The sequence below is a fragment of the Pseudomonas fluorescens genome (assembly GCF_902497785.1).
Taxonomy (GTDB): domain Bacteria; phylum Pseudomonadota; class Gammaproteobacteria; order Pseudomonadales; family Pseudomonadaceae; genus Aquipseudomonas; species Aquipseudomonas fluorescens_BO.
The window spans coordinates 398,258-479,557 of the sequence record NZ_CABVHK010000001.1 but is presented as its reverse complement, the minus strand read 5'-3'; the positions used below and the strand labels follow the sequence as shown (position 1 = coordinate 479,557).

Annotated in this window: 70 protein-coding genes and 2 pseudogenes (1 of these 72 running past the window's edge); 23 read left to right on the top strand and 49 right to left on the bottom strand. The window is 59.5% G+C overall.

Annotated features, from left to right (window positions below; all coding sequences use genetic code 11):
* Positions 1-356 precede the first annotated feature (356 nt).
* Positions 357-671 carry an AzlD domain-containing protein gene (locus F8N62_RS02345; protein ID WP_150709443.1) on the bottom strand — a complete coding sequence of 105 codons (315 nt, stop codon included), beginning with the start codon at positions 669-671 and terminating at the stop codon, positions 357-359.
* On the bottom strand, positions 668-1,366 hold the full coding sequence (locus F8N62_RS02340) for an AzlC family ABC transporter permease (RefSeq protein WP_150709442.1): 699 nt from the start codon (positions 1,364-1,366) through the stop codon (positions 668-670). Before F8N62_RS02340 ends, F8N62_RS02345 begins: the two co-directional genes overlap by 4 nt.
* A 173-nt stretch (positions 1,367-1,539) precedes the next feature.
* Here F8N62_RS02340 and F8N62_RS02335 point away from each other — a divergent pair, with 173 nt between their 5' ends.
* A complete protein-coding gene (locus tag F8N62_RS02335; protein WP_150709441.1) occupies positions 1,540-1,911 on the top strand; it encodes a DUF2784 domain-containing protein in 372 nt (123 codons plus the stop codon).
* 25 nt (positions 1,912-1,936) lie between these two features.
* Here F8N62_RS02335 and F8N62_RS02330 read toward each other — a convergent pair whose 3' ends face one another.
* Positions 1,937-3,514: a sensor domain-containing diguanylate cyclase gene (locus F8N62_RS02330; RefSeq protein ID WP_150709440.1), complete on the bottom strand. Its 1,578-nt coding sequence runs from the start codon at positions 3,512-3,514 to the stop codon at positions 1,937-1,939.
* A gap of 77 nt (positions 3,515-3,591) precedes the next feature.
* On the bottom strand, positions 3,592-4,119 hold the full coding sequence (locus F8N62_RS02325) for a DUF3087 domain-containing protein (RefSeq protein ID WP_150709439.1): 528 nt from the start codon (positions 4,117-4,119) through the stop codon (positions 3,592-3,594).
* A gap of 211 nt (positions 4,120-4,330) precedes the next feature.
* Here F8N62_RS02325 and ppnN point away from each other — a divergent pair, with 211 nt between their 5' ends.
* Positions 4,331-5,704, top strand: coding sequence for a nucleotide 5'-monophosphate nucleosidase PpnN (gene ppnN, locus F8N62_RS02320; protein ID WP_150709438.1), 1,374 nt, complete (start codon positions 4,331-4,333; stop codon positions 5,702-5,704).
* 46 nt (positions 5,705-5,750) lie between these two features.
* Here the strand turns inward: ppnN and treS are convergent, their stop codons facing one another.
* The 3 genes from treS to mqo all read right to left on the bottom strand — a co-directional run bounded on the left by treS (position 5,751) and on the right by mqo (position 12,307).
* Positions 5,751-7,817, bottom strand: coding sequence for a maltose alpha-D-glucosyltransferase (gene treS, locus F8N62_RS02315; RefSeq protein ID WP_150709437.1), 2,067 nt, complete (start codon positions 7,815-7,817; stop codon positions 5,751-5,753).
* A gap of 139 nt (positions 7,818-7,956) precedes the next feature.
* Complete coding sequence (locus F8N62_RS02310; protein WP_150709436.1) at positions 7,957-9,084, bottom strand: sensor domain-containing diguanylate cyclase; 1,128 nt, start codon at positions 9,082-9,084, stop codon at positions 7,957-7,959.
* Between the two features lie 1,576 nt (positions 9,085-10,660).
* A complete protein-coding gene (mqo, locus tag F8N62_RS02295) occupies positions 10,661-12,307 on the bottom strand; it encodes a malate dehydrogenase (quinone) (RefSeq protein WP_150709435.1) in 1,647 nt (548 codons plus the stop codon).
* 383 nt (positions 12,308-12,690) lie between these two features.
* On the opposite strand from mqo, the gene ilvD reads away from it, so the two are divergent.
* Positions 12,691-14,373 (top strand): dihydroxy-acid dehydratase, encoded by a 1,683-nt coding sequence (gene ilvD / locus F8N62_RS02290; protein WP_150709434.1) that lies wholly within the window; start codon positions 12,691-12,693, stop codon positions 14,371-14,373.
* Positions 14,374-14,458: 85 nt separating this feature from the next.
* On the opposite strand, the gene F8N62_RS32240 is transcribed toward ilvD, so the two are convergent.
* The 4 genes and pseudogenes from F8N62_RS32240 to F8N62_RS02275 form a co-directional block, all read right to left on the bottom strand.
* Entirely contained in the window at positions 14,459-15,184 is a 726-nt protein-coding gene (locus tag F8N62_RS32240) for a methyl-accepting chemotaxis protein (protein WP_412071963.1), read from the bottom strand.
* A 132-nt stretch (positions 15,185-15,316) separates the two neighbouring features.
* A pseudogene (locus F8N62_RS32235) lies at positions 15,317-16,072 on the bottom strand (MCP four helix bundle domain-containing protein); the annotation flags it as partial.
* A 139-nt stretch (positions 16,073-16,211) separates the two neighbouring features.
* Positions 16,212-16,958, bottom strand: a complete 747-nt coding sequence (locus tag F8N62_RS02280) for a DUF72 domain-containing protein (RefSeq protein WP_150709432.1) — start codon at positions 16,956-16,958, stop codon at positions 16,212-16,214.
* Positions 16,955-17,386 carry a DNA methylase gene (locus F8N62_RS02275; protein WP_150709431.1) on the bottom strand — a complete coding sequence of 144 codons (432 nt, stop codon included), beginning with the start codon at positions 17,384-17,386 and terminating at the stop codon, positions 16,955-16,957. Before F8N62_RS02275 ends, F8N62_RS02280 begins: the two co-directional genes overlap by 4 nt.
* Positions 17,387-17,537: 151 nt before the next feature.
* Here F8N62_RS02275 and F8N62_RS02270 point away from each other — a divergent pair, with 151 nt between their 5' ends.
* Positions 17,538-17,969: a nuclear transport factor 2 family protein gene (locus F8N62_RS02270; protein WP_150709430.1), complete on the top strand. Its 432-nt coding sequence runs from the start codon at positions 17,538-17,540 to the stop codon at positions 17,967-17,969.
* Positions 17,970-18,138: 169 nt separating this feature from the next.
* Here the strand turns inward: F8N62_RS02270 and F8N62_RS02265 are convergent.
* Positions 18,139-18,285 (bottom strand): annotated as a pseudogene (locus F8N62_RS02265) (nucleotidyltransferase family protein); the annotation flags it as partial.
* 293 nt (positions 18,286-18,578) lie between these two features.
* On the opposite strand from F8N62_RS02265, the gene F8N62_RS02260 reads away from it, so the two are divergent.
* From F8N62_RS02260 to F8N62_RS02250, 3 genes are all read left to right on the top strand, one after another.
* Complete coding sequence (locus F8N62_RS02260; RefSeq protein ID WP_150709429.1) at positions 18,579-19,085, top strand: sigma-70 family RNA polymerase sigma factor; 507 nt, start codon at positions 18,579-18,581, stop codon at positions 19,083-19,085.
* Complete coding sequence (locus tag F8N62_RS02255) at positions 19,082-20,050, top strand: FecR domain-containing protein (protein ID WP_150709428.1); 969 nt, start codon at positions 19,082-19,084, stop codon at positions 20,048-20,050. The genes F8N62_RS02260 and F8N62_RS02255 overlap by 4 nt, the downstream gene beginning before the upstream one ends.
* A 102-nt stretch (positions 20,051-20,152) precedes the next feature.
* On the top strand, positions 20,153-22,588 hold the full coding sequence (locus F8N62_RS02250) for a TonB-dependent siderophore receptor (RefSeq protein ID WP_150709427.1): 2,436 nt from the start codon (positions 20,153-20,155) through the stop codon (positions 22,586-22,588).
* A 117-nt stretch (positions 22,589-22,705) separates the two neighbouring features.
* Here the strand turns inward: F8N62_RS02250 and F8N62_RS02245 are convergent, their stop codons facing one another.
* The gene (locus tag F8N62_RS02245) at positions 22,706-23,212 is read right to left on the bottom strand and encodes a winged helix-turn-helix transcriptional regulator (protein ID WP_150709426.1); all 507 of its coding nucleotides are present in this window, start codon (positions 23,210-23,212) and stop codon (positions 22,706-22,708) included.
* Between the two features lie 100 nt (positions 23,213-23,312).
* Here F8N62_RS02245 and F8N62_RS02240 point away from each other — a divergent pair, with 100 nt between their 5' ends.
* On the top strand, positions 23,313-23,939 hold the full coding sequence (locus tag F8N62_RS02240) for an isochorismatase family cysteine hydrolase (protein ID WP_150709425.1): 627 nt from the start codon (positions 23,313-23,315) through the stop codon (positions 23,937-23,939).
* A gap of 6 nt (positions 23,940-23,945) precedes the next feature.
* On the top strand, positions 23,946-25,511 hold the full coding sequence (locus tag F8N62_RS02235; protein WP_150709424.1) for an aldehyde dehydrogenase (NADP(+)): 1,566 nt from the start codon (positions 23,946-23,948) through the stop codon (positions 25,509-25,511).
* A 26-nt stretch (positions 25,512-25,537) separates the two neighbouring features.
* On the opposite strand, the gene F8N62_RS02230 is transcribed toward F8N62_RS02235, so the two are convergent.
* The 4 genes from F8N62_RS02230 to F8N62_RS02210 all read right to left on the bottom strand — a co-directional run bounded on the left by F8N62_RS02230 (position 25,538) and on the right by F8N62_RS02210 (position 29,906).
* Complete coding sequence (locus tag F8N62_RS02230; RefSeq protein WP_150709423.1) at positions 25,538-26,536, bottom strand: bile acid:sodium symporter family protein; 999 nt, start codon at positions 26,534-26,536, stop codon at positions 25,538-25,540.
* Between the two features lie 374 nt (positions 26,537-26,910).
* Positions 26,911-28,419 carry a tripartite tricarboxylate transporter permease gene (locus F8N62_RS02220; protein ID WP_150709422.1) on the bottom strand — a complete coding sequence of 503 codons (1,509 nt, stop codon included), beginning with the start codon at positions 28,417-28,419 and terminating at the stop codon, positions 26,911-26,913.
* A 24-nt stretch (positions 28,420-28,443) separates the two neighbouring features.
* Complete coding sequence (locus tag F8N62_RS02215; RefSeq protein ID WP_150709421.1) at positions 28,444-28,938, bottom strand: tripartite tricarboxylate transporter TctB family protein; 495 nt, start codon at positions 28,936-28,938, stop codon at positions 28,444-28,446.
* A complete protein-coding gene (locus F8N62_RS02210) occupies positions 28,935-29,906 on the bottom strand; it encodes a tripartite tricarboxylate transporter substrate binding protein (protein ID WP_150709420.1) in 972 nt (323 codons plus the stop codon). Before F8N62_RS02210 ends, F8N62_RS02215 begins: the two co-directional genes overlap by 4 nt.
* A 157-nt stretch (positions 29,907-30,063) precedes the next feature.
* On the opposite strand from F8N62_RS02210, the gene chrA reads away from it, so the two are divergent.
* The 3 genes from chrA to F8N62_RS02195 all read left to right on the top strand — a co-directional run bounded on the left by chrA (position 30,064) and on the right by F8N62_RS02195 (position 32,288).
* Complete coding sequence (gene chrA / locus F8N62_RS02205) at positions 30,064-31,269, top strand: chromate efflux transporter (protein WP_150709419.1); 1,206 nt, start codon at positions 30,064-30,066, stop codon at positions 31,267-31,269.
* Between the two features lie 162 nt (positions 31,270-31,431).
* The gene (locus F8N62_RS02200) at positions 31,432-31,782 is read left to right on the top strand and encodes a DUF6152 family protein (protein ID WP_150709418.1); all 351 of its coding nucleotides are present in this window, start codon (positions 31,432-31,434) and stop codon (positions 31,780-31,782) included.
* Complete coding sequence (locus F8N62_RS02195) at positions 31,782-32,288, top strand: DUF6644 family protein (protein WP_150709417.1); 507 nt, start codon at positions 31,782-31,784, stop codon at positions 32,286-32,288. Before F8N62_RS02200 ends, F8N62_RS02195 begins: the two co-directional genes overlap by 1 nt.
* 3 nt (positions 32,289-32,291) lie before the next feature.
* Here the strand turns inward: F8N62_RS02195 and F8N62_RS02190 are convergent, their stop codons facing one another.
* Both F8N62_RS02190 and F8N62_RS02185 read right to left on the bottom strand, forming a co-directional pair.
* Entirely contained in the window at positions 32,292-33,380 is a 1,089-nt protein-coding gene (locus F8N62_RS02190; RefSeq protein WP_150709416.1) for a polyamine ABC transporter substrate-binding protein, read from the bottom strand.
* A gap of 52 nt (positions 33,381-33,432) precedes the next feature.
* Positions 33,433-34,734, bottom strand: coding sequence for an NAD(P)/FAD-dependent oxidoreductase (locus tag F8N62_RS02185; protein ID WP_150709415.1), 1,302 nt, complete (start codon positions 34,732-34,734; stop codon positions 33,433-33,435).
* Positions 34,735-34,877: 143 nt separating this feature from the next.
* On the opposite strand from F8N62_RS02185, the gene F8N62_RS02180 reads away from it, so the two are divergent.
* Positions 34,878-35,780 carry a LysR substrate-binding domain-containing protein gene (locus F8N62_RS02180; protein ID WP_150709414.1) on the top strand — a complete coding sequence of 301 codons (903 nt, stop codon included), beginning with the start codon at positions 34,878-34,880 and terminating at the stop codon, positions 35,778-35,780.
* 3 nt (positions 35,781-35,783) lie between these two features.
* Here F8N62_RS02180 and F8N62_RS02175 read toward each other — a convergent pair whose 3' ends face one another.
* Positions 35,784-36,005, bottom strand: a complete 222-nt coding sequence (locus tag F8N62_RS02175) for a hypothetical protein (protein WP_150709413.1) — start codon at positions 36,003-36,005, stop codon at positions 35,784-35,786.
* A gap of 184 nt (positions 36,006-36,189) precedes the next feature.
* Here F8N62_RS02175 and F8N62_RS02170 point away from each other — a divergent pair, with 184 nt between their 5' ends.
* Positions 36,190-38,574 carry a DUF3772 domain-containing protein gene (locus F8N62_RS02170; protein WP_150709412.1) on the top strand — a complete coding sequence of 795 codons (2,385 nt, stop codon included), beginning with the start codon at positions 36,190-36,192 and terminating at the stop codon, positions 38,572-38,574.
* A gap of 283 nt (positions 38,575-38,857) precedes the next feature.
* Entirely contained in the window at positions 38,858-40,282 is a 1,425-nt protein-coding gene (locus tag F8N62_RS02165; RefSeq protein WP_150709411.1) for an undecaprenyl-phosphate glucose phosphotransferase, read from the top strand.
* 138 nt (positions 40,283-40,420) lie between these two features.
* Here F8N62_RS02165 and F8N62_RS02160 read toward each other — a convergent pair whose 3' ends face one another.
* The 14 genes from F8N62_RS02160 to F8N62_RS02090 all read right to left on the bottom strand — a co-directional run bounded on the left by F8N62_RS02160 (position 40,421) and on the right by F8N62_RS02090 (position 56,270).
* Positions 40,421-41,542, bottom strand: coding sequence for a glycosyltransferase family 61 protein (locus F8N62_RS02160; RefSeq protein WP_150709410.1), 1,122 nt, complete (start codon positions 41,540-41,542; stop codon positions 40,421-40,423).
* Between the two features lie 46 nt (positions 41,543-41,588).
* Positions 41,589-42,731 carry a hypothetical protein gene (locus F8N62_RS02155; protein WP_150709409.1) on the bottom strand — a complete coding sequence of 381 codons (1,143 nt, stop codon included), beginning with the start codon at positions 42,729-42,731 and terminating at the stop codon, positions 41,589-41,591.
* Between the two features lie 253 nt (positions 42,732-42,984).
* The gene (locus F8N62_RS02150; protein WP_150709408.1) at positions 42,985-43,719 is read right to left on the bottom strand and encodes a WecB/TagA/CpsF family glycosyltransferase; all 735 of its coding nucleotides are present in this window, start codon (positions 43,717-43,719) and stop codon (positions 42,985-42,987) included.
* Positions 43,719-44,909 carry a glycosyltransferase family 2 protein gene (locus F8N62_RS02145; RefSeq protein ID WP_150709407.1) on the bottom strand — a complete coding sequence of 397 codons (1,191 nt, stop codon included), beginning with the start codon at positions 44,907-44,909 and terminating at the stop codon, positions 43,719-43,721. The genes F8N62_RS02150 and F8N62_RS02145 overlap by 1 nt, the downstream gene beginning before the upstream one ends.
* Positions 44,906-46,108: a glycosyltransferase gene (locus F8N62_RS02140; protein WP_150709406.1), complete on the bottom strand. Its 1,203-nt coding sequence runs from the start codon at positions 46,106-46,108 to the stop codon at positions 44,906-44,908. Before F8N62_RS02140 ends, F8N62_RS02145 begins: the two co-directional genes overlap by 4 nt.
* A gap of 12 nt (positions 46,109-46,120) precedes the next feature.
* Complete coding sequence (locus F8N62_RS02135) at positions 46,121-47,122, bottom strand: DUF535 family protein (RefSeq protein ID WP_150709405.1); 1,002 nt, start codon at positions 47,120-47,122, stop codon at positions 46,121-46,123.
* 7 nt (positions 47,123-47,129) lie between these two features.
* On the bottom strand, positions 47,130-48,107 hold the full coding sequence (locus tag F8N62_RS02130; RefSeq protein WP_150709404.1) for a glycosyltransferase family 2 protein: 978 nt from the start codon (positions 48,105-48,107) through the stop codon (positions 47,130-47,132).
* Between the two features lie 5 nt (positions 48,108-48,112).
* On the bottom strand, positions 48,113-48,664 hold the full coding sequence (locus F8N62_RS02125) for a serine O-acetyltransferase (RefSeq protein WP_150709403.1): 552 nt from the start codon (positions 48,662-48,664) through the stop codon (positions 48,113-48,115).
* Positions 48,665-48,672: 8 nt separating this feature from the next.
* Positions 48,673-49,629, bottom strand: coding sequence for a glycosyltransferase family 2 protein (locus tag F8N62_RS02120; protein WP_150709402.1), 957 nt, complete (start codon positions 49,627-49,629; stop codon positions 48,673-48,675).
* Complete coding sequence (locus F8N62_RS02115; protein ID WP_150709401.1) at positions 49,622-50,239, bottom strand: acyltransferase; 618 nt, start codon at positions 50,237-50,239, stop codon at positions 49,622-49,624. Before F8N62_RS02115 ends, F8N62_RS02120 begins: the two co-directional genes overlap by 8 nt.
* A 131-nt stretch (positions 50,240-50,370) precedes the next feature.
* Positions 50,371-51,837, bottom strand: coding sequence for a GMC oxidoreductase (locus F8N62_RS02110; protein ID WP_150709400.1), 1,467 nt, complete (start codon positions 51,835-51,837; stop codon positions 50,371-50,373).
* 228 nt (positions 51,838-52,065) lie between these two features.
* Positions 52,066-53,442 (bottom strand): oligosaccharide flippase family protein, encoded by a 1,377-nt coding sequence (locus F8N62_RS02100; RefSeq protein WP_150709398.1) that lies wholly within the window; start codon positions 53,440-53,442, stop codon positions 52,066-52,068.
* A gap of 152 nt (positions 53,443-53,594) precedes the next feature.
* Positions 53,595-54,722: a glycosyltransferase family 4 protein gene (locus F8N62_RS02095; protein ID WP_150709397.1), complete on the bottom strand. Its 1,128-nt coding sequence runs from the start codon at positions 54,720-54,722 to the stop codon at positions 53,595-53,597.
* Between the two features lie 171 nt (positions 54,723-54,893).
* Positions 54,894-56,270: an oligosaccharide flippase family protein gene (locus tag F8N62_RS02090; RefSeq protein ID WP_150709396.1), complete on the bottom strand. Its 1,377-nt coding sequence runs from the start codon at positions 56,268-56,270 to the stop codon at positions 54,894-54,896.
* Between the two features lie 96 nt (positions 56,271-56,366).
* Between F8N62_RS02090 and F8N62_RS02085 the strand changes: the two genes are divergently transcribed.
* Genes F8N62_RS02085 through galE form a run of 3 tightly spaced genes read left to right on the top strand, consistent with a single transcriptional unit; the run spans position 56,367 to position 61,536 of the window.
* Complete coding sequence (locus F8N62_RS02085; protein ID WP_150709395.1) at positions 56,367-57,893, top strand: O-antigen ligase family protein; 1,527 nt, start codon at positions 56,367-56,369, stop codon at positions 57,891-57,893.
* Between the two features lie 4 nt (positions 57,894-57,897).
* Complete coding sequence (locus F8N62_RS02080; RefSeq protein WP_150709394.1) at positions 57,898-60,513, top strand: glycosyl hydrolase family 5; 2,616 nt, start codon at positions 57,898-57,900, stop codon at positions 60,511-60,513.
* A 45-nt stretch (positions 60,514-60,558) separates the two neighbouring features.
* A complete protein-coding gene (galE, locus tag F8N62_RS02075; RefSeq protein WP_150709393.1) occupies positions 60,559-61,536 on the top strand; it encodes a UDP-glucose 4-epimerase GalE in 978 nt (325 codons plus the stop codon).
* 160 nt (positions 61,537-61,696) lie between these two features.
* On the opposite strand, the gene F8N62_RS02070 is transcribed toward galE, so the two are convergent.
* From F8N62_RS02070 to F8N62_RS02045, 6 genes are all read right to left on the bottom strand, one after another.
* Positions 61,697-62,425 (bottom strand): CpsD/CapB family tyrosine-protein kinase, encoded by a 729-nt coding sequence (locus F8N62_RS02070; protein ID WP_224791329.1) that lies wholly within the window; start codon positions 62,423-62,425, stop codon positions 61,697-61,699.
* A gap of 69 nt (positions 62,426-62,494) precedes the next feature.
* Entirely contained in the window at positions 62,495-64,060 is a 1,566-nt protein-coding gene (locus tag F8N62_RS02065) for a GumC family protein (RefSeq protein ID WP_150709391.1), read from the bottom strand.
* Positions 64,061-64,080: 20 nt separating this feature from the next.
* Positions 64,081-65,196 (bottom strand): hypothetical protein, encoded by a 1,116-nt coding sequence (locus tag F8N62_RS02060; RefSeq protein ID WP_150709539.1) that lies wholly within the window; start codon positions 65,194-65,196, stop codon positions 64,081-64,083.
* A gap of 27 nt (positions 65,197-65,223) precedes the next feature.
* Positions 65,224-65,778, bottom strand: a complete 555-nt coding sequence (locus F8N62_RS02055; RefSeq protein WP_150709390.1) for a polysaccharide biosynthesis/export family protein — start codon at positions 65,776-65,778, stop codon at positions 65,224-65,226.
* Between the two features lie 320 nt (positions 65,779-66,098).
* Positions 66,099-66,596, bottom strand: coding sequence for a hypothetical protein (locus F8N62_RS02050; RefSeq protein ID WP_150709389.1), 498 nt, complete (start codon positions 66,594-66,596; stop codon positions 66,099-66,101).
* Between the two features lie 282 nt (positions 66,597-66,878).
* Positions 66,879-67,706 (bottom strand): AraC family transcriptional regulator, encoded by an 828-nt coding sequence (locus F8N62_RS02045; protein ID WP_150709388.1) that lies wholly within the window; start codon positions 67,704-67,706, stop codon positions 66,879-66,881.
* A gap of 133 nt (positions 67,707-67,839) precedes the next feature.
* Here F8N62_RS02045 and F8N62_RS02040 point away from each other — a divergent pair, with 133 nt between their 5' ends.
* A complete protein-coding gene (locus F8N62_RS02040; RefSeq protein ID WP_150709387.1) occupies positions 67,840-68,358 on the top strand; it encodes a carboxymuconolactone decarboxylase family protein in 519 nt (172 codons plus the stop codon).
* A 168-nt stretch (positions 68,359-68,526) separates the two neighbouring features.
* A complete protein-coding gene (locus F8N62_RS02035) occupies positions 68,527-68,928 on the top strand; it encodes a hypothetical protein (RefSeq protein WP_150709386.1) in 402 nt (133 codons plus the stop codon).
* Positions 68,929-68,939: 11 nt separating this feature from the next.
* Here the strand turns inward: F8N62_RS02035 and ligD are convergent, their stop codons facing one another.
* From ligD to F8N62_RS02015, 4 genes are all read right to left on the bottom strand, one after another.
* Positions 68,940-71,570, bottom strand: a complete 2,631-nt coding sequence (gene ligD / locus F8N62_RS02030; protein ID WP_150709385.1) for a DNA ligase D — start codon at positions 71,568-71,570, stop codon at positions 68,940-68,942.
* A 5-nt stretch (positions 71,571-71,575) separates the two neighbouring features.
* The gene (locus tag F8N62_RS02025; RefSeq protein WP_150709384.1) at positions 71,576-72,568 is read right to left on the bottom strand and encodes a methyltransferase; all 993 of its coding nucleotides are present in this window, start codon (positions 72,566-72,568) and stop codon (positions 71,576-71,578) included.
* Between the two features lie 10 nt (positions 72,569-72,578).
* Positions 72,579-73,964: an iron-containing redox enzyme family protein gene (locus F8N62_RS02020; protein WP_150709383.1), complete on the bottom strand. Its 1,386-nt coding sequence runs from the start codon at positions 73,962-73,964 to the stop codon at positions 72,579-72,581.
* Positions 73,965-74,149: 185 nt separating this feature from the next.
* Entirely contained in the window at positions 74,150-74,857 is a 708-nt protein-coding gene (locus tag F8N62_RS02015; RefSeq protein WP_150709382.1) for a tellurite resistance TerB family protein, read from the bottom strand.
* Between the two features lie 285 nt (positions 74,858-75,142).
* On the opposite strand from F8N62_RS02015, the gene pcsA reads away from it, so the two are divergent.
* Positions 75,143-75,865 carry a phosphatidylcholine synthase gene (pcsA, locus tag F8N62_RS02010; RefSeq protein ID WP_150709381.1) on the top strand — a complete coding sequence of 241 codons (723 nt, stop codon included), beginning with the start codon at positions 75,143-75,145 and terminating at the stop codon, positions 75,863-75,865.
* A gap of 869 nt (positions 75,866-76,734) precedes the next feature.
* Here pcsA and F8N62_RS02000 read toward each other — a convergent pair.
* Positions 76,735-77,547 carry a class I SAM-dependent methyltransferase gene (locus F8N62_RS02000; RefSeq protein ID WP_150709380.1) on the bottom strand — a complete coding sequence of 271 codons (813 nt, stop codon included), beginning with the start codon at positions 77,545-77,547 and terminating at the stop codon, positions 76,735-76,737.
* A gap of 34 nt (positions 77,548-77,581) precedes the next feature.
* Entirely contained in the window at positions 77,582-77,851 is a 270-nt protein-coding gene (locus F8N62_RS01995) for a DUF4242 domain-containing protein (RefSeq protein ID WP_150709379.1), read from the bottom strand.
* 181 nt (positions 77,852-78,032) lie between these two features.
* Between F8N62_RS01995 and F8N62_RS01990 the strand changes: the two genes are divergently transcribed.
* Together F8N62_RS01990 and F8N62_RS01985 are read left to right on the top strand one after the other, a co-directional pair.
* Positions 78,033-79,022, top strand: coding sequence for an AraC family transcriptional regulator (locus tag F8N62_RS01990; protein ID WP_150709378.1), 990 nt, complete (start codon positions 78,033-78,035; stop codon positions 79,020-79,022).
* A gap of 41 nt (positions 79,023-79,063) precedes the next feature.
* Positions 79,064-79,525 carry a GNAT family N-acetyltransferase gene (locus F8N62_RS01985; RefSeq protein ID WP_150709377.1) on the top strand — a complete coding sequence of 154 codons (462 nt, stop codon included), beginning with the start codon at positions 79,064-79,066 and terminating at the stop codon, positions 79,523-79,525.
* A 17-nt stretch (positions 79,526-79,542) separates the two neighbouring features.
* Here the strand turns inward: F8N62_RS01985 and F8N62_RS01980 are convergent, their stop codons facing one another.
* The 3 genes from F8N62_RS01980 to F8N62_RS01970 form a co-directional block, all read right to left on the bottom strand.
* Positions 79,543-80,760 (bottom strand): cytochrome c biogenesis protein DipZ, encoded by a 1,218-nt coding sequence (locus F8N62_RS01980; RefSeq protein WP_150709376.1) that lies wholly within the window; start codon positions 80,758-80,760, stop codon positions 79,543-79,545.
* A 171-nt stretch (positions 80,761-80,931) separates the two neighbouring features.
* The gene (locus F8N62_RS01975) at positions 80,932-81,144 is read right to left on the bottom strand and encodes a hypothetical protein (RefSeq protein WP_150709375.1); all 213 of its coding nucleotides are present in this window, start codon (positions 81,142-81,144) and stop codon (positions 80,932-80,934) included.
* A 48-nt stretch (positions 81,145-81,192) separates the two neighbouring features.
* Positions 81,193-81,300, bottom strand: partial view of a DUF2790 domain-containing protein gene (locus tag F8N62_RS01970; protein ID WP_150709374.1) — the 3' portion only. Its footprint extends 153 nt past the window's final position; the window shows 108 of its 261 coding nt (coding positions 154-261); the start codon falls outside the window, past its right edge; it ends in the stop codon at positions 81,193-81,195.

Below are 81,300 nucleotides of genomic sequence, written 5' to 3'. Positions count from 1 at the left end.
CGAGGTGCCAAGTGGTGGGGCAAGAGCGTTTGGGTTACTTTTGCGCTCTATCAAAAGTGACTCGCCGTAAGGGCGAAACCAATAGCCGCCGTTACCGCAGCAATGGATATGCCCCCTAAAAAAACAGGCTATTCAAGGCTTCAACGGAAACTCCCTGTCACGATCCGAAAGTTCCTTCCCATCATCAGGATGCTTCCACGTCGGCGAAGAACGCCTCTGACGCTCAATCTCTTCCTCAGTGGGTTCATCATCGTCTTCCACCAACCCGGAACGTTTTTGGTCATTCGCCATATTCACCTCTCTTCCTGAAAGATCAGCCATCAGCCTTAAGCGTAGAACACATTCAAGCCCCCGCCTCACCACCACCAGCGCAGCAAAAAGAAAAACCCCATGCTCAACAACATGCTGAGCAAGGTGCTGCGGGTGTAAACAACCAACCCCACCGCCACCAGCGAACTGATCAGATACGGATTGTCCCACTGCAGATTCAGCTGTTTATCCGGCATAAACACAATCGGCCCGCAAATCGCCGTCAACATCCCCGGCACCGCAAAACCGAGGAATTGCCGGGCATTGCTGCTCAAGCGCACCGGCAGCCGCGGTTCGAGAAACACGTAGCGGTTGAGGAACACCAACAGCCCCATGCCGATAATCACCGCCCAGACCATCATGCGCGTCCACCATAGAATTTATTGCACACGAACCCCGCCGTCATGCCCGCCAACCCTGCCAGGACCAACGCCGAACCCCATTGCCAATAGCTGAACAACACCGAGCAGAATAGCGACACCGCCACGCAAACCACCGTCGGAACATTGCGCACCACCGGGGTGATCAGGGCGATGAACGTGGCGGCAATGGAGAAGTCCAGGCCCAAATGCTCCAGCCCCGGGATGCTGCTGCCGAGCACAATGCCGGCGAGGGTGAAGAGGTTCCACGCGATGTAGAACGTCAGGCCCACGCCCAGCGCGTACCAGCGGTTGAACTGCTGTTTGTCATGCTGGCTGGTCAGGGCGAACAGTTCATCAGTGAGCAAAAAACCCAACCCCACCCGCCAGCGCCCTGGCAGCGGCGAAATCACCGAGCGCAGGCTCATTCCGTAAAGCAAATGCTGGGACGTCAGGAGCAAGGTGGTCAGCAGAATCGAAAAAATCCCGGCGCCGCCCTTGAGCATGCCGATGGCCACCAATTGCGCGGCACCGGCAAACACGATGCTCGACAACCCCTGGCCTTGCAGCGGTGTGAGATTGGCTTCGATGGCCATGGACCCCGCGAGCAACCCCCACGGCGCCGTCGCCAGTGATAACGGCATGATCGCCACGGCACCGCGAAGAAACGCGCTGCGCGGCATGAGTGAATTGGACATAACGCTCTACAACCAGGAAAAGTCTGCAATCGTGCCAGCAGTCGTCGCCGATGGCTTTAACAATCTTGCGCATTTGTGCCAGATTCGCCGATTGCGCCACAACTATCCATAGAGCCCCAACGACCTGCCCGCGTACCATAAAGACGATTCGCATAACGCTTCAGGGAGTCGACATGCTGTACCGAATCGCCGCCGACGGGCTGGTGCTGTTTCACCTGCTGTTCATTCTGTTTGTGCTGTTCGGCGGGCTGCTGGTGCTGAAATGGCGTCAGCTGATCTGGTGGCACCTGCCGGCCGCCGCGTGGGGTGTTGCGGTGGAATTTCTGCATTTGCCCTGCCCGCTCACGCAATGGGAAAACCTCATGCGTCACGCGGCCGGGCAAACCGGTTACGGCGGTGGTTTCATTGAGCATTATGTGTGGCCGGTGATTTACCCGGCCGGATTGACGCCGGCCATTCAGTGGATACTCGGCAGCGTTGTGCTGGCGATAAACGTTGTCGTCTATCTTCGAGTAATCAGACCAGGCCGAAATGCCGCACGGTAGGAGCCGGCTTGCTGGATGCCATTGTTCAGTTGGCGATCACGCTCATGTTGCGGCCACTGGCCTTGGCCACATACAGCGCCTTGTCCGCCGCACTGATCAAGTCGACCGCCTCATCTTGTGAGGCCGGATCGTAAGCGGCGACGCCCAGACTGACCGTCACCGCGCCTCCAACTTCACCGCTGTGGCGAATACCGGCCTGCTGCACCGCGCGACGGATTTTTTCTGCCACCAGAAACGCTCCGACATAGTCGGTGCCGGGCAGCACCACCGCAAACTCTTCGCCGCCGTAACGCGCCGCGAGGTCTCCGGGCCGCTGAATGTTTTGCGTGATGATGGCGCTGATGTTGCGCAAGCATTCATCGCCGGCGACATGGCCGTAGTGGTCGTTGAACAGTTTGAAATGATCGACATCGACCATCAGCAGCGCCAGGCTTGTTAGGCTGCGTCTGGCGCGGCCCATTTCCGAGTGAATGAACAAATCGAACTGGCGCCGGTTGGACAACCCGGTCAGCGCGTCCTCCAGGGCCAGCAACTCCAGGCTGCGGTTGACTTCGATCAGTCGTTCCTGAGCCTCCAGCAATTCGCTCTGGATATGATTCTGCTGCTTCATCACGCTGATCAGGCGATAACCCAATACGCCGAGAAACCCCAGTAGCAACGCGACAATGCCTGCACTGAGGGCCGATTCTTCGCGCCAGCCGGTCAGCACCTCCTGCTTGTTCAGCGCGGCGAAAATGATCAGCGGATAGCCCTCGACCCGGCGAAAACCCACCACCCGCTCCACGCCATCCACCGCCGACTTGACCGTTGCCGTGCCCGAACTGCCCTTGGGCAGCAGCTGTTTAAACAGCGGGCCATTGGCGACACTGGCGCCGATTTCCGCTTCGTTGAAGGGTCGGCGCACGACGATAGTGGCGTCGTCGGCAATCAGGTTGATCACGCCATTGCGGCCCATGTCGATGCTGTCGTACAGGGACAGAAAATGACTGACATAAATCGTCGCCAGCACCACACCGGCAAACCGTCCATCGGCGTGATTGACTCTGCGCGACACCGTCATGATCCATTCTCCGCTGGAACGGCTTTTGATCGACGGACCGAGGTGTGGCCCGCGGTCGGGGTGGTCGCGATGGTAGATAAAATATTCGCGGTCAGCGTTGTTGGCATCGGGCACTGCCACGCCGTTGGAGTTAGCCACCCAGCGCCCCGCTTCGTCGTAGACGAACAGGCCGTGCAACTGACTCAGCTCGCTGCGCTGGGCGCTGAGCAAGCGCTCGAGGTGCGGCAACCGGGCTGGGTCGAAGCCGTCATCTTCGAGGCGGTCGACCAACGTGAACAGCAGCGTATCGGCTTGCTTGATGGTGGCCTGCGCTTGCGAAGCCAGCGTCTGCGCAAGGTTGGACATCGCCACTTCCTTGTCATGCAGATGGTACTGGCGCGAGTTCCAGGCCTCCCAGATCACGATGGCAATCATCGACAGGCACACCGCGACGAGCAAACTGACCACCGAACGCACCTTGAGCCGCGCGCCCGCGGGCTCGCCCACCCATGGCACAGCATGCCGGGACGCTTCGATTCGGTCTTTGACGGACGGATGTCCCATGACGCTCCCTCAATACAGATGTGTGGCGATTGATCCCGTTCGCCTTTTCATAACCACTTTGCCCGCCATCGCCGCTGTCAGCGTGGGGGCTGTTTCACCGCCTCAAGCCAGGCCGGGTTCAATTGCGTCTGTTCAGTCTCAATCCCCAACGCTTCCATCCGTGCCTTGTGCTGGTCCATTTCGCGCATCAACTGGCTGTGATCACTGGAGTTACCGTCCAGCTGGTGCATCTGGCTCAACCCCAGATGATAGAAGCGCAGCAGCTTGATGGCATCCGGATCGTCCTTTTCTACCGCCGCCGTCACCTGGTGCATGACGTTGGTGACGCTCATCAGGCTGCGCTTGAGCTGCCAGCCGTACACGGCGGGCGCCATCCACGGCTGGTTCCAGAACGTGCCGCGCATCAGTGCCACCATCAACAGCACCGCGACAAACACGCCACCCACGTTGAAGCGTAGATTATCGCCCCCCGGCTCACCGAACAAAGCCACTGCCGCCGTGGACAACAGCATCGCCAACGCAAGGAAAATCAGGGCAATGATGATCGTGCTGCGGCGCGTCTGGCTTCGATAGCGTTCGGGGTTTTGCGGCTGGATTTCGAACATCGCGACGGGTTTCCTCGGGAACGTGGGCAGAAAGTCTGCGGGGCATTATCGCCTCTGCGCGGGATTTAGCTATGCTGGGGCTCCTTTTCACCTTTTCATCGTCAAAGGGGAACGTGGCAAGACCGCGCAACTCGTGCCATCTTCTTTTGTGGATACATACTATTCGGATGTCATGCGTCCCGACGGGTGACATCGTTTTAAGGATCATTGAATGTCCCAACGACAAGTAATCAACGCTTCGGTCAGCCCCAAAGGCAGCCTGGAAACCCTCTCTCAACGTGAAGTGCAGCAACTGAGCGAAGCCGGATCCGGCAGTACCTACACCCTTTTTCGCCAGTGCGCCCTGGCCATCCTCAACACCGGCGCCCATGTTGACAACGCCAAGACCATCCTCGAAGCCTACAAGGACTTTGAAATCCGTATTCACCAGCAGGACCGTGGCGTGCGCCTCGAGCTGCTGAACGCCCCGGCTGACGCCTTCGTCGACGGCGAGATGATCGCCAGCACCCGCGAGATGCTGTTCAGCGCCCTGCGCGACATCGTCTACACCGAAAACGAACTCGACGCCCAGCGCATCGAACTGAGCACCTCCCAGGGCATCAGCGATTACGTGTTCCACCTGCTGCGCAACGCCCGTACCCTGCGCCCCGGCGTCGAGCCGAAGATCGTGGTGTGCTGGGGTGGCCACTCGATCAACACCGAAGAATACAAATACACCAAGAAAGTCGGCCACGAACTGGGCCTGCGCAGCCTCGACATCTGCACCGGTTGCGGCCCCGGCGTGATGAAAGGCCCGATGAAAGGTGCGACCATCGCCCACGCCAAGCAGCGTATTCACGGCGGTCGTTACCTCGGTTTGACCGAACCGGGCATCATCGCCGCCGAAGCGCCGAACCCGATCGTCAACGAGCTGGTGATTTTGCCGGACATCGAAAAACGCCTGGAAGCCTTCGTCCGCGTCGGCCACGGCATCATCATTTTCCCGGGCGGCGCGGGCACGGCCGAAGAATTCCTGTACCTGCTCGGCATCCTGATGCACCCGGACAACCAAGGCGTGCCTTTCCCCGTCGTCCTCACCGGGCCGAAACACGCCGCGCCGTACCTGGAGCAACTCGACGCGTTCGTCGGCGCCACCCTGGGCGAGGCGGCCAAGCAACATTACGAGATCATCATCGACGACCCGGCGGAAGTCGCGCGTCATATGACCCAGGGCCTGAAATTGGTGAAACAGTTCCGCCGCGAGCGCAACGACGCGTTCCATTTCAACTGGCTGCTGAAGATTGACGAAGGCTTCCAGCGTCCGTTCGACCCGACCCATGAAAACATGGCCAACCTGAAACTGAGCCGCGACCTGCCGGCCCATGAACTGGCCGCCAACCTGCGCCGCGCGTTCTCCGGCATTGTCGCCGGCAACGTCAAGGACAAGGGTATCCGCCTGATCGAAGAGCACGGGCCGTATCAGATCCGCGGCGATGCGGCGGTGATGCAGCCGCTGGATCAGTTGCTCAAGGCCTTCGTCGCCCAACACCGGATGAAATTGCCGGGCGGCGCGGCGTATGTGCCGTGTTATCGCGTGGTGGCGTAACCCGGCTGGCGACCTGCCCTGAATGTCAGGGCGGGCCGCCGCTCTTTCAGATCATCGGCGAGCTGCTGACCACGCGCAGTGCCAGGCCTTCATAGGCATCCAGCGTGATGGTGAACTCGCCCTCAGGCGTGAGATCGCCCTCGACCCGTTCATTGATGATGTCGACCACCGGGCCCGGCGCAATGTTAGGCAAGTGCAGGGTTTCGGTGATCGGTGTCGAGCCGAAATTCAGCGCGGTGATCTGCGTGCCTTTGCCGGCCGGTAGTTCGTGAACCATGATCAGCAACCCCGGATGCTCGACATCAGGCACAAGGATCTGCCGACTGGCGGCGATATCGTAAGCACGGCGCGCTGCGAGGATTCGCTTCAGCTGCGAGGCGAACGAGTCGTGATCTTTCAACTGACTGGTGAGGCTGCCGTACAAGGTTTTCGGACGCGGCATTTGCCCTTCCGACAGCTCCGCTTCCGGGTTCAGATCCACCAGATCGTAAGCGCCGCGATGAATCCAGCGCGTATCGCCGTCGGTCATCAAATGCGCGACCTGATCGGCCGGCAGCGGCAGCGCGCCGACCAGATCCCAACCCGAGAGCGCGAACACGCCCGGCTGCATCGCGTTGTACATCACCAACAGCACATGAATCTGGCGGATCTGCTCAACGTCCGCGGGCGTGATGGCGTCGAGGTCGCGAATGCCCAGTGCGGCGGTGATGATGCTGGCGGTGGTGCAGGACACGCCATTGGTGACAAATTTCAGGTTGTACGGCGCATGCTCGCCGGCCAGGCGTTCGTACATTTGCTCGCGGATATGTTCGCGCAAGATATTGCCGGGGAACGTCTGCCCTTGATAGAGATAGGTGTCATGAGCGTGCAAGGTCCAGAAATGCACCAGTTCGAGGGTCAGTTCGTCGTGGTTCTGCAAGGCATGGATCAGCGAGCCCGGATCGATGCCGAGGCTGTGCATCTGGCGCAGCATCAGGCGCAGGAATTCGGTGTCGCCCATGAGCAACGCATGCTGGTAGGCGGGTCGGGTAATGAAGTCGTATGAGAGATCCGCCCCGCCGTGAGACATGGCGGCGATATCGTCCACAGTCAGGTTCAGCTCCTGGAAACTGAAGCCGCCGGCCTTGCGAATCGCGCCGCCCAGCAGCTGATTACCCGTGATCGATAACGGATGGCTTTCCGACCACGCGGTGCCATCGAGCTTGCGTTCGACGCCGAGAAATCCGTTGGCGTCCAGGCGCAGGATCTTCGCGCCCATCACGTCAATGGCGTGCAGCGCGTCGCCGATGATCATCTGCTGCGCGGCGAAGGTCGGGTCCAGCCAATTCAGCGACGGCTGCCCTTCCTTGAAGTAATGCAGGTACACCCAGCGACGCGGCTTGCCATCGACACCGATGACGATCGGCGTGGTGCTCCAGTCGGTTTCCTTGACCCCCGGTTCGAAGAAGATCACCCGCTGCAATTGCCCGACGATGTAGTGCTTGTCGCGCAACACATCGACCTGCTGCGGGCTGAGGTTCTGTGCATCCCGGCCCTTGGCAACCTCGGGCAGCAGCGGCCAGTCTTCCTCACGGATTTCCACCATGTGGTAGAGCCCCGGATAGTCTTCGTACGCCATCTCGGCGAGGCGGAAATCCGCGCCTTTGCCAGTGTGCGACGGGATCACATCGTCGATGATCACCGCGTTGTGCGCGGCGGCCATGCGCGTCAACGCCTGAAGCTGCGCTTCGGTGCCCAGCTGCGGGTCGATTTCAAAACTGATGCGGTCGAAGTTACCGTCAATCGTCGGCGTATGCTTCGTGCCCGACAGGCCGCCCGACCGTTTCAGCGGCCCGTTGTGAATGCCCTGGATGCCGATTCTCGACAACGCGTGCCATAAGGTCTCGTCCCCCAGCGCTTCCAGCACCGTGCCATTTTCGCGGGTGACGATGGAGGCCGGGTACGCGGTGAACCACACCGACGCCAATGCCGAGGCATCACGCGGCCGGGTATGCGCAAAGGGTTGTTGCCACATGCGGCCTTGGCCGGAGTAAAGTTTGGCCCGTTGCCTTGCCGCGTGAAGCATCGATTGTTCGACCAGCCAGTCCACATGGTTTTTCTCAGCAGCCGTCATGGAAACAATCACCTCTCAAATACTGCGCGTCATCAAAAAATGGCATCCACCCTTCTGCACCAAAGGTGTCGCTCGTTTTTATATGAGGCCCTGACGGGGCATTCGTTGCATCGTGCTGGTTTTTGACGGCCTTGCAGGCTTACTCGGACACTGCCACCTGATTGCGCCCGCGGGACTTGGCGCGATAAAGCGCTTTGTCCGCATTGTTCATCAGGCTGTGCAAATCGTTGTCCGAGGCGTTCATCGAGGCGACGCCGACGCTGGCCGAGATGCGGTTGACCGGCCCGGTCATCATCCCGGCGATCGACTGGATGAGTTCCTCGGCAATGTTCAGCGCGACCTCAATGGACGTGTCCGGCAGCAGCACAGCGAACTCCTCCCCGCCCAAGCGCCCGTAAACGTCGGTTTCGCGAAACGAGCGGCTGATGACCGTGCCCATCTGCCGCAACACCTGATCCCCGACCTGATGCCCGTAGGTGTCATTGATGTGCTTGAAGTGATCCATGTCCAGCATCACCGCGCACAACGGCAAGCGGTTGTGCTTGCAGTGGCCGTAAAGGTGTTGGGCGTGCTCGAAAAATGCCCGGCGGTTGTTCAGGCCCGTGAGTTCATCGGTCTGCGCGGCCCGGGTGGACACAAGGTGCGCCTGTTCCATCTCACGAGTCAGGCGAAAGGCGGTTTCCAGGGCATTGGATATATGGCGTATCGCGCTGAACACAAAGGAGGCGAATACCAGAACGGCCATCGCCATGCCGACTTGCATCACCGACGGCTGAAGCAACAACCATATGGTGCAGGGCAACAACACCAGACAAATGGACGTCACGGTCATGTAGCGATACGCCGAGTAACAGGACACCGCACTGACTGACATGCCGACGCAAAACAACATGACCAGCGCCTGGGCCAACAGGTCGTCGGCCGGGATCACCGCCAGCGCCCCGGCACCCCAGATGCCGGCCGACAGCACCAGCGTGACCCAGTATTTGCCCTCCCAGCGCTGCGGGGTGCGATCAGTCTCCGGGCTGCGAAACCAGGCAATGAACATCGAGACGCGCAATATCGCCGACGCCAGTAGCAGCACGATCCACCACGCAACAACGGTGTGATCGAAACGGTCCCAGCACAGCCAGCACAGCATCAGCACAGCGAGAAAGCTGCCGAACACCGCTGTAACCGACTGGCGAAATAGCTGGTGCAGGCGATCCGTGTGCACCAGTTTTACGATGAAATCTTCCTGATCGTTCTGCAATCCACGGCTATCCATTTAATCCGCCTGATCATGATGCTGCGACGGCAGTGATTGTGGCACATTGCTCATGGCCGTTCGCCTATTCACGCGGGAACGCGTTCACAGATTTGAGTATCAATGCCGAGGTATAACCGAAGGTGGTTCGGTTGCCCGAGGATGCGGGGGGATGGGGTTTTGCAGTGGTCTTGAGTGAGTGCCGCATATCCGTTTTTGCGGTAATGGCGGCTATTGGTTTCGCCCTTACGGCGAGTCACTTGGAAAAGCCCCAAGTAACCAAGGGCTCTTGCCCCACCACTCGGCACCTCGCCTAGGCTCGGTGTGCCCTCACTCCGGCATTGCTCCGCGGGTCGCCGCGAAGGGCCGTCCCTGGCCCAGCGCGGCTAAACCGGCATCCTTGCCGGTTTACCCGCTACGCAATACCTGCGTTCGGCCAGCGTGGTTTTACGGGGCGCCTCAGATCAAAATCAAAATCAAAACCGCGGCGGCCTTCGGGCCGACCTGACGGTGAGTTCGATCAGGCCATCGGCGCTGAACACCAATTCCATGCCCAACAACAATCCCTGTGGGAGCGAGCTTGCTCGCGATGGCGGACTCACAGTCAACATTGATGGCGACTGACACTCCGCTATCGCGAGCAAGCTCGCTCCCACAGGGAATGTCTTCAGCCCAGAGGTTGTGCACGATCAAACAAACGCAGCGCGCCCGCTTGATGCCCCGGTCGGCCCTCAGGCCGCCGCGGTTTTGATTTTGATCTGGGCGCCCCGTTAACCACGCTGGCCGAACGCAGGTATTGCGTAGCGGGGAAACCGGCAAGGATGCCGGTTTAGCCGCGCTGGGCCAGGGATGGCCCTTCGCGGCGACCCGCGGAGCAATGCCGGAGTGAGGGCACACCGAGCCTGAGCGAGGTGCCGAGTGGTGGGGCAAGAGCGTTTGGTTACTTGCCGCTTTTGCAAGTGACTCGCCGTAAGGGCGAAACCAATAGCAGCCGTTACCCCAGGAATGGATATGTACACCCTCAAAATCTCCGTCGCCAGACGCACCGCTATCGCGAGCAAGCTCGCTCCCACAGGGAATGTCTTCAGCCCAGAGGTTGTGCACGATCAAACAAGCGCAGCGCGCCCGCTTGATGCCCCGGTCGGCTCTAAGGCCGCCGCGGTTTTGATGTTGATTTTGATCTGGGCGCCCCGTTAACCACGCTGGCCGAACGCAGGCATTGCGCAGCGGGGAAACCGGCAAGGATGCCGGTTTAGCCGCGCTGGGCCAGGGACGGCCCTTCGCGGCGACCCGCGGAGCAATGCCGGAGTGAGGGCACACCGAGCCCAAGCGAGGTGCCGAGTGGTGGGGCAAGAGCGTTTGGGTTACTTTTGCGCTTTTCAAAAGTGACTCGCCGTAAGGGCGAAACCAATATCAGCCGTTACCGAAAAAACGGATATGTACCCAAACACAAATCAAAAAAACCAACACCCAGCAGTCCATCACCCTCAACTGAAAACAAAAAAGCCCTGCCCCACGTAAACATGGGACAAGGCTTGTCGTAGCTATCAGATCACTCCAACACCAAACACCTCACCATCACTGGCAAGGCATCTTTTTACAGCGCCATATCACTCGCAGCATTAGCCTTCGGCGCTTTAGGCGCTTCAGCCGGCGCAGCAGCCGGGGCCGCTACCTGGCCAATCACCGGCGGCGGCGTCAGTTCCAGCACCTTCGCGGTGTAAGCCCACTCCTGCGCAACTTTCTCAGGACTGCCATTCAGCTGAGTGCCATAGCTCGGCACGATCTGGTGCAGTTTTTCCTGCCAGGCCGGGGAAGCCACCTTGTCCTTGAAGACTTTCTGCAGCACGGTCAGCATGATCGGTGCAGCAGTCGAAGCACCCGGCGAGGCGCCCAGCAGGCCGGCAATCGAGCCGTCAGCGGAAGCAACGATTTCGGTGCCCAGTTTCAGCACGCCGCCAGCGGCTTCATCACGCTTGATGATTTGCACGCGCTGACCGGCTTGCCACAGGCGCCAGTCTTCGGCCTTGGCGTTCGGGAAGTATTCTTTCAAGGCGTTGAGGCGGTCTTCGTCCGACAGCATCAGTTGACCTGCAAGGTACTCGACCAACGGGTATTCCTTGATGCCGACCTTGGTCATTGGCCACACGTTATGTGTGGTAGTGGTCGTCAGCAGGTCCAGGTACGAGCCTTCTTTGAGGAACTTGGTGCTGAAGGTCGCGAACGGGCCAAACAGGATCACGCGCTTGCCGTCCAGGACACGGGTGTCCAGGTGCGGAACCGACATCGGCGGTGCGCCGACGGAGGCTTTGCCGTAGGCCTTGGCCAGGTGTTGCTCGGCCAGGGTCGGGTTTTCGGTGACGAGGAACGAGCCGCCAACCGGGAAGCCTGCGTATTCCTTGGCTTCAGGAATGCCGGACTTCTGCAGCAGGTGCAGTGCACCGCCGCCGGCGCCGATGAACACGAACTTGGCGTCGGTCTCGGATTTGCTGCCGTCTTTCAGGTTTTTGTAGCTGACGCGCCAGGTGCCGTCGTCGTTCTTGGTGATGTCCTGCACTTCGCTGGACAGTTTCAAGTCGAACTTCGGTGTGGTCTGCAGATGCGCAACGAACTGGCGGGTGATTTCGCCAAAGTTGACGTCGGTGCCGATCGGCGACCAGGTGGCCGCGATTTTCTGGTTCGGGTCACGCCCTTCCATCATCAGCGGAACCCACTTCTTGATCACCGCCGGGTCTTCGGAATACTGCATGCCGGCGAACAACGGGCTCGCTTGCAGGGCCTCGTAGCGCTTTTTCAGGAACTTGATGTTGTCATCGCCCCACACAAAGCTCATGTGTGGAGTGGAATTGATGAACGAGCGCGGGTTTTTCAGCACGCCTTGCTGCACCTGCCACGACCAGAACTGGCGGGAGATCTGGAAGGCTTCGTTGATTTCAACGGCCTTCGGAATCTGTACGTTGCCCTTGTCGTCTTCCGGGGTGTAGTTCAACTCGGCCAGGGCGGAGTGCCCGGTGCCGGCGTTGTTCCAGCCGTTGGAGCTTTCCAGGGCGACGCCGTCGAGGCGCTCGATCATTTCCATCGAGGTGCCAGGTTCCAGCTCATTCAGCCAGACACCCAGGGTCGCGCTCATGATGCCGCCACCGATGAGCAGCACATCGACTTTCTTTGCCTCTTCCGCGTGAACGGACGTGATCCCCATCGACAAAGCCAGCCCCAGCAGGGCCGTGTTCATTCTTTTAAACATCTGTAGCACCTATGATAAAACGCCATCCGCCCTTCCGTTCTTAAAGCGAAGCCCTTGTTTTACGCGGTATTCAGGCAGGATACCGTGGGGCGCGCCTAACAACTGGAGGGTGGGCACACAAGGCCGACGTGTTCCATCGACCTCAGTTTATATGTCCCTTCTGAACTGACTTTTTATCTTTATTGGCTTCAGCTACTTGAGCGACAGTGATTCTGTTGGCGCGTCTTGAGGACACGCAAACTGAATAGGTCAAACCAAGTTGTTGCGAAGAATATCACGACACGACAAACCCGCGCGTCTGTTCCCGACTTGATAGTCCGAACGCGCGTGCCAAGGCCACTATACTCAACCTGATTTTTTCGATGAGCCGATGAGGAGCAGTCATGAGCGACACAGATAATCTGCGCAAATATTCCTCGCAAGTGGTCGACGGCATCGAGCGCGCCCCGGGCCGCTCAATGCTGCGCGCCGTGGGTTTCACCGACGAGGACTTCAAGAAGCCGCAGATCGGCATTGCCTCGACCTGGGCGATGGTCACGCCGTGCAACATGCACATCGACAAACTCGCCATCGAGGCTGAAAAAGGCGCGAATGCCGCCGGCGCCAAAGGCGTGATTTTCAACACCATCACCATTTCTGACGGCATCGCCAACGGCACCGAAGGCATGAAGTATTCGCTGGTGTCGCGGGAGGTGATTGCTGATTCGATCGAAGTGGTTGCCGGCTGCGAAGGCTTTGACGGCCTGGTGACGGTCGGCGGTTGCGACAAGAACATGCCGGGCTGCCTGATTGGCATGGCGCGGCTGAACCGCCCTTCGATCTTCGTGTACGGCGGCACCATTCGCCCCGGCGCCGGCCACACCGACATCATTTCCGTGTTCGAAGCGGTAGGCCAGAACGCCCGCGGAGACATCAACGAGATTCAGGTCAAGCAGATCGAGGAAGTGGCGATCCCCGGCCCCGGTTCCTGCGGCGGCATGTACACCGCCAACACCATGGCGGCGGCCATTGAAGCGCTGGGCATGAGTTTGCCCGGCTCGAGCTCGCAGGATGCGGTCGGCGGCGACAAGGCTTCAGACAGCTTCCGGGCCGGCCAGCAAGTCATGGAATTGCTCAAACTGGACCTGAAACCACGCGACATCATGACCCGCAAAGCCTTCGAGAACGCGATTCGCGTAGTGATCGCCCTCGCCGGCTCGACCAATGCGGTGCTGCATTTGCTGGCCATGGCGCATGCGGTCGACGTCGAGCTGACGCTGGATGATTTTGTCGAGTTGGGCAAGGTTTCGCCGGTGGTCGCCGACCTGCGTCCCAGCGGTCAATACATGATGAGCGAACTGGTCGCCATCGGCGGCATTCAACCGCTGATGAAACGCATGCTCGCCGCCGGCATGTTGCACGGTGATGTGCTGACGGTGACCGGAAAAACCCTCGCGGAAAACCTGCAAAACGTAGCCGACTATCCCGAAGGCCAGGACGTGATTCTGCCGTTCGACCAGCCGATAAAGAAGGATTCGCACCTGGTGGTGCTGCGCGGCAACCTGTCGCCGACTGGCGCGGTGGCCAAGATCACCGGCAAGGAAGGCCTGCGCTTTGAAGGCACGGCAAGGGTCTATCACGGCGAAGAAGGCGCGCTGGCCGGCATTCTCAACGGCGAGGTGAAAGCGGGCGACGTGATCGTGATTCGCTACGAAGGGCCCAAGGGTGGCCCGGGCATGCGCGAGATGCTGTCGCCGACGTCGGCGGTGATGGGCAAAGGGTTGGGCAAGGACGTGGCGCTGATCACCGACGGACGTTTTTCCGGGGGATCGCACGGTTTTGTGGTCGGGCACATCACGCCGGAAGCGTTTGAAGGCGGGCCGATTGCGTTGATCGAGGATGGCGACCGAATCGTCATCGATGCTGAAACCCGGCAGATTACGGTCGAGGTTTCAGACGCCGAACTGGCCGAACGCAAAACCCGCTGGGTGCGGCCGGAGTCGAAGTACAAACGCGGGGTGTTGGCGAAGTATGCGAAGACCGTGTCGAGTGCTTCGGAGGGGGCTGTGACGGATAAATACCTTTAGATCAAAAGATCGCAGCCTTCGGCAGCTCCTACGAGATTTCACGCGTAGTAGGAGCTGCCGAAGGCTGCGATCTTTTAGTCGCGCATCACAATCGGAACCGATCCACCGATTGCGACAACTTCCCCGCCAGCGCCGACAACTCATCCGTCGTCGAAGCCGTCTGCCCGATCACCCTGCTGTTGCCTTCCGACATCCCCGCAATCATCTCCACCTGATGGGCAATTTCATTGCTCGCCAGGCTCTGCTCACCAATCGTGCGCGAGATGTCATTCACCAGGTGCGTGGTGTTCAACGTGGCCTCGAGAATCTCACGAATAGCGCGCTCGACGTCGGCGGTCACCGCCATGCCCTTGTCCACCTGCGCCACGCCCGCCTCCATGCTGGTCACCGCCTCGCGGGTGCTTTGCTGAATGCGTGCAACCATCGTGGCGATTTCCTGAGTAGAAGCGCTGGTGCGCCCGGCCAGGCTGCGTACTTCGTCCGCCACCACAGCAAAGCCACGGCCTTGCTCACCGGCGCGAGCGGCCTCGATGGCAGCATTCAGCGCCAACAGGTTGGTCTGATCAGCGATGCCCTTGATCACCTGGATGATGCTGAAAATACCCTCGGATTCCTTGTCCAGCGTGCGGATCACTTGCGCCGATTGCTGCGCCGAACGCGCAATGCCGTCCATGTCGTTGACCACCTGATGGATCACCCGACCACCGTCCTTGGCCAGCGCCTCGGCCTGATTGGCCATGCTCAACGCGCGGTCGGCGTGGCGGGTGATTTCCTCGATGCTCGCGGTCATTTCACTCGCCGCGGCGGCCATGGTGCTGGCCGCGACGCTTTGCTGCTGGCTGCTGCCGGCGACTTCGTGACAGCCGTTGCTCAATTGTTCGCTCATGCCGCTGACGCCGTGGGCGTTGCTGCGCACCACCTCGATCATCCCGCGCAAGTCGCGCTGCATGGTCGCGAGGCTGCGGATCAGCGCGCTGGCTTCGTCCTTGCGAACGGGCTCGATAATCGGTTCGCTGAGGTTGCCGTGGGCGATGCTCTGGGCAATCCGGCTGGCGGTTCGCAGCGGTCCCATGATGCTCAGAATCACCCAGCGACCTTGGGCGAGTAGCAGCAACAGACTGGCACAAAGCACCATAGCCAGCGTGAAGTTGGCGTCGCTGATGGCGTCTGCGGTCCCCGCGCTGGTGTGCTGCGTGTTGCTTTCAATCAACTCGCTGAGCGCAGCCATCTGGTCTTCGAGCTGACTGAACGCAGCGTTGAAGTTGCCCAGTTCCTGTTGCGCGGCCTGCGGGTTTTCCAGGGCCAGGCCGACGATGCGTTCAGCGGCACTGATGTAGGTATCGAGGCTGGGCTTGACCTTGTCCAGGCCGGCCTTGATCGTATCGTTGACCGGCAATTTGAGGTTGGCGCCGAGCACTTCACGAAAATGCGCGGCGTGCTCCTCGATGGAACTGCGCACTTCGGCTGTGCTGCTGGTGCTTTTACCCAGCCCGACCAGCATCGCCGACAGTACGTCTGCGCGCAGGGCGTCGTGCATCATGTCGGCTTCGAGGTGATTGCGCAGCGCGGTCATGCTGACCTCGTTGTCATTCACCGCCGTCGCCATGTGCGAATTTCCCAGGTAACTGACCAGGCTCATGATCAAAGCCGTGAGCAGGCCGGTGCCAATCAGCAGAATCAAGCGTAATTTTATCGACACTGTGGGGGTCCCCTGTCAGTTGGGAAAAGCCCTCCGGGGACGGCTTTGCTGAACAGGTTATCGACTGCGCCAACGGGGAATTGAAGGCTATCTGCTGTCGCACGCTTGTTTACGACATGCGGTCGTCAGCGGGGCTTTTTCAGGGGGCGCCACCCGCCAGTTTTTGCAGGGTCAGCGCATTGCCCACGGCGAAACCGCTGGCGGTGTTATCGAAAATGCACCAGGTGACAACGCCTGCCTGCTGCGCGCTGTGCACCTGTCGCGCCAGCATCTGCAATGGGTGCTGATCGTACTCACTGTGATAAATGCGCGGCGAGCCGTGCCAGCGCCAGTAATGAATCCCCGGCCAGCCTCCCGGCGAATCACCGCCGGGAATGGGCGATGGATCCGCGGCGACCCGGCCGATTTTCTGCTCGATCAACAAAGCGTCTGCGTCGAGCCAGCTTGCATGCCGCGGCTCAAGCACCACCGGCCCGGCGAAACGTTGGCGCAGCGCCCTGAAAAATGCCGCGCCGATGGCCTCGTCATAAACCAGCGATGGCGGCAACTGAATCAGCAGACAACCCAAGGACTCGCCCAACGCGGTGCACTGCAGCAAGAATTCGTCGAGCAATAACTCGCAATTCTGCAGTCGCTGGAGATGGGTGATGAGCTTGGGCAGCTTGACCGAAAATCGGAATAACGCCGGCGCTGACTGCGCCCAGCGCAAGTAAGTTTGCGGGCGATGGGGCCGGTAAAACGAGCTGTTGATTTCAACGGCCGTCAGTTGCGACGCATACCGTCGCAGGTGTGTGCCTTCCGGGGAAAACTTCGGCCAGTCGGCTCGAGGCAACGTCCAGCCGGCACAGCCGATATAGATCGGCGGCGTTTGAATCAGGTCCTTCAAAAGAGCGCTCCGCCAGCATCACGCATGAAAATCTCCACCGTCGTCGGGCCTACGCCTTCAAACTCAAGCAAGCGCTGTTCAAAGGCCCGACGATCCGCGCTGGCTTCGCGGATGTTGCCAATTTTGCCGCCGTACTCATCGCCGAGTTTTTTACTCAAACTCAACAGGCGCTTGGCCGTGGTTTCGTCGTAGCGCACGTAATGGGCTTCACCCAGCATTAGCACCAGCTCGCGATGGGTACAGCTACCCAACTTTCGCGCGGTGTCGCGGGAGTACTTTTCAACAATCACGCGATACGCCTGCGCGGCGATGTCAGCCTGAATGCGTTTACCCATGAGGAAGCTGGCGATAAACCATTTGAACAAGGCGCCTTCGTCATCCTTTTCAAAATGAATGCCCAGTTCGCTGGCGCTGATCGTTTTGCTCATTTCAGACCTCCTCTGCCCCGGCTCCTTAACCTTGGAGAAAAGGCCATCCGGCAAGTTCGTTTTTTTCTCAGCGCATGCTAGGTTGTACGACGACTGACGAATCGAGTTTTTTGAACCTCAGTCGATCATCCACAACAACAAGGACCCACCGATGAAAAAAACCAAATTGCTGATTGGCTTTCTGTGCCTCTTCAGTGGCTACGTGGCGGCTGGCCCGTCCACCGGCGAAAAAGACGTCGCCCAGGCCGTCGATCATCTGACCCAGGCGATGCTGAAAAAGAACATTCCCGACCTCAACGCGCTCACCGCCGAAAACCTGACCTACGGCCATTCCAGCGGCAAGATTCAAAACAAACAGGAATACATCGCCGACATCGAAACCGGCAGAAGCGCCTTCAAAACCCTCGAGATGCAAAACCAGACCATCACCCTGTCCGGTGACGTCGCGCTGGTTCGCAACCACTTCTCGGCACAGGCGTTGAAAGGCACTGAAGTGATCCCGACCGAAATCGAAAACTTCCAGATCTGGCAGAAACAGAAAGGCAAATGGCTGTTGGTAGGGCGTCAGGCGTTCAAGTTCTGAGGGCGTAATGAAAGGGACATCCGTTAGTGATGTCCCCTTCTTTCTGGGTGTGCAATGGATACCCGTGGGAGCGAGCCTGCTCGCGAAGGCTTCGTTTCAGTCAACATCAATGGTGAATGTCAGTCCGTAATCGCGAGCAAGCTCGCTCCTACAGGCAGCGGGCCTCTTTCTCGTAATCCTTGATCCCCCACGCCATGGGCTGGCCCGACTGATGATTCCAGACCGCCTGAAACAGGCAACCTGCGGTCAACAGGCACTGGTTCAACCCGAGCGTCGGCCTCCCCGTGGCCGTCTTGAACTTGCTCCAGGTGCGCATCCGCTCATGTTCTCCGGGCGCATGGCCGATGGTGCCCCAAGTGTAAGGGACAAAACTGTCGGTAGGCATTCGCACAGCACGTCACCGCCGATCAATGTGGGAGCGAGCCTGCTCGCGAAAACGGTCTGACAGGTAACATCGATGTCGAATGTTCCAAGGCCTTCGCGAGCAGGCTCGCTCCCACATTGGATCATCGCCGGTCCGCAGGGAACATCGAAACCAGAGATTGCGGCGGCCATCATCCCACAGGTAATATTGAGAACAATTCGCACTAACATCTGGAAAGCCGACCGGTGCAACCTCCTCCGACCAGCAAGCTGGGTTTCTTTTTCAGCGACCATCATCGCTGGCTGCTGCAGCATATTCAGCGTCACCTGCGCAATCACGCGGACGCCGAGGACACGGCCGCCGATACGTTTTGCCAGTTGCTGGTGGCGCGAGTCGACCCGGACAGCATCGAACAACCCCGCGCGTACCTGTCGACCATCGCCCGACGCCTGATCTTTGACCGTCATCGCCGGCGCAAGCTCGAACTGGCCTACCTCGAACGCCTGTCCACGCTGCCCGAAGCGCTCGCGCCCTCCCCCGAAGAACAATTGTTGTTGATCGAAGCTTTGGTCGCCATCGACCGCGCCATTGACGGTTTGCCGATGCTGGTCAAGGCGACCTTCCTCTACAGCCAACTGGACGGCCTGAGCTACGTGGCCATTGCGCAGAAACTGGGGCTGTCGGAACGCACGGTCAGTCGTTACATGAAGCAGGCATTGCGTCAGTGTTACCTGAGCGAGGTGGCGTTATGAGCAAGTTGCGCCTCGATCCCGTCAGCGAACAGGCGATTGACTGGATGGTGCGTCTACGCGCCGGCAACCCCGATGCGTCGCTGCAAGAACGTTTCAATGCGTGGCTGGCACTCGATCCGGCACACGCCAAAGCCTGGGCGACGTTGCAGGAGCGACTCGGCGGTTCCTTCAACACGGTTCGCGCACTGGATCGTCGCGTACCCGGCCAGGCCGGCGAAGTGCGCCAACTGCTGCTGCAACCCCAGGCGTCGCGCCGCGATGCGCTCAGGGTGATCGCCGGACTCGGCCTGCTCGGCGGCGCTGCCTGGCTCGGTGCTCGCAGCCCGTGGGGCGACTCGCTGCTGGCGGATCTGCACAGCGGACGCGGTCAGCGTCAGGACTTCACTCTGGACGACGGCAGCCGCCTGAGCCTGAATGCCGACAGCGCTGTAGACCTGCGCTTCGATGACCAGCAACGCTTGGTGGTTTTGCGCCACGGTGAACTGGTGATTCAGGTCGCCGCCGATCCTCGTCGCCCCCTGCGCGTGCGCACCGCGCAAGGTGAAATTCGCGCGTTGGGCACGCGTTTCCTCGTCGCCCAGGAGCAGGACGCCACTCGCGTGGTGGTGCTGCAGCACTCGGTTGAAGCCCGCCTGTTCGATGGCACGACGCTGAATGTGCAGGAAGGTCAGTCGGCTTTGTTGCGCTCCGGGAACATTGCCCCGCTGGCCGGCGATCAAAGCCACCGTGCCGACTGGCTCAGCGGACGGTTGAATGTGCTGGACGATCCACTGGAACGGGTGGTTGACGCACTACGCCCCTACCACCGGGGGTTTGTGCGCGTCGCTCCCGAGGTTCGCCAGTTGCGCGTTCAGGGGGTTTTCCCGTTGAACGATCCCGAACGGGTCTTCGCCGCGTTGGCGGAAACCCTGCCGATCCGCGTCGATCACTACAGTCCATGGCTGACGCTGATTCGTGCGAAATAATCTCGCCGACGACTATTTTTTGAAAATCACTCTCATTCGTGTCCGGTTTCCGTTTCTCATCCCACCTATCTCCTGACACTTCCACATTTTCAGGAGAACGCTGTGTTCAACCCGTGGCCCCACACCCTTTCTGTCGCCGTTGCCCTCGCAACGCTGGCAAGTTCCACTTTGGCGCAGGCGCAGGATCTGAGCTTCAATGTGCCGGCCGGACCACTCGCCAGCACGCTGAATGCCATCGCCAGCCAGAGCGGGCATATCGTTTCCCTGGAACCTTCGCTGGTCCAGGGTAAACAAGCGCCAGCGGTGGTCGGCAAGATGCCCGCCGAACAAGCGATGCAACAAGCCCTGTCGGGCAGCGGCCTGCAGTTGCGCGTCACGGAACAAGGCAACTTCAGCGTCGAGCCCGCCACCGACAGCAGTGCCGCGCTGCAACTGGGTGTCACCACCATCGTCGAACGCAGCGCCGACGCCACCACCGAAGGCTCGGGCTCCTACACCTCACGGGCGGTGACCATCGGCAAAGGCACCCACACCCTCAAGGAAATTCCGCAGTCGGTCACGGTGATGACCCGCAAACAAATGGACGACCAGGGCCTGACGGACCTCAAGGACGCGGCCAACAAGACCACGGGTCTGGTCGGCGCTCAGGGCGTGGGCAAAGGCATGATCCTGACTTCGCGCGGTTTCCAGATTGATGACTGGCAATACGACGGCGTGCCGATCCCGCGCAACACCTATGCGCTGGGCAACTGGGCGACGCAGGACCTGATCTTTTTCGATCGCATGGAAGTGTTGCGTGGCGCATCCGGTCTGCTGCAAGGCACCGGCAGCCCCGGCGGCGCCGTCAATCTGGTGCGCAAACGCGGCCAGAACGCGCCAACCGTGACCCTCACCGGCAAGGCCGGCTCCTGGGATCACTACGGCCTGCAACTGGACGCCGGCGGCCCGCTGAACCAGACCGGTACGGTGCGTGGACGCGTCGTCGCCGATCAGGACGACAGCCACTCGTTCGTCGATTCGGAATGGAGCAAGACCACCTCGCTGTACGGTGCGCTGGACTTCGATCTGCGTGACGACACCACCCTGGGCCTCGCGGTAAGCCAGTCCGATGGCGAATCGCGCCCGATGGTCCGGGGCTTTCCGCGCTACGCCGACGGCAAGGCGATCGATCTGCCGCGCAAAACCTACACCGGCGCGAAGTGGAACCATTCGGACATCGACGTCACCACCCTCTATGCCGATCTGGAACACCGCTTCAACGACGACTGGGCGTTCAAGGTCGGCGCCGTGCGCATGACTGAAACCAACAAGGCTAAAAACCAACGGACGCAATCCAGCGGCACTGCCATTGCCGCCGATGGCAGCGGTGTGCAATACGCCGACTTCGTTTCGGATTTCGACTCCACGAAGATCGGCGTGGACATGAACCTCATCGGCAAATTCGAAGCCCTGTCGATGCAGCAGGAAATCATGGTCGGCGGCAACTATTCGAAGCTGACCACGGACGACAAATTCGCCCGCACGTTCAATAACAGCACCGACAACATTTTCGATCTCGATCAGAACCGCCCGGAAATCAGCTACGACGGCCTGATTGATTCCCCTGGGGGACGGGGCACCCCGAGCAAATATGACATCCGCCAAAAAGGCCTGTATGGCAGCTGGCGAGTCAAGCCAATCGACTCGCTGACGCTGGTGCTCGGCTCGCGGGTCAGTTGGTACGACTACAGCTACAGGAGCTGGACCGAGGACACGTCCGGCGTTACCGCCAACCCCGACAGCACGACCAACGAAACCGGGGAAGTCACGCCTTACGCCGGCATCGTCTATGACCTGAGCCGCGAGTGGGCCGTTTACGCCAGCTACACCGACGTTTTCGAACCGCAAACCGCGCGCACCGAAGCCGGTTCGGTGCTCAAACCGGTGATCGGCAGCAACTACGAAATCGGTCTCAAGGGTGAGCTGATGGACGGCCGGATCAACACCTCCCTGGCCGTGTTCCGTTATGACCAGGAAAACCGGCCCGTCGTCGATATGCAGTCTGAGCAAGTCTGCGATGGTTGGTATTGCTCGACGCCATCGGGGAAAGTTCGCAGCCAGGGGATCGACGCGGAAATCAGCGGCGAAGTGTTCGACGGGCTGCAACTGTTCGCCGGCTACACCTACAACACCACCAAATACCTCAAGGACCCGGCGAACGAAGGCAAAGTCTTCAGCTGGTGGACGCCAAAACACATGCTGCGGGTGTGGGGCAACTATCAGTTCAGCGGCGACTGGAATCGTGTGAGCACCGGCCTGGGCTTCACCGCCCAAACCCATACGCTCGGTTACGACCACTCGGTCAACGTACCGGGTTACGCGGTGTGGAATGCCCGGGTCGGCTATCAGGTAACGCCAGAAATAGAGCTGGCGATGAATGCCAACAACCTGTTCGACAAGACTTACTTTACGGCGGGCTATAACCAGCTCAACGGCAACAACAACTACGGCGACCCGCGCAACGTGATGTTCAGCGTGAAGTACACGCCGACGTTCTAATCAGCCTTGTAGGAGCCGGCTTGCTGGCGATGGCGTCCGATCAGTCGATAAACGTGTTGACTGAATCACTGCTATCGCCAGCAAGCCGGCTCCTACACGAGGCATCGGCGCAAATGGTTAATCATCACGCTTGCCTTTGAACGCCGCGCGCCGGGCCTGTCGTTCGGCGCTGTAGGCCGCGCTCTGCTCGCTGATCAACTGGTCACGGCGCAACACTTCGCCACAATGTGCGCACTGCGGTCCCAACCCGGCGGGCTCGCCGCAGGTTGTGTGCGTATACACCACCGCCAGGCCTTCCTCCGGCGACTTGCACCAGGTTTCCCCCCAGGCGCGCAGCGCCAGCACCACCGAGTAAAACGCCTGGCCCTTTTCCGTGAGGTGGTACTCGTAGCGTGGCGGTCGTTCGTTATAGAGGCGGCGCTCGACCAGGCCGTCCGCTTCCAGATTTTTCAGGCGTGCAGCGACCATTTGCGGGGTGCCGCCGGTCTGCGCCTGGATTTCGTCGTACCTATGGCTCCCCATGAACAACTCACGCAGGACCAGCACCGTCCAGCGGTCGCCCACGATTGCCTCGGCCCGGGAAATCGGGCACAGAGTGTCGGGAACACTGGTATTTATCGACATACGGACTTGCCTCTTTCACTGTTACTATGATTATCATATCAACATGATGCCAGGGCAAGCCCACGGCACCGGTCACTCATCCCCTGTGGAGAATATCGTCATGTCGAACGCCCTTTACCCGCTCAACAGAACCGCCTATTTGCTGGTCGATCCTTACAACGATTTTCTCTCGGAAGGCGGCAAGGTGTATCCCTTGATCGAACCGATCGCCGAGCAGGTCGGCTTGCTCGACAACCTGCGCGCGCTCGACCGTGCGGTCCGCGCCCTCGACATTCCGGTGGTCATCGTACCGCACCGCCGCTGGGAACAAGGCGACTACGAAAACTGGGATCACCCAACCCCCACCCAGTGCAAAGTCCAGCACATGCACCACTTCGCACGCGGCGAATGGGGCGGCGAATGGCACCCGGATTTCGCGCCGCAGGCAGGCGACATCGTCGTGCAGGAACATTGGGGCTCCAGCGGCTTTGCCAACACCGACCTCGATTTTCGCCTCAAGCAGAAAGGCATCAGCCACGTGATTATCGTGGGTCTGCTGGCCAATACCTGCATCGAAGCCACCGCACGCTACGCGTCGGAACTCGGTTACCACGTCACCCTCGTGCGGGACGCCACTGCGGCTTTCCGCCCGGAAATGATGCACGCCGCCCACGAGCTGAATGGCCCGACGTTCGCGCATTCGATTGTGACGACGAATGAGCTCATCGCCACGCTTGGCCAGGAGTGACAGCGGATGAAACTGACAGGAAACCTGATCATCGGCGCCGAGGATGTCCCGGCCACGGAAGGCACGATGAAGGCGCTCAATCCCGCCATCAACCAACTGATCGACCCGGATTTTGCCTTGGGCGGTGCCGCGCAAGTCCACCAGGCGGCCACGCTCGCCGACGAGGCCTTTGACAGCTACAGTCATACGTCGCTGGCCGAGCGTGCGGCGTTCCTGGAGAGCATTGCCGCCAATCTTGAGGCCGTCCGCGAACCATTGGCGGCGAGAGCCGCGCTTGAAACCGGACTACCGGCGGTTCAACTCGAAGGCGAAGTCACCCGAGCTGCCACACAGTTCCGACAGTTCGCCGAGGTAGTGCGCAGAGGCCGCTTTCTGCAACTGGCCATCGACCCGGCACAACCTGATCGCCAGCCTCGCCCACGCACGGACCATCGGCTGCAAAAAATCGCCATCGGCCCGGTGGCGATTTTCGGTGCGAGCAATTTTCCGATCTCCTATTCGGTTGCCGGTGGCGATACCGCGTCGGCATTGGCCGCCGGCGCGACGGTGATCCTCAAAGCGCACAACGCGCATCCCGGGGCGTCGGAAATTCAGGCGCGGGCCATTCGAAAAGCGGTGCAGCAACACGGGTTGCACGACGGTGTTTTCTCGATGGTGCGCGGCAGCGGCAACACGATTGGCGAAGCGTTGGTCGATCATCCGCTGATCAAGGCGGTGACCTTCACCGGCTCGGAACACGGCGGCATGGCGCTGTATCGCCGGGCGCAGCTACGGCCCGATCCGATTCCGGTGTTCACCGAAATGACCAGCATCAACCCTACGTTCATCCTGCCCGCCGCCCTGGCCGAACGTGGCGCGCAGATCGGCGACGGTTTTAGCGAGCGCATGCTGGTCAACGTCGGGCAAGCCTGTCTCAGGCCCGCGCTGCTGGTTGCGATCAAGGGCGCTGGCGTTGAAGCGCTGCGAGAGGCGATGGCCAAGCGTGTGGCCGAGGCGCCGGCGCGGACGATGCTGACGCCGGGGATTCATGGGTCCTACCTGAACGGTCTCGCCGCCATGGAAAACGCCGGCGCCCGTCGCATTGTCCAAGGCTCGCCCGCCCATGCAGACGTTGACGGCCAGTCGGCATTGCTTGAAGTCGACGGCCAACGCTTCTTGAGCGAGGCGGTACTGGCGCAGGAGGTGTTTGGTCCGTCTGCGCTGTTGGTAACGGTCGAGGATGAGGATCAATTGCTCGCCGTCGCCCGCTCGCTCAAGGGGCAACTCAGCGCTGCCGTGCACCTGGAGGAAAGTGATCTGCCGTTGGCTCAGCGCCTGTTGCCGGTGTTGGAGCGGCGCACCGGGCGCATCGTGGTCAACGCCTTCGCCCATCCGCAGGAAGTGACCTACGCCACCGTTCACGGCGGGCCGTTTCCGGCCACGTCCGACAGCCGCTTCACCTCGGTGGGGATGACGTCGATTGATCGTTTCTTGCGTCCGGTTGCTTATCAGGGCTTTCCGGACGCGTTGTTGCCGGAAGCACTGAGGGAGAGCAATCCTCTGCAACTGGTTCGACTTGTGGACGGGCAATAAGGCAATGCGTGCACGGTCAGCCTCTCTCAAGGGTCAACCTGAGCCATCAGTTCAGGAACCGATTCCGGGCGATTGGCGTAGCGCTGCGCAAGGACGGCGCAGACCATCAACTGTATCTGGTGGAACAGCATCAGCGGCAGGATCAACACGCCGATGGTGCTGCCAGCGAATAGCACCTGGGCCATTGGCACGCCAGTGGCCAGGCTTTTCTTCGAACCGCAGAAAAGGATGGTGATGCGGTCTTCCTGATTGAAGCCAAACGCTTTGCCCAGCACTGTGGCCGCCGCCAATACCAGCCCCAGGACGATGCAGCAGACGACCACCAGCCCAGCCAGTTCCCAGAACGGAATCTGCTGCCAGATGCCCTCGATCACCGCTTCGCTGAAAGCACCGTAGACCACCAGCAGGATCGAGCCTTGGTCGACAAATCTCAGCCAGCTCTTGTTGCGCGCCACCCAGGCGCCGATCCAGCGCCGGGCGATCTGCCCGGCCACGAACGGCAGCAGCAGTTGCACGCTGATTTTCATGATTGCATCGAGGGTCGAGGCACCGTCGCCGTGCACGTTCAGCAGCAGGGTCACCAGCAACGGTGTGAGGAAAATCCCGAACAGGCTCGAGGCCGCCGCGCTGCAAATCGCCGCCGGAATGTTTCCCCGAGCCAATGACGTGAAGGCGATGGCCGATTGCACCGTAGCCGGCAGTGCGCAGAGGTAAAGCATGCCCATGTACAGTTCATCGCCGATCAACGGCGACAGCAGCGGTTTGAGCGCCAGTCCGATCAGCGGGAACAGCACAAACGTTAACCCGAACACCAGCAAATGCAGGCGCCAGTGACCGGCACCGACGATGATCGACTCACGCGAGAGTTTGGCGCCGTGGAGGAAAAACAGCAGGGCAATGGCGCTGTTGGTCAGCCAGCCAAAACCGACCGCGACCTGCCCGCTGGCCGGCAGCAGGCTGGCAAGAACTACCACGCCTATGAGGGTCAGGGTGAAGTTGTCGGGCAAGAAACGAGGGCGGGTCATGGGGAGCATCCGGCGGCGGCGATAAACGAGGCCTCGACTCTAACGTGCGTGCTGAATGCCAGCTAACGCTAATAAGCCAGTTGGTGTCGCTCAAAGGACAAATGTTGGCGACTTAGCAGCCGACATGTCGTCAAGTCCGGTCAGGCTCATCACCGGTGAAGGCTTAAACTCAATGCCATGCCCAACAAAATCCCCTGTGGGAGCGAGCCTGCTCGCGATGGCGTCATGTCAGTTACCTCCCATGGCGGATGACAGTCCGTATTCGCGAGCAGGCTCGCTCCCACAGTGGCTCATTACAAGCCGAGCGTGTGGGCGCGGCGGCGTGAAGCCCGGTCGGCTCAGAGGCCGCCTCGCAGACCGCCATACCAGCCAACTCAATCATCTTCATGCAGCTTGATACCCCTGGCGTGTAGCAAATGCGGGACCACCAGCACCAGAAGCGTCAACGCCAGAAACGCCGCAGAAATCGGTTGGGTCACAAATACGGTCCAGTCGCCCTGACTGATCGACAAGGCGTTACGCAACTGTTTTTCCGCCATCGGCCCCAGCAGCATGCCGACGATCACCGGGGCGACGGGGAAGTCGAACCGTCGCATCAGCACCCCGCCCCAACCGATCGCCAACATTAGCAACAGGTCGAACGAAGAGTGGCGCATGCCATATACGCCAATGGTGGCGAACACCAGAATTCCGGCATTCAAATACGGTCGGGGGATTTGCAGGAGTTTCACCCAGAGCCCCACCAACGGCAGGTTCAGCACCAATAAAATAACGTTGCCGATGTACAACGATGCAACCAGGGTCCAGACCAATTCTCCCGAGGTTTCGAAAAGCAGCGGCCCCGGTTGCAGGTTGTAGTTCTGGAATGCGGCCAACAGGATGGCTGCGGTGGCGGATGTCGGGATACCCAGCGTTAGCAGTGGCACCAGAGACCCCGTTGCACTCGCATTGTTGGCAGCTTCCGGCCCGGCGACACCCTCGATGGCGCCCTCGCCTTTGCTGGCGGCAAATTCTTTCGGGTATTTGCTCAGCTTGCGTTCGGTCGAATAGGACAGAAACGTCGGGATCTCCGCGCCCCCGGCCGGAATCGAGCCAAAGGGAAAACCGATCAGCGTGCCGCGCAGCCAGGCCGGCACCGAGCGTTTCCAGTCGGCGCAGGTCATCCACAACGAAGTCAGGCGATGGCGGCCCGTCGCCTCTTCTTTGTGGTACAGAAGACTGTACAGCGCCTCGCCCACTGCAAATAAGCCGACCGCCACCAGCACGACTTCGATGCCATCGACCAGCTCGGGGACGCCCAGGGTGTAGCGGGCAATCCCCGAAGTCGAATCCAGACCAATCAAACCAACGGTCAGGCCGATCCCCAGTGAAGCGAAGCCGCGCAACATTGACGCCCCGAGCACCGCCGACACCGTGGTGAACGACAACACCAGAATCGCGAAGTACTCCGCGGGACCAAATTTGAGTGCCAGTTTGGCCACGATGGGCGCGAACAAGGTCAGCAGCACCGTGGCGATGGTGCCGGCGACAAACGAGCCGATGGCCGCCGTGGCCAGGGCCGGCCCGGCCCGACCATTGCGCGCCATCAGGTTGCCTTCCAGCGCCGTGACCATCGAAGACGACTCGCCCGGGGTATTGAGCAAAATCGACGTCGTGGATCCACCGAACTGGGCGCCGTAGTAAATGCCGGCGAACATGATCAGCGCGCCGGTGGGGTCGACCTTGGCGGTAATCGGCAGCAGCAGCGCGACTGTCAGCGCCGGTCCGATGCCCGGCAGCACACCGATGGCAGTACCGAGCAGACAGCCGATAAACCCCCACATCAAATTGATCGGGGTCAGCGCCGAAGAAAAGCCCATGGCCAGGCTTGCGAGAATATCCACCCAGTTGATCTCCTTCGGCCCGGATCAGATCCAGGCGTTGACAAGCGGTGGTAGGGAAACCCCCAGCCCGGCGTTGAACAGCCAGTAAATCGGCAGCGTCAGGGCAATGCCGATCGCCAGGTCGCGCAGCGGATGGCGACTGCCGAAACCCCGCGCCGAACAGGCAAATAACAGCGCGGCGGCCAGAACGAAACCGATGAGATTGATCAGCACCGCGACGCCCAGCAGCCCCGCCGTTACCCAGGCCACCCCGGCCTTGCCGCCGGGGATCACTTTGGCAGACTCGTCTTCGTGGTCGGCCAGTTCGCGAAAGCCGCCGGTCACGGCTTGATAGCTCAGCACCACGCCCACGCCCGCCAGGAACAGCGCAACGGCGTAGGGATAAACGTAGGCACCGAGGATGACGAACCCCATCTCGGCAGGGAACTGCCAGGCGCCATATGCGAGCGCGGCGCTGATGGCGATCACTCCGGCACTGATCGCCAACTGCACGGGCACGACCCTGCGCACTGGCGTCATGGCTTGACCAGCCCGACCTCGACCAGCATCGCACGCAGGCGCACGTGCTCCTCGTCGACAAATTTGCCGAACTCGTCACCGGTCAAAATGTTCGGTGCCCATTTATTGGTGGCGACGTTGTCCTTCCATACCTTGCTGTCAGCGGCAGCCAGCACCGCGTCGGTCACTTCTTTACGCTGCTCAGGCGTCAGACCTGCGGCGCCGTAGACCCCGCGCCAGTTGCCGATGATCACGTCATACCCGCTTTCTTTAAGCGTCGGCGCATCGATGCCTTCGACGCGTTCCGGTGCGCCGATGGCGAGCACACGGAACTGGCCGTTTCTGATGTATTGACCCAGCTCGGCATAACCGCCGGTGATGACCTTGATTTGCCCGCCCAATGCCGCAGCAACCACCTCGCCGCCGCCAGCGAAGGCCAGGTAATTAACCTTGTTGACCGGGATTCCCATCTTGCTCGCCAGATCGGCGATGCCGATGTGATCAATCGAACCCTTGGAGCCACCGCCGAACGTGACGCTTGGGGGATTGGCTTTAAAGTCTTTTACCAAATCGTCCAGCGTTTGATACGGCGACTCCTTGCGCACGGCGATCACGTTGTATTCGGTAAAAAGCCGCGCAATTGGCGTCACATCCTTCAAGGTAATCTGCGGTTTGTTCTGCTCGATACCGGTGACCATGATCGCGCCGACCACCAGCAACGCATTCGGATCGCCCTTGGTGCTGTTGGCAAATTGCGCCAGCCCCAACGTACCCCCTGCTCCCCCCTTGTTCTCGAAAGTGGCGGATTTCGCGCTCTTGGCCTCGATCAAGGCTTTGCCCAGCACCCGCGCCGTCTGGTCGTACCCGCCGCCCACCGAGCCGGGGGCCATGAACTTGACGGTGTCCAGCGCAAACACAGGCGCGGTCAATGCGGCGGCCGTGAGGGCAACCGCGAGGCAACGGGTGGAGCGTCGTAACAAAGCGAACATGCGTGTTCTCCCGAGACTTTTGTTTTTATGGGGTGCCGCTGAGCGTCGATCAGGGCGCACACCCCGATCAATCAATCTCCATCTCGGGATAAGCGTAGGCCATGGTTAGAATGGCGACACACAACAGTGAATCACTTCATTTCAGGAAGGCACCTGCATGGCCGAACCCCACGCCCATGATCGAAGCAACCCGTGGTCAGTGTTTCTGATTTTCCTGCGTCTGGGACTGACCTCCTTCGGCGGCCCCATCGCGCATCTGGGTTACTTTCGCGAGGAGTTCGTGGCGCGCCGGCGCTGGCTGACCGAGCGCAGTTACGCGGATCTGGTTGCGCTGTGCCAATTCTTGCCGGGGCCGGCCAGCAGTCAGGTCGGCATCGCGCTGGGCATGTACCGCGCCGGCTACCGTGGAGCGCTGGCAGCCTGGCTCGGCTTTACCCTGCCGTCGGCCGTGGCCCTGATCCTGTTTGCGCTGGGCCTTTCCCGCTACGGCACGCTCCTGGCGCCCGGCACGCTGCACGGGCTTAAAGTGGTGGCTGTCGCGGTGGTTGCGCAAGCGGTGTGGGGGATGGCGCGCAACCTGTGCACGGATGTTCCGCGCATCACGCTGATGATGATTGCTGCCTGCGTCGTTTTGCTGCAACCGTCCGCCTGGGCGCAGGTCGGCGTGATTGTCGCGGCCGGCATCGCCGGTCTGTGCGTGTTCAAACCCGAGCCGAACCGCGCAGACGACGCTCTGCCGGTCACCCTCAGCCGCCGGGCCGGGGCCCTCTGGTTGACGCTGTTTCTGACGTTGTTGATTGGCCTGCCGCTGTTGAATCAACTGTTGCCCAGCCAGCCCATCGCCATGGTGGATGCCTTCTACCGCGCCGGCTCTCTGGTGTTCGGTGGCGGCCATGTAGTGTTGCCGCTGCTGCAAGCCGAGGTGGTGCCCTCGGGCTGGGTCAGCAATGAAGCGTTTCTCGCCGGTTATGGCGCCGCGCAGGCGGTGCCGGGTCCGCTGTTCACCTTTGCAGCATTTCTTGGTGCGTCGATGAACGTGACGCCTTCGGGCTGGAGCGGCGCGATCCTCTGTCTGTTGGCGATCTTCGCGCCATCCTTTCTGTTGATTTTCGGCGCCCTGCCCTTTTGGGAGCGACTGCGCCGCAATGCGCGTGCGCAGGCCGCGCTAATCGGGGTGAATGCAGCGGTGGTCGGTCTGCTGCTGGCCGCGCTGTACCAGCCGGTGTGGACCAGTGCGATTGTCAGCGCGCAAGACTTCGGCCTGGCGCTGGTGGCGCTGGTGGCCTTGATGTTCTGGAAGTTGCCGCCATGGCTGGTGGTGTTCGGCTGCGCGATTGCGGGTTGGTTGCTGAGCAGCCTGTGATGCGCAACAGATTGGCAAACGATTGATTTTCAAACCCTAACTTTTCCAGAAACACTAATCCCGGCTACCTCGACGGAACGGCGAAAAATGCCGGGCTATGCTGAACAATCAAATGTGCTTCACGCCTCGGGTTTATTGATGACGTGCATCAGGAGACAGGTTATGAAAGGCATGTTCGGCGGCATCGGATTGTCACTCTTGCTGGCCGCGAGCGCGGCGTTCGCTCATCACGGCTGGAGCGAATACGACGCCAGCAACGCCCTGCAATTGAACGGCACGATTGAGGAGTCTGGCTACTCCCATCCTCATGGATTCGTACGCCTCAAAACATCGGACAAGACCTGGAACGTGGTGTTGGCGCCGCCTTCGCGCATGGAAAACCGTGGCCTGACCCGGGACATGATGAGTGTCGGCAGCACGGCCAGCGTAGTCGGCTATCAGAATCGCAATAAACCGGATGAACTGCGCGCCGAACGCATCACCGTAGATGGCAAGACCATAGAGTTACGCTGATGCAGACACTCAATACCGGCGCGGGCACGGATAGCTGGCTGGACTGGCTGGGTGACTCGCCGCTGGGGGCCGCCATGCGTGGCGACCTGTGGCTGTACCCGATGGTCGAGGTGGTGCACATCATCGGGTTTGCCGTGTTGGTCGGTTCGGTGGTGATGTTCGATCTGCGGGTGCTCGGGCTGTCCAAAAACATCGCCGTGACCGACCTGGCTCGCCACTTGCTGACCTGGTCACTCGCTGCACTGCTGTTGATCGTGCCCGCCGGGCTGATGATGTTCTCGGCCCACCCGCATGACTTCGCCTCCAATGGCATTTTCATCCTGAAACTGTGCCTGATCGCGACCGCAGGCCTTAATGCAGTGCTGTTCCACATCGGGGTCTACCGTTCGGTCAATCGCTGGAACACCGCGGTGGCAGCACCTGGCATGGCGAAATGTCAGGCACTGTTGTCGATTGCGTTATGGGTCACTGTTGTGTCGTGCGGCCGCCTGCTGGCCTACACCTGAGCATCAGGTATTGGTTTTCAACCGGGTCCACAGACGCGTGCTCAACCGCGCAATGGCCGCAGGCAGTTCCTCGACAGTGAACAACTTGTCCAGCACACCCTTGGGCGGATAAATGGCCATGTCCTGTTTCACCGCGGGTGTGACGTATTGATCCGCGGCCAGGTTGGGGTTGGCGTAGTGGATGCTGTTGCTGATGTTGGCGATGACTTGTGGTGTCAGCAGGTAGTTCATGTAGGTGTAGCCGTTCTTCTCGTGTGGCGCACTCTTCGGCATGACCACCATGTCGAACCACAGGGTCGAGCCTTCGTCAGGGATCGAGTACGCGATGTCGATGCCGTTGTTGGCCTCTTTGGCGCTGGCGGCCGCTTGCACAATGTCGCCGTTGAAGCCGATCACCGCGCAGACATTGCCGTTTGCCAGGTCGCTGATGTATTTCGATGCATGGAAATACTGCACGTAAGGCCTGATCTTCAGCAGCGCCTGTTCGGCTTTCTTGTAGTCCGAGGGCTCATGGCTATGCGGCGGCAGGCCCAGGTAATTGAGGGTGATCGGCAGGATCTGTGTCGGGTTGTCGATGATCGCGACGCCGCACTGGCTGAGTTTCTTGATGTTCTCTTCATCAAAAAACAGCTTCCACGAATGGGTGACATCGGTGTTGCCGAAGATCGCCTTGATCTTCTCCACGTTGTAACCGATCCCCGCCGTGCCCCACATATACGGGTAGCCGTACTGATTGCCCGGATCGTTGACCTCGAGTTTTTTCAGTAGCGCCGGGTCGAGGTTTTTCCAGTTGGGCAACTGGCTTTTATCGAGTTTCTGAATGGCACCGGCCTTGATCAAACGCGACAGAAAATGGTTCGAAGGGCTGACCACGTCGTAACCGGTGTTGCCGGTCATCAGTTTCGATTCCAGCACTTCGTTGCTGTCATGAATGTCGTAAGTCGCCTTGATCGCGGTTTCCTGGGTGAAACTGACCAAAGTGTCGTCGGCGATGTAGCCGTTCCAGTTGGAAATATTGACCACTTCGTCGGCGTAACTGGCGGCCGACAATGTCGTCAGGGCAACCATCAGGGGAATCGTGTTCACGCGCATGTTCAATCACCTGCTTGATGAGCTTTTGTTGTTGTTTGATTGCTTGGGGTGTCTAGATTTCTGATCTGGCCCGGACCGCTTCCACGCGCATGCGCAACAGGGCGCCGATGTCGAGCAGCGGACGCGGTGGCAGCCAGCCCGGTTGCGCCCGCTGCATGACCGATTCGAGCATCGGCGAGCTGGATCCGGATGCCAGCTCGGCGAGCAAGCGCCCCCACAGCGTGCCGCGCGCGACGCCGGAACCGTTGCAGCCGGCCACCGCAAATACGCCCTCCTCGACCTTGGCAAAAAACGGTTGCCCGCTGCGCGACGCGCTCAAATGCCCGGTCCAGGAATACTCGATGTCTGGCTCGCCGAGGAACGGAAAGCGTCGTTGCAAGCCGAGCACATGATGTTTGCGCCGCTGCAGGAGCTGGCTGTCGGTCAAGTCACGGGAACGGTATTCCGCCGTATTGCGGATCATCACGCGACGGTCCGGGGTCAAGCGCACCGTGGCGCCGAGCGGCCGGGTCGAAAGCACGCCCCATGGCTCGACAGCGCCGATGGCCTGGAACTCTTCATCAGTGAGCGGCCGTGTCAGGCTGGCGCTGAGTTCCATCGGGAACGTTGCGCTGTCGGCGATCCCCGAACGCGGGATGAACGCGTTCAGGCACACCAGCACTTGCTTCGCTTCGATGCTTCCAGCACTGCCATTGGCGCGAACGCGGCCTTTTCCCACGCGTTCAAGGGCAGTGATGTCGGTGTTCTCGAACAAGGTCACTGAGTCCGGCAGCGCATCCAGCAAGCCTTTCACGTACTTCGCCGGTTGCAGCAGCGCGTTACCCTGGCCGCACCAGATCGCCGCCTGGTAATGGCGAGTGCCAAGTTTTTTGTGCAACTCCTCACCTTGCAGAAACTGCGCGCAAGCGCCAACCGCGCGCAACGTCGCCAGTTTGGCCGCGACATCGGTCAACTTGCCGGTGTCGCTGACGGCGAAAAAGTACCCGCTATCCCTGAAATCGCAGTCAATGCCATGGCGCGCGAGGCGCTGGCGCACTTCGTCACAGGCGGCGCGGGAAATCGCGGTGTCCACGTCATAACCGGCAAATCCGGCGTTGCCGATCAACTCATCCTTGACCGGATGTTCATGCCCCACCACAAAACCCGAGTTGCGCGCCGAAGCGCCCTGCGCCGCGCGCTGGCGGTCGACAATCACGATGCGCGCCTGAGGGTGCATCTGCGCGAGCGAGTGAGCGGCGCTAAGCCCGGTGATCCCGGCACCGATGATCAGCCAGTCGGCTTTCTCCGCGCCTTTTAGAGAACGGCGAGCCGGTGAACTTCCCGCCTGCGCAATCCAGCCACATTCATTGGTCATGCATCACCTCATTGGACTTCGATCGGCGAGCGCATGCTGTAATTGCATGACGGGTTTCGTAAGACTTTCGCCAGAGCTAGAATCTATAAGGCCTGTAGTGCTACAACCAACGTTATTAATTCATTGAGCCATTCAGAAAACGCATGGACAAGATTCGCCACGTTCCCTCGCTCCAGGCCTTGCAGGCATTGGTGGAGGTTTCCGACTCGGGCAGCTTTACCCAGGCGGCGCTCAGGCTGTGCCTGACTCAAAGTGCCGTCAGTCGAAAGATTCAGTTGCTGGAGAGCCACTTCGGCGTGCCGATGTTTGTGAGGACCAGCCGCCATGTCCGGCTGACACCGGAAGGCGAACAGGTGCTGGAGACCGCCCGGAGCCTATTGGCGCAATTGAAAAGCCTGGAGGATCGACTCGCCCCGCAGGAACGCCCGTTCCGCATTCGTATGCACGTGTCACTGGCGGTGCGCTGGCTGCTGCCGAAGTTGAGCGAGTTTTATCGAAGTCATCCGCAGGTGTCGCTGTCGATTGAAACAGTGGCAACGGAGGTGGTGGAGCCGGCCATCGACAGCGATGCCTTCATTCACTACCTGCCAGAAGCGTCCCGCGATCCGGACAGCCTGACCCTGTTCAAGGAAGCCCTGGTGCCGGTGTGCGCCCCCGGCCTGGGCGATGCGAGCCGGCCACTGGCGGCGGTGCAAGACTTGATACATTTCCCGTTGTTGCACCGCTCAGCGGACCGAAATGACTGGAGCCGATGGTTATCAGCCAATGGCGGCAGACCGCTGGAGGATTACCGCCACATCCCCTTCAATCTCGATGAACTGGCGCTTGACGCGGCCGCTCGAGGCTTGGGCGTGGCCATGACCGACAGAACCCTGGCCGGTGAATCGATTGAACGGGGCGTGCTGGTTATTCCATTCGGCTACCCCTTGGAAACCCGAGGAATATACGCGTTGAATCTGCAACCGTCCGCCGCGGCTCACCCGGACTGTGCGCTGATCCTGCAATGGTTTGCGCAGCAGGCCGAGCAGCACGACGGCGACCGATGATGCCTAGGTGCCGCCGCCGACTCCTTCTGTCGCACTGGAAAACATCAGCCCGGCCTCGCGCACCAGGGTTCGCCACTCAGCCCCGTTGATCAACCCTGCCCGTTCCATCTCGTCGGCGGCTTTCAGCAACTCGTCATACTGCTCCTCCACATCCATGCGGATCTCGGGTGTAGCGAGGAGTGCATACCAGGCCGCCAAGGCGTCTCGTCGTAAATCATCGGTCATGGTCCAACTCCCAGGGATAGTCTTCATTTGGAAATTGGTTACGGACAGCCGTTCCTCGCGCCCGACATACGGCAGTGGGCCGGAGGGTCCACCCAACCCGCCCACCAGCAAACATTTCCTCGCAGCGATCCACGATGACCTAACCTCATACGCTAAATGACCCACAACAGAGTCGACCACTCCCATGCGTCATGCACTGAAAGCCATGATCCTCGTCGCTTTCACAGTGTTCGGGGCCGGGCCCGGAACGCTGTCGGCGGCCGAGCAACCAGACGTTTCAGCACCCCGAGCGCCCTCCCCCAACATCGTCGTGTCGCAAAGCGATCTCCAGGCGCTGCAACTTCGGCTGGACGTCCTCAAACAGCAAATCTCGCTGGTCGACAACTTCAACCAACTGGAGGCGCCGCAAGATCAGGTCCAGATGTTCTTGCTGGATGTCGACCGCCTCTCGGCCGCACTGCTGCCCCAACAAACTCAGCTGCGCGCGCAATTGGGCGTGTTGGGTCCGGTCCCACTCGATGACACTGCGCCCGAGCAATCCGATATCGCCGCGCAACGGGTCGCGCTCACCGAGCAAAAGAACACAGTCGACGCCACCCTGAAAACCCTGGCCGCCCTGAAAGCCAGCGCCACCGAACTCATCACCCAGATTGCCGGCATCCGGCGCACCCTGCTGGAAAGCGAACTGACCCTGAGAACCCGAAGTATCCTCAACCCGGCGTTCTGGTCTCCGCTCCTGGCCTCGATGGATGATCGACTGCGCTTCAAAACGTTTTTTGATCAGGCGAAGGACGTCCTTAAAACCGTCTGGCAACCCGGCCAACGCCTTAACACCACGGTACTGTTGCTGCTGGCGCTGGTCATTTGGACGCTGGGCCGGCGTCTCGCCGAACGCGGGTTGACCTGGCTGTGCATTCACCGGATGCCGGAAGGACGCTTGCGTCGCAGCTCTCTCGCGCTGGCCTCGGTACTGGCCACCGTATTGACCGTGGGCATGGCCTTGCAACTGCTGTTTTATATGTTCACACGTCAAGGCCCGCTAACGCCGATGTTGTTCACGTTTTCCCAGGAATTCGAAAAGGTCGCCTATACCTGCGTCCTGATTACCGCGCTGAGCCGCGCCCTGCTGTCTATCCAGCACCCGTCGTGGCGGCTGCTGGCGCTTGCCGATCCGGTGGCGCTGTCGCTGGCGCCTTATCCACGCATTCTGGCGGGGGTGCTTCTGGTGCTGGTGACGCTCAACCAGATCCTCAATGCGACCGGCATGAGCAGTGGCGTCGTGATCGCCGGCCGCGGCATTGCCGCGCTGGTGGTTTCATTAGTACTCGCGGACTTGTTATTGCGCACCGGCAAAGTGCGCCGAGCCGCCGTGGTGGCTGGCGACGCCCCACAAGCAGGCCGCACCTTCGCGGGCGTGCTCTACACCATCGCCAGCCTCGCGACCATGGTCGCCATGTTGGCACTGCTGACCGGCTACGTGTCGCTGGCCCGGTTCATCACCTATGAACTGGTGTGGGGATTCATCGTGCTCTCCGGTTTCTACCTGCTGATGCAGTGCTTCAAGGATGCCTGCGAATACCTGTTGTCGGTCAAAAGCCCCAGTGGCAAAGCAATGAAGCAATTGCTGGGGATCGAAGACCGACGTATGGAGCAAATCTCGACCATCCTGTCCGGAATCAGTCGGGCCGGGCTATTGCTGTTGGCGCTGATCACGCTGTTTGTCGGGGGGGTCGGCACGACGCTGGGGCAACTGCTGACCAACGTTTTTTCCATTCTCGGCGGCGCCGGGCTGCGCAAGCTGAACATCATCCCCGGTCACTTGTTCAATGCCGCACTGGCCCTGCTGATCGGCATTTATCTGATCCGGACGCTGGGCCGGTGGCTGGATAAAGAGTTCCTGCCCAAGACCGACATGGACCCGGGCATGCGCGCCTCGCTCACCACGCTGTTTGCCAACATTGGCTACGCGCTGGTCATTCTGATGACACTGTCGTCGCTGGGCGTACAGTGGACCAACCTGGCGTGGATCGTCAGTGCATTGTCGGTGGGGATTGGTTTCGGCTTGCAGGAAATCGTCAAGAATTTCGTCTCCGGCCTGATTCTGCTGACCGAACGACCCGTCAAAGTCGGCGACTTGATCAGCATCAGCGGGGTCGAAGGCGACATTCGCCGGATCAACGTGAGGGCCACCGAAATTCAGCTCAGTGACCGCTCGATCGTCATCGTGCCCAATTCGCAGCTGATTTCGCAGAACCTGCGCAATGTCACCCTCGGCGGCAGCGCCCAAGGGGTGGCAACGCTCGAACTGACCTTCCCCCTGGACATCGATCCCGAGCAGGTGAAGGACCTGCTTTACACCACCTACTGCGAAAACGAATCCATCCTCGACAAACCGGCCCCGGTAGTGCGGTTCAGCAAACTGACCCCCGACGGCATCACGCTGACCATCACCGGTTATGTCGGGAGCCCGAGAATTGTCAGCGTGACCAAAAGCGACCTGCTGTTTGAAATCCTCAAGCGATTGGGCGCCGCCGGTATTGAACTGGCGAAGCCGGCGCCCGCAGTTTGAGTGATGTCCAGCCTGAAACCCGCCCCCACACCTGCCTGAACCGCTCGGCGGGCTTTGTTTTTTTGACATGAATGGTGTATGAAACCGCAGCAAATCAGTGAATGATCGCGCAGTGGTGCTAAAGTGACAGCATCCGCCTCCGTCTCACCAGATTTACACATTCGAGGGGGAGACCTGCCAGTGCAGGAGCAATTTGCCGGTGACGCTGATGCTCTGAAGCGAGGATGTGTTGACCTGAATCTCGCCATTATCGAGCGCGAAGGAAAGCAAATGAGGTTTGGAAATGCTATTTGAGCCCAACAATACCCGTTCCGTTCTTCAGCGAAGAAGTAGTACAAGTGCCGTGGTACAGGCCGGTCTTGATTGCGTTGCGGTGACCGGTGTTGCGTGGTTTTTGATCAACTATCACATCGGCTATATCTCGCAAGACTACGTGATCATGCTCCTGCTACTGCTCGGGGCGTTGGCCGTGGTGTACGACCACTATGCGATTTACCGCAGCAATGTGGGATTCACCATGAAGGCCTTCAAGCTGTTGAAGGCGTGGACGGCAACATTTGGTTTTCTGGTGGCCATGGCGTTCTTGACCAAAACCAGTGAAACGTACTCACGCTTGTTGGTCGGGGAGTTATTCATTCTTGGCTACCTTGCCCAGTTGCTCTTGCACCTCGCGACGCGGGAAATGCAGAAGAAGTTTCTGGCGCACCCGACACAACTGGAAAACGCGCTGATTATTGGCTCGGGCGAGCTGGCCAGTTATCTCTACAAGAAGATCAGTAACAACCCCTGGCTGGGTGAGCGCATCGTCGGCTGTGTGCTGATAGGCGCGGACGATGATCGGGGAAAGGAAGGTCCGGAAGGCAAAAAGCGCCTGGCGATACTGGGTGATATTTCCGACCTCGATGACCTGGTCGTCAAGCACGCCATCCGCACCGTGTACTTCGTGACCCCGTTGGGGGGTTCGGAGGTGATTCAGGACGTTTACATCAGGCTGTTCGATAAACACATTTCGGTTAACTGGGTCCCGGACATTTTCTCGCTGCGCCTGATCAATCACAGTGTTCGCGAGATTGCCGGCATTCCTGTGCTGACCCTGTCCGAAACACCGCTGATGGGCATGCGCCTGTTTCTGAAGAACCTTGAAGACAAGGCACTGGCTTTTTTCATCTTGCTGTTCGCGGCGCCAGTGCTGGCGATTGTCGCCCTTGCGATCAAGATCGATAGCCCCGGCCCGGTGTTTTTTCGTCAGGAGCGCATGGGGTGGAGTGGGGAATCGTTCCGGATCTGGAAGTTCAGGAGCATGGTCGTCCATCAGCCGTCAGATGGCACCGTGGTGCAGGCACAAAAGAATGATCCGCGGGTGACCCGGGTGGGGGCGTTTATCCGGCGAACCAGCCTGGATGAGCTGCCGCAACTGTTCAACGTGTTGATGGGGGAAATGTCTCTGGTGGGCCCTCGCCCGCACGCGATTCAACACGACGTGCAGTACTCGCCCGACGTCTCGGGCTACTTCGCCCGCCACAACATCAAACCCGGTATCACAGGCCTGGCTCAGGTACGTGGCTTGCGCGGTGAAACCAAGGATATCGAGCAAATGATTCGGCGAGTTGACTCGGACATCGAGTACATCAACAACTGGTCGCTCTGGCTCGATTTCGTGATTCTGGTGCGAACGGTGTTTGCCTTCTCCGGCAAGCATGCCTACTAGCCTGGTCCTGTAGGAGCAAGCTTGCTTGCGATGGACTCGTTGGCGGCGCGCTTATGCAGGCAATACGCGTCATCGTTAACGTCCATCGCGAGCAAGCTCGCTCCTACAGGGGGTGGGGGTGGGTGTCGCCGCACCGCGTCACGCCGGGAAAAGATCCAGCGTGCGCTCGACCTCGTCAGGGTCAATCATAAAACCGTCCCGCGCCGGGCTACCGACCACAAAACCGAAGTTCTGCTGGTCTCGATCCGTCAGGTATTTGAAAAAACTGATGAAGCGATTGGGCGGCTGCAAGACCAGTAGCGAACCGCCTGGTGGCAGAACGTTGACCCCGTGGATGAGCTGACTGCCCTCGACCCCGATCACCGTTCTGGCGCCGGCACAGGTAGCGACAATGGTTGCAACATCGGATTTCGCAGGGTCGAGAATGCGAATCCCCCGGCGGTCACGCAGGCGTTCGGCAACCTCCATTTCATTGCGCAACACGCGCGATTCACCCTTGCCACCTCGCAGGATAAACACCCCGGGATGCGTGCTGACGTTCACGTGGGACAGCAGTTTTTCACCCATCGCTTGAAAACGCTGGTGTTTGTTCTGGTTGTGACAGAGATCATCAAAGATCACCAACTCCCGGAAAAACGCGTTGCGTAGACGAACGGGGCACATGTCGAGCCAGTGCTCGTAATCGGGGGCGTGGAGGACGCCGTTGCGGGTGACGCAAAGATTCTCCGCAAATGGCGCGGTAGTCACCGGAACACCCTCGTTGCAGGCCAGCGGGTAGGTAATGCAATCATCCATCAGCCAGGAGCCAAACCACTTGTTGCCCCCTGCGGTGCAGAACAACGCCCCGCGATCGATCTCGTTTTCAACACGAATCCCCGGCAGCCGACCGGCGCCAGGCGTCAACCATGATTTGGCATTGCCCTTGTAAAGAGCACCATCGATCATCCAGACGTCTTTCAGTAAAAAACCCCGGGTGGGGCCATGTTGAACCGGCCCCAGGCCTTCCATGGTGCGACGGGGATGCTCGTGTGGAAAAAACAGCGCTTCTTCCCATCCCGTGACCCGTTCAAGCTGGTTGGGCAGGTAAAACGCCGGCGGAGATATCGAGAGGCCGCCCGGCGCAATGTCCCACGTTTTGACCGCCTGACTTTCCAGGGTTACCGCCGGCTGGCGTGAAACTCGTGTGTTAAACAGATGTTTATAGGCAGCCAGGCTCCATCTGGACTGACCACTACCGGTCAATGCATTAAATTGCGACACAGACACCCCTTGGCCCTATTCAGCCATATAGAAACTGCGTTGGTATTTAAGCGGACACAATGCTTTCGAAGACGGGAAGCACGTTCAGATGACTGTAGCGGTTGCGCAAGTTGTCGAGTAATGCTTCTCCCGGATCCCGGGAACAATGCAGGTATATTTTCGCCAAACCGCCAAAACCCATTTCGCGGTATCGATTGGCAACTTCCTCATCACTCGGACCGTCCGGCAAACCCAGATGAAGCGTCAGTGTTTTACCCTCAACAGCAAATAACGGCGTGTCCCAGAGAAACTGTGCCGCGCCGAACTTTGGCAGTTGAACAAACAAGTAGCCATGATTACCCAGCGTATCGACATCCCCACCGCGCCGCCTCTTCCACTCAAGAAGACCATCGTCGGGGCGCGCCAGGCAAGTTCCGATATCGTAATAGTCGAAGCCGTTCTCTATCGCCCATTCAAGTGCCATGAACGTCGTAATCGAATTAACTTCACGTAACTTTTTAGTATCGGTGAATATCGCGTCCGGGTAGCCAAAGCGCACTGTGCTCCAATAGCGCTTCCCTGCCCGGGTCACTACACACCCCAAATGGCACGCAACAACTTGATCTTCCAGCAACACCAGGTCGAGTCGCCCGGCGACTTTTGCCACCCTTCGAACTTCATGCGCCTCAATTTGCGAAGCGGCCGAACCATGCCTGGCCGCAGCATAGGGCTGCAGCATGTCGCGGTCTGCGCTGCCTATCTCGTCATCATTCAGCGCTTGCTTCATGCGATAACGCAGACGGTTCTTGCGTAGATTTCGACGTAGCTCAGTGTTGTACCTCGCCGTGATGTCTTCAATTGATCGACTGAGTGGCACCACAGCACTTAAATAGTGCGGCACATACAACGCACCAAACGTTGGCACTTCACTTATGACGACGGTGCGGTTTGACTTGCTCAATTTCAACCGGCTCTCAGGTGCACTAGCGTCAGCGCCCAGTAGAACTTTCACAAACTCGCGCTGGGTTTTCCTGCCCGCATAGAGAATGTCGTAAGTACTGTCTTCGCGCAGCTTGAACCTGACAAATTCCCAGCGCCAGAAACAGGCTCGCCCCAGGATATCCCGCAGCCACGCGGCCGCTTTCCTCAGTTCGAATCGTGCTGAAGGCGACAACAACTTACGCATTGATCCCGCTATGAGTTCGTTCATATGGTTTTCAGCACGATTAGAGGAAGGTCATTTGGCGCTTATTAATAAACAAACCAATTAAACGAATCCGTCATTGATCCGCAATTGCCCGACAACATTTAATTGACGCCAGTCTTAACAAGGAAAACAACACGCGCACACTCGCCACATCGCCAGTGCCAACCTGAGTAAAGGTTGAACATCGAAGTTTTGCAAGATATTTCATTGGAGTATTTTATGGCGCCAGAAGACTAGCGAAGTGTCTATGCCAACTTCAAGAGTCTCTATAGATAAAAGAGCGCAGCAAGAACATCGGATTACCCACTACATAACGATGGAATAACCGCTTTGGCTCACTGATCAATCTGAACACCCACTCACAACCGAGACGACGCATCCATTGCGGAGCGCGTGTCACCTTGCCACCGAGAAAATCCAGAATCGCCCCGCCACACACAATTACGCAGGGGGCGCCCGTGGCGGCCAACCTGACAGCGACGGCTTCCTGCTTGGGCATGCCCATCCCCAGCACAATCAACTCGGGCTGCCACTGCCGGGCAAGTTCGAGATAGTCCTCCACCGGCGCAAACCCATGATGGGCCGACACTACATTGACCGCATAGTGCGCTTCACTGCGGCTTACCGCATTGGCTAAAAAAGGCTCTTCGGTGCCCCAGAATGCCACGCGCCTACCGCTATAGGCTGCCAAGAGCTTGGGAATGAAATCGGTGCCGTTCATGTTCAGTCCGGGCGCCAGGCCGAGTCGACGAAACAGGACCGCCATGCCGGAGCCATCGCGCAACAACACGTCAGCCGCCGACAGCGTGTCGCAGTAATCCACGTTGTGCGTGACCAGGTTCATGGCATGGGCGTTGACGAACCCAAGCACCGTCGCCCCTTCTGATTCGGATAAAGCCGCCAGCAACGCTTGTTCGTCAGCCGAATCGCGGACTACCCTGAGTTTCTGGATAATCGTCTGCCAACTGTGCTGCCATGAAGAAGAGCGCATCAGTTGTCATCTCTCTTCGAACGTACCCATCCAACCTGACGCTTGACCACAAACCCGATGTACAGGGGGATCTTTTTCAACGCGTAGAACGGTGCATACAACAACGTCGAAAAAGCGATGATCCGGCGACCGAACCGACTCCATGCCAACAGGATCGTTACGCCGAGGATGACCAGCCCGACAGTCGCTATCAATGCCGGCGCCAAGGGTCCGCCCAGCAGGACGATCAGCCACGACAAACCAAAGGCTGCCACCAGTATCAATGTCAACAGGGCCAACGGCGGGACCACCAGGTCAACGGTCATCGCCAACAGATTCCCGTTGAACCGACCCAGCGACTCCACGAACAGCTTCGGTGCGTCATTGAGGATGACCCCGAGATGACCATGTTCCCAGCGCGTACGTTGCGTACCCAAGCCTTCATCGCTGCGTGGAAAATAACTGCTCACCAAGGCATCGGGACAAAACAACGGCGGCTTCCCGCTTCGGCAGAAATCCAGGCCCATCTTCAGATCTTCGACGATATGGCCGCTGGCCAAATCGATCAATGCCAGGTCTCGCCAGACAAATGCCATGCCCGTCCCCATCAACGGACAGGGCAATCCGAGCCGGGTCCAACCCAGTGCCCGAACCTGATTCTTCACACACCACGCAAACTCGGCAATCTGGACTTTCAGCCCGGAGCCGTCGGGCGCATGCATCAGATTCAGCGCCTGCGTGGGCCGCCCCGAATCGAAGCAACAGGTTGCCAGACGCTCGATAAAGCCCTCACTGATCACGCAATCAGCATCGACGATGGTCAATACGTCAGGCGCATCGGCAGCCAGATGACGCACGCCAAAGTCCAGCGCGTAACCTTTGCCGCGCTGTTGATCATTGTGGCGCTCCACGGCTTCGGCACCGGCGGCTCGGGCCTGGGCGGCGGTGTCGTCAGAGCAGTTGTCCGCCACCACCAACAGGCGGTCGCCCTCGACCAACTGCGGCCGAATGCTGTTTAACGTGGCGACGATGAGCGAGGATTCATTGTGGGCCGGTACCAACACCGCCACCCGCGGTCGCGGGCCCGCCGGTGCCTGCGCGCGAGTCCGCCCAGGCAGGCAGGCCAGCAGCACCTGCGCAAACAGCACCAACACTGGCAGGATGATGATCACCAGCAGCGCACTGAACAACCAACCCAATAATGTGATCATGCGTGCGCCCTCAACAAACTGGCCAACTTGGCCGCTTCGGTATCGATATCGTGGCGCTCCAGCACTTTCTGATAAGCCGACTCGCCCATCCGCTGCAACACCTCGGCCGGTTGCGCGAGGCAGTCCGCCATCGCCGCCGCCAACTCGTCCACCGCGCCTGCTGGAAACAACCAGCCGTTTTCACCCGGACTGACGAGCTCGGGAATGCCCGCCACATAGGTCGTCAATACCGGTCGGCGCAACGCCATGGCCTCCATGATCACCACCGGCAAGCCTTCGGCAAAACTCGGCAACACCATGGCGCGCGCCGCAAGGATTTGCGCGCGCACCTGATCGCTGCTGATCCAGCCGGTAATGCGCACCCGCGATTGCAGGCCATGCAGGACAATCAGGGCCTCGATTTGCCCACGCATTTCCCCGTCACCGGCCAGCACCAGTTCAAACTCTACGCCTTGCTCCGCCAGAATGCGCGCGGCCTCGAGCAACAACAGCTGGCCTTTCTGCTCGCACAAGCGCCCGACACACACCAATCGCGGCACGGACGGCATGGCGACGGCCGGCACCTCGTGAAACGCCCGCTCCAGCCCGCAGTGCACCACCTTGACCTTTTCCCAATGGGTATGCGCCACCCAGCGATACAGCTGGCTGCGCCCATAAGAGCTGATCGCGGCGACAAACGCCGCACGCCGGACTTTCTCGCCCAGGTAAATGGATTGCGGTTTGTCGAACTCTTCCGGGCCGTGCACGGTGAAGCTGTACGCCGGCCCGCCAAGTGCGTTGGCCAGCATCACCACCTCGGTGGAGTTGGTGCCGAAATGTGCATGCACGTGCTCCGCGCCGAACGCCCGTAACCAGTTCAGCACAAGGCACGCTTCGGCCAGATAAACCAAATGATAGGGCCACGGCCGATCCGCGCGCCGCCCCATGCGCAACGCAAGCCACAATGCCGCAAAGAAGCGGCGCGGCTCGGCGCGCAAGGCCTGTAGCACCGGCACGGCCAGCCCTTTGACTCCGTCCTGCAACACATACCGGGTTTTATCGCGTTCGGCTACGTCTTCACCATCCACCAACTCGGCATCCCAACCGCGCAGGGCAATGCGCTGCACCTCGAAGCCCTGACGCTCCAAGGCCAATATCTCGCGACGAATGAAACTATGGCTGACCTTGGGGTATTGATTGATGAAATAAGCGATGCGCATTAGGGACCAGGCTTAGTTGTCGGTTGAATGGACGGAGACTGCCGGCGATACCGCCGTTGTAAACGTATCAGGAACACCAAAACCCGCATCGCGCGGGTGGCTGTAACTGTTCTTCAAGACGCTGTCGACCTTGTTGAACGTGCTATCCAGCAGCTCATAGCGCCTGCGGTACATGGCGCGTTTTTTCGCAACGATACTGTCGAGCGGCTTGCGTGACGGGCTCATGGGCATTTCAAAAAAGTCTTCGCGCTCTGACGGCGTCGCGCCATGCTCCAGCCAGATCACATCGTAATTAGCCGCCAGCTCCTGGGATTTTTCAGCACCAAAATAAGGATGACGGTGATGGCGATACGCGTCCCCTACCGCATAGATTTTTTCAACGCCGATGCGGGTTGCGATGTGTTTCATCACTTCGATCAGAAAGCTTCTTGGCCGAAGTCCCTCGAAATCCTTGGTCAGGTCCCGGTAGATCGTCAACGACAGATCACTGTCCACACCCTTGTGAATCCCTTGGACGGCGCCAATGAACATACACAGCCCGGCGTCAGTGCGACACAGGGTGAACGCCAATGAGGCAATGCGTAAATCACCTTGAAACAGGTTCAGCACCAGTTCCCCTTCACGCATGAACCAGATCGGGCGATCGAGCACCAGTGAGCAACCCGTGGAAATCTCCGACACGTCACTCAACAGCAGATGTTCATTTCGTCCGTACAGCAATAACTGCGGGCAGCTTTTGCTGATCACTTCGTAATGCGAGGCCAATACATCCAGTCTTTCACCAGCGTTCCAGTGGCTGCTGACGTAGGGCCAATGCACAACGCCTACGCAGTCACCACCCAACTTCTCGACGCCGGAAGGGCCCAAGGAGTTCGACATCCGCCGCAAAAAAACATTGAGCGCAGTCCAGTTCTTGCCCACCAACACCAGCAACTTGAGCTTGTTTTTCAACGCCCTCAATGAATAGCCTGGATGCAGGGAAAGCACGCTTTTCATTATCAGCCGAGTATTCATGGAAGGCTCACTTGTATTCGATCAGCGCGGTCTTGCCGGTACCGAATCTGTTCAGAAGAAACTTGAGTTGCCCGAGCATCTCGGGGAATTTTCCCAGCACGAGAAAGAACGCCAGCAGCCAGTTTTCGCGAACCGATCGATCGCCTCGACGCGCCAGGCGCAGCACTTGCAATGGATAGACCAGTAGCAATAGCAGCCCAGGCCATCCCGCCATTAACGTCGCGACACCCGTCGCCAGCGGAATGCCCAAACCCCACAACCAGGCGCGTCGCGACTCACGTTGCCAATGGCGTTCCGGAGCGGCCCCGTGCAAAAACGTGCCCTCGGCGAAGGCATGACCGCCGCGCAAAGTGCGCCGCCACCATTGGCCGAACCGGGTCATCGCCGCGTCGTGCAGGGTCATTTCCTCAGCCAGGCGCCAGACCTTCCATCCATTCGCCCGCAGACGCACACACAGCTCGGGCTCTTCCCCGGCAATCAGCTCCGAACGGAAGCCGGCCACGGCCGCAAAGGCGTCGGCGCGCATCAGCGCATCGCCACCACACGCCTTGGCCTCACCGATCGGCGTGTCCCATTCAAGGTCGCACATCAAGTTGTAAACCGAGCGCTGCGGAAAGCGCTCGCGGCGCCGGCCACACACCACCGCCACCTCGGGATGCGCGTCGAGAAAACCCTGCGCCCGGGACAGCCAGGTATCGACAACCTCACAATCACCGTCGACAAATTGCACATGGCGCATCGTTGGCAACAAGGCCTGCACGCGGGCAAATCCTTCATTGCGCGCGCGCGCCGCGGTAAACGGAATCGTCATGTCCAGCTCGACAACCTCGACCCCGAGGCCCTGTGCCAGAGACACCGAACCGTCCGTTGACCCGGAGTCGACATACACCACCTTGTCCGCTGCACCAGCCAGCGAAGTCAGGCAACGCGCAAGCCGCTGGCCCTCATTGCGACCGATGACGACAACACCAATGCCGGTTTTCATCAGGCTCACCTGGCGTCACAACCGGAGGTATCCAACGGGTCTGCTGTTGCGGGTGCAGCCTGCCTTTTCTTGATGATCGCGGGCACGCCCACGGCCATCGAGTCATCCGGCACATCGGTCAGCACCACGGCATTCGCTCCAATCACGACATTGTTACCAACGTGGATGTTGCCCAGCACCTTGGCGCCGCTGCCGATATCAACGTTGTTGCCAATTATCGGGGCGATGGGCTCACTCACATTTTTCAGGCCCACGACGACGCCGTTGCGAATTCGGCAATCATCACCAAACTGCGCATAGCCACTGATGACGATTCCACCGAAATGATCGATGACGAAGTTACGCCCGACGACCACTTCACACGGCAGTTCGATACCCGTCACGATCTGCACCAGTTTGAAAAGTACTTTGTAGATAAAAGAGAACAGCTTCCTCAGCAACGCCGGGCGTACTCCGTAGCGCCAGCGGCCGAAGCGATAAACCAGCATCACCCAAAACCCCTGAGCGCCCCAGTCGCCCCCATAGGCACGCAAGTCCGCGCGTATGTTTTCGAACATAAATGGTTCTACCGTGTTGGTTGGCTAGCGAATTTAGTATCACGCAACAGCGCCCAGGTGACCCGGGCATGTTCCCAGCACGCGCGAATGGCGGCCCGGCCGCGGCCTTTCAACAGCGCCTTGAGCGCCAGAATCAGATCTCCCAGGCACACCAGCAGCATATGCCAGGCGAGACCCGCAACACCGTGGTGCTTGCGGAAGTACAGCAGTTCGCTTTCGATTTGCAGCCTGGGTATCTGTCGACTGGCCATATTGAGTTCATCGACCGACTTGGCACTCTCACCGCCGATATGCACCACGGTGGTGTGCGGGTAGAAAACTACTTTCCACCCCGCCTGCTTGACGCGTTTGCAGTGATCCACTTCTTCGTAGTAAAGGAAGTAGCGCGGATCGAACAACCCCACCTTGTCGATGACTTCACGGCGGATCAGGTAATAGCAGCCTGGTACCCAGTCGCACTCACGGACTGAGGCGTGATCCCACTCCATGTCGTCGACTCTTTTGACCGCTGGAAAAAAGCGCTCAAGTCCGGTCCGTGAGAGAAAGACATTCAGCGGCGTGGGAAAGAAGCGACAGGACGGTTGCAAGTCTCCCTCCCTGCCGACCAGCCGGACGCCGAGGACACCGCAATCGGGATTCGCCTCCATGAAGTCGAGTGTTTTGTTCAGGGTATCCGCAGCCACAAAGGCATCGGTATTGAGGAGTAACGCGTACTTGCCCTGCAGGTGTTCAACCAGCTGATTGTTGGCCCGGCCAAAGCCGACATTACTGTCATTGGCCAGCAGCAATGCATCCGGACAGACCGTGGCCAGGCACTCCAGGGAATTATCGGCCGAGGCATTATCCACCACCAGATAGCGCGCCTGATCCGCACCGCCTGGCTGGCGTAGCGCATTGAACATCGGTTGCAACAGGCCTGCGGTATTGTAATTGACCACCAACACATCCAGAGGAGCACTAACCATTGGATTGTTCGCCAAAAAAATACGCCGCGCGCATGGCTTTCAGCTTCGGTTCAAGTTCCGGGTCATACACCCCGTCGCGCTGTCGGATGAGGTCCATCCAGGGATAGGTGGCGCAACGCTCTTCGATATTCTTCAACAGAGTGTCCATCGTGCAGATAACTCTTGCAGGGTTACCCCCGACCACTACGCCGGGCGGCACATCTCTCAGGACAACAGCGCCGGCGGCTACCAGTGAATCCGGGCCAATCGTCACGCGCGGCATGATGATAGCGCCATGCCCGACAAATGAATTATCACGGATATCGACGGGGCCGACAGAATCGAGTTTCAGCCCGTCACGCGCATTGAAGACCGCAACGCTGCCATCGTGGCCGAAGATGGTGCAATCGGATAAACCTACGTTGTTGCCGCATCGAAGCATCGAAGGGTCGGTGATGTTGCAACCGAGATTGATCCATACGCCTTTACCGATGGAATGCACCCCTCCCCATCGCGCCATATGTTCCGCCCATTCATATCCATTGGGTTTGCACAGCCTTTTGTAGAGCGAAGTTCCGCGTCCTGTTGTTTTGGCATAGTGAGCAATAGCGCGCTTTAGTAGACCAATCATCCTGTCAGCCTCAAAAATTCAAATAGACATACGTGCCAAGGCTAGATCGACCCTGATTCTTCTTTACCACGACCTTAAGCGTAGCCCCCTCCCCCGAAATCGACACACCGATAAGCCACAAATGATTTCAATCAGGAATACCTGCCCACCCCCGGTTCCAGCTGATGGTTCAAATAATCCGCCAGCCTTAAAGCCAGCTGCAAGAGCGGCATTGTAGGGTTACTGGCGCCGCCCGTGGCAAAAACACTGCTGCCTGCTACATATAGATTTTCGACGCCAAACACCTTGCAGTTTTCGTCGACCACGCCAAACTCCGGCGTCGTCGCCATCCGCGTGGTGCCCATGTGGTGGGCATGGGGATTGACCTTCAGCGGCACGGACTCGTCATACACGCACTCTTCCAGCCTGACGAACCCCAACCCCGACTCGGCAAAACACTTGGCCATTTCCATTCCGATGCACTTGACGGTATGGCGATCTGCCGGACTCAACTCCCAATGCACGGTGGCCTTGCGCATCCCTAAGGCATCGCGCTCGGCGAGCAGCGAAACGCGGCTGTCGGGGTTGGGAAACTGCTCTATCAAGGTGCCGATCACACCATCGCCGGGGCAATCGAACTTGGTAATGAACTCAATTTTTTGCTCCCCGCCGACTTCGCAAATGAGGTTCTCGAAAAAGCTCTTGATCGCCGCCATGCGTCCATAAGCCCGCACTTCAGAGACCAGTGAAGCACTCACATTACCTTTGCCCGCCTGATACTCCTTCACGAAGGCATCGGTGGTGAAGTACTCGCGTGCATCGGTTCCCTGGCCCTCTTTGAGGATGAAGGTGCCGAGTTGGACATTCAGGTGTTCCATGAAGCATTTACCGACCAAACCTTCCTGGGTAACGATGCCGCCCGCGACCAGCGACTCGCTGTTAAGCAGTTGCCGGGCATTCTCGATCGCACCGGTTGCCAGGATGAAGTGTCTGGCAGTAACGCGTTCTCTATGCAGTTCGTAATCCGATACCACTATGGTCGCAATGCGCCCGGTGTCGCGGTCGAATTCAAGATCGACGCAGTTGCAATTGATGAAGACGTCCAGGCCCTCGGTCTCGTTGAGTTCCTTGGCGTATTTCTGGGCAAAACGGGTCGGTGGGCTGAGCAGGAAACGATCCGCTTCAAAGTCGGTACCGTCCAGCGACGCATTGGTGGTCTTGAATCCGGTATCGGCAGGCAGATCGACAATCGCCATGGCCTGGGGCAGATGACGCTCTATCTCGGAAAAGGCGATGGGCCAGCCGGGCCAGTGCACCGGAGGGCCGACGCTGAAGTCGGACGCTTCAAAGGGCCGGCAGCGCCCGGCCCAATGGTTGGAGGTGCCGCCAAGATAGCGCAGGCGTGTTGCCGCGGCGTAGACGTCGAGGCCGGTCGACGGACACTGGTAGAGACTTTGCGAGTTTTGCGAATACTCGTGCCCGCCACCTTCCAGCAGCAGCACCCGCCGACCGTTGCCAGCCAGACGCAAGGCCAGGGTAATACCGGCCGGGCCAGCGCCGATGATGCAGACGTCATAGGAGTCGCGCAGCTCTTTTTGCGATTGGTAGTCTTTGATCATGCTGGCGTTGGCCGAAAGTGCTGGGCCGGCAGCACCCATCCGTTGATCACAACGTATTCGGATTTAACATCGGTCTTCACAACCGAAGGCCGGACGACGGCTTCTGACAGTCCGAACATGAGTCCGCCGAGACTCAACAGGGCAAACGCCTGGAGAAAGCCTCTGCGGTCCATTACAGAAGTATTCAAATCAAGGTCATGCATGATTTAAAGTTCCCCGACATTAAGGTCAAAACCAGTTGGCAAGTCCCAACACCAATTCCCCGCACAACGCCCCCACCAGCACCATCGGCAGCACCATCAGTTCACGCTTGATATCGAACAAACCCACCTTGCAATTGACGTACACCACCAGCACCAGCGTTGGTACGGCGTGCAGCGCGACACCCCAAATGGCATATTCCACACCGCCAATCGCCAGCAAAAGCGGCAGTAACCCCCACAACGAGACCGCGCGAATAATGTTGTCCAGGGCCTGGTATTTGGTCAGTCCCAGGGCCAGCCACGCTTGATGCGCCACCACATAACGATAGGTGAAAAAAGACAGTGAAAGAATCGCCAGCATGTGGCCCGCACCGGCATAACGCTCATCGTACAAGAGGCTGATAAGCAGCGGGCTGGCGGTCCAGAACAGCCCGCAGAGAAACAGCGAGGCCAGGTCGAACATCAACTTGAAGCGGTAATACAACGCCTGCAACCGGGCGCTGTCTTGGGTGCGCGCGGCCTCACTGAAAGCCGGCAGCGCCACGGCCCCGACCAACCGTTGCATGCCCTGTTGCAGCGCGCTCAAAATCAGCACGGCAATCGAGTACACCCCCAATTCTGTAGCCGACATGCTGCCACCAAACCAGATCCGGTCACCGTTCATGGCCAGTACGCCAACGGCCGACGACAACAACATCCAGCGGCCGAAGACCACCACCTCGCGCAGCGCCGGACGGTCCCAGTGCAGACGGTTCGGCGCCCCGGAAAACCAGACATGCCCCAGCAGCGTCATGACCAGTGCCGAGGCCAGACCGGCCCCCACCAGCGACCAGATCGACCGGCTGAAATAACCGATGGCCAACATCACCAGCAGCCCGCACAGCTGCGACACAAATTCGGCGAGCACCACTTTTTTCTGCTGGAAGTCGCGCACCGCCACGTCGACCTTGGTCGACTGGAAACCATAGATGATCGCGGAAAACCCGGTCAGGGCCAGCACCAGCGGCAACTCCGGGGCGGCATAGGTGGAATGGGCCGACCACACCTCAAGGACTTGCGCGAGCCAGGCAAAACCGGCGATGGCCAACGTGAACGCAAACAGGATAAAACCGCGGATGATCTGCACCGTCCACACGGTGTTGAGAAACGCCGGATCGTCGCCCCGCGGGCTCTGCACGATGTTCTGGCGCAAGCCGACATCGGACAGCAGGTGGAGCACCACCGACACGGTGGTGGCGATGACCATGATGCCGAACATTTCCGGCATCAACAGCCGCGCCATGATCAGGTTGCCACCCAGACGCATCGCTTGAGAAGTAACCAGCGCCCCCAGATTCCATGCCCCGGCAGATATCGCTCGCCTGCGCAGGCTCAACGGTGGCGATAAATCAGCTGGCGGCATCACAACAACCCCGGACTCAATGAACGAAAGGTACTATAGTCGCATTTTGCCATTCCACTGGCACCTGCCATTCACCTGCCCCACTGGCCTGACAAGCCATGCCTTTTGAAGACTGGGCATTGCCTGTGCTCAGAAGGCCTCAACGGCCGTCACTACGAGTGCCCGACTTCTCTTTCGGTAAGCCCCACTGGCTTGACACGACTCTTCGCAAGCGCGTTAACCAGTGTAGTTTCGAATAACTGCGCAGAGGCCTCCCAGGAACTTGAAGCCACGGTTTGATGGGCCATCTCCGAAGCCGCACGCCACTGCGAATCGTCTAACGTCAACATATATTCGACGCCACGGGCCAAGGCATCCGTGTCATCAATATCGGCCAGCACACCGTTTTTGAAACAGGAAATGGCTTCTACTGGCCAGCCCGTTCGTGTGGAAACGACTGGTGTCCTGCAGGCCATGGCTTCCATCGCCGTCAAGTTAAAGCCTTCACTCCGGCTGGTGGCGAGCCAAACATCGCATTGCGAATACAAATCACGAATGGAATCCTGGTCGGGAGAAAGATAGAACTCAAGATTCGCGGGAAACTTGTAAGCACCTGTAGGAGGAAAACTCCCAAAGGCGATCACTCGAAGTGTTGGAAATTTTTCCTCGAGCGCCGCAATGACTTCAAGTGCAACATCGACGCCCTTCAATGGCGTTTCGTGAAACAAAATTCCGATTGTCGGGCGCTGTTGCTTGCCCCTCGGTGCGGCGAAAAACTGCTGATGTTCCACACTGTTCTCGACCAGGGAAACATCGGAGTCGCCATATTCCTCGCGCATCAAATCAGCCAACCACTGGGAAATGGTTATTTTATGCAAAGGCATTTTGTAGGTTGCCATAACCCTGTCCACCGGGCAGAAAGGAAACACTTCATGCCCCTGCACCAAATACAGTTTCACGCCCTTGGCCGGACTTAGCGCATTCACCCACTCAGCCGTTTCCCACCAGGTGGCAATGACAACATCGGCATCTGGAATGTCCGATTCCACCATCGGCCTGTATTTGTCTATCATCCGGTGATCAAGGCCAAGACCATCCAAGTGAGATGGAATGGTCGGGGTGGCCGGCCAGCCTTCTCCCTTGAGCAGACTCTTGATCTTTCTGCGAAACGGAATTGAAGGCATAGGCTGGGAAACGATTTTCACTTCATGGCCCATTTCGGACAATGCCTTGGCGTAAATTGCAACGACGCGAATCCCGCCAGACAGGCTCGCCACAGACAATACAAACGTCACTTTCATTAAAAACCACTCCAATCCACCCCTGCAAATCAGAAGCGGCCTATTCAATTCCGATCCGAAACATTAACTTATATTATTCAAATGTTCAGCCAGTCTGTGCGCAAGTTGCAAGAGCGGCATAGCTCTTTGTGCGATGAGCAGTCTTTGATCATGCGCTCCCCGACATTAAGGTCAAAACCAGTTGGCAAGTCCCAACACCAATTCCCCGCACAACGCCCCCACCAGCACCATCGGCAGCACCATCAGTTCACGCTTGATATCGAACAAACCCACCTTGCAATTGACGTACACCACCAGCACCAGCGTCGGCACGGCGTGCAGCGCGACACCCCAAATGGCATATTCCACACCGCCAATCGCCAGCAAAAGCGGCAGTAACCCCCACAACGAGACCGCGCGAATAATGTTGTCCAGGGCCTGGTATTTGGTCAGTCCCAGGGCCAGCCACGCCTGATGCGCCACCACATAACGATAGGTGAAAAAAGACAGTGAAAGAATCGCCAGCATGTGGCCCGCACCGGCATAACGCTCATCGTACAAGAGGCTGATAAGCAGCGGGCTGGCGGTCCAGAACAGCCCGCAGAGAAACAGCGAGGCCAGGTCGAACATCAACTTGAAGCGGTAATACAACGCCTGCAACCGTGCGCTGTCATTGGTGCGCGCGGCTTCACTGAAAGCCGGCAGCGCCACGGCCCCGACCAACCGTTGCATGCCCTGTTGCAGCGCGCTCAAAATCAGCACGGCAATCGAGTACACCCCCAGTTCGGTGGCCGACATGCTGCCGCCAAACCATATCCGGTCACCGTTCATGGCCAGTACGCCGACGGCCGACGACAACAGCATCCAGCGGCCGAAGACCACCACCTCGCGCAACGCCGGACGATCCCAGTGCAGACGGTTCGGCGACCCGGAAAACCAGACATGCCCCAGCAGCGTCATGACCAGTGCCGAGGCCAGACCGGCCCCCACCAGCGACCAGATCGACCGGCTGAAATAACCGATGGCCAACATCACCAGCAGCCCGCACAGCTGCGACACAAATTCGGCGAGCACCACTTTTTTCTGCTGGAAGTCGCGCACCGCCACGTCGACCTTGGTCGACTGGAAACCATAGATGATCGCGGAAAACCCGGTCAGGGCCAGCACCAGCGGCAACTCCGGGGCGGCATAGGTGGAATGGGCCGACCACACCTCAAGGACTTGCGCGAGCCAGGCAAAACCGGCGATGGCCAACGTGAACGCAAACAGGATAAAACCGCGGATGATCTGCACCGTCCACACGGTGTTGAGAAACGCCGGATCGTCGCCCCGCGGGCTCTGCACAATGTTCTGGCGCAAGCCGACATCGGACAGCAGGTGGAGCACCACCGACACGGTGGTGGCGATGACCATGATGCCGAACATTTCCGGCATCAACAGCCGCGCCATGATCAGGTTGCCACCCAGACGCATCGCTTGAGAAGTGACCAGCGCCCCCAGATTCCATGCCCCGGCGGATATCGCTCGCCTGCGCAGGCTCAACGGTGGCGATAAATCAGCTGGCGGCATCACAACAACCCCGGACTCAATGAACGAAAGGTACTATAGTCGCATTTTGCCATTTCACTGGCACCTGCCATTCACCTGACAATAGGCCTCAGAAGCATGCCTGAGCACTTTCGCGCGTTAGTCGTCATCCTGGTTCTTGCCGGCGTTGTGTTTGCCATGGCACGCCGACCTGCAGCAGACCTGATCCCTGCCAACGACTTTATCCGCCGGCGCAATCTGTGGTTCGTGCTGACCCTTCTGGCCTTTTTCTCGCACAGTTTCTGGGTGTATTCGGCCGTGACTATTGTGGTGCTCACCGTCGCGAGAAAACGCGAACGCAATCCCGTGGCCCTGTTTTTCTTGCTGCTGTTTCTGGTGCCGCCGGCCTCGGCGCAAATTCCCGGATTCGGCCTGATCAATTATTTTATCGACCTCAACTATGTTCGCCTGCTGTCCCTGTGCGTCCTGATGCCGGCTTTTTTTGCCCTGCGCCGGCGCGCAGATACCCGTGCATTCGGACGCACCTGGCCGGACAAATTGATGGCCGCCAACCTGATCCTGACCAGCCTGCTGCTACTGCGCGAAACCACCGTCACCGATACGCTGCGCCAGTCGTTCTACCTGTTCACCGACGTTTTCCTGCCTTATTACGTCGCCAGCCGCGCCCTGAAAAACCTCAGCGATTTCAAGGACGCCCTGCTGGGCTTTGTCCTCGCGGCCATGGTGATGTCGCTGATCGGGCTCTTCGAGTTTGCCCGCAGTTGGCTGCTCTACAGTGCGCTGATCGGCGCCATGGGCATGCAGTGGGAAATGTCCAGCTACCTGAACCGGGGTGGCTTGCTGCGCGCCAGCGTCACCACCGGCCAGGCCATTGCGCTGGGACTGGTGATCAGCACGGCCATCGGGTTATACCTGTTCTTGCAGGAGGGTGTGCGCAGTAAATTGCAGCGCCGCCTGGGCGCATTGCTGCTCGCCGGCGGTCTGTTTGCACCGCTGTCGCGCGGCCCCTGGATCGGTGCCGTCGGCATGCTCATGGTGTACATCGCCACCGGCCGTCATGCGATCAAACGCCTGATGTTGCTGGGCCTCGCCGGCGTGCTGTCCCTGCCCCTGCTGACGTTGGTGCCGGGCGGGCAAAAAGTGCTGGACCTGCTCCCGTTCATCGGTTCGGTCGATGCCGAAAACATCACCTACCGCCAGCGCCTGTTCGACAACGCCGTTATCGTGATCCAGCACAATCCGCTGCTGGGCTCGTTTGATTTCCGCAAAACTCCGGAAATGCAGTCGATGATTCAGGGCGAGGGCATCATCGATATCGTCAACACCTACATCGGCATCGCGCTGTCGTTCGGATTGATCGGCCTGGGGATTTTCGTGGCTTTTTTTGCCACGACGCTGTTCGGCATCCGCAAGGCCATGCGTGAGTACCCCGACAAAGACGATGAGGCGCGTCGACTGGGACGCGCTCTGTTCGCGACACTGGTCGGCATCCTGGTGACTATTGTTACCGTCAGCAGCATCACGGTCATTCCTGTGGTGTATTGGTCGGTCGCCGGGCTGGGCGTTGCCTATGCCCAGATGGCACGCAACCAGAAACAGACGTCAAGTGCAGTCACTGCAAGTGCCCACCTTCAACTTCGGTAATCCCATGCCCCCATTTTTTCGCCGCACCCGTTTGCTGCTCCCGGTTCTTTTGTCTCTTGTAGTCTGGCCGGTTGGCACCTGGGCGTCCGAGTGGGTCGCCAGCGTCGATGAGAAAAACGGCCTGCCCATGCTGGTGCGTGGTGGCAGCCCGGTGGTTGCTTCCTCATTTGTGTTCTTTGGGGGCAACTGGGAATGGACCTATTTTGCAACCGAGTTCCAGACAAACGCCCCCTACAGCTATTCACTCGCAGGCCAGAACAAAGCCCTGGATTTCGACCTGGCTGCAAAAATCCAGAAAGAAGGCGAGCAGACAATCACCTGGGATTTTGCCCTGGATGCACGCAGCAACAAGTCGGGTGTGATGGGTGGCGGCATCGTCTTCAATTTCGACCCGGCACTTTTCCCGGGAGAAATGGGCGAGCCGGTCTTACTGCCTGACAACAAAGGCTGGTCCTGGGGGAATGCACAAGGGCGAAAAATCGAGATGCGTTTCGAGCCTGCTCCGGCGGGAGTGTATTTCGAACCGGGTGATAAATCGGAAGTGCGCGCGTTTTTCTACAAAAACGCGATCAAGCCCGGCCGTCAGACTATCAAAGCCACCCTGAGCATTGCCGGCGACGTGGAACTCGGTCCCACCACTACCGAGCGCTTCGGCCTGGTTGACCCGAAGAGCTGGCCGAGCGACAAGCTCGACTGGAACACCTCGCCGGTCGATCTGTCCTTCCTCAACGCCAATGAAAAACCGGCGGGCAAACGCGGCTTCGTCAAAGCGGCCGGGGAGCAGCTGCAGTTCGCGGACAACACCCCGGCGCGCTTTTGGGGCACCAACGTATCGGCCTATGCGCTGTTCCGCACAACGGACGAGGACATCAAACTGCAAGCCAAACGCCTGTCGGCACTCGGCTTTAACCTCGTACGCCTGCACCACCATGATTCGCCATGGGTCAGCCCGAACATCTTTGGCGACCCTGCCCTCCCTCATGACACCCAGCAGCCCAGCCCGGAGTCGCTGAAAAAAATCGACTGGTGGATCAAGTGCCTTAAAGACGAGGGCATTTATGTATGGCTCGACATGCACGTCGAACGATCCTTCACTGCAAAAGACAACATTTATGGTTTTGAAGAGATGCCCAAGAACAGCGCCGGCAGCGCTGATCTCAAGGGCTATGCCTATGTAAACATCACGATTCAGCAGGCGATGAAGCGTTTTGCCGCAGCCTATCTGACCCACGTAAATCCCCATACCGGTCTCGCCTACAAAGACGATCCGGCAATCGCCGCCGTACTGATCACCAACGAAAACGACGTCACCCATCACTTCGGCAATGCCCTGCTGCCGGACAAGAACGTTCCAAAGCACAACAAGCTTTACATGGCTGAAGCCGAAGCGTTTGCCAACCAGCACGATCTGCCCGCCAGCCAAACCTGGCGCGCGTGGGAGTATGGCCCGTCGAAGTTGTTCCTCAATGATCTGGAGCGGCGCTTCAACGCAGACATGATCAAGCACCTGCGTGATGTGGGCGTGAAGGTCCCCATCTCCACGACCAGTTACTGGGGGGGCGATGGCCTGGCGTCCCTGCCCGCGCTGACATCCGGCGACGTCATCGACACCCACAGCTACGGCGGCTCCGGCCAGTTGGAGAAAAACCCGCTCACCAGTGCCGGCATCGTCGACTGGATTGCCGCCGGCCAGGTCACAGGCAAACCCCTGACCGTCACCGAGTGGAACACCGAACCGTTCCCGACCCCCGACCGCCACACGCTGCCACTTTATATAGCCGGCACCGCCAGTCATCAGGGCTGGGATGCGCTGATGCAGTATGCGTACAGCCAGGAACCCCTTTCCGGCGGATGGAGAACGGCCGGCAACTGGAACGCCTACAACGACCCTGCACTGCTGGCCACCCTCCCCGCCGCCGCCCTGCTGTATCGCCGCGCCGACGTCAGCGAAGCAACCACCACCTACGTCTTCGCGCCGACGCCGGCAACCCTGTTCAACCAGGCCATCACACCGGCCAACTCTGCACTGCTGCGCACCGCCATGGAGAAAGGCAAGCTGCAAATCGCGATGCCTCAGACGCCGGAACTGCCTTGGTTGCAGACCGGACCCAGCGCCGGTAATGCGCAGGTGTTTCGTGACCCGAACCAGTCGCTGCTGGACGCCAATGCCAGCGAGGCCACGACTGACACCGGTGAACTGAAACGCAACTGGAAACAAGGCATCTACACCATCAATACGCCGCGTACCCAGGCAGCAACGGGCTGGATCGGCGGCGAGACGATCAGCCTCGGCAACGTTCAGGTTCAAGTGAAGACGGCTAATGCGAGCGTGGTGGTACAAAGTCTGAACGACACGCCTATTGGCCAGTCGCAGGATCTGATGATTTCGCTGGGCACCCGCGCCATCCCCCAGGACGACGAAAAAACACCTTTTTATGTGGAGCCTGTTTCCGGCACGCTAACCCTCCAGGCACCCGCGGGCCTGACGCTGTTCACTCAGGGCACCCTCGCACAACTGAAGAAGCTGCCTGCCACCTACGCCGATGGCCGCTACACGATCAAGTTCGATGACTTGCAGGCATCCAACTGGTTGTTTTTAAGAAAGAGTGCAACGCGCTGACGGTACAATCTGCGTTTGCACAGCAATAGTTTCCAGGAGGTCAGGATGAATTTTTTGGTGGTTGGCGGCGCAGGCTATATCGGCTCGCACATGGTTAAACAGTTGCTGCGCGCCGGCCACGACCTGGTGGTCGCCGACAATTTTTCCACGGGCTACCGCAGCGCCTTGACGGGCGGAAAGCTGGTCGAACTGGACATCGCCGACGCCCAAGCCCTGGATACCTTGTTTGCCACTCAGCGTTTTGATGCGGTGTTCCACTTCGCCTCATTCATACAGGTCGGCGAATCCGTTACCGAACCTGCCAAGTATTATCAAAACAACCTGGCCGCCACCCTGACGCTGCTGCAAGCGATGGTGCGCGCGGAGGTTAAACACTTCATTTTTTCCTCGACCGCCGCCATCTATGGCGATCCGGTGTATGTGCCGATCGACGAAGCGCATCCGAAGGCTGCGATCAATCCTTATGGTCGTAGCAAATGGATGGTCGAGCAGATGCTGGAGGATTTCGATCGCGCCTACGGGCTCAAATCGGTTTGCCTGCGCTACTTCAACGCCGCCGGGGCAGACCCGGAAGGACAGTTGGGTGAACGCCACGAACCGGAAACCCATCTGCTGCCGCTGATCTTGCAAGCCGCCTCGGGTCGACGCGAATCCATCACCGTCTACGGTCGTGATTACGACACACCCGACGGCACCTGTATTCGCGACTACGTCCACGTGGCCGATCTCGTCGCAGCGCACGCGCTGGCCGTGGATTATCTGTTGGCCGGAGGTGCGAGCACGGCATTCAACCTTGGCAACGGCCAGGGTTTTTCAGTGCAGGAAGTGATCGAGACCGCACGCCGGGTGACCGGCCAGCCTATCCCTGTGAGTGACGCGCCGCGCCGTGCGGGCGATCCACCACGCCTTGTGGCCGATCCCCAGCGAGCGTACACCTTGCTGGGCTGGCAGCCGCAGTTCGCATCACTGGAACAGATCGTGACGCATGCCTGGGGCTGGGAAAAGAAGCACCCGTGGCATTGAGTCGGCGGGATCGGTGAAAAACCGGATGCACACCAATCAACTGTGGGAGCGAGCCTGCTCGCGAAGAGGCCGTGTCCGCCGCCATCGATGGTGAATGTGAGTCCGCTTTCGCGAGCAGGCTCGCTCCCACCATAAGCCCACCCCTTCTGAGAGTGACGCTCTAATAGTAAGAGCGGTTCTGCGGCTCGGCTTTGTTCAGTACGGTGCCAATCAGATTGGCCGTGCCCAGATGATGAAGGCTTTCTTCGATCTCTTTCTTGCTGTTCATGCCGTTACCAACCACAAGCAGGACACAGTCGAATTTCGGCAAGACAGTCATCGCATCGTCCGAACTCAGGATTGGCGGCAAGTCGAAAATCACGATGCGCGAGTTGTAGCGCTCGCGCAGGTCCGTAATCAAATGACTCACCTCAGGCGATGACAACACCTCGGTGGAGAGAGGGATCGGCTCACGAGTCGGCAGCACCACAAAACGCGGCAAGGTCGGGTTGACCAGCACTTCTTGCAGTTCGGCTTCATCGTTCAGCAGTTCATTGAGCGATTTTTCCATCGGCAGCCCAAGGCAGGCGCCCACCGTGGGACGACGCAAGTCGAAGTCCACCAGCAACGCGGTCTTGGTGGTGTGGTGGGCGATACTCATTGCCAGATTGATGGCCAAAACCGTCTTGCCTGCCTCCGGCGTCGGCGAGGTAATGGCCAGCGTGCGCCAGCCATTCTCATCCATGATTTTCAGCACTTGTGTACGCAGCAGATCGATAGCCCCGCCCACATTCGAATTCTTGTTGTACGCCACAATGCGGTGGCGCTCGAGGTGATCGGGCCGCAAAGGTACAACCTTGGTTTGTACGTAACTGAGCGCGTTCAGCCCCGGCTGCCCGGTCGGTGTCATGGCCTTCGACGCGGTCGGTTGCTCGGCCTTATCGGCATCGGGCTTGATAATGTCCATCGCTATATTTCCTTATGCAAACCGGCCCAGAACTTTAAACAACAGCAGATCCAGGGGCATGTAGAGGAAGTGCAGGAGCACCAGGAAGATCGTGATGACCACGAGTCCGCTAATGATCAAACGCGTTCGCCATTGCTTGCGGCGTGCCAGTTCCGCCCTGGTATGAATGTAGGGAATGGACACCAACACACGTTTGCCCAGTACGCTTGCAAGCGCCTCGGCACCGCGTACACGCGGGTTGATCATCTCAAGCAGCATCACCAGCGCGCCCGCGCCTACCGGGGCGAGAACGAAGCCCATGGCAACCACTTTTTTGCGGTTCGGCCTGATCGGTTTTTCGGGCATCAGTGGCGGTTCCAGCAGAACAAAACGCTCGGCCTTGTTTTCCTGTTCGAGGCTTTCGGAAATTTTCGCGCCCATTTCCTTGGCGCGCATTTCCTCATATTTCTTCTTCGCGTTTTCATGGTCACGCATCAGCGTGATCAGGCCGCGCTCGACTTGTGGCGTTTCAATAATCTGCGCTTCGATTTCGGAAATTTTCTTCAGCGTCTGCTGCTTCTGGTCGGCCAGCGACCTGATCTTTGCCTCGGTCCCGGCAATCTGCGCCTGAGCCTTTGCCACATCCATATTGACCGGCAATGCCGCGCCGCCCGCCAACGCCTTGTTCGCCTCAAGGGCCGCAATCTTGCGTTTCACGGCACGCACATCGGGGTGAGCTTCGGTATACAGGGTCAGCAGACGGGCGTATTCGGCCTTGAGGCTGCCCAGATCCTGCGGCTTGTCAGCGGCTGCCCCCACCACGCCCGGTTTGGTCGCCAAGCCAGCGCTGGCGGCGGTCAGTTCCAACTCGTTGAAACGCAATTCCTCGCGCGCAGCCTTGTAGTCTCGGTCGACTTCTTTGAGCTCGGTCTCGGCGCGCGTCAGCATGTTCATGCGCAACTCTTGATGCTCGGGCAGCGCGCCACTGTGCTTCTGTTTGTAGTCTGCGACGAGATTATCCTGGGCATTCAGGGCAACCTCGAGCTTGTCCGCTTCCTGCTTGACGAATTCGGTGTTTTCGGTAGCGCGCTCAGTGCGCTGGCGGATGTTTTCATTCAGGAACAGCGTTACCAGTTCGTTAGCCACTTTATTGGCAATCTCTGGCTCGCGGTGTTCGAAGGAAAGACGAAACGCAATCGTCACTTCCCCGCGGCCTTTGACCGCCGCGCTGACCAAGGTGACGGCAATCGCGTTGCGCATTTCCTCGACCTTCTCGGAAACGCTCAACTGGCGACTTTGCGCAGCGAACAAATTGTACTTGTCGATGATCGCTGTCAGATTTTCACGGGTCATCACGCGCTGGCGAATAACTTCGATGCGCTCATCGGCAAAGGTATTGTTGTTCGCCGCCACCAGGTCAGGCGAGATCTGTTGCGACTCGATCAGAATCGTGCCGGATGATTCGTAGGTTGGCGGGAGAGAGAATGCAACCGCCAGGCACACACCGAGGATGGCCACGCCAGTCAGAATCAACAGCAGTGCATGGTGCTTGATGATAGCAATGTAGTCGTTGACCGACATTTCGTATTCAGAGGCCATATTTCTCACACAACAGAATTTCAGAGACCGGGATAACTATAAGTCAGCGTCAACCCGACTACGTTTGCAGTAGCATCCGGCAAGCCATCTTGCTGGCGTTGTTTGTACATGTAGGATAGGCGCGCGATCCAAAAAGGCGAGAGTTCCTGACTGATCCAGGCGCCATAATTTCGCAAGGTATTAGGCGTCTGGCCGTCGGTGTCTTGCCAGGAGGCATCAATACCGGTGCGCCGCGTCTCATCGATGGCGTAACTCCATGTACCCCTTACGCTATCAACTTCAACGAAACCACCGTCGCCGCTGGCGAGCGTGGTACGACCGGCGTCGATGCTCGTTTCCACACGTTCGCCTGAATAGTTCAAGGTAAACCCGCCCTGAGCACTCGGACCGCCGTCGGTGCCGGTGATTTCATTGGCGCCGACATACACCGAACCTCTGAGCCGCTCGGAGATTTGATAGTTCATGCCAATATCGGGGGTGTAGCTATTCGAGGAAGACACTGTCGATGCTTCATCGGGCTCATACCGCTTGATGCCCAGGCGCGTGAACAGTTCCACACGCTCGCTCCATGCATAGGTATAGCTCAAGCGGTTCGACAGTTCGTCATAGTCGGTCAGCGTATCCGTGTCGTACGTGACATGCCGGTAGTCGGTCTCATTCAACAGGGCGCTGCGTTCGCTCAGGGCCGTGCGCCAGTTGGCGGCCAGCGACGTCATCTTTTGCGTGGCATCGGGAGCAACCAGGCCGGTTTCGAGAACCGTCGAAGAAAGCGTGGAGCTCTCTTCATACCTCGCCGTGAGGCCAAAAGCACCTGTTTCGGTCTCGTGCTGCCACCCCAGCTTCAGTCGGGGATCTTCACGGTCCGAAACGATTGAGGTGTCAGTCGAACGCACGACATAGACGCCGAGACCGAACTGGAATTCATCCGGGCCGGACGTCGCCACGAGGCTGGCATCGGGAGCGATGATGGTGCGCGTCACACCCTTCTCGCCGGTGCCGATCAGCGTCGGATTGCTGTCGTACTCGACGGTGGAAGGCACCGCGATAGCCGACTGCCAACTGGCAGCGTGGGCCGTGCCGGAGAACGGCAGGACAAAGACTGCCGTCGCAATCCCGGTGGTTCGCAGCGCAAGCACGATATTCCCCAGAGCGTCGCGCACAGGCTAAGGCACCACCAGCGTATCGCCGGCCTTGAGTAAGAAGTTGGTGGTCATGTCATCCCCGGACATCAACTTGCGGTAGTTGACGGGCAGGATCTGCTGTTTGGTGCCAGTTTGTCGCACGACCTTGATTTCGGACGTGTCGGCAAATTTGTCGAGCCCGCCTGACAGGCTCAGTACCTGCAGTACTGAGGTCGGACCTGACATGTGCACAGTGCCAGGTTTAAGCACCTTGCCCTGAACGTACGCAACATTACCCTCTGTCCCGGTGACGACGACGCTCACCTGCGGATCGGGAATAAATTTCTCAAGCTTGGCGGCTAATTTCTCGGAGACCGCTGTGGCGTCGAGCCCCACGACTTCGACTTTCCCCGCTAGCGGGAAGGTGATGCTGCCATCGGGAAGAACGCGCACATCCTGCTTGAGCTTGTCTTCGCCCCAAACGGAAACGGAAAGGTTATCGCCCGGACTCAGCAGGTAAGCATCACTCTCAGCAGCATTGGAAACGCCAGGCCAGACAGCCATCGCGCAGACTACAGGTAATAAGAAACGTAACATCGGGATCCCTCCGCTTAGATAGCCTTGAAATGAGTTTTACATAAAAACCGCGGCAAATCACGCCTGCTCGGTTTCATTTCAATGGAAGGTTCAAAGAGCAATATCAAGCACTTGCGAATCGCCAGATTTGGTCTACCGGACGTCTCGGTGATCCTTTGAACAGTCTCTAACGCGTGAAGTTTTTTATTTAACAACAACTTAATGTTAAACATACTGCCCTCGATGCCTACCCGCCAAATTAATAGCACTCGTTATTCAGCGATACTCGTCCAACAGTGATTTTTCGACCCAGCAAGCCTTACGGAGCAACCCATCAGCACTTACACCTTCCGCCGATTGGCGACCACGATGAACCCCAATAACGCCGACGAAAACAGCCAGGCTGCTGCTGAAAGTGGAACTGCAGCAGGTTGATGAGCAACTACGTCAGTGACCGCGCCCAAGACTTTACTTTGAGTGTCCGAATCAACTACCGACTTGTCACCGGCAACTTGCGTCATTAAACCGTCGCAAGCAGAAGTATTGACGGAAGCCACGGCGCCAGAGGCGGATTGAATCAGGTTGCCAAGTTGCGCTGCCGGGGTATTTTTCAAATAAAGTTCGCCGATGGAGGCCGAAGTTCCTGCTTCGTTGCTTTCTGCAGATGGCGAGCCGGCCTGAGCGTCGGTGGCCACACCATTATGAGAACGCGTCTCGTCGCAAGAAGTACCTATGCGACTAATTTCATAGGCCAAATTGCTGGTTTGTGCGCTCGCAAACGCTGCACCAGTGGAGAGCATCACAAATACAGCGTATTTAACGAGACGTGTGGAGCGCATTGTTGCCGCCTCCCTGCAAAGGGGTTTTTTCAGTGATCGAATGATGGATTTGTGAGCCAGCTAAAGGGAGCCTATAAGCACATCGCCATTACGTCAATGGTCCGTCACCACAATAAATAAAAATAAAAATCCCCAGAGAATGGCGTCAAATTAACGACAAATATTGCCTATTGATCGTGCCGCTTCTATGTCCCTGAAAGGGTTCAAATAGGGCCTTCAGCGGCCCTGTTATCCGGCCCGTTGCGACCTTTTGCACCTCTGCGAACTGCCAGTGACAAAAAACTAGCGAACACTGCCGCCGCGCATCCACTCCCGCGGACTGACGCCAGTCTTGCGTCGAAAAGCACGCGCCAGCGCCGAAGGACTCTCATACCCCACCTCATCGGCGATCAGCGCAATGGACTTGCCTTCACGCAAGCGCTTCTGCGCGAGGCTGATGCGCCAACTCACCAGATAATCAACCGGCGTCTGCCCCACCACTTGGCGAAAATACTCGGCAAAACTGGCCCGGGACATGTTGGCGGCCGCCGACAATTCGGCGACGGTCCAGGACTTGCCCGGTGTTTCGTGTATTAGATTCAAGGCGCGTGCCAAGCGAGGGTCCGCCAGTCCGGCCATCATTCCAGAGCTTTGTTCGCGATCAGTCAGCAGGTGGCGCAGCAACTGGATCACCAGCATTTCAAACAGGCGGTCCATCATCGCTTCGCGACCGCAAATGCCGCTGAACGCTTCCATAAACAACCAGTCCAGGGTGCTGCTCAGGGTTGTTGCCTCTTCCAGATCAAGCAGCAAGTAATCGGGCAAGGCTGCCGCCAATGCATTGCCAGCGCCGCCATCGAAGGTCAACGATGCACACACCAGTTGCGTGTCGGAGGTTTCAGCGGCAAACAACTGATGGCGGAATGGGCGGGGAAAGAAAATCAGGGTGGGTCTGGTGAGCTGGATGTGGGGCATATCGCCCAGTTTCAGTGCCAATTCGCCGTCACGCAGTAAATGAAGGTGCCCGCAGTCCTGCTGGCCGTCGAAACCGGTGGTTCCGCAGAATGTGCCGCTGTGGAAGGTGCCGGCGCTGACGCCGAAGTGGCTGAGCAAGGTGGACAGGCGATCCATGGAAGGGCTCCCGGCAATAATCTGGACGATCTGTCGCATATCCTCGACGATTTGCACCCAATAGACCAGCGCTCCCCACTAGCATGGACTCCGTACCCAGCGCACCCCGCGCAACCCACGACGGAGAATCACCATGAGCCGCATCAATACCCTGAGCCTCGAACACGCCACCGACACCACCCGCCCACTGCTGGAAGGTGTGCAGAAGAAAATCGGCTTCTTGCCCAACGTCTTCAAAACGCTGGCCCATGCGCCTGCCGTGCTGTCCTCTTATCTGCAACAGTCAGCGACCCTCGGCAAGACCTCGCTGAGCGCCACAGAGAAAGAAGCCATCTTCCTCGCCACGTCTCAGGTAAATGGTTGCGACTATTGCCTGGCGGCACACACCTTGTTCGCCGGCAAGGCCGGGCTGTCTGCGCAAGACATTCTCAGCGCGCGCAATGGTCAACTGGATGCATTCGCTACCCTCGCCCGTCAAATCACCGAAAGCCGCGGCCACCTGAGCAGCGAGCAGATCGAAGCGGCGCGGGCAGCCGGTATCAATGACAGCAAACTGATCGAAGTGATCGCCCACGTGGCCTCGCAGACCCTCACCAATTACCTGAATAACGTGGCCCTGACCGAGATCGACTTTCCTGCGATCGATGCTTGAAACACTCGAAGCAACCAAGGGCTTGCCCGTGAAGAGGCCGTGTCAGTCGCCATCACTGGTGCCTGACACACCGCATTCGCGAGCAGGCTCGCTCCCACAATAGTTCGCCGTGTGACAGGGTCGCCCCCTATGGGCAAACCCGCACCCGGCGCTCTATGATTAACCCCTATGACCACCTCGCCGCCGATCCGCCAGCCCTGCCCCCCCGGTGCCTGCAACTGCGAGCGTGAACCACTGTTGCAGACACCGGGCGCGGACCTGCGCATTCTGATGCTGACGCGCACCGAGGAAAAACGCCTCTTGGAACGCCTGGAAAATCTCCAGAGCCTGGGCGACCTCGAGCGTTTACAGCAACGCATGTACGAGCAACTGGGTATCCAGGTAGACATCGCCCCCGGCTTCAACGAAGTTCGCACCATGCGCGGCATCGCCATTACCCTCGGCGAGCTGCCCGGCTTGTGCCGCAAAACCCGTCAGGCGATTCCGACCGCCATTCGCCGCGGGCTGGAGAAACGCCCCGAGATCGCCTACGAACTGCTCAATGCCAACGACCTGTTGCGCGACGCTTGAAGCCCGTCGAATTACTTCTTCATACCTACCCGTCGACGCATGTCGGCGGTGATGGTCTGCCGGGTTTTGTTCAAGTCCGCCCAAGGCTCGTTGCCGACCTCGGTCAGCCGCTCATGCACAGTGTGGATATTCCACTGATTGCCGCCCTTGAGTTCGGCGACCTCTTCGGGAAACACCGGCACTGACACCGGTAGCCCCTCGCGAGTGCGCGCAGCGTAAGTGCAAATCGTGGTGGCCCCGAGGCCGTTGCGCAGGTAATCGATGAAGATCCGCCCGACCCGGTTCTTCGGCCCCGACACCGCGGAAAAACGCTCCGGCAGCAGCTTGGCCATGTGACTGACGATCGCGTGGCTGAAATCCTTCACCTCATCCCAGCCGAGTTTGCGGGTCAGCGGCACGACGATGTGGATGCCTTTGCCGCCACTGGTCTTGAGGAACGCCTTGAGCCCCAATTCGTCAAGCACCGAGAGCGTCAAGTGCGTCGCTTCGACCATGCTTTTCCACGGCAGCGCCGGGTCCGGGTCGAGGTCGAGGACAAATCGGTCGGGCTTGTCGAGTTTGTCCGAGGTGGCATTCCAGGTGTGCAGCTCCACGGTGCTCATTTGCACCGCGCCGATTAACGCCTCGGCGCTGTTGATGATCATGATCGGCTGGCCGGTGAGTTCCTTGTCCAGGGTAGTGATCCCTGGAATGGCCAGGCGCTCGGCGTTTTTCTGGAAAAACAGTTCACCGGCAATTCCGTCCGGCGCGCGTACCAGCGCCACGGGGCGGTCTTTCAACTCCGGCAGAATCCATTCGGCAACGCTGGCGTAATACTCCGCCAGCTGCACTTTGGTGGTGCCGCTGCTGGCGTCGATGACCCGCTCAGGATGGGTTATCCGGACCTTGCCCGCACCGAGGCCCAATTGCGACGGCGCCGGTGCAACCTTTTCCGCGCTGCTGGTTTTACTGGCGGCCTTTTTGCTCGGAGCCTTCTCGCTGGAAGCCTTTTTGCTGGCAGCAGGTTTTTCCTCTGGGCTTTTCTTCACCACTTTGGGACGCTCCTCGGTGATGTCTTGCGCGGGTTTGTCATCACGCAGGCCATGAAACACTGCGTGGCGCACCGACCCTTCCTTGGTCATTTCAGCAAAGGCAATTTCAGCCAGCAGAACAGGCTTGAGCCAATGCACACCCTTGGCGTCAAAACCGCTGGGGGGATTGACCACCGATGGCTTCTTCGTCAGCAGCGGTTTGAGTTGCTCATAAATGCTCTTGAGGGTCTTTTCGTTGAACCCGGTGCCGACCTTGCCGGCATATTTCAATTTGCCGCTGTCGCGGTCATGCAGCCCCAGCAACAATGCGCCGAAGGCATTGCGCGCGCCTTTTGGATCGGTGTAGCCGACCACCACAAACTCTTGCCGATGCTTGCACTTGAGCTTGATCCAGTCACTGCTGCGCCGGGACACATAGGGCGAACCGAGACGTTTGCCGATCAGCCCCTCCATCTGCATCTGGCAAGCACTGTTGAGCAACGCGTCGGGTTCTTCGGCGAATGCGTCCGAGAACCGCAGCAGCGGGTCTTCACTCGGTTTGAGCACTGTGGCCAGCGCCACTCGCCGCTCTTCGACCGGGACTTCGCGCAGGTCCACACCATTGAGGTACGGCATGTCGAACAGGTAGTAAATGATATTGCCGCTGCGGCCCGAGTCGAAGGCGTTTTGCAGCGCCTGGAAATCCGGAACGCCCTGCTCGTTGGCGACCACCATCTCGCCGTCGAGCCAGGCCGATTCCAGTTGCAGCGAAGCCAGGGCTTCTGCCTGTTTGGGCAGCTTGTGCGTCCAGTCGTGACCGTTGCGGGTAAACAGTTTGACCTCGCCGTGGTCGATGCGCGCCATGATCCGGTAGCCGTCGAATTTGATCTCATAGCTCCACTCGCCCTCAGGAGCCTTTTCCACCAGCGTCGCCAGTTCGGGTTTGATCACGTCCGGCAGTTTCGCCTTGTGCGCCCCGGTCAGTTGCGCCGTCCGGGCTTTGGTCGCCACTTTGCGCGCAGGTTTTTTGATCGGCTTGGGTTTGTCCGCTGCCTTCGATTTTTTCGCGACGATCGTGCGGTCGCTGAGCACGCTGTCCGGTTCGGCAACGACCACGTCGTAGTCGCTTTCCGGCTTGGCCGCGCTGTCCTGATGCTTGATCAGAAACCATTGCTCCTGCTTGCCCGGCATGTGCGTGCGCACCAGGTTCCACAGGCCGCCGAGCTTCTCGCCTTGCAGCTCGAATTTGAGTTTGCCCTTGGCGTAGGCCTTGGCCGGATCTTCCTGGGGAATCCACACGCCACGGTCCCAGACGATCACGTCACCGGCGCCGTAGTGCCCCTCGGGAATGCTGCCCTCGAACGTGGCGTAATCAATTGGATGATCTTCGACATGCACGGCCAGGCGTTTGACCTTGGGGTCCAGCGAAGGGCCTTTGGGCACCGCCCAGCTTTTCAGCGCGCCATCGAGTTCCAGGCGAAAGTCGTAATGCAGGCGCGAGGCGTCATGTTTCTGGATGCAAAACTGCAAGGCATGGTCTTTTGCACGCTTCTTGCCCGCTGGCTTGGCGGCCGGTTCCGAGGTCGCCGAGAAGTCGCGCATGCGGTTGTAGTCTTCCAGATTCTTGCTCATGGCGCTCACTCACCTACGGCTGGTTCAACACTGCCCCCGATACCCGCGCCGATCCGTGTGACGATCAGCGCGACCACCGCAATCCGCTCCACCCGCTGATAGCCGGGCGTCAACAGTTCCTCGCCGAACACGTCAGGATCAATCTCGCGATAGGTCCAGCCGAACCGCGCCGAATCCAGATAAGGCGCCAGCGCAGCGAGGAACGGGTCACAGCCATCAATCATCGCCACGCCGGTGTACAGCACCAGCGAGCCGCCGGGGGTCAGTCGATTCAGCGACTGCTCGACAATGCGCAATGACAATTGGGCACCGAACGCTCCACCGCCATGCCGGTAAGCGCGCTCGGCCGGGTCGGCCATGTAGGGCGGATTAGCGACGATCAAGTCAAATGAGCCATCGACGTCCTGCAGCACATCGCTGGCCTCGATGCTGACATTCGCCACTTCGGCAAGCGCAGCATTCACGGCGGTCAGGCGCAAGGCGGCCGGGTTGATATCAACGGCCAGCACCTCGGCCTCACGTCGTGCACGGGCGATCACAATGGCACCGACACCCGCACCGCAACCGATGTCCACGGCACGTCGGACCGGCGCGAAACTCTGTTGCAGATGGCTGTGAATCAATTGCGCAAAACGGTAGGTGTCCGGGCCGAAGAACACCGCGTCGGCGGCGTCTGTGGGGAATCCGGAATGGACGAATAACAAATCATCAAGACTGGACCAGCGAATATGACTTCTGAGGCGGCCGTTACTCTCTTCGAGCACGCCCGCCTGTTGCAACTGCCGCTGCTCGTCCACGGACAGCAGACCCGGCTCAAAGGATCGCGACCAGCCAAACACCTCGCGCAGGGTCCGGGCGCTTTGCCCGAATGCACGGTCATTGACCCGCTGATGGGTGAGCGGTGTCGGGGTGATGAAGCGGTAGCCGTCCGCCTGCAAGCGCCGGCCCAATTGCAGCAACGCCAGATCGGCCGGGGCCAGTTGCTCTTCCTGATTCATGCGTTGCTCCTTATCGAAGGCTGGATTTGAGCTCGATGAATCGCCGCGTGGCGAGCAGCCCGGCAGGATGCGCGTGTCGATGGGCGGACAACCACGGAATCAGCACCTGCATCTGCTCGGCTGCGGCCAGCCCTTCCAGCGCGGATTGCAGGGTCTGGATATCCGGATCATTGCCCGGCACGTCGGTTTCCACCGCGCCCGCCGTGCTGTGACGGAACGCTGGCTCCGAACGCTCGGGCATCCAGTCGCCGGCGATCCAGTCGTGCAGCAATTGTTTTTCGTAAGGGCTGAACACCCCGAACATCGCCGCGCCATCGCCTTCGATCAACTGCCAGAATCGACTGTCCTGCGGGTCCTGGTGACGTTTGATCCAGCCTTTGTTTTGCAGGGCGGCGAGAAAGCCAGGCAACTGCTCGGGTGCCGAGAGCCATTGATTGACCGTCTTGCCTTCAAATTTGCAGTAATCGGAATGCATGTGCTGACCGAACGGACGTTTGCGTTCCAGCATGCTCAACACTTCAGCGTCGAGGTCAAAGGATTCAATGATCGCCCGACTGCCCTGCCCCAGGTCATTGAGCCGGTAGCCCAGTGCAACCCGGCGTAAGAAATCCTCGCGATCGCCTTCGATCGGCAACAGCTGCAACACCGACTGCACGGCTTTGTGCGCGTGGCCGGTGCTGGCGTTGTCGATGGTGACGTGCAAGGTGAAGTAATACGGATCGATGCCCAGCTCGCTGAGTTCATAGGCGCTGATCAACAAATGCAGCGGCAATTGTTCGTAGCCGAGGTTGTAGCCGATCACCTCGGGCAAAAATTCATCGGCGCATTCGCCCAGCGCCAGTTGAATCGCGCCCTGCAGGTAGTGCTCGTCGGCGATGACGCCGGTGTCCTGCAGACCGAGGTCGGCGAGCAGCTTGCGGTAGATCACCACGTGGTTTTGCGCCGGATTGCCGTCACCCAACTCTTCCAGATAGGTGCAGATCAGCCCCTCAAAGCGCGGATCGCGCCAATGCTTCAGCAGGCCGAACAACCAGGCGCCGTCGACCAGTTTGGTCGGGCCGACCGCTTGCAAAAAAAATAGCGCGTGGGCCTTGTTGCTGAAAAACTGCCGTGGCCCGCCTGACTTGCGGGCGCTCAGGTAGTCGGCGTATTGGCGCGCGACGTCGAGGCTGTGCTGTTCGACGAAGGATTGCAGTGCCGACAAATCCTCGGGCATCGCCTCGGGCACGTCGGCAGCCTGTTGCAGCTGCGCGCGCAGGAAGGTGGTGCCGAGTGCGCAGCGATAATCGGCATCGTCGCTCAGCAGCAGCTGTTCGTAACAATGCTTCAGGCTGCCGGCAGTCGGGATGGCGTGCTCGTGGGCAGGCTGGGTGGCAAGTCGTGTCAGGGCAGTCATGGGCGCATCTCTCGGTCTATGGCCAGTGGCAGGACGCTAATCAACACGTCTCTACATCAGCAGAGCGATTTGCCTGGAGAAAAATTCAATCGGCGTTGGAATTGCCCGGACAGACGGCTTGGACCTTGGCACGCAGCACGCAAACTGATCGTTCCCCCCTCGCGGGAACGATCAGTGACGATCAATCAGGCTGCGCCGCCCTTGGCCTGCTGCTCCAGGTGCACCTGCAATTCGGGATCGATCTGCAGGGCCGCCGCCAGTTCGTCCAGGTAGCTGCGCTCAGCGTCCTGCTGATCGTCCACCAGCATGACGCTGGCCAGGTACATTTCCGCCGCCATCGCCGGGTCCGTCGCCGACTGCGCCACGTCCGCAGCATCCAGCGGCCGGGCGACTTCGTCATCGAGCCATTGCTGCAGTTCCGGGTCATCGGTGTGACGACCCAGTTCGGTGCTGATCATCTGTTTCTCGGCGTCATCTATCCGGCCATCGGCCTTGGCCGCCGCGATCAAGGCGCGCAGGACGGCGTGACTGTGGCTCTCGACTTCAGGGCCGGACAACAGGTCCACGGTGCGCGGCGCCTGTTGCGGCGCTGCCGCCTGACTACGTTGCCAGGCTTGATAAGCCTGAAAAGCCATCATGCCCAGTGAAGCCAGTGCCGCATAGTTAGTGCCGCCACCGGAACGTCGCTGCGTCGAACCGCCCAAGGCTGAGCCGCCGCCGAGCAATCCCCCGAGCAAACCGCCCATGCCGGAACCGGCCCCGCCACCTAACAGGCCACCGAGCAATCCGCCAAGACCGCCGCCGAGGCCTCCTTGAGCCGGTGCGCCGCCTTGTTGTGACCCCGCGCCCTGACCGGCTCGCAGAAGTTGTTCGAGCAAATCGCTGGTGTTCATGACGACGTCCTCATCGGGTGGAGTTATCCAGTCAGGCAACGATAGTCCTCGCCGGCAAATACGCCACCACCGTTTGGCTGACGTCGCTGCGTGAACCCGCCTGCCACCCTTCCTTTAATACGGCGGATTAATCCGCAGTATTTTTTGCCGGCCCAGCTAAGATTTACAGACGGTGAACCTTATTCGCGGATTTCCGGTCGATACCTGCAACCCGACCCGGTTCGCCGCCGCCCTCGATCAACGAGGGTGATGACTGGCTTGCTTCACTTTTTGGAGAACGCCCCCGTGATTTCAACTCTACACATCGCCAGGCTCAAAGCATGGGGCGCCCATGGTTTTACCGCCACCGGCGTGGTCACCGCCTTTCTGGCCACCCTGGCACTGCTGGAAAACCAGCCCACCAATTGCTTGCTGTGGCTGGGCGTGGCGCTGATCGTCGACGGCCTGGACGGCGCGCTGGCGCGCAAGGTCAATGTGCAGTCGGTGCTGCCGAGTTTCGACGGCTCGATCCTCGACCTGGTCATCGATTACCTGACGTATGTGTTCATCCCGGCGCTGTTCATCTATCGCTACATCCCGCTGCCGGACTACACGCTGCTGCTGACCGTGTCGCTGATTCTGGTGTCATCGCTGTTTTGCTTCTGCAACGTCAACATGAAAAGCAAGGACAACTACTTCCAGGGCTTTCCTGCGGCGTGGAACGTGGTCGCGCTGTGCCTCTACATCATTGCGCCGTCGCCATGGATCACCCTGCTCACCGTCATCGGCCTCGCGCTGCTGACCGTGACCCGGATGAAGTTCCTGCACCCGTTTCGCGTGCGCAAGTTCATGCCGATCAACATTGCGGTGACGGCTATCTGGCTGCTGTGCAGTTTGTCGCTGGTGATCAATCACCCGGTGATCAACCCGATGGTCATGGGGTTGTGGCTGCTGATGTCGGCTTACTTCCTGGGTATTTGCATTTGGCGGACTGCGATGGAGTGGTTTGATGGGTCGCGGCATCGGTGAGGGGTGAGGGGTGAGGGTACATATCCGTTTCTGGGGTGATGGCGGCTATTGGTTTCGCCCTTACGGCGAGTCACTTGCAAAAGCGGCAAGTAACCAAACGCTCTTGCCCCACCACTCGGCACCTCGCTTTGGCTCGGTGTGCCCTCACTCCGGCATTGCTCCGCGGGTCGCCGCGAAGGGCCATCCCTGGCCCAGCGCGGCTAAACCGGCATCCTTGCCGGTTTCCCCGCTGCGCAATACCTGCGTTCGGCCAGCGTGGTTTTATGGGGCGCTCAGGATCAAGATCAACATCAACATCAAAACCGCGGCGGCCTGCGGGCCGACCGTGGCTTCAAGCGGGCGCGCTTCGCTGCCTTGATCTTGCACAACCTCTGGACCGAGCAATTTCCCTGTGGGAGCGAGCTTGCTCGCGATAGCGGTGTGTCAGCCGACATTGATGTTGGATGATAAACCGCTATCGCGAGCAAGCTCGCTCCCAAAGGGGGGAATTTGTTGGGCTTGGCATTGGTGTTCAACTGCGATGACTTGGTCGAACTAACCGTCAGGTCGGCCCGAAGGCCGCCTCGTTTTTGATTTTGATCTAGGCGCCCCGTAAAACCACGCTGGCCGAACGCAGGCATTGCGCAGCGGGGAAACCGGCAAGGATGCCGGTTTAGCCGCGCTGGGCCAGGGATGGCCCTTCGCGGCGACCCGCGGAGCAATGCCGGAGTGAGGGCACACCGAGCCAGAGCGAGGTGCCGAGTGGTGGGGCAAGAGCGCTTTGGTTACTTTCGCGCTTTTCGAAAGTGACTCGCCGTAAGGGCGAAACCAATATCAGCCATAACCAAAGAAACGGATATTCACCCACCGCCCCAACCAGCATCACCAGATCAACGCCGGGTGATCACCACTTCAAGATACTCACTCGGCACCACCAGCGACGCATCACCCGCCCGGTTCAAGCGGTTGATCAGCTCCGTCAGGTCTTTTTCCAGCGCCTCGCCTCCCTCCGGTGGCAGCGCCGCAAATGCCTTGTGCACCGGCCCATACCAAGTGCGAAACGTGTCGATGAAATGCGCCGCCGACCGATACCGGAAGTTGAAAAACCGCCGTGTCACCTGAAGCAGAAAATCGCGCTCATCGAAGTGAGTGTGCAACCACGCCTCGGTGCCCCAGTTCGAAGGCGGTTGCGCCCCCGGCGGAGGCGGCAGGTGACGGCCGAGGGTCTTGAACATCTGGCCGACAAAACCTTCGGGCGTCCAGTTGGCCAGGCCGATCCGGCCACCGGGGCGACACACCCGCGCCAGTTCCGCAGCCGCCTTGGCCTGATCAGGCGTAAACATCACGCCGAACGTCGACAGCACGGCATCGAAACTGCCGTCCTCGAAAGGCAGCGCCTCGGCGTCCGCCACCTGGAAGGTCACCTCCAGGCGTTCCGCGCGGGCCCGGTCTTCGCCGCGCTCCAGCAGTGCGGCCACGTAGTCGGTAGACGTGACGTGCGTGCCGCGACGCGCTGCCGCCAGCGTCGCATTGCCGTTGCCGGCGGCGACGTCGAGCACGCGCTCATCGCAAAACAGGTCGCAGGCCTCGGCGAGCTGCTCGCCGACAATCTGCAAGGTGGTGCCGATCACGGCATAGTCGCCACTGGCCCAAGAGGCCATCTGACGGTTTTTCAAGGCAGTAAGATCAATGGGTGTACTCATTAAATCTGCTCCGTTACGGTGGAACATCCCCGGCTTATTCTGCCGTGGTGGGATCGATGATGGTGGTGACCCGGGAAATGCTGTTGGCCGGGAAACCGCTCAGCGCGGCGTGCTCCCTGATCAACTCTTCGCTGGGCGAGATGTACACGCAGTAGAGCTTGTCCGCGGTGACATAACTCTGCTGCCACTGCACCTGCGGCAAATCTCGCAAGGCCCTGCAGGACTTTTGCGAAGCCGCTTTCAAATCCCTTTCTGACAGTGTTCCAGCGCCCGGTATCTCGCGTTCAATGACGAACTTCGGCATGGCAACCTCTCATTCTTGTTATGGATGACAGGGCCGGCAGACCCTGTGCGTCCACTATCGCGCCGCTGGCCGGGGGCGTCCTGCCCGATCGTCGGGCAACCCTGCCCGATCGTCCGGAGGTTTTGCGTTGCGCCGTGACAGGCTCACAATCAAAAGCTGCCCGCTTGCAGGGAAAACTTCCATGGACGCCCTGTCCCAGACCCTGCGCGTCGTCCGCCTGATCGGCGCGATTTTCATCAACGCCAGGTTCACCGCGCCCTGGTGTTACCAGTCGCCGAGCGCCGACACGGCAGCACCGTTCCTGGAGCCCGGCGCCGAGCGCGTGGTGATCTTCCACCTGGTCACCGAAGGCGAGTGTTACGTCGAACTCGGTGATGACCCGCCGCTGCTCTTGAACGCCGGCGATGTCGTGGTGTTCCCTCAGGGCGATGCCCACCGCATGGCCTCGGAACCCGGGCTGAACCCGGCCACGGGAGCGCGGCTGGACGCCGTGCTGGCGCGCCGTCCGCGCCAGTTGAGCTATGGCGGAGGCGGCGCGGTCACCCGTCTGGTGTGCGGCTATCTGGCGTGCGATACGCGGTTGGCCGGCATGTTGCTGACCGGTTTGCCGTCCATCGTGCGGGTCAATGTGCGCGGCTCGGACGCCGGCATCTGGCTGGAGTCATCGGTGCGTTACGCGCTGGCCGAAGCCCGATCCCCAAGGCCTGGCGGCGAAGGCGTTCTGGCCAAACTCGCCGAGGTGCTGTTCATCGAAGTGCTGCGCCTTTATATGCACCAGCAGGGCGAAGGGCGTACCGGTTGGCTGGCGGGTGTGGGCGACCGGATCGTCGGCGCCGCCCTTAACGCGCTGCACAAAAAACCCTGCCATGCCTGGACGCTGGATGAACTGGCGCGCACCGCCGGCACCTCAAGATCGGTGTTGGCCGAACGCTTTCAACAACTGGTGGGGATCTCGCCGATGCAGTACCTGACGCAATGGCGAATGCTGCTGGCGGCCAACCTGTTACGCAGCAGTAACAGCTCGCTGATGCGAATTGCTGAAGAGGTCGGTTATCAGACGGATACTGCGTTCAGCCGGGCATTTCGTCGTGAATTCGGGTCGCCGCCCGCGGCTTGGCGGCGCGGTCAAGCGGCGTCACGGGACAACCTCGGGATTGCCGGTACGCCGTGAATCGGCTTTGATGTGCCACCGCCCCTCGAAAGGATTCCACCATGACGCCTCGCCTGGACTGGCTTGCCGATCACCCCCAGTACAGCGACACCTTTGCCGCCTGGATTCACCATCAATTTCAGTACGAGTACGCCGAACAGCCCCTGGCAGACTGGCAACGGGAATTCGCCGAAGGCCAGGCGAACGGCGACTGGACGTGCCTGATTGCGTTGGACGCAGATGAGCTGAAAGGTGGCGCAGCGTTGGCCAGGGCGGATCTTGCGCGGCGTGCGGATCTGGGTCCGTGGCTCGCCTGCGTATTCATCGCCCCCGAAGCCCGGGGAAAGGGGCTGGCGGAACGTTTGATCGAGGGGATCTGCGAGAAAGCCAAGTCCGGCGGCGTGGCGAGGATTTATCTGCACACTCAGGATCAGAGTGATTACTACGCCAAACGTGGCTGGACGGTGCTGGAGCGTTTTCACGCCTGGGACAAGGAACAATGGCTCATGGTGCGAAACCTGTGAGCCATTGATTTTCGACTTTACGCCGCTGGGGCTGGAGCTTTCGCCTCTTTCAGCAACTGCTGAATCACCTGCTCTTGAGTGTCGTAAGCGCCTTCACCAAAGTGGGTGTAGCGCACCTGCCCCTTGGCGTCGATCAGGTAGTGAGCGGGCCAGTACTGGTTTTCGAAGTTGCGCCAGATCGTGTAGTTGTTGTCGATCGCCACCGGGTAGGTGATGCCGAGTTTCTTCACTTGATCCTTGACGTTGCCGATGATGCGTTCAAAGCCGTATTCCGGGGTGTGGACACCGATCACGACGAGGCCGTCCTTCTCGTATTTTTTCGCCCAGTCCTTTACGTAAGGCAGGGTGCGCTGGCAGTTGATGCAGTCGTAGGTCCAGAAGTCCACCAAGACCACTTTGCCCTTGAGCGAATCATTGGTCAGTGGCGGCGAGTTGATCCATTCGACCGCCCCCGACAGCGACGGCATGGCGCCTTGGGCGTTCTCCAGCATTGTGTCGGCCTTGACCTTGCTGACCAGGTAATCCACGACTTTCGGAACGGTTGCCAACACGCCTTTCTCCAGGCTGCTGACGCCTTCGGAGGACGTACTGGCGAGTAGGGTTTTGTCGGCACCGGTGGAAATCCCGACCGCGGCGGCCAGCACCGCAAAGCCTGCACCGCGGCGCAACCAACCGGTGACCGGGATCGACGCTTTCAAGCGATTGACCAGGCCGCGCCCGGCGAAGATCAAAGTACCCAGGGACAACGCGCTGCCCAAACCGTACGCCACCAGCAACAGACTCGTCTGTGCGTTGGCGCCTTGCAGCATGGCGCCTGTGAGGATCACGCCGAGGATCGGCCCGGCGCACGGCGCCCAGAGCAGGCCGGTGGCGACGCCGATCATCAACGAACCCAACGGGCCGGACATTTTGCGGGTCTCGGGGTCGAGGCGATTGCCCAACAGCACGAATGGACGCGCCAGCCAGCCACCGATCCGCGCAGAAATCAGCGACAGGGCGAACAGCGCCATCACGATCAGGGCCACATGACGGCCGGTGTTGTTGGCTTGTATCACCCACTCGCTGCTGACCACCGCCAGGCTGGAGATCAGGGCGAAGGTCAGGACCATGCCGCCGAGGGTGAGCAGGATCGAGGAACGAGTGCGGTCGACGCCGGCGAACAGAAACGGCATGACCGGGAGGATACAGGGACTGAGGACGGTCAGGATGCCGCCGAGGAAAGCGATGAGTAACATGGGGATCACCTTGAATAGTGTGAAGGGCGACGCATCACACAGAACCTGTGGGAGCGGGCTTGCCCGCGATGAGGCCGGTACATTCAACATGGATGTCGACTGACAGTCCGTCATCGCGGGCAAGCCCGCTCCCACAGGGATGTGTGGTGTATTCAGAACCCGTGTCCGGCCTCAGGCCGTTTGGTTATCCTGCAACTGTCCTTGCGGCGTGCGGCCGGAACCGTCCTGCACCAGGAGGTCATGGGTGCCCTGCCCGTTCACGGGCGTCAGCTGGAAGCAGTTGGTGCTGCCACAGCTGCTTTTCTCAACGGCGGCATTGGCGTGAGCGGCAGCGCCGGCCAGGGCGAAGGCAGCGGCGGTCAAGTAGCGGGTGATGTTTTTCATGAGGGTGTTCCTGTATCAAATGGGATTGGCAATCGGTCAGCGAAGGACTCAGTTGTCTGAGTTGCAGTCAGCAAATTTGCGATAGTCCAGGACCTGGGTCTTGCCCTGGGAATCCAGGTAAGTCAGCTGGGCATCAACAATCCCGCAGGCCGGCGT

Bases quoted from the DNA above. Each gene is read 5' to 3' on its own strand.
- F8N62_RS02345 (WP_150709443.1), bottom strand. From the start codon at position 671: ATGATGGTCTGGGCGGTGATTATCGGCATGGGGCTGTTGGTGTTCCTC.
- F8N62_RS02340 (WP_150709442.1), bottom strand. From the start codon at position 1,366: ATGTCCAATTCACTCATGCCGCGCAGCGCGTTTCTTCGCGGTGCCGTG.
- F8N62_RS02335 (WP_150709441.1), top strand. From the start codon at position 1,540: ATGCTGTACCGAATCGCCGCCGACGGGCTGGTGCTGTTTCACCTGCTG.
- F8N62_RS02330 (WP_150709440.1), bottom strand. From the start codon at position 3,514: ATGGGACATCCGTCCGTCAAAGACCGAATCGAAGCGTCCCGGCATGCT.
- F8N62_RS02325 (WP_150709439.1), bottom strand. From the start codon at position 4,119: ATGTTCGAAATCCAGCCGCAAAACCCCGAACGCTATCGAAGCCAGACG.
- ppnN (WP_150709438.1), top strand. From the start codon at position 4,331: ATGTCCCAACGACAAGTAATCAACGCTTCGGTCAGCCCCAAAGGCAGC.
- treS (WP_150709437.1), bottom strand. From the start codon at position 7,817: ATGACGGCTGCTGAGAAAAACCATGTGGACTGGCTGGTCGAACAATCG.
- F8N62_RS02310 (WP_150709436.1), bottom strand. From the start codon at position 9,084: ATGGATAGCCGTGGATTGCAGAACGATCAGGAAGATTTCATCGTAAAA.
- mqo (WP_150709435.1), bottom strand. From the start codon at position 12,307: ATGTTTAAAAGAATGAACACGGCCCTGCTGGGGCTGGCTTTGTCGATG.
- ilvD (WP_150709434.1), top strand. From the start codon at position 12,691: ATGAGCGACACAGATAATCTGCGCAAATATTCCTCGCAAGTGGTCGAC.
- F8N62_RS32240 (WP_412071963.1), bottom strand. From the start codon at position 15,184: ATGGCCGCCGCGGCGAGTGAAATGACCGCGAGCATCGAGGAAATCACC.
- F8N62_RS02275 (WP_150709431.1), bottom strand. From the start codon at position 17,386: ATGAGCAAAACGATCAGCGCCAGCGAACTGGGCATTCATTTTGAAAAG.
- F8N62_RS02270 (WP_150709430.1), top strand. From the start codon at position 17,538: ATGAAAAAAACCAAATTGCTGATTGGCTTTCTGTGCCTCTTCAGTGGC.
- F8N62_RS02255 (WP_150709428.1), top strand. From the start codon at position 19,082: ATGAGCAAGTTGCGCCTCGATCCCGTCAGCGAACAGGCGATTGACTGG.
- F8N62_RS02245 (WP_150709426.1), bottom strand. From the start codon at position 23,212: ATGTCGATAAATACCAGTGTTCCCGACACTCTGTGCCCGATTTCCCGG.
- F8N62_RS02240 (WP_150709425.1), top strand. From the start codon at position 23,313: ATGTCGAACGCCCTTTACCCGCTCAACAGAACCGCCTATTTGCTGGTC.
- F8N62_RS02235 (WP_150709424.1), top strand. From the start codon at position 23,946: ATGAAACTGACAGGAAACCTGATCATCGGCGCCGAGGATGTCCCGGCC.
- F8N62_RS02230 (WP_150709423.1), bottom strand. From the start codon at position 26,536: ATGACCCGCCCTCGTTTCTTGCCCGACAACTTCACCCTGACCCTCATA.
- F8N62_RS02215 (WP_150709421.1), bottom strand. From the start codon at position 28,938: ATGACGCCAGTGCGCAGGGTCGTGCCCGTGCAGTTGGCGATCAGTGCC.
- F8N62_RS02210 (WP_150709420.1), bottom strand. From the start codon at position 29,906: ATGTTCGCTTTGTTACGACGCTCCACCCGTTGCCTCGCGGTTGCCCTC.
- chrA (WP_150709419.1), top strand. From the start codon at position 30,064: ATGGCCGAACCCCACGCCCATGATCGAAGCAACCCGTGGTCAGTGTTT.
- F8N62_RS02200 (WP_150709418.1), top strand. From the start codon at position 31,432: ATGAAAGGCATGTTCGGCGGCATCGGATTGTCACTCTTGCTGGCCGCG.
- F8N62_RS02195 (WP_150709417.1), top strand. From the start codon at position 31,782: ATGCAGACACTCAATACCGGCGCGGGCACGGATAGCTGGCTGGACTGG.
- F8N62_RS02190 (WP_150709416.1), bottom strand. From the start codon at position 33,380: ATGCGCGTGAACACGATTCCCCTGATGGTTGCCCTGACGACATTGTCG.
- F8N62_RS02185 (WP_150709415.1), bottom strand. From the start codon at position 34,734: ATGACCAATGAATGTGGCTGGATTGCGCAGGCGGGAAGTTCACCGGCT.
- F8N62_RS02180 (WP_150709414.1), top strand. From the start codon at position 34,878: ATGGACAAGATTCGCCACGTTCCCTCGCTCCAGGCCTTGCAGGCATTG.
- F8N62_RS02175 (WP_150709413.1), bottom strand. From the start codon at position 36,005: ATGACCGATGATTTACGACGAGACGCCTTGGCGGCCTGGTATGCACTC.
- F8N62_RS02170 (WP_150709412.1), top strand. From the start codon at position 36,190: ATGCGTCATGCACTGAAAGCCATGATCCTCGTCGCTTTCACAGTGTTC.
- F8N62_RS02165 (WP_150709411.1), top strand. From the start codon at position 38,858: ATGCTATTTGAGCCCAACAATACCCGTTCCGTTCTTCAGCGAAGAAGT.
- F8N62_RS02155 (WP_150709409.1), bottom strand. From the start codon at position 42,731: ATGAACGAACTCATAGCGGGATCAATGCGTAAGTTGTTGTCGCCTTCA.
- F8N62_RS02150 (WP_150709408.1), bottom strand. From the start codon at position 43,719: ATGCGCTCTTCTTCATGGCAGCACAGTTGGCAGACGATTATCCAGAAA.
- F8N62_RS02145 (WP_150709407.1), bottom strand. From the start codon at position 44,909: ATGATCACATTATTGGGTTGGTTGTTCAGTGCGCTGCTGGTGATCATC.
- F8N62_RS02140 (WP_150709406.1), bottom strand. From the start codon at position 46,108: ATGCGCATCGCTTATTTCATCAATCAATACCCCAAGGTCAGCCATAGT.
- F8N62_RS02135 (WP_150709405.1), bottom strand. From the start codon at position 47,122: ATGAATACTCGGCTGATAATGAAAAGCGTGCTTTCCCTGCATCCAGGC.
- F8N62_RS02130 (WP_150709404.1), bottom strand. From the start codon at position 48,107: ATGAAAACCGGCATTGGTGTTGTCGTCATCGGTCGCAATGAGGGCCAG.
- F8N62_RS02125 (WP_150709403.1), bottom strand. From the start codon at position 48,664: ATGTTCGAAAACATACGCGCGGACTTGCGTGCCTATGGGGGCGACTGG.
- F8N62_RS02120 (WP_150709402.1), bottom strand. From the start codon at position 49,629: ATGGTTAGTGCTCCTCTGGATGTGTTGGTGGTCAATTACAATACCGCA.
- F8N62_RS02115 (WP_150709401.1), bottom strand. From the start codon at position 50,239: ATGATTGGTCTACTAAAGCGCGCTATTGCTCACTATGCCAAAACAACA.
- F8N62_RS02110 (WP_150709400.1), bottom strand. From the start codon at position 51,837: ATGATCAAAGACTACCAATCGCAAAAAGAGCTGCGCGACTCCTATGAC.
- F8N62_RS02100 (WP_150709398.1), bottom strand. From the start codon at position 53,442: ATGCCGCCAGCTGATTTATCGCCACCGTTGAGCCTGCGCAGGCGAGCG.
- F8N62_RS02095 (WP_150709397.1), bottom strand. From the start codon at position 54,722: ATGAAAGTGACGTTTGTATTGTCTGTGGCGAGCCTGTCTGGCGGGATT.
- F8N62_RS02090 (WP_150709396.1), bottom strand. From the start codon at position 56,270: ATGCCGCCAGCTGATTTATCGCCACCGTTGAGCCTGCGCAGGCGAGCG.
- F8N62_RS02085 (WP_150709395.1), top strand. From the start codon at position 56,367: ATGCCTGAGCACTTTCGCGCGTTAGTCGTCATCCTGGTTCTTGCCGGC.
- F8N62_RS02080 (WP_150709394.1), top strand. From the start codon at position 57,898: ATGCCCCCATTTTTTCGCCGCACCCGTTTGCTGCTCCCGGTTCTTTTG.
- galE (WP_150709393.1), top strand. From the start codon at position 60,559: ATGAATTTTTTGGTGGTTGGCGGCGCAGGCTATATCGGCTCGCACATG.
- F8N62_RS02070 (WP_224791329.1), bottom strand. From the start codon at position 62,425: ATGACACCGACCGGGCAGCCGGGGCTGAACGCGCTCAGTTACGTACAA.
- F8N62_RS02065 (WP_150709391.1), bottom strand. From the start codon at position 64,060: ATGGCCTCTGAATACGAAATGTCGGTCAACGACTACATTGCTATCATC.
- F8N62_RS02055 (WP_150709390.1), bottom strand. From the start codon at position 65,778: ATGTTACGTTTCTTATTACCTGTAGTCTGCGCGATGGCTGTCTGGCCT.
- F8N62_RS02050 (WP_150709389.1), bottom strand. From the start codon at position 66,596: ATGCGCTCCACACGTCTCGTTAAATACGCTGTATTTGTGATGCTCTCC.
- F8N62_RS02045 (WP_150709388.1), bottom strand. From the start codon at position 67,706: ATGGATCGCCTGTCCACCTTGCTCAGCCACTTCGGCGTCAGCGCCGGC.
- F8N62_RS02040 (WP_150709387.1), top strand. From the start codon at position 67,840: ATGAGCCGCATCAATACCCTGAGCCTCGAACACGCCACCGACACCACC.
- F8N62_RS02035 (WP_150709386.1), top strand. From the start codon at position 68,527: ATGACCACCTCGCCGCCGATCCGCCAGCCCTGCCCCCCCGGTGCCTGC.
- ligD (WP_150709385.1), bottom strand. From the start codon at position 71,570: ATGAGCAAGAATCTGGAAGACTACAACCGCATGCGCGACTTCTCGGCG.
- F8N62_RS02025 (WP_150709384.1), bottom strand. From the start codon at position 72,568: ATGAATCAGGAAGAGCAACTGGCCCCGGCCGATCTGGCGTTGCTGCAA.
- F8N62_RS02020 (WP_150709383.1), bottom strand. From the start codon at position 73,964: ATGACTGCCCTGACACGACTTGCCACCCAGCCTGCCCACGAGCACGCC.
- F8N62_RS02015 (WP_150709382.1), bottom strand. From the start codon at position 74,857: ATGAACACCAGCGATTTGCTCGAACAACTTCTGCGAGCCGGTCAGGGC.
- F8N62_RS02000 (WP_150709380.1), bottom strand. From the start codon at position 77,547: ATGAGTACACCCATTGATCTTACTGCCTTGAAAAACCGTCAGATGGCC.
- F8N62_RS01995 (WP_150709379.1), bottom strand. From the start codon at position 77,851: ATGCCGAAGTTCGTCATTGAACGCGAGATACCGGGCGCTGGAACACTG.
- F8N62_RS01990 (WP_150709378.1), top strand. From the start codon at position 78,033: ATGGACGCCCTGTCCCAGACCCTGCGCGTCGTCCGCCTGATCGGCGCG.
- F8N62_RS01985 (WP_150709377.1), top strand. From the start codon at position 79,064: ATGACGCCTCGCCTGGACTGGCTTGCCGATCACCCCCAGTACAGCGAC.
- F8N62_RS01980 (WP_150709376.1), bottom strand. From the start codon at position 80,760: ATGTTACTCATCGCTTTCCTCGGCGGCATCCTGACCGTCCTCAGTCCC.
- F8N62_RS01975 (WP_150709375.1), bottom strand. From the start codon at position 81,144: ATGAAAAACATCACCCGCTACTTGACCGCCGCTGCCTTCGCCCTGGCC.